Source organism: Pseudomonas sp. zfem005 (assembly GCF_032621735.1).
Taxonomy (GTDB): domain Bacteria; phylum Pseudomonadota; class Gammaproteobacteria; order Pseudomonadales; family Pseudomonadaceae; genus Metapseudomonas; species Metapseudomonas solani.
This window is the reverse complement of the sequence record NZ_JAVYJE010000010.1, coordinates 108,888-222,591: the sequence shown is the minus strand read 5'-3', so window position 1 is coordinate 222,591 and position 113,704 is coordinate 108,888. Positions and strand designations below refer to the sequence as shown.

The 113,704-nt window shown below is 66.1% G+C and carries 97 protein-coding genes and 1 tRNA gene (2 of these 98 only partly in view); 50 read left to right on the top strand and 48 right to left on the bottom strand.

Annotated elements, in window-relative coordinates:
* Positions 1-231: the beginning of an aminoglycoside phosphotransferase family protein gene (locus RTW82_RS22780; protein WP_316926559.1), read on the bottom strand. Its footprint begins 795 nt before the window's first position; only the first 231 of its 1,026 coding nucleotides appear in the window; the start codon lies at positions 229-231; the stop codon falls past the left edge of the window.
* A gap of 127 nt (positions 232-358) precedes the next feature.
* Between RTW82_RS22780 and RTW82_RS22775 the strand changes: the two genes are divergently transcribed.
* From RTW82_RS22775 to RTW82_RS22720, 12 genes are all read left to right on the top strand, one after another.
* Positions 359-3,136, top strand: a complete 2,778-nt coding sequence (locus RTW82_RS22775) for an LPS-assembly protein LptD (RefSeq protein WP_316926558.1) — start codon at positions 359-361, stop codon at positions 3,134-3,136.
* Positions 3,117-4,409: a peptidylprolyl isomerase gene (locus tag RTW82_RS22770; RefSeq protein ID WP_031288521.1), complete on the top strand. Its 1,293-nt coding sequence runs from the start codon at positions 3,117-3,119 to the stop codon at positions 4,407-4,409. The genes RTW82_RS22775 and RTW82_RS22770 overlap by 20 nt, the downstream gene beginning before the upstream one ends.
* Positions 4,410-4,486: 77 nt before the next feature.
* On the top strand, positions 4,487-5,476 hold the full coding sequence (gene pdxA, locus RTW82_RS22765; RefSeq protein ID WP_316926557.1) for a 4-hydroxythreonine-4-phosphate dehydrogenase PdxA: 990 nt from the start codon (positions 4,487-4,489) through the stop codon (positions 5,474-5,476).
* A 121-nt stretch (positions 5,477-5,597) separates the two neighbouring features.
* Positions 5,598-6,401 (top strand): 16S rRNA (adenine(1518)-N(6)/adenine(1519)-N(6))-dimethyltransferase RsmA, encoded by an 804-nt coding sequence (gene rsmA, locus RTW82_RS22760; protein ID WP_021221593.1) that lies wholly within the window; start codon positions 5,598-5,600, stop codon positions 6,399-6,401.
* A gap of 38 nt (positions 6,402-6,439) precedes the next feature.
* A complete protein-coding gene (gene apaG / locus RTW82_RS22755; protein WP_316926556.1) occupies positions 6,440-6,820 on the top strand; it encodes a Co2+/Mg2+ efflux protein ApaG in 381 nt (126 codons plus the stop codon).
* A gap of 11 nt (positions 6,821-6,831) precedes the next feature.
* Entirely contained in the window at positions 6,832-7,656 is an 825-nt protein-coding gene (locus RTW82_RS22750; RefSeq protein WP_316926555.1) for a symmetrical bis(5'-nucleosyl)-tetraphosphatase, read from the top strand.
* A complete protein-coding gene (gene glpE / locus RTW82_RS22745; RefSeq protein ID WP_043244111.1) occupies positions 7,653-7,982 on the top strand; it encodes a thiosulfate sulfurtransferase GlpE in 330 nt (109 codons plus the stop codon). Before RTW82_RS22750 ends, glpE begins: the two co-directional genes overlap by 4 nt.
* A 278-nt stretch (positions 7,983-8,260) precedes the next feature.
* Positions 8,261-10,183 carry a PrkA family serine protein kinase gene (locus tag RTW82_RS22740; protein ID WP_021221589.1) on the top strand — a complete coding sequence of 641 codons (1,923 nt, stop codon included), beginning with the start codon at positions 8,261-8,263 and terminating at the stop codon, positions 10,181-10,183.
* A 112-nt stretch (positions 10,184-10,295) separates the two neighbouring features.
* Entirely contained in the window at positions 10,296-11,567 is a 1,272-nt protein-coding gene (locus tag RTW82_RS22735; protein WP_043244110.1) for a YeaH/YhbH family protein, read from the top strand.
* A 10-nt stretch (positions 11,568-11,577) separates the two neighbouring features.
* Positions 11,578-13,143 (top strand): SpoVR family protein, encoded by a 1,566-nt coding sequence (locus RTW82_RS22730; protein WP_021221587.1) that lies wholly within the window; start codon positions 11,578-11,580, stop codon positions 13,141-13,143.
* A 60-nt stretch (positions 13,144-13,203) separates the two neighbouring features.
* Positions 13,204-13,785, top strand: a complete 582-nt coding sequence (locus RTW82_RS22725; protein ID WP_316926554.1) for a hypothetical protein — start codon at positions 13,204-13,206, stop codon at positions 13,783-13,785.
* Positions 13,751-14,983, top strand: coding sequence for a multifunctional CCA addition/repair protein (locus tag RTW82_RS22720; protein ID WP_184488541.1), 1,233 nt, complete (start codon positions 13,751-13,753; stop codon positions 14,981-14,983). Before RTW82_RS22725 ends, RTW82_RS22720 begins: the two co-directional genes overlap by 35 nt.
* Here the strand turns inward: RTW82_RS22720 and folK are convergent.
* Positions 14,956-15,498 (bottom strand): 2-amino-4-hydroxy-6-hydroxymethyldihydropteridine diphosphokinase, encoded by a 543-nt coding sequence (folK, locus tag RTW82_RS22715; RefSeq protein WP_021221584.1) that lies wholly within the window; start codon positions 15,496-15,498, stop codon positions 14,956-14,958. The two genes, RTW82_RS22720 and folK, sit on opposite strands and share 28 nt — an antisense overlap.
* Complete coding sequence (gene folB, locus RTW82_RS22710; RefSeq protein ID WP_021221583.1) at positions 15,489-15,842, bottom strand: dihydroneopterin aldolase; 354 nt, start codon at positions 15,840-15,842, stop codon at positions 15,489-15,491. Before folB ends, folK begins: the two co-directional genes overlap by 10 nt.
* A gap of 52 nt (positions 15,843-15,894) precedes the next feature.
* On the opposite strand from folB, the gene plsY reads away from it, so the two are divergent.
* Positions 15,895-16,464, top strand: a complete 570-nt coding sequence (gene plsY / locus RTW82_RS22705; protein WP_043244106.1) for a glycerol-3-phosphate 1-O-acyltransferase PlsY — start codon at positions 15,895-15,897, stop codon at positions 16,462-16,464.
* Positions 16,465-16,517: 53 nt separating this feature from the next.
* On the opposite strand, the gene tsaD is transcribed toward plsY, so the two are convergent.
* On the bottom strand, positions 16,518-17,543 hold the full coding sequence (tsaD, locus tag RTW82_RS22700; protein ID WP_021221581.1) for a tRNA (adenosine(37)-N6)-threonylcarbamoyltransferase complex transferase subunit TsaD: 1,026 nt from the start codon (positions 17,541-17,543) through the stop codon (positions 16,518-16,520).
* A 204-nt stretch (positions 17,544-17,747) separates the two neighbouring features.
* Here tsaD and rpsU point away from each other — a divergent pair, with 204 nt between their 5' ends.
* From rpsU to RTW82_RS22665, 7 genes are all read left to right on the top strand, one after another.
* On the top strand, positions 17,748-17,963 hold the full coding sequence (gene rpsU / locus RTW82_RS22695; RefSeq protein ID WP_003085057.1) for a 30S ribosomal protein S21: 216 nt from the start codon (positions 17,748-17,750) through the stop codon (positions 17,961-17,963).
* 194 nt (positions 17,964-18,157) lie between these two features.
* On the top strand, positions 18,158-20,149 hold the full coding sequence (dnaG, locus tag RTW82_RS22690; RefSeq protein WP_316926553.1) for a DNA primase: 1,992 nt from the start codon (positions 18,158-18,160) through the stop codon (positions 20,147-20,149).
* Between the two features lie 67 nt (positions 20,150-20,216).
* Entirely contained in the window at positions 20,217-22,067 is a 1,851-nt protein-coding gene (gene rpoD / locus RTW82_RS22685) for an RNA polymerase sigma factor RpoD (RefSeq protein WP_031288519.1), read from the top strand.
* A gap of 101 nt (positions 22,068-22,168) precedes the next feature.
* On the top strand, positions 22,169-25,903 hold the full coding sequence (locus tag RTW82_RS22680) for an EAL domain-containing protein (protein WP_316926552.1): 3,735 nt from the start codon (positions 22,169-22,171) through the stop codon (positions 25,901-25,903).
* Positions 25,904-25,919: 16 nt separating this feature from the next.
* Positions 25,920-25,996: transfer RNA gene (locus RTW82_RS22675), tRNA-Ile, on the top strand.
* A 338-nt stretch (positions 25,997-26,334) separates the two neighbouring features.
* Positions 26,335-26,592: a CopG family ribbon-helix-helix protein gene (locus RTW82_RS22670; RefSeq protein ID WP_111262274.1), complete on the top strand. Its 258-nt coding sequence runs from the start codon at positions 26,335-26,337 to the stop codon at positions 26,590-26,592.
* A complete protein-coding gene (locus RTW82_RS22665; RefSeq protein WP_316926551.1) occupies positions 26,561-26,851 on the top strand; it encodes a type II toxin-antitoxin system RelE/ParE family toxin in 291 nt (96 codons plus the stop codon). The genes RTW82_RS22670 and RTW82_RS22665 overlap by 32 nt, the downstream gene beginning before the upstream one ends.
* An 83-nt stretch (positions 26,852-26,934) precedes the next feature.
* On the opposite strand, the gene RTW82_RS22660 is transcribed toward RTW82_RS22665, so the two are convergent.
* Together RTW82_RS22660 and RTW82_RS22655 are read right to left on the bottom strand one after the other, a co-directional pair.
* On the bottom strand, positions 26,935-29,505 hold the full coding sequence (locus tag RTW82_RS22660; protein WP_316926550.1) for a 7TM-DISM domain-containing protein: 2,571 nt from the start codon (positions 29,503-29,505) through the stop codon (positions 26,935-26,937).
* Complete coding sequence (locus tag RTW82_RS22655; protein WP_316926549.1) at positions 29,495-30,310, bottom strand: response regulator; 816 nt, start codon at positions 30,308-30,310, stop codon at positions 29,495-29,497. The genes RTW82_RS22660 and RTW82_RS22655 overlap by 11 nt, the downstream gene beginning before the upstream one ends.
* A gap of 185 nt (positions 30,311-30,495) precedes the next feature.
* On the opposite strand from RTW82_RS22655, the gene RTW82_RS22650 reads away from it, so the two are divergent.
* The 6 genes from RTW82_RS22650 to RTW82_RS22625 all read left to right on the top strand — a co-directional run bounded on the left by RTW82_RS22650 (position 30,496) and on the right by RTW82_RS22625 (position 41,708).
* The gene (locus RTW82_RS22650) at positions 30,496-32,154 is read left to right on the top strand and encodes a ShlB/FhaC/HecB family hemolysin secretion/activation protein (RefSeq protein WP_316926548.1); all 1,659 of its coding nucleotides are present in this window, start codon (positions 30,496-30,498) and stop codon (positions 32,152-32,154) included.
* Between the two features lie 23 nt (positions 32,155-32,177).
* On the top strand, positions 32,178-36,989 hold the full coding sequence (locus RTW82_RS22645; RefSeq protein WP_316926547.1) for a filamentous hemagglutinin N-terminal domain-containing protein: 4,812 nt from the start codon (positions 32,178-32,180) through the stop codon (positions 36,987-36,989).
* Between the two features lie 425 nt (positions 36,990-37,414).
* Complete coding sequence (locus tag RTW82_RS22640; protein ID WP_316926546.1) at positions 37,415-38,170, top strand: nuclease-related domain-containing protein; 756 nt, start codon at positions 37,415-37,417, stop codon at positions 38,168-38,170.
* Positions 38,171-38,345: 175 nt separating this feature from the next.
* Positions 38,346-39,956: an RNA-directed DNA polymerase gene (locus RTW82_RS22635; protein WP_316926545.1), complete on the top strand. Its 1,611-nt coding sequence runs from the start codon at positions 38,346-38,348 to the stop codon at positions 39,954-39,956.
* Positions 39,953-40,660: a hypothetical protein gene (locus RTW82_RS22630; RefSeq protein WP_316926544.1), complete on the top strand. Its 708-nt coding sequence runs from the start codon at positions 39,953-39,955 to the stop codon at positions 40,658-40,660. The genes RTW82_RS22635 and RTW82_RS22630 overlap by 4 nt, the downstream gene beginning before the upstream one ends.
* 577 nt (positions 40,661-41,237) lie before the next feature.
* Positions 41,238-41,708, top strand: coding sequence for a phage antirepressor (locus tag RTW82_RS22625; protein ID WP_316926543.1), 471 nt, complete (start codon positions 41,238-41,240; stop codon positions 41,706-41,708).
* Positions 41,709-41,841: 133 nt separating this feature from the next.
* Here RTW82_RS22625 and RTW82_RS22620 read toward each other — a convergent pair whose 3' ends face one another.
* A complete protein-coding gene (locus RTW82_RS22620) occupies positions 41,842-42,000 on the bottom strand; it encodes a YqaE/Pmp3 family membrane protein (RefSeq protein ID WP_009615518.1) in 159 nt (52 codons plus the stop codon).
* A 129-nt stretch (positions 42,001-42,129) separates the two neighbouring features.
* On the opposite strand from RTW82_RS22620, the gene RTW82_RS22615 reads away from it, so the two are divergent.
* The 3 genes from RTW82_RS22615 (at position 42,130) to RTW82_RS22605 (ending at position 47,127) form a co-directional block, all read left to right on the top strand.
* Positions 42,130-43,593 (top strand): sigma-54 interaction domain-containing protein, encoded by a 1,464-nt coding sequence (locus tag RTW82_RS22615; RefSeq protein WP_316926542.1) that lies wholly within the window; start codon positions 42,130-42,132, stop codon positions 43,591-43,593.
* Between the two features lie 452 nt (positions 43,594-44,045).
* Positions 44,046-45,431, top strand: coding sequence for a GntP family permease (locus tag RTW82_RS22610; RefSeq protein ID WP_222900850.1), 1,386 nt, complete (start codon positions 44,046-44,048; stop codon positions 45,429-45,431).
* A 136-nt stretch (positions 45,432-45,567) separates the two neighbouring features.
* The gene (locus RTW82_RS22605; protein WP_316926541.1) at positions 45,568-47,127 is read left to right on the top strand and encodes an acyl CoA:acetate/3-ketoacid CoA transferase; all 1,560 of its coding nucleotides are present in this window, start codon (positions 45,568-45,570) and stop codon (positions 47,125-47,127) included.
* A 165-nt stretch (positions 47,128-47,292) separates the two neighbouring features.
* Here the strand turns inward: RTW82_RS22605 and speB are convergent, their stop codons facing one another.
* Both speB and RTW82_RS22595 read right to left on the bottom strand, forming a co-directional pair.
* A complete protein-coding gene (speB, locus tag RTW82_RS22600; RefSeq protein ID WP_316926540.1) occupies positions 47,293-48,255 on the bottom strand; it encodes an agmatinase in 963 nt (320 codons plus the stop codon).
* 43 nt (positions 48,256-48,298) lie between these two features.
* On the bottom strand, positions 48,299-49,381 hold the full coding sequence (locus RTW82_RS22595) for a polyamine ABC transporter substrate-binding protein (protein WP_316926539.1): 1,083 nt from the start codon (positions 49,379-49,381) through the stop codon (positions 48,299-48,301).
* Positions 49,382-49,491: 110 nt separating this feature from the next.
* Between RTW82_RS22595 and RTW82_RS22590 the strand changes: the two genes are divergently transcribed.
* The gene (locus RTW82_RS22590) at positions 49,492-50,391 is read left to right on the top strand and encodes a LysR family transcriptional regulator (protein WP_316926538.1); all 900 of its coding nucleotides are present in this window, start codon (positions 49,492-49,494) and stop codon (positions 50,389-50,391) included.
* Between the two features lie 195 nt (positions 50,392-50,586).
* Here RTW82_RS22590 and RTW82_RS22585 read toward each other — a convergent pair whose 3' ends face one another.
* The 3 genes from RTW82_RS22585 to RTW82_RS22575 all read right to left on the bottom strand — a co-directional run bounded on the left by RTW82_RS22585 (position 50,587) and on the right by RTW82_RS22575 (position 53,980).
* Positions 50,587-51,933 carry a glutamine synthetase family protein gene (locus RTW82_RS22585; RefSeq protein ID WP_316926537.1) on the bottom strand — a complete coding sequence of 449 codons (1,347 nt, stop codon included), beginning with the start codon at positions 51,931-51,933 and terminating at the stop codon, positions 50,587-50,589.
* Between the two features lie 175 nt (positions 51,934-52,108).
* On the bottom strand, positions 52,109-52,666 hold the full coding sequence (locus RTW82_RS22580) for a helix-turn-helix domain-containing protein (RefSeq protein ID WP_236209745.1): 558 nt from the start codon (positions 52,664-52,666) through the stop codon (positions 52,109-52,111).
* 24 nt (positions 52,667-52,690) lie between these two features.
* Positions 52,691-53,980, bottom strand: a complete 1,290-nt coding sequence (locus RTW82_RS22575) for an FAD-binding oxidoreductase (RefSeq protein WP_316926536.1) — start codon at positions 53,978-53,980, stop codon at positions 52,691-52,693.
* Between the two features lie 192 nt (positions 53,981-54,172).
* Here RTW82_RS22575 and RTW82_RS22570 point away from each other — a divergent pair, with 192 nt between their 5' ends.
* Together RTW82_RS22570 and RTW82_RS22565 are read left to right on the top strand one after the other, a co-directional pair.
* Positions 54,173-54,694, top strand: a complete 522-nt coding sequence (locus tag RTW82_RS22570) for a tetratricopeptide repeat protein (RefSeq protein ID WP_263402829.1) — start codon at positions 54,173-54,175, stop codon at positions 54,692-54,694.
* Between the two features lie 22 nt (positions 54,695-54,716).
* The gene (locus tag RTW82_RS22565; protein WP_021221559.1) at positions 54,717-55,043 is read left to right on the top strand and encodes a DUF2388 domain-containing protein; all 327 of its coding nucleotides are present in this window, start codon (positions 54,717-54,719) and stop codon (positions 55,041-55,043) included.
* Here the strand turns inward: RTW82_RS22565 and RTW82_RS22560 are convergent.
* Positions 55,034-55,804, bottom strand: a complete 771-nt coding sequence (locus RTW82_RS22560) for a hypothetical protein (protein ID WP_316926535.1) — start codon at positions 55,802-55,804, stop codon at positions 55,034-55,036. The genes RTW82_RS22565 and RTW82_RS22560 overlap by 10 nt on opposite strands.
* 152 nt (positions 55,805-55,956) lie before the next feature.
* Positions 55,957-57,156 carry a GGDEF domain-containing protein gene (locus RTW82_RS22555; RefSeq protein ID WP_184488524.1) on the bottom strand — a complete coding sequence of 400 codons (1,200 nt, stop codon included), beginning with the start codon at positions 57,154-57,156 and terminating at the stop codon, positions 55,957-55,959.
* 375 nt (positions 57,157-57,531) lie between these two features.
* Here RTW82_RS22555 and RTW82_RS22550 point away from each other — a divergent pair, with 375 nt between their 5' ends.
* Positions 57,532-58,110 (top strand): hypothetical protein, encoded by a 579-nt coding sequence (locus RTW82_RS22550; protein WP_316926534.1) that lies wholly within the window; start codon positions 57,532-57,534, stop codon positions 58,108-58,110.
* 360 nt (positions 58,111-58,470) lie between these two features.
* Here the strand turns inward: RTW82_RS22550 and RTW82_RS22545 are convergent, their stop codons facing one another.
* The 14 genes from RTW82_RS22545 to RTW82_RS22480 form a co-directional block, all read right to left on the bottom strand.
* Entirely contained in the window at positions 58,471-60,429 is a 1,959-nt protein-coding gene (locus RTW82_RS22545; RefSeq protein WP_316926533.1) for a PhoX family phosphatase, read from the bottom strand.
* A 37-nt stretch (positions 60,430-60,466) separates the two neighbouring features.
* On the bottom strand, positions 60,467-61,282 hold the full coding sequence (locus tag RTW82_RS22540) for a TonB family protein (protein ID WP_316926532.1): 816 nt from the start codon (positions 61,280-61,282) through the stop codon (positions 60,467-60,469).
* Positions 61,279-61,725: a protein TolR gene (gene tolR / locus RTW82_RS22535; protein ID WP_021221553.1), complete on the bottom strand. Its 447-nt coding sequence runs from the start codon at positions 61,723-61,725 to the stop codon at positions 61,279-61,281. Before tolR ends, RTW82_RS22540 begins: the two co-directional genes overlap by 4 nt.
* Positions 61,726-61,733: 8 nt before the next feature.
* Positions 61,734-62,435 (bottom strand): protein TolQ, encoded by a 702-nt coding sequence (gene tolQ, locus RTW82_RS22530; RefSeq protein WP_316926531.1) that lies wholly within the window; start codon positions 62,433-62,435, stop codon positions 61,734-61,736.
* Between the two features lie 72 nt (positions 62,436-62,507).
* Positions 62,508-64,436, bottom strand: coding sequence for a phytase (locus RTW82_RS22525; protein ID WP_316926530.1), 1,929 nt, complete (start codon positions 64,434-64,436; stop codon positions 62,508-62,510).
* Between the two features lie 58 nt (positions 64,437-64,494).
* Entirely contained in the window at positions 64,495-67,023 is a 2,529-nt protein-coding gene (locus RTW82_RS22520; protein WP_316926529.1) for a TonB-dependent receptor, read from the bottom strand.
* A gap of 774 nt (positions 67,024-67,797) precedes the next feature.
* The gene (locus RTW82_RS22515; protein WP_316926528.1) at positions 67,798-68,568 is read right to left on the bottom strand and encodes a crotonase/enoyl-CoA hydratase family protein; all 771 of its coding nucleotides are present in this window, start codon (positions 68,566-68,568) and stop codon (positions 67,798-67,800) included.
* Positions 68,569-68,690: 122 nt separating this feature from the next.
* On the bottom strand, positions 68,691-69,602 hold the full coding sequence (locus RTW82_RS22510; protein ID WP_271658965.1) for an SDR family oxidoreductase: 912 nt from the start codon (positions 69,600-69,602) through the stop codon (positions 68,691-68,693).
* Positions 69,603-69,751: 149 nt separating this feature from the next.
* Positions 69,752-70,003, bottom strand: coding sequence for a hypothetical protein (locus RTW82_RS22505; protein ID WP_021217019.1), 252 nt, complete (start codon positions 70,001-70,003; stop codon positions 69,752-69,754).
* 135 nt (positions 70,004-70,138) lie between these two features.
* Positions 70,139-70,669 (bottom strand): DUF1569 domain-containing protein, encoded by a 531-nt coding sequence (locus RTW82_RS22500; RefSeq protein ID WP_316926527.1) that lies wholly within the window; start codon positions 70,667-70,669, stop codon positions 70,139-70,141.
* Complete coding sequence (locus RTW82_RS22495) at positions 70,666-71,550, bottom strand: alpha/beta hydrolase (protein WP_316926526.1); 885 nt, start codon at positions 71,548-71,550, stop codon at positions 70,666-70,668. The genes RTW82_RS22500 and RTW82_RS22495 overlap by 4 nt, the downstream gene beginning before the upstream one ends.
* A complete protein-coding gene (locus RTW82_RS22490) occupies positions 71,550-72,332 on the bottom strand; it encodes a class II aldolase/adducin family protein (protein ID WP_031286918.1) in 783 nt (260 codons plus the stop codon). Before RTW82_RS22490 ends, RTW82_RS22495 begins: the two co-directional genes overlap by 1 nt.
* Positions 72,333-72,433: 101 nt before the next feature.
* Positions 72,434-73,120 carry an LrgB family protein gene (locus RTW82_RS22485; RefSeq protein ID WP_271658968.1) on the bottom strand — a complete coding sequence of 229 codons (687 nt, stop codon included), beginning with the start codon at positions 73,118-73,120 and terminating at the stop codon, positions 72,434-72,436.
* On the bottom strand, positions 73,110-73,490 hold the full coding sequence (locus tag RTW82_RS22480) for a CidA/LrgA family protein (protein ID WP_021217024.1): 381 nt from the start codon (positions 73,488-73,490) through the stop codon (positions 73,110-73,112). The genes RTW82_RS22485 and RTW82_RS22480 overlap by 11 nt, the downstream gene beginning before the upstream one ends.
* A gap of 98 nt (positions 73,491-73,588) precedes the next feature.
* On the opposite strand from RTW82_RS22480, the gene RTW82_RS22475 reads away from it, so the two are divergent.
* On the top strand, positions 73,589-74,479 hold the full coding sequence (locus RTW82_RS22475; protein ID WP_184487427.1) for a LysR family transcriptional regulator: 891 nt from the start codon (positions 73,589-73,591) through the stop codon (positions 74,477-74,479).
* A 23-nt stretch (positions 74,480-74,502) separates the two neighbouring features.
* Here the strand turns inward: RTW82_RS22475 and RTW82_RS22470 are convergent, their stop codons facing one another.
* Positions 74,503-74,955: a flavodoxin gene (locus RTW82_RS22470; protein WP_184487426.1), complete on the bottom strand. Its 453-nt coding sequence runs from the start codon at positions 74,953-74,955 to the stop codon at positions 74,503-74,505.
* 102 nt (positions 74,956-75,057) lie between these two features.
* Between RTW82_RS22470 and RTW82_RS22465 the strand changes: the two genes are divergently transcribed.
* Positions 75,058-75,501 carry a PAS sensor domain-containing protein gene (locus tag RTW82_RS22465; RefSeq protein WP_021217027.1) on the top strand — a complete coding sequence of 148 codons (444 nt, stop codon included), beginning with the start codon at positions 75,058-75,060 and terminating at the stop codon, positions 75,499-75,501.
* A gap of 193 nt (positions 75,502-75,694) precedes the next feature.
* On the opposite strand, the gene RTW82_RS22460 is transcribed toward RTW82_RS22465, so the two are convergent.
* Entirely contained in the window at positions 75,695-76,645 is a 951-nt protein-coding gene (locus tag RTW82_RS22460; protein WP_043239916.1) for a MerR family transcriptional regulator, read from the bottom strand.
* Positions 76,646-76,928: 283 nt separating this feature from the next.
* Here RTW82_RS22460 and RTW82_RS22455 point away from each other — a divergent pair, with 283 nt between their 5' ends.
* The 7 genes from RTW82_RS22455 (at position 76,929) to RTW82_RS22425 (ending at position 80,875) form a co-directional block, all read left to right on the top strand.
* Entirely contained in the window at positions 76,929-77,498 is a 570-nt protein-coding gene (locus RTW82_RS22455; protein WP_021217029.1) for an antibiotic biosynthesis monooxygenase, read from the top strand.
* 206 nt (positions 77,499-77,704) lie between these two features.
* Positions 77,705-78,415, top strand: coding sequence for a dihydromonapterin reductase (gene folM, locus RTW82_RS22450; RefSeq protein ID WP_316926525.1), 711 nt, complete (start codon positions 77,705-77,707; stop codon positions 78,413-78,415).
* Positions 78,416-78,437: 22 nt separating this feature from the next.
* Positions 78,438-78,998: a GTP cyclohydrolase I FolE gene (folE, locus tag RTW82_RS22445; RefSeq protein WP_021217031.1), complete on the top strand. Its 561-nt coding sequence runs from the start codon at positions 78,438-78,440 to the stop codon at positions 78,996-78,998.
* A gap of 2 nt (positions 78,999-79,000) precedes the next feature.
* The gene (folX, locus tag RTW82_RS22440; RefSeq protein WP_031286921.1) at positions 79,001-79,372 is read left to right on the top strand and encodes a dihydroneopterin triphosphate 2'-epimerase; all 372 of its coding nucleotides are present in this window, start codon (positions 79,001-79,003) and stop codon (positions 79,370-79,372) included.
* Positions 79,373-79,472: 100 nt separating this feature from the next.
* A complete protein-coding gene (locus RTW82_RS22435) occupies positions 79,473-79,766 on the top strand; it encodes a DUF1244 domain-containing protein (RefSeq protein WP_021217033.1) in 294 nt (97 codons plus the stop codon).
* Entirely contained in the window at positions 79,763-80,101 is a 339-nt protein-coding gene (locus RTW82_RS22430; RefSeq protein WP_021217034.1) for a HopJ type III effector protein, read from the top strand. Before RTW82_RS22435 ends, RTW82_RS22430 begins: the two co-directional genes overlap by 4 nt.
* Before the next feature lie 171 nt (positions 80,102-80,272).
* The gene (locus RTW82_RS22425; protein WP_316926524.1) at positions 80,273-80,875 is read left to right on the top strand and encodes a putative glycolipid-binding domain-containing protein; all 603 of its coding nucleotides are present in this window, start codon (positions 80,273-80,275) and stop codon (positions 80,873-80,875) included.
* Positions 80,876-80,990: 115 nt separating this feature from the next.
* Here RTW82_RS22425 and trxB read toward each other — a convergent pair whose 3' ends face one another.
* The gene (trxB, locus tag RTW82_RS22420) at positions 80,991-81,938 is read right to left on the bottom strand and encodes a thioredoxin-disulfide reductase (protein ID WP_184487421.1); all 948 of its coding nucleotides are present in this window, start codon (positions 81,936-81,938) and stop codon (positions 80,991-80,993) included.
* A 277-nt stretch (positions 81,939-82,215) separates the two neighbouring features.
* Here trxB and cysZ point away from each other — a divergent pair, with 277 nt between their 5' ends.
* Positions 82,216-82,965 carry a sulfate transporter CysZ gene (cysZ, locus tag RTW82_RS22415; protein WP_021217037.1) on the top strand — a complete coding sequence of 250 codons (750 nt, stop codon included), beginning with the start codon at positions 82,216-82,218 and terminating at the stop codon, positions 82,963-82,965.
* A gap of 68 nt (positions 82,966-83,033) precedes the next feature.
* Positions 83,034-84,248, top strand: a complete 1,215-nt coding sequence (locus tag RTW82_RS22410) for a glycosyltransferase family 1 protein (protein ID WP_316926523.1) — start codon at positions 83,034-83,036, stop codon at positions 84,246-84,248.
* On the opposite strand, the gene RTW82_RS22405 is transcribed toward RTW82_RS22410, so the two are convergent.
* The 5 genes from RTW82_RS22405 to RTW82_RS22385 all read right to left on the bottom strand — a co-directional run bounded on the left by RTW82_RS22405 (position 84,249) and on the right by RTW82_RS22385 (position 88,792).
* Positions 84,249-85,208, bottom strand: coding sequence for a DegV family protein (locus tag RTW82_RS22405; protein ID WP_021217039.1), 960 nt, complete (start codon positions 85,206-85,208; stop codon positions 84,249-84,251).
* 185 nt (positions 85,209-85,393) lie between these two features.
* On the bottom strand, positions 85,394-86,503 hold the full coding sequence (locus RTW82_RS22400; protein WP_043239903.1) for an NADH:flavin oxidoreductase: 1,110 nt from the start codon (positions 86,501-86,503) through the stop codon (positions 85,394-85,396).
* 56 nt (positions 86,504-86,559) lie between these two features.
* Positions 86,560-87,150 carry a TetR/AcrR family transcriptional regulator gene (locus RTW82_RS22395; protein ID WP_184487417.1) on the bottom strand — a complete coding sequence of 197 codons (591 nt, stop codon included), beginning with the start codon at positions 87,148-87,150 and terminating at the stop codon, positions 86,560-86,562.
* Positions 87,151-87,687: 537 nt separating this feature from the next.
* Positions 87,688-88,170, bottom strand: a complete 483-nt coding sequence (locus RTW82_RS22390) for a glutathione peroxidase (protein WP_021222300.1) — start codon at positions 88,168-88,170, stop codon at positions 87,688-87,690.
* A 136-nt stretch (positions 88,171-88,306) separates the two neighbouring features.
* A complete protein-coding gene (locus tag RTW82_RS22385; protein WP_021222299.1) occupies positions 88,307-88,792 on the bottom strand; it encodes a peptidylprolyl isomerase in 486 nt (161 codons plus the stop codon).
* Here RTW82_RS22385 and RTW82_RS22380 point away from each other — a divergent pair.
* The 4 genes from RTW82_RS22380 to RTW82_RS22365 all read left to right on the top strand — a co-directional run bounded on the left by RTW82_RS22380 (position 88,791) and on the right by RTW82_RS22365 (position 93,436).
* Positions 88,791-89,090, top strand: coding sequence for a DUF3565 domain-containing protein (locus RTW82_RS22380; protein ID WP_316926629.1), 300 nt, complete (start codon positions 88,791-88,793; stop codon positions 89,088-89,090). The genes RTW82_RS22385 and RTW82_RS22380 overlap by 2 nt on opposite strands.
* A complete protein-coding gene (locus tag RTW82_RS22375; RefSeq protein WP_021222297.1) occupies positions 89,090-90,274 on the top strand; it encodes an acetate kinase in 1,185 nt (394 codons plus the stop codon). The genes RTW82_RS22380 and RTW82_RS22375 overlap by 1 nt, the downstream gene beginning before the upstream one ends.
* Positions 90,275-90,283: 9 nt before the next feature.
* Positions 90,284-92,362 (top strand): phosphate acetyltransferase, encoded by a 2,079-nt coding sequence (pta, locus tag RTW82_RS22370; protein ID WP_184487416.1) that lies wholly within the window; start codon positions 90,284-90,286, stop codon positions 92,360-92,362.
* Between the two features lie 165 nt (positions 92,363-92,527).
* Complete coding sequence (locus tag RTW82_RS22365) at positions 92,528-93,436, top strand: acyltransferase (protein WP_316926522.1); 909 nt, start codon at positions 92,528-92,530, stop codon at positions 93,434-93,436.
* Between the two features lie 231 nt (positions 93,437-93,667).
* Here RTW82_RS22365 and RTW82_RS22360 read toward each other — a convergent pair whose 3' ends face one another.
* From RTW82_RS22360 to RTW82_RS22335, 6 genes are all read right to left on the bottom strand, one after another.
* Positions 93,668-93,979 carry an EthD family reductase gene (locus tag RTW82_RS22360; RefSeq protein WP_263402686.1) on the bottom strand — a complete coding sequence of 104 codons (312 nt, stop codon included), beginning with the start codon at positions 93,977-93,979 and terminating at the stop codon, positions 93,668-93,670.
* Positions 93,980-94,122: 143 nt separating this feature from the next.
* Positions 94,123-96,258 (bottom strand): putative bifunctional diguanylate cyclase/phosphodiesterase, encoded by a 2,136-nt coding sequence (locus RTW82_RS22355; protein WP_316926521.1) that lies wholly within the window; start codon positions 96,256-96,258, stop codon positions 94,123-94,125.
* The gene (locus tag RTW82_RS22350; protein WP_316926520.1) at positions 96,239-99,970 is read right to left on the bottom strand and encodes a response regulator; all 3,732 of its coding nucleotides are present in this window, start codon (positions 99,968-99,970) and stop codon (positions 96,239-96,241) included. Before RTW82_RS22350 ends, RTW82_RS22355 begins: the two co-directional genes overlap by 20 nt.
* Positions 99,971-100,162: 192 nt before the next feature.
* A complete protein-coding gene (locus tag RTW82_RS22345) occupies positions 100,163-100,867 on the bottom strand; it encodes an OmpA family protein (protein WP_021222291.1) in 705 nt (234 codons plus the stop codon).
* 82 nt (positions 100,868-100,949) lie between these two features.
* Positions 100,950-101,594: an MBL fold metallo-hydrolase gene (locus tag RTW82_RS22340; protein WP_021222290.1), complete on the bottom strand. Its 645-nt coding sequence runs from the start codon at positions 101,592-101,594 to the stop codon at positions 100,950-100,952.
* Positions 101,595-101,642: 48 nt separating this feature from the next.
* On the bottom strand, positions 101,643-102,662 hold the full coding sequence (locus RTW82_RS22335; RefSeq protein WP_021222289.1) for an AraC family transcriptional regulator: 1,020 nt from the start codon (positions 102,660-102,662) through the stop codon (positions 101,643-101,645).
* A gap of 133 nt (positions 102,663-102,795) precedes the next feature.
* Between RTW82_RS22335 and RTW82_RS22330 the strand changes: the two genes are divergently transcribed.
* Positions 102,796-103,629: a metal-dependent hydrolase gene (locus RTW82_RS22330; RefSeq protein WP_043239880.1), complete on the top strand. Its 834-nt coding sequence runs from the start codon at positions 102,796-102,798 to the stop codon at positions 103,627-103,629.
* Between the two features lie 356 nt (positions 103,630-103,985).
* On the opposite strand, the gene RTW82_RS22325 is transcribed toward RTW82_RS22330, so the two are convergent.
* Both RTW82_RS22325 and RTW82_RS22320 read right to left on the bottom strand, forming a co-directional pair.
* Entirely contained in the window at positions 103,986-104,927 is a 942-nt protein-coding gene (locus RTW82_RS22325) for an alpha/beta fold hydrolase (RefSeq protein ID WP_021222287.1), read from the bottom strand.
* Between the two features lie 70 nt (positions 104,928-104,997).
* On the bottom strand, positions 104,998-105,663 hold the full coding sequence (locus RTW82_RS22320) for a TetR/AcrR family transcriptional regulator (protein ID WP_021222286.1): 666 nt from the start codon (positions 105,661-105,663) through the stop codon (positions 104,998-105,000).
* Between the two features lie 89 nt (positions 105,664-105,752).
* Here RTW82_RS22320 and RTW82_RS22315 point away from each other — a divergent pair, with 89 nt between their 5' ends.
* Complete coding sequence (locus RTW82_RS22315; protein WP_043239871.1) at positions 105,753-106,607, top strand: hypothetical protein; 855 nt, start codon at positions 105,753-105,755, stop codon at positions 106,605-106,607.
* Positions 106,608-106,610: 3 nt separating this feature from the next.
* On the opposite strand, the gene RTW82_RS22310 is transcribed toward RTW82_RS22315, so the two are convergent.
* The 4 genes from RTW82_RS22310 to RTW82_RS22295 all read right to left on the bottom strand — a co-directional run.
* Positions 106,611-109,349 (bottom strand): LuxR C-terminal-related transcriptional regulator, encoded by a 2,739-nt coding sequence (locus RTW82_RS22310; RefSeq protein WP_316926519.1) that lies wholly within the window; start codon positions 109,347-109,349, stop codon positions 106,611-106,613.
* A gap of 148 nt (positions 109,350-109,497) precedes the next feature.
* Positions 109,498-110,865 (bottom strand): DUF1329 domain-containing protein, encoded by a 1,368-nt coding sequence (locus RTW82_RS22305; protein ID WP_316926518.1) that lies wholly within the window; start codon positions 110,863-110,865, stop codon positions 109,498-109,500.
* 25 nt (positions 110,866-110,890) lie between these two features.
* Positions 110,891-112,762, bottom strand: a complete 1,872-nt coding sequence (locus RTW82_RS22300) for a DUF1302 domain-containing protein (RefSeq protein WP_316926517.1) — start codon at positions 112,760-112,762, stop codon at positions 110,891-110,893.
* Between the two features lie 244 nt (positions 112,763-113,006).
* A protein-coding gene (locus RTW82_RS22295; RefSeq protein WP_316926516.1) for a fatty acid--CoA ligase crosses the window boundary here: on the bottom strand, positions 113,007-113,704 show its 3' end. 985 nt of this gene lie beyond the right edge of the window; 698 of the gene's 1,683 nt are visible here — the last part of the coding sequence; the start codon falls outside the window, past its right edge; the stop codon is at positions 113,007-113,009.

The following is a 113,704-nucleotide window of genomic DNA, read 5'->3' as shown; positions in this document are numbered from 1 at the left end:
GGCCACTTTGACGAAGGGGCGACAGTCTTCCTGGGGCGGCGGAGCATCCATCAGGATCAGGCTGCGGCCCTCCGCCTGCCAGCGGAAATAACGGCGGAAACTCGCGTCACTGCTGGCCGGCAGCAGATCGGCGGGGGGCACTTCGCCCCAGCCTTCGGCATGGAACAAGGCGGGCAGTCGCTGGTCCAGCCAGGCGCTAAGTTGTTGAAGGCGTACATCTTCATGGGGCATTACAAGGGTCTCCGACGGCGCTAGCCGTTGCGCGGGTCATGCTTTATTATCCAGCATCTTTTTCAGCCCATCGAGAGGCGTGCGGCCCCCGCGGGCCGATGGCGCGCAGGAAGCCCGGACTAACAAGATGGCAGTAAAATCCCCCGCGTTTCGTAAAAAATTCCCCCTGCTGGTCACCGGCAGCCTGCTGGCAATGCAGCCTGTGGCCACTCAGTTCGTAGTCGCCGCCGAGCAGTTCGACTGCCAGGCAGCCGCCTCCGGCAGTTGGGCCTGTGCGCCCAAGGCGACGGCAGAGAGCCTGCCTCCGCGCCCAGTTCACAGCGAAAGCGCCGTGAGCTCCAGGGTTGGCGTCGCTGGCGCGGCAGCCACGGGCGGCACGTCCGAATCGGCCGAAGCCCGGACGACGCTGGTCACCGAAGCCGGTGGCAAGGCACTCGCCTCCCGTAGTGCTGACTTCAGCCATCTGGACTGGGTTCCGCGCGACAAGCTGACCGCAGCGCAACTGGCCGAAGCCGGCCCGTACTGCGCAGGTGCCTATGTCGAGCCACGCCGCCCCGGCATGAACGACAAGACCCCGCCGGAAGACGCGCCCACCTACGTTTCCGCCAAGGCTTCGCGCTACGAGCAGGAAAAGCAGGTCGCGACCCTCGCCGGTGACGTGGTCCTGCGCCAGGGCAGCATGCAGGTGGAAGCCGACGAGGCGAACCTGCTGCAGGCCGAAAACCGTGGCGAGCTGGTGGGCAACGTCAAGCTGCGCGACAACGGCGCCCTGGTCGTCGGCGACAGGGCCGAACTGCAACTGGACAACGGCGAAGCGCAGATCGACAACGCCGAGTACGTGCTGCACAAATCGCACACCCGCGGTAGCGCCCTGTACGCCAAGCGCCAGGAAGACGCGATCATCCGCTTGAAGGACGGCACCTACACCCGTTGCGAGCCGGGCGACAACGCCTGGCACCTGAAAGGCAACAACATCAAGCTGAACCAGGCCACGGGCTTCGGCACCGCGACCAACGTGACGCTGCGGGTCAAGGACATTCCGGTGTTCTATACCCCCTACATCTATTTCCCCATCGACGACCGTCGCCAATCCGGCTTCCTGCCGCCGAGCATCGGTACCAGCAGCGACACCGGCTTCTCCCTGCTGACGCCGTACTACTTCAACCTCGCGCCGAACTACGACGCCACCCTCTATCCGCGCTACATGGCCAAGCGTGGCCTGCTGATGGAAGGCGAGTTCCGCTACCTGACCAAGAGCAGCGAAGGCCAGTTCGGTGGTGCGTACCTGAATGACGAGGAAGACGAGCGCAAGCTGCAGTCCGAGTACAAGGACAAGCGCTGGCTGTACAACTGGCAACACAAGGGCGGCCTGGACGAACGCCTGATGACCGAGGTGGACTACACCGACATCAGCGACCCGTACTACTTCCAGGACCTGCAGACCGAGCTGGGCATCGAGCAATCGACCTACGTCAACCAACAGGGCGCCGTCACCTGGCGTGGCGACAGCTACACCGCCAGGCTCAATGCCCATGCCTATGAAATGGCCACGGTCACCGAGATCACCCCGTACGACCGCCTGCCCCAGATCACCCTGGATGGCATGCTGCCAGTCGATGCCGGCGGCCTGAAGTTCTCCTACTCCACCGAGTTCGTGCGCTTCGAGCGTGATCTGCGCAAGGGTGACTTCACCGACGAGAATGGCGTTGCGAGCCCGTGGTACGACACCCGCATCCCGGGCCTGGCCCGTGCCAACGGCAACCGCATCCACGTGGAGCCGGGCGTCAGCCTGCCGCTGGACTGGAGCTACGGCTTCCTCAAGCCCTCGGTCAAGTACCTCTACACCCAGTACGACCTGGATCTGGACCAGCGTGGCAAGGACACCCTGCTCGCCGGCCAGGAATTCAACAGCAGCGAAGACCGCGGCGTACCGATCTTCAGCGTCGACAGCGGCCTGTACTTCGATCGCAACACCGAGCTGTTCGGCAGCCAGTACAAGCAGACCCTGGAACCCCGCCTGTTCTACCTCTATGTTCCTGAGGAAAAGCAGGACAACATTCCGGTCTTCGACAGCAGCGAAAGCGCCTTCAGCTATTCCTCGCTGTTCCGCGAGAACCGCTTCTCCGGTCGTGACCGTGTAGGCGATGCCAATCAGGTATCCCTGGGCCTGACCAACCGCTGGATCCAGCCCAACGGCTTCGAGCGTCAGCGCTTCAGCATCGGCCAGGCCTTCTACTTCGAAGACCGCAAGGTGCAGCTGCCTGGCATCGACTACCGCGATCGCAAGTCGGCCCAGGCCAGCGTTTCGCCCTATGCACTGGAATACCTGTACCGCTTCAACCGCGACTGGCGCCTGTCCTCCGACTTCAACTGGGACCCGGACGCCGGCCGTACCCGCTCCGGCAGCCTGATGTTCCACTACCAGCCGGAAGACGACGTCAACAAGGTGGTCAACTTCGGCTACCGCTACCGCAACGACTCCGTGGTCTACAACCAGACCACCGGCCAGTGGCAGGAAGGCGGCGACTACATCGACAACGTGACCGGCCGCGTGATTAAGGACTACTACAAGATCGAGCAGCATGACGCATCCGTTATCTGGCCGGTCGTCCCGCAATGGAACGCCATCGCCCGCTGGCAGTACGACTACAACCGCAACCGCACCCTGGAAGCCTTCGGTGGCTTCGAGTACGACAGTTGCTGCTGGAAACTCCGCCTGATCAACCGCTACTGGGTCGACTACGACGAGACCACCCTTTCGCCCGAACTCAACGAGAAGGCCGACCGCGGCGTCTTCCTGCAGATCGTGTTCAAGGGCCTCGGCGGCGTGATCGGCAACAAGGTTGAAAGCTTCCTCGACAATGGCATCCAAGGTTACCGTGAACGTGAAGACCAAGCTTTCTGATTGTCTCCGCCCGCTGCTGTTGGGCGCCCTGTTCCTCGGTGGTGCGGTGCATGCCGAGGTCCAGTCGATCGACCGTGTCGTGGCCATCGTCGATAACGACGTGATCATGCAGAGCCAACTCGACCAGCGCGTCCATGAGGTGCAGCAGACCATCGCCAAGCGCGGTTCGGCGCTGCCCCCTGAGCACGTGCTGGGCCAGCAGGTGCTGGAACGCCTGATCATCGAGAACATCCAGCTGCAGATCGGCGACCGTTCCGGCATCCGCATCACCGATGAGGAACTGAACCAGGCCATCGAAGCCATCGCCCAGCGCAATGGCATGAGCGTCGAGCAGTTCCGTGGCGCCCTGGCCCAGGACGGCCTCTCCTATGAGGACGCCCGCGACCAGGTCCGTCGCGAGATGGTCATCAGCCGTGTTCGCCAGCGTCGCGTGGCGGAGCGCATCCAGGTCACCGACCAGGAGGTGCAGAACTTCCTCGCCTCCGACCTGGGCAAGATGCAGCTCTCCGAAGAGTTCCACCTGGCCAACATCCTGATCCCGGTTGCGGACGGCTCCTCGCCCGAAACCATCCAGGCTGCCGACCGCCAGGCCAAGGAGCTCTACCAGCAACTGCAGCAAGGCGCCGACTTCGCCCAACTGGCGATCTCCCGCTCTGCTGGCGAAACCGCTCTGGAAGGCGGCGAGATCGGCTGGCGCAAGGCAGCCCAGCTGCCGCCGCCCTTCGACGGCATGATCAGCGCCCTGGCACCCGGTGAAGTCACCGAGCCTGTGCGCACCCCAGGCGGCTTCATCATCCTCAAGCTGCTGGACAAGCGTGGCGGCAGCACCCAGGTTCGCGACGAGGTGCATGTTCGCCACATCCTGCTCAAGCCGAGCGAGATTCGCAGCGAAGCCGACACCGAGCGCCTGGCCGAGCGTCTCTATGAGCGCATCAAGTCCGGTGAAGACTTCGCCGACCTGGCGAAGAGTTTCTCCGAGGATCCGGGCTCTGCCCTCAATGGCGGCGACCTGAACTGGATCGACCCCAACGCGCTGGTTCCCGAGTTCCGCGAAGTCATGGCCAAGACCCCGGCCGGCCAGCTGTCCCGCCCGTTCAAGAGCCCCTATGGCTGGCACGTGCTGGAAGTCCTGGGCCGTCGCGCCACCGACAGCGCCGACCAGATGCGCGAGCAGCAAGCCATCAACGTCCTGCGTAACCGCAAGTACGACGAAGAGCTGCAAGCCTGGCTGCGTCAGATCCGCGACGAGGCGTACGTCGAAACCAAGCTCTGATTCTTCGGCGCCCTGCCACGCAGGGTGGCGCGCTGGCGGTACAATCGCCGCCACGCGCCACAGCCGGAGAGCCCGCAATGCCCCTTCCCCGCTTCGCCCTCACCCCTGGTGAACCCGCCGGCATCGGCCCGGACCTCTGCCTGCTCCTGTCCCGTGAGCGCCAGCCCTACCCCCTGATCGCCATTGCCAGCCAAGCGCTGCTGGAAGAACGCTCCAGCCAGCTTGGCCTCGACATCCGTGTCACGCCCGTCTCGCCCGCGGCCTGGCCTGAAGAGCCGACACCAGCAGGCGCACTCTACGTCTGGGACACCCCCCTGCAAGCCCCCGTCCAGCCCGGCGTGCTCGATCGGGCCAATGCCGGCTACGTGCTGGAAACCCTGACCCGTGCGGGCAAGGGCTGCCTGGATGGCCATTTCGCCGGGATGATCACCGCGCCCGTGCACAAGGGCGTGATCAACGAGGCCGGCATGGCCTTCTCCGGGCACACGGAGTTCCTTGCCGAACTCACCCATACCGCGCAGGTGGTGATGATGCTTGCTACCCGAGGGCTGCGCGTCGCCCTGGTGACCACGCACCTGCCGCTGAAGGATGTTGCCGCCGCCATCACCGCCGAACGCCTGGAACAGGTGGCCCGCATCCTCCATGCCGACCTGGTGGAAAAATTCGGCCTGCCCAACCCACGCATTCTGGTGTGCGGTCTCAACCCCCACGCGGGCGAAGGTGGGCACCTGGGGCGCGAGGAGATCGAGGTCATCGAGCCCTGCCTGGAGCGCCTGTGCAATGAAGGCCTGAACCTGATCGGCCCGCTCCCCGCCGATACCTTGTTCACTCCCAAGCACCTGGAGCACTGCGACGCGGTGCTGGCGATGTATCACGACCAGGGCCTGCCGGTGCTCAAGTACAAGGGGTTCGGTGCTGCGGTCAACGTCACCCTCGGCCTGCCCATCATCCGCACGTCGGTGGACCATGGCACAGCCCTGGACCTGGCCGGAACCGGGCGCATCGATGGGGGCAGCCTGCAGGTGGCCCTGGAGACGGCCTACGAGATGGCCGCCAGCCGAAGCTGAGCCACAGCGCGCCGATCAGCAGCACATTTCGGCCTGATCGGCGCAATGCTGTAAACTCCGCGCCTTTCCCCGTTTCCAGCTTCAAGCTACCGGCTTCAAGCTGCTCCACCTGGAGCCCGCAATGTCCGAATACCAACACCGCGCGCGCAAGCGCTTTGGCCAGAACTTCCTGCACGACGCTGGCGTCATCCATCGCATCCTTCGCGGCATCCATGCCAAGGAAGGCGAGCGCCTGCTGGAAATCGGCCCGGGCCAGGGCGCCTTGACCGAAGGGTTGCTGGGCAGCGGTGCGCAACTGGACGTCATCGAGCTGGACCTGGACCTGATCCCGATCCTGCAAAGCAAGTTCGGGCACGAGCCACGCTTCAAGCTGAACCAGGGCGACGCCCTGAAGTTCGACTTCAACCAGCTCAACGCAGAGCCCCACAGCCTGCGGGTGGTGGGCAACCTGCCCTACAACATCTCCACCCCGCTGATCTTCCACCTGCTGAGCAACGCGCACCTGATCCGCGACATGCACTTCATGCTGCAGAAGGAAGTGGTGGAGCGCCTGGCCGCCGAGCCGGGTGGCGGCGACTGGGGGCGGCTGTCGATCATGGTCCAGTACCACTGCCGCGTGGAGCACCTGTTCAACGTCGGCCCCGGGGCCTTCAACCCGCCACCCAAGGTGGATTCGGCGATCGTGCGCCTGGTGCCCCATGAAGTCCTGCCGCACCCGGCCAAGGATCATCGCCTGCTGGAGCGCATCGTGCGCGAAGCCTTCAACCAGCGCCGCAAGACCCTGCGCAATACACTCAAGGGCCTGCTCGATAGCCATGCCATCGAAGCCGCCGGTGTCGACGGTGGCCTGCGCCCCGAACAACTGGACCTGGCCGCTTTCGTGCGCCTGGCCGACCAGTTGGCCGAACAGACAACCGGCGCCTGACGCCCTAGACTTCCATTCCGGTTCCAGAGAACAGTCCCGTGCCCGATTCCCGCTACCTGGTCGCCGTCAGTGTCACCACCCACTTCCTTCCGGAGCAGTCGCAGCCCGAGCAAAACCGCTTCGCGTTCTCCTACACCGTGACCATCCGCAACGATGGCGAGCTGCCGGCCAAGCTGGTGTCTCGCCACTGGGTGATCACCGATGGCGACGGCCATGTGCAGGAAGTGCGGGGTGCCGGCGTCGTCGGCCAGCAACCACTGATCGAGCCGGGCGCGAGCCACGTCTACAGCAGCGGCACAGTCATGGCGACCCGCGTCGGCACCATGCAGGGCAGCTACCAGATGGTGGCCGAGGACGGAAAACGCTTCGACGCCGAGATCGCCCCCTTCCGCCTGGCCGTTCCCGGCGCGCTGCACTGACAGGAGCCCCCATGACGGTGTACGCAGTCGGCGACCTCCAGGGCTGCCTCGATCCACTGAAATGCCTGCTGGAACGCGTGGCGTTCGACCCCGCTCGCGATCGCCTGTGGCTGGTGGGCGACCTGGTCAACCGTGGCCCGAAATCGCTGGAAACCCTGCGTTTCCTCTACGCCATGCGCGATAGCCTGGTCTGCGTGCTGGGCAACCATGATCTGCACCTACTGGCAGCGGCCCACAATGCCGAGCGCCTGAAGAAATCGGACACCCTGCGCGAGATCATCGAAGCACCCGATGCCGCCGACCTGCTTGAATGGCTGCGCCAGCAAAAGCTGATGCACTATGACGAGCAGCGCGACATCGCCATGGTCCACGCCGGCATCCCGCCCAACTGGACGCTGGCCAAGGCGCTGAAACGCGCGGGCGAGGTGGAGGAAGTTCTGCGGGACGATGTCCGTCTGTCCCTCTTCCTTGACGGCATGTACGGCAACGAGCCGGCGAAATGGGATGGAGACCTGCAAGGCATCGCCCGCCTGCGCGTCATCACCAACTGCTTCACCCGCATGCGCTTCTGCAAGGCCGACGGCACCCTGGACCTCAAGAGCAAGGAGGGCATCGACACCGCCCCCCCTGGCTACGCACCCTGGTTCAGCCACGCCGAGCGCAAGACCCGTGGTCAGAAGATCATCTTCGGCCATTGGGCGGCCCTGGAAGGCAAGTGCGACGAACCCGGCCTCTTCGCCCTCGACACCGGCTGTGTCTGGGGCGGGGCCATGACCCTTCTGAACGTCGACAGCGGCGAACGCATCCGTTGCAGCTGCGAGGAGAACACAGCATGAGCGAATTCCAACGCATCCCGCCGGAGCGGGCCCAGGCACTGCGCGAACACGGTGCCCAGGTGGTCGACATCCGTGACCCGCAGAGCTACGCCAATGGCCACATCACCGGCTCGCAGCATCTGGACAACTACTCCCTCGCCGACTTCATCGCCAAGGCCGACCTCGACAAGCCCCTGATCGTCACCTGCTACCACGGCAACTCCAGCCAGGGGGCCGCCGCCTACCTCGTGGGCCAGGGCTTCTCCGACGTCTACAGCCTGGACGGTGGCTTCGAGCTCTGGCGCGCCACCTACCCCGGCGAAGTCGCCCAGGGCAGTGCCGAGTAAAAATTTTCTCGATGGCGCAATCCCGCGCCATCACTGGCCTAGCGCCGCGACCTGACGAACGGCAATCTCTTGTTATCCTTCCGTCATCCTTGACCTCCCGGATTCCGAACTACTCTTAGGTCAGGCCATCCAAAAGGGGAGAGCCGGCACACCGGTTCCGGGCCATCGGCAGCGACCATTAGGTGTTCTGGGGGTTTCTCATCGGCTGACTCGTCGGCTGACTGCCCGCACCCGCATATCCGATCCCGCCGGCTCCCAGTATCCAGCGAGGTGACGCAATGAGCATTTTCAGCCACTTCCAACAACGCTTCGAGGCGACCCGCCAGGAGGAATATTCCCTTCAGGAATATCTCGACCTGTGCAAGCAGGACCGCAGCGCCTATGCCACCGCAGCCGAACGGATGCTGATGGCCATCGGTGAGCCGGAGCTGTTGGACACCTCCACCGACTCGAGGCTGTCACGGATCTTCTCCAACAAGGTGATTCGCCGTTACCCGGCCTTCGCCGACTTCCACGGCATGGAAGACTGCATCGACCAGATCGTCGCCTTCTTCCGACACGGCGCCCAGGGCCTGGAAGAGAAGAAGCAGATCCTCTACCTCCTGGGTCCGGTGGGCGGCGGCAAATCCTCCCTGGCCGAGAAGCTCAAGCAGCTGATCGAGAAAGTGCCCTTCTATGCCATCAAGGGCTCTCCTGTGTTCGAGTCGCCCCTCGGGCTGTTCAATGCCACCGAAGACGGCGCCATCCTCGAAGAGGACTACGGCATTCCCCGGCGCTACCTCTCAACCATCATGTCGCCCTGGGCCACCAAGCGCCTCGCCGAGTTCGGCGGCGATATCAGCCAGTTCCGCGTGGTCAAGCTCTACCCCTCCATCCTCAACCAGATCGCCGTAGCCAAGACCGAGCCCGGTGACGAGAACAACCAGGACATCTCTGCCCTGGTGGGCAAGGTGGATATCCGCAAGCTGGAGGAATTCCCGCAGAACGACGCCGACGCCTACAGCTACTCGGGCGCTCTGTGCCGGGCCAACCAGGGCCTGATGGAGTTCGTCGAGATGTTCAAGGCGCCGATCAAGGTGCTGCACCCGCTGCTGACCGCCACCCAGGAAGGCAACTACAACAGCACCGAGGGCCTCGGGGCGATTCCGTTCCAGGGCATCCTGCTGGCCCACTCCAACGAATCGGAATGGCACAGCTTCCGCAACAACAAGAACAATGAGGCATTCATCGACCGGATCTACATCGTCAAGGTGCCCTATTGCCTGCGCGTCAACGACGAGATCAAGATCTACGACAAGCTGCTGGCCAACAGCTCCCTGGCCAACGCCCACTGCGCACCCGACACCCTGAAGATGCTCGCGCAGTTCTCCGCCCTCTCGCGTCTCAAAGAGCCGGAGAACTCCAATATCTACTCGAAGATGCGCGTCTACGACGGCGAGAACCTCAAGGACACCGATCCCAAGGCCAAGTCGATCCAGGAATACCGCGACGCCGCCGGCGTCGACGAGGGCATGAACGGCCTCTCCACCCGCTTCGCCTTCAAGATCCTCTCCAAGGTGTTCAACTTCGATCCGCACGAGGTGGCGGCCAACCCGGTTCACCTGCTCTACGTGCTGGAACAGCAGATCGAGCAGGAACAATTCCCCGCCGAGGTGCGTGAGCGCTACCTGCGCTTCATCAAGGAGTACCTGGCACCGCGCTACATCGAGTTCATCGGCAAGGAAATCCAGACCGCCTACCTCGAGTCCTACAGCGAATACGGCCAGAACATCTTCGACCGTTACGTGCTCTACGCCGACTTCTGGATCCAGGATCAGGAATACCGGGACCCGGAAACCGGCGAGATCCTCAACCGCGTCGCCCTCAACGAAGAACTGGAGAAGATCGAGAAACCCGCCGGCATCAGCAACCCGAAAGACTTCCGCAACGAGATCGTCAACTTCGTGCTGCGCGCCCGGGCCAACAACAACGGCAAGAACCCCACCTGGCTCAGCTACGAGAAGCTGCGGGTGGTGATCGAGAAGAAAATGTTCTCCAACACCGAGGACCTGCTGCCGGTCATCAGCTTCAACGCCAAGGGCAGCAAGGACGAGCAGCAGAAGCACAACGATTTCGTCAAACGCATGGTCGAGCGCGGCTACACCGAGAAACAGGTTCGCCTGCTGTCCGAGTGGTACCTGCGGGTACGCAAGTCGCAGTAACTGCAGCCACAAGCTGCAGGCTTCAAGCGGCAAGAAGGAGCGGGGGCCGATGCTCTGCGCTTCTACCTGCGGCTTGCGGCCTGCGGCTTGAAGCTGCCCCGGAGGGGCACCCATGAGCTACGTGATCGACCGACGCCTGAATGGCAAGAACAAGAGCACGGTGAACCGCCAGCGCTTCCTCAGGCGGTACCGCGACCACATCAAGAAGGCGGTGGAGGAAGCCGTCAGCCGCCGTTCCATCACCGACATGGAGCATGGTGAGCAGATCAGCATTCCCGGCCGCGACATCGACGAGCCCGTGTTGCATCACGGCCGTGGCGGCCGGCAGACCATCGTTCACCCGGGCAACAAGGAATTCACCACAGGCGAACGCATCCCTCGCCCGCAAGGCGGTGGCGGCGGACGCGGCAGTGGCAAGGCAAGCAACTCCGGCGAAGGCATGGACGAGTTCGTCTTCCAAATCACCCAGGAAGAATTCCTCGACTTCATGTTCGAAGACCTTGAGCTGCCCAATCTGGTCAAACGCCATCTCACCGGCTCCGACACCTTCAAGACCGTACGCGCCGGCATCAGCAACGAGGGCAACCCCTCACGCATCAATATCATCCGCACCCTGCGCTCGGCCCATGCCCGTCGCATTGCCCTTTCCGGCTCCAGTCGCGCCAAGCTGCGTGTGGCGCGGGAAGAACTTGCCAGGCTCAAGCGTGAGGAGCCGGACAACTTCGGCGACATCCAGGAACTGGAAGCGGAGATCCTCAAGCTGCGCGCACGAATCGAACGGGTGCCGTTCCTCGACACCTTCGACCTCAAGTACAACCTGCTGGTCAAGCAGCCCAACCCCAGCTCCAAGGCCGTGATGTTCTGCCTGATGGACGTCTCCGGCTCCATGACCCAGGCGACCAAGGACATCGCCAAGCGCTTCTTCATCCTCCTGTACCTGTTCCTCAAGCGGAACTACGACAAGATCGAAGTGGTGTTCATCCGTCACCACACCAGCGCCCGCGAGGTCGACGAAGAGGAGTTCTTCTACTCCCGCGAAACGGGCGGCACCATCGTCTCCAGCGCCCTCAAGCTGATGCAGGAGATCATGGCCGAGCGCTACCCCGTCAACGAATGGAACATCTATGCAGCACAGGCCTCGGACGGCGACAACTGGAACGACGACTCGCCCATCTGCCGGGACATCCTGATCAAGCAGATCATGCCCTTCGTGCAGTACTACACCTACGTCGAGATCACCCCGCGCGAGCACCAGGCGCTGTGGTTCGAATACGAGCAGGTCTGCGACACCTTCGCCGACACCTTCGCCCAGCAGCAGATCGTCTCCCCTGGCGATATCTACCCCGTGTTCCGCGAACTCTTCCAGCGCCGACTGGTTACCTGAGGGCCGTGACATGACTGCCACAGAGAAGAAAAGGCAACCCATCTCCACCGGGTCGGAGTGGACCTTCGACCTGATCCGCACCTACGACCGCGAGATCAGCCGACTGGCCGAGCGCTATGCCCTGGACACTTATCCCAACCAGATCGAAGTCATCACGGCCGAGCAGATGATGGATGCCTACGCCTCGGTGGGCATGCCGCTGGGCTACCACCACTGGTCTTACGGCAAGCACTTCCTGGCCACCGAGAAAGGCTACTCCCGCGGGCAGATGGGCCTGGCCTACGAGATCGTCATCAACTCCGACCCCTGCATCGCCTACCTGATGGAAGAAAACACCATCACCATGCAGGCACTGGTGATCGCCCACGCCTGCTACGGCCACAACAGCTTCTTCAAGGGCAACTACCTGTTCCGCACCTGGACCGACGCCAGCTCGATCATCGACTACCTGGTGTTCGCCAAGCAGTACATCATGCAATGCGAGGAGCGCCACGGCATCGACGCGGTGGAAGACCTGCTGGACTCCTGCCACGCCCTGATGAACTACGGCGTCGACCGCTACAAGCGACCCTATCCGATCTCCGCCGAAGAAGAACGGCGCCGGCAAAAGGAGCGCGAGGAACACCTGCAGAAGCAGATCAACGACCTCTGGCGCACCATTCCCAAGGGCGCGGGCAAGGGCGGTGACAAGGACAACCGGCGCTTCCCGTCGGAACCCCAGGAAAACATTCTCTACTTCATCGAAAAGCACGCACCGCTGCTGGAGCCCTGGCAGCGCGAGATCGTGCGCATCGTGCGCAAGATCGCCCAGTACTTCTATCCCCAGCGCCAGACCCAGGTCATGAACGAAGGCTGGGCGACCTTCTGGCACTACACCCTGATGAACGACCTCTACGACGAAGGCCTGGTCACCGAAGGCTTCATGCTCGAGTTCCTCCAGTCCCACACCAGCGTCGTATTCCAGCCCGGCTTCGACAGCCCTTACTACAGCGGCATCAACCCCTACGCCCTGGGCTTCGCCATGTACCGCGACATCCGCCGCATGTGCGAAGAGCCCACCGAGGAAGACAAACGCTGGTTCCCCGACATCGCCGGCGGCGACTGGCTCTCCACCATCAAATTCGCCATGAAGAGCTTCAAGGACGAGAGCTTCATCCTCCAATACCTCTCGCCCAAGGTGATCCGCGACTTCAAGCTGTTCAGCATCCTTGATGACGACCAGAAGGACGAGCTGCTGGTCCCTGCCATCCATGACGAGCCAGGCTACCGGCAGATCCGCGAAACCCTCGCCGCCCAGTACAACCTCGGCAACCGCGAACCCAACGTGCAGATCTGGAACGTCGACCGCCGTGGCGACCGCTCCCTGACCCTGCGCCACCAGCAACACGACCGCAAACCCCTGGGCGAATCCACCGAGGAGGTGCTGCGCCACCTGCACCGCCTCTGGGGCTTCGACATCCACCTGGAAACCATGAACGGCGAGCAGATCACCGGCACCCACCACGTACCGCCCAAGGGTGAACGCAGCGAGGACGGCGAATACCCGCGCCTGGACCTAGTCATCCCGCCCATTTGATCGGTTGACCGCATGCCGGGCTCCCCCCGAGCATGCGGTCATCGCCCATGGAGAGCGTCGATGCGCCTGTTCCTCGTCCTGCTGTTGTGCCTGGTCCTGGCCACCTGCTCCACCCACATCCCTAGCATCCAGGTGGTGCACCCGGACGGCGGCGGTCTGACCGCTCACCACAGCTTCCAACTGGTTCCTCCGGAACAGGCGCTGCTCGGCCAAGCCCCCTACCGTGAGCACTACGCTCGGCTCGACCCATTGCTCCGCCAAGGCCTGGCGACCCGGGGCTATCACGAAAGCCAGACGCCCGAGCTGCGCATCTACTACTGGCTGGCCCTGCAGGACGCACCGCTGGAGTTCAAGGTCGACCAGGCGCCGCCCAGCCCACTCGGCCCCTACCAGGCCATCCACCGCCTGCGTGATGAAACCGGCACCCTGCGCCTGCGCATCACCGACCTCGATGGCCAGGTGCTCTGGGAAGGTATCGCCAGCACCGGCCTGAGCCCCGCCTGGGACAGCGCCGAGCTGCTGCAAAGCGCAGTGGAAGCCCTGACCCGGCAAATCCCCATCGCAGCCAGCGAGCGGGCTGCTATCCTCCGCACCCTCGGAGGTGAGCATGCAGATATACAAGGTGGGCGGCGCGGTTCGTGACCGCTTGTTGGGTCGCCCGGTCACGGAAGTGGACTGGGTCGTGGTCGGCGCAACCGCCGAAGAAATGCTCGAACAGGGCTTCAAGCCGGTCGGCGCGGACTTTCCCGTGTTCCTCCACCCGCAGAGCGGCGAGGAATACGCGTTGGCACGTACCGAACGCAAAAGCGGGCGCGGCTACGGCGGCTTCACCTTCTTCGCCAACCCGGACGTCAGCCTCGAAGAGGACCTGATCCGCCGCGACCTCACCGTCAACGCCATCGCCGAAGACGAACACGGCACGCTGGTCGACCCCTATGGCGGCCAGCACGACCTTGAGCAGCGCATCCTCCGGCACGTCTCCCCCGCCTTCGCCGAAGACCCGCTGCGCGTGCTGCGCGTGGCCCGCTTCGCCGCCCGCTATGCGCCGCTCGGCTTCACAGTGGCCGAAGAGACCATCGAACTGATGCGGGAAATCGCCGAATCCGGTGAGCTGGACGCCCTGACCGCAGAGCGCAGCTGGAAGGAAATCTCCCGTGCCCTGATGGAACCGCGCCCGGACGTGTTCATCCAGGTGCTGCGTGACTGCGGTGCACTGCAGGCCTGGATGCCGGAACTGGACGCCCTGTTCGGCGTGCCCCAGCCCGAGCATCATCACCCGGAGGTGGACTCCGGGCTGCACGTGCTGGCGGTGCTGCAGCAGTGCGCAGAACACGACCAACCTCTCACCGTGCGCTGGGCCTGCCTGCTGCACGACCTGGGCAAAGGCGAGACGCCAGAAGAGGAGTGGCCCCGGCACATCGCCCACGAACAGCGCGGCCTCAAGCTGATCCAGCAGGTCAACGAGCGCTGCAAGGCGCCCCGGGACTGCCAGGAGCTGGCGATGCTGGTGGGCGAGTTCCACACCCATGCCCACCGCGCCACCGAACTCCGCGCCTCGACCCTGGCAGAGCTGCTCGCCCGTTTCGATGTCTACCGCCGCCCGCAGCGCTTCGAGGAATTCATCGCGGCCTGCGAGATGGACGCCCGCGGCCGGCACGGCCTGGAGCAGCGCGAATACCCCCAGGCCGACTACCTGCGAGGCGCCGCCGAAGCCGCGCGTGCAGTCGCGGTCCAGCCATTGCTGGAAAAGGGCTACAAGGGGGCCGAACTGGGCGAAGCGCTCAGGCTCGAGCGCCTGAAGGCACTGAAGGCTTACAAGGAAGGCGCGGGGAAGGCCTGAAGCAGATCGGCGGGCGTCAACTGGCGCCCCTGCCATTCGAAAGGCACCGGCCACAGCTGCTGCTGAATCTGCGCCGTTGCCCAAAGCTCCGCGAAGCTGCGCCCCTCACCCGGGTGCAGGCGCTCAGGCGCTACCAGCGCCAAGGGCCAGAGCACGAACGCGTTCTTCAACACCTCTGCACGCGGCAAGGCCAGGCCATCGAAACTGCCGACCAGGTCGCCGTAAAGCAGCACATCGATGTCCAGCGGCAAACCCTTGCGATCTGGCGCATAGCGGCCGTTGTCGGCCTCGATGAACTTGAGGCGGCGGTCCAGCTCCATCAGGGGCAGGTCGGTCGTCGCCGCCACCACCAGGTTGTAGAAGGGTCCGCTCTTGATGCCCACCGGCTGGCTTTCGAACACCGGCGAGCAATGGATCTCATGAAGGAAACCGGCCAGTGCATCGAGGCCGGCCCGCAGGTGTTCTTCACGCCCGATATTGCTGCCCAGGCCCAGCAGAACCGGTGTCAGCGGCATCCGCGTTCAATCTCCACGCCAACGCTGCTGGCAGCGGGCACCGCACCGGGCTTGTGCAGCTTGAGCCGCACCCAGGGAATGTTGAATTCCGCCATGAGCACAGCGACCAATCGCTCGGCGAAGGTTTCCACGAGAAGGAACTGCGATTCGCCAGCGAACGCCTGGATGCGCTGGGAGACAGAAGCGTAGTCCAGGGCATGGGCCAGCTCATCATCGGCGGCGGCCGGGCGGTTGTCCCAGGCCATTTGCAGGTCCAGGCGCAGGCACTGGCGAATGCTCCGCTCCCAGTCGTACGCACCAATGACGGTATCGACTTCAAGACCCTCGATGAAAACCGTGTCCACGTAACTTCTGCCCCGTTAGAATCAGGGCTCCCTCGCCCTGGAATGGATACCAATGTTCTGGCTGCTGGCGATTCTCGCCTACCTGCTCGGCTCGCTGTCCTTCGCCATCCTGCTAAGCCGGTTGTTCGGCTTCGCCGACCCACGCGACCAGGGCTCAGGCAATCCGGGCGCCACCAACATGCTGCGCGTGGCGGGCAAGAAGCTCGCGATCCTCACCCTGCTCGGCGACTTGCTCAAAGGCCTTCTGCCCGTACTGGTCGCCTACCTGATCGGGCTCGGCATCCAGAAACAGGCCTGGATCGGCCTCGCCGCCGTGCTCGGGCATCTCTACCCGCTGTACTTTCGCTTTCGCGGCGGCAAGGGCGTCGCCACCGCCGCCGGCATGCTGCTCGGGCTCTACCCGCCGGCCGCCTTGCTGGCTGTCGGGGCCTGGGCGCTGACCTTCTTCCTCACCCGCACCAGCTCGCTCGCCGCGCTGATCGCAACGCCGCTGACCCTGCCATTACTGGCCTGGCAGAAACCCGGAGCCCTGCTGCCAATGGCCGTGCTCTGCTGCCTGATCGTCTGGCGACACCGCGGCAATCTACGCGACCTTTTCGCAGGACGCGAACGACATTTCTGAAACTGAAGACAGCCTCAAGCTACAAGCCTGAGGCTACAAGACGCCACGCGACGCTAGATCGACGGCAGGCTTTCCATCGGCCAGCGCGCCTGCACGGCAATGGCCGGACCTTCCTGCTGCCCGGCCTTCAGGCGCTGGCAACCGGCATAGGCAATCATCGCGCCGTTGTCGGTGCAAAACCGCGGGCGCGCATAAAAGACGTTGCCGTGGAATTCGCCCAGCATCGCCTCCAGCGATTGGCGCAGCGCCTGGTTGGCACTCACCCCACCGGCGATCACCAGTCGCTTCAAGCCGGTCTGCTTCAGGGCCCGGCGGCACTTGATGACGAGAGTCTCAACCACCGCCTGCTGGAACGCCAGAGCGATGTCGCAACGGGTTTGCTCACCGTCGTCCCCAGCATTGCGGCACTGCTGCCAGGTGTTGAGGGCGAAGGTCTTGAGGCCGCTGAAGCTGAAATCCAGGCCAGGGCGATCAGTCATCGGGCGCGGGAAGGTGAAGCGCCCCGGCACACCGCTTTCGGCCAGGCGGGCGATCTCGGGGCCACCCGGATAGCCCAGGCCGATGAGCTTGGCTGTCTTGTCGAAGGCTTCGCCCGCAGCGTCGTCCACCGACTCACCGAGCAAAGCGTAACGGCCGATGCCATCGACGCGAACCAACTGGGTATGGCCGCCGGAAACCAGCAAGGCGACGAACGGAAACTCCGGCGGCTGCTCTTCCAGCATCGGCGCCAGCAGATGGCCTTCCATATGGTGCACACCCAGCGCAGGCACGCCCCAGGCGAACGCCAGGGCCTGGGCGCAGGAGGCACCCACCAGCAGCGCGCCGACCAGGCCGGGGCCGGAGGTGTAGGCGATGCCATCGATATCGGCCGGCTTGCAACCGGCGCCATCGAGCACTTCGCGCAACAGCGGCAGCATGCGCTTGACGTGATCGCGGGACGCCAGCTCGGGCACCACGCCGCCGTACACGCGATGGAGGTCGATCTGACTGAACAGCGCATCGGCCAACAGGCCGCGCTCGCTGTCGTAGAGAGCGACACCGGTCTCGTCGCAAGAGGTTTCCAGACCCAGCACTAGCATTGGGAACCTGCCTTCCAGGCCTAGCTAATAAAGAAGGCGCGCATCATAATCGCCGCCCTCCGCCCCGGCCAGCGGTTTTCGACTGAAGGCTTTGCATTCCAGGGCGCAAGGCGTTAACATCCGCAACCCTTGAAAACCGACGTTCTCCCGCAGTCTTAGCCAGGAGCGCGTTCACCCACGGTAATTAGTGAAGGTACGACCTGGATGCCAGCCGTCAAAGTTAAAGAGAACGAACCCTTCGACGTAGCCCTGCGTCGCTTCAAGCGCTCCTGCGAAAAAGCCGGTGTACTGGCTGAAGTCCGCAGCCGCGAGTTCTACGAGAAGCCCACCGCAGAGCGCAAGCGTAAAGCTGCTGCTGCAGTGAAGCGTCACGCCAAGAAAGTGCAGCGCGAGCAGCGCCGCCGCGAGCGCCTGTACTGAGTTAACAGGCTTCGCCGCACGCTTTCAGCATCGCCCGGCTCCGGCCGGGCGAGTGCATTCAGGCACCGCATGCGACACTCCGCTTCGCCCTGGCGAACGCCGGAGTTTTTTGCATTTGCAGCACCGGTAATGCCGCTATCGCCAACCGGCGATGGGGGCCTATGCTTTGACCCTCCCAGCGTCCTGAGCACCCTATGGCCGGCCTGATCCCCCAAGGCTTCATCGACGATCTGCTGAACCGCACCGACATAGTCGAGGTGGTGAGTTCGCGCATCCAGCTGAAGAAGGCCGGCAAAAACTACAGCGCCCGTTGCCCATTCCATAACGAAAAGACGCCCTCTTTCAGCGTCAGCCCCGACAAGCAGTTCTACTACTGCTTCGGCTGTGGCGCCGGCGGCAACGCCCTCGGCTTCATCATGGACCACGACAACCTCGACTTCCCCGAGGCTGTCGAGGAGCTGGCCAAACGCGCCGGCATGGACGTACCGCGCGAAGAAAGCGGGCGCAACAATCGCCCACGCCAAGCCACCGACTCGCCGCTCTACGCCCTGCTCACAGCTGCCTCGGATTACTACCGCCAAGCCCTGAAGAGCCACCCGACACGCAAGGCCGCCGTCGACTACCTGAAAGGACGCGGCCTGTCCGGTGAAATAGCCCGCGACTTCGGCCTCGGCTTCGCCCCACCGGGGTGGGACAACCTGTTCAAGCACCTGGCCAGCGACGCCTTGCAGCAGAAGGCCATGATCGATGCCGGCCTGCTGATCGAGAACGCCGACAGCGGCAAGCGCTACGACCGCTTCCGTGACCGCGTGATGTTCCCCATCCGCGACAGCCGGGGCCGGGTCATCGCCTTTGGCGGTCGCGTACTGGGCGATGACAAACCCAAGTACCTGAACTCGCCGGAAACACCGATCTTCCACAAGGGCCAGGAACTCTACGGTCTCTACGAAGCCCGCAAGAACAACCGCAACCTCGACGAGGTGATGGTCGTCGAAGGCTACATGGACGTTATCGCCCTGGCCCAGCAAGGCCTGCGCAACGCCGTCGCCACCCTCGGCACCGCCACCAGCGAGGAGCACATCAAGCGCCTGTTCCGCCTGGTGCCCAGCATCCTGTTCTGCTTCGACGGCGACCAGGCCGGACGCAAGGCCGCCTGGCGAGCACTGGAAGCCACGCTACCATCCCTGGAGGACGGCCGGCGCGCACGCTTCCTATTCCTCCCCGAAGGCGAAGACCCGGACAGCCTGGTACGCGCCGAGGGTACCGATGCCTTCCGCGCCCGCATAACCCAGCACGCGCAGCCCCTGGCCGATTACTTCTTCCAGCAACTGAGGGACGAAGCCGATCCCAGCTCCCTGGAAGGCAAAGCGCACTTGGTTACCCTGGCCGCGCCACTGATCGACAAAGTGCCCGGCGCCAACCTGCGTACGCTGATGCGTCAGCGCCTGTCGGAAATCACCGGCCTGAACGGTGAGGCCATCGGCCAGCTAAGCCACGACGCACCGCCGCACAGCGGCGAAGCGTCGCACTACCTCGACGACTACCACTACGGCACCCCTGCCAGCTACGAAGGCTATGGTGATGCCGGCCAGGAGCACTACTTCGAGCCACCCGCCCGGCAACAACAGGGCGAATGGCAGAAGCCCGAGCGCAAGAAAGGCGAGTGGAAAGGCGACTGGAAAAAGGGCGGAAAGCCCTGGGACAAGAAAGGCGGCCAAGGCGAATTCAGGCGCCCGCCACGTACCGAGATCAAGGTCGAGTCGCCAACCCTGACGGCACTCAGGACGCTGCTTCACCATCCGAACCTTGCGCAGAAGGTGGAAAATGCCAGCCATTTCGCCGCAGAAGACGACACGTATGCCCGCTTGATGGTGTCGCTCCTCGAAGCCCTGCAGAAGAACCCCAAGCTGCGCTCGCTGCAGCTCATCGCCCGCTGGCACGGCACCGAACAGGGCCGGCTGCTGCAGGCACTGGCGGAGAAGGAATGGTTGATTTCGAGCGACAACCTTGAACAACAGTTTTTCGACACTATAACTAGGTTGTCGGCCCGCCAACGCGAGCGCAGCCTCGAACAACTGCTACGCAAAGCAAGGCAGAGCGAACTCAGCGCAGAGGAGAAAGACCAGCTGCGCGACCTCCTCAGCCGCAGTCCATCTCCAGCCTCCACCAGCCCAACTGGCGCTTGAGGCCTCTGGTCAGGTATAATCCTCGGCTTGTTTTTAGCCCGCCAAGACCTTAAGTGGATAGGGTGTTATGTCCGGAAAAGCGCAACAGCAGTCTCGCCTCAAAGAGTTGATCGCCCGTGGTCGTGAGCAGGGTTACCTGACTTACGCGGAGGTCAATGACCATCTGCCGGAGGATATTTCCGATCCGGAACAGGTGGAAGACATCATCCGCATGATCAATGACATGGGGATCAACGTATTCGAGAGTGCTCCGGATGCGGACGCCCTGTTGTTGGCCGAAGCCGACACCGACGAGGCTGCAGCCGAAGAAGCCGCCGCCGCACTCGCAGCCGTCGAGACCGACATTGGCCGAACCACCGACCCGGTGCGCATGTACATGCGTGAAATGGGCACGGTGGAACTGCTGACTCGCGAAGGCGAGATCGAGATCGCCAAGCGCATCGAGGAAGGCATTCGCGAAGTAATGAGCGCGATCGCCCACTTCCCCGGTACCGTCGACAGCATTCTCTCCGAGTACCATCGCGTCACTACCGAAGGTGGCCGTCTCTCCGACGTCCTCGCTGGCTACATCGACCCCGACGACGGCAGCGTGCCGGCCGAGGAAGTCGAGCCTGTCGTCCCGAAGGAAGAAAGCGCCGCGAAGGAAAAGGACGAAGACGAAGAAGAGGAAGGTGAGAGCGACGACGCCGAGGAAGAAGGCGACGGCGGTCCCGACCCGGAAGAGGCCCTGCGCCGCTTCACAGCCGTCTCCGACCAGCTGGAAAAGGCCCGCAAGGCGCTGAAGAAGCATGGTCGTTCCAGCAAACAGGCCATCGATGAACTGCAAGGCCTCGCCGAGCTGTTCATGCCCATCAAACTGGTACCCAAACAGTTCGATGCCCTGGTAGACCGCGTTCGTGACGCCCTTGACCGTGTCCGCGCCCAGGAACGCGCCATCATGCAGCTCTGCGTGCGTGATGCCCGCATGCCGCGTGCCGACTTCCTGCGCCTGTTCCCCGGCAACGAAGTCGACCTGACCTGGGTCGAAGGCCTGACCAAAGGCAAGGCCAAGTACGCCGAAGCTCTGAGCAAGCTGGTCGACGACGTCAAGCGCAATCAGCAGAAGCTGATCGACCTCGAGAAGGAAGTCGACCTCAAGATTTCCGAGATCAAGGACGTCAACCGCCGCATGTCCATCGGTGAAGCGAAAGCTCGCCGGGCGAAGAAGGAAATGGTCGAGGCCAACCTGCGCCTCGTGATCTCCATCGCCAAAAAATACACCAACCGCGGCCTGCAGTTCCTCGACCTGATCCAGGAAGGCAACATCGGCCTGATGAAGGCGGTGGACAAGTTCGAATACCGGCGCGGCTACAAGTTCTCGACCTATGCCACCTGGTGGATCCGTCAGGCGATCACTCGCTCGATCGCCGACCAGGCCCGCACCATCCGTATTCCGGTGCACATGATCGAGACCATCAACAAGCTCAACCGCATCTCCCGCCAGATGCTCCAGGAAATGGGCCGCGAGCCCACCCCGGAAGAGCTTGGCGAGCGCATGGAAATGCCCGAGGACAAGATCCGCAAGGTACTGAAGATCGCCAAAGAACCGATCTCCATGGAAACCCCGATCGGCGACGACGAGGATTCCCACCTGGGCGACTTCATCGAGGACAGCACCATGCAGTCCCCGATCGACGTGGCCACGGTCGAAAGCCTCAAGGAAGCCACCCGCGAAGTACTGGCCGGCCTCACCGCCCGTGAAGCCAAGGTCCTGCGTATGCGCTTCGGCATCGACATGAACACCGACCACACCCTCGAGGAAGTCGGCAAGCAGTTCGATGTGACCCGCGAGCGGATCCGCCAGATCGAAGCCAAGGCGCTGCGCAAGTTGCGCCACCCGTCGCGAAGCGAGCATCTGCGCTCCTTCCTCGACGAGTGATCGAACAACCCCCGGCCAGTCCGGGGGTTTTTCTTTCTGCTACCAAAGCGCCAGCTGCCGCGTCTACACTTCCGCCTATCACTTCGTGGAACGGGACCGTCATGGCGCGTCTGCCTGCCATTCTCCTGCTGTGTCTGGCGTTCTGGGCAGCCCCGTCCGGAGCGCTCACCTTCACCCAGGAAGAACAGGCATGGCTGCAGGACCACCCCGTCCTGCGCATGGGCATCGACGCCTCCTGGCCCCCCTTCGAATTCCGCGACAGCCAGGGCCGCCACCAGGGCCTCGCCGCCGACTACGTCAAGCTGATCCAGGAACGCCTGGGCGTCCGCCTCGAACCGGTGGAACCACGCAACTGGGGTGAAGTGCTGGAGCAGGCCCGCAATGGCCAGCTCGACCTGCTGCCCGGCGTCATGTCCACCCCCGAACGCCAGCAATACCTCAGTTTCACCCGCCCCTACCTCGACTTCCCCATCGTCATCCTCGCCCGCGACGGCGGCCCACAGCCCAAATCGCTCGGCGATCTCTACGGCCTCAAGATCGCCGTGGTCGAGGACTACGCCCCTCACGAACTGCTGCGCAGCGGCAATCCCGACCTCAACCTCCTGCCCTTGCCCAACGTCGCCGCCGGCCTCCAAGCCCTCGCTACCGGGCAGGCCGACGCCTTCGTCGGCGACCTCGCCTCCAGCGTCTGGAGCCTGCGCCAGCTCAGGCTCGAAGGCCTCTACATCAGCGGCGAGACGCCCTACCGCTACCAGCTCGCCATGGCCACGCCGCGAGGCGAAACCCCCTTGGTCGGCATCCTCGACAAGGTCTTCGCCGACATCAGCACCGCCCAGATCGAAGCCATCCAGGACCGCTGGGTCGGCGGCGTCATCGACCGTCGCCCGGTCTGGACCACCCTCATCGCCTACGGCCTTCCCGCCCTGCTACTGATCGGCCTCGCCCTGGTCTTCGTCCTGCGCATCAACCGCCGCCTCAGCGGCGAAATGTCACGCCGCGCCCTGCTCGAAGACGAACTGCGCACCAGCGAGCAGCACTACCGCGGCCTGGTCGAAAGCCTCAACGCCATCGCCTGGGAAATGCGCCTCGACGAACACCGCTTCACCTACGTCTCGCCCCACGCCGAACGCCTGCTCGGCTACCCCCTGGCAGACTGGCTCGAGCCCGGTTTCTGGCAGCGCACCCTCCATCCCGAAGACGCCCAGCACGCCGAATATGTCTGCAACGAAGAAGTCGCCGCCGGGCGCGACCACAGCTTCGACTACCGCATGCTCGCTGCCGACGGCCGCGTCCTGTGGATCCGCGACATCGTCACCCTCGACCCCCAGGGCGACAGCCAGATCATCCGCGGCCTGATGATCGACATCACCGAAGCCAAGGACACCGAACACGCCCTGCGCCTCTCCCAGCAGAAATTCGCCTCCGTGTTCCACAATTGCCCCGACGTCATCGCCCTCGCCCGCCGCCAGGACGGCCGCCTGCTCGACGTCAACCGCACCTTCGAGCAACAGACCGGCATCGACGCCGCCCAGGCCATCGGCCGTACCGCCACCGAACTGGGCATCTGGGGCACCCCCGACATGGGGCCCGGCCTCCTCCAGCGCCTGCAGAACGAAAGCCTGCACAACCTGGAAATGACCTTCCGCCGGCAGAACGGCGAAAGCTTCACCGGCCTCATCTCCGCGCAACCCATCGACCTCGACGGCATCCCCGCCCTCATCGTCGTCGTGCGCGACATCACCCTGGTCAAGGAAACCCAGCAGCAACTGAAGATCTCCGAAGAGAAATTCGCCCGCGCCTTCCACGCATCCCCCGACGGCCTGCTCATCACCCGCCTGGTCGACGGCAGGCTCATCGAAGCCAACGAAGGCTTCACCCGCATCACCGGCTACGTCGCCAGCGAAGCCGCCGACCGCTCCACCCTCGAACTCGGCATCTGGGCCAACCCCGAAGACCGCCAGCATATGGTCCACGCCATCCGCGACCAGGGCAGCCTGCGCAGCTTCACCGCCCCGATACGCACCAAGGGCGGCAGCATCCGCCTCTGCGAACTCACCGCCCAACCCATCCCCATCAACGGCGAAGCCTGCGTCCTCACCATCGCCCGCGACATCACCGAGCGCCAGCAGATGCAGGAAAAGCTCCTGCAGGCCGCCACCGTCTTCGAAAGTACCGCCGAAGGCGTGATGATCACCGACACCGAACAGCGCATCACCGCCGTCAACCGCGCCTTCACCGAAATCACCGGCTACAGCGAAGCCGAAGCCCTCGGCCAATCACCGCGCCTGCTCGCCTCCGGCCAGCACGACAGCGCCTTCTACGCCGCCATGTGGCACCAGCTCGCCGCCGACGGCCACTGGCAGGGCGAAATCTGGAACCGCCGCAAGAACGGCGAACCCTATCCCGAATGGCTGACCATCAGCGCCGTGCGCAACCGCGGCGAGCAGATCACCCACTTCGTTGGCGTCTTCGCCGACATCTCCACCCTCAAGCACGCCCAGGCCCGCCTCGACTACCAGGCCCACCACGACCCCCTCACCGGGCTGCCCAACCGCATCCTCTTCGAAAGTCGCCTGCAGGCCGCCCTGCTCGACGCCACCACCGACGCCCAGCGAGGCGCCGTACTCTTCATCGACCTCGACCGCTTCAAGCACATCAACGACAGCCTCGGCCACCCGGTCGGCGACCTCCTGCTCAAAAGCATCGCCGCCCGCCTCAAGGACCAGCTGCGCGACATCGACACCGTCGCCCGCCTCGGCGGCGACGAATTCATCATCCTGCTGCCCGGCCTGCACACCGCCGCTGACGCCGAGCACATCGCCAGCAAAGTGCTCGCCTGCTTCAGCGCCCCTTTCGAGGCCGACGAACACGAGTTCTTCACCAGCGCCAGCATCGGCATCAGCCTCTACCCCGAACACGGCAGCGACGTCGCCACCGTCGTCAAGAACGCCGACGCCGCCATGTACCGCGCCAAATCCAAGGGCCGCAACCGCATCGAGTTCTACACCCGCGATCTCACCTTCCAGGCCAACGAACGCATGGCCCTGGAGAACGAACTGCGTCGCGCCCTCGAACGCGGCGAACTCAGCCTCTACTACCAACCCAAGCTGTGCCTGCAGAACCGCCGCCTGATCGGCGCCGAAGCCCTGATCCGCTGGCACCACCCCCTGTTCGGCGAAATCTCCCCCGAGCGCTTCATCCCCCTCGCCGAAGAGAACGGCCTCATCCTCCCCCTGGGCGACTGGGTCCTCGCCGAAGCCTGCCGGCAGATGCGCGAATGGCAGGACCGCCACGCCCCCTTCGGCCCCCTCTCCGTCAACCTCGCCGGCGCCCAGCTGCGCCAGCCGCAACTGGTCGAGCGCATCGACCGCCTGCTGCAGGACACAGGCGTCGTCCCCTGCCACCTGCAACTGGAAATCACCGAAGGCTTCATCATGAGCCAGGCCGAAGAAGCCCTCGCCGTGCTCCACGCCCTCAAGGCGCTCGGCGTGCAACTGGCCATCGACGACTTCGGCACCGGCTACTCCTCCCTCAGCTACCTCAAGCGCCTGCCGCTGGACATCATCAAGATCGACAAATCCTTCGTCCGCGGCCTGCCCGACGACCTCGAAGACGCCGCCATCGCCCGCGCCATCATCGCCCTCGGCCGCAGCATGCAACTCACCGTCATCGCCGAAGGCGTCGAAACCCACGCCCAGGAAGCCTTCCTCACCGCCGAAGGCTGCGAACAGATCCAGGGCTACGTCGTCAGCCGCCCCCTCCCCGCCGACGTTTTCGCCCGGCAATTCCTCGATCCCTGTCAACCTGTTGGCGCTCAGGAAAAGGCGCCGGTATAATCCGCCGGCCTTCTGGGGGCCTATAGCTCAGTTGGTTAGAGCAGAGGACTCATAATCCTTTGGTCCACGGTTCAAGTCCGTGTGGGCCCACCACCAAAACCCCATGAAAAAGCCGCGCATTGCGCGGCTTTTGTCTTTCTGGCGTAAGCGAAGTCGCCCCGTCATAGAGACCCACAACGTCCACATCACCTCAGGCCTCCAGAAGACCGCTTTGAGGCAGCTTGCATCCCACTGTCAATCGAGCCGACGAACGGCCCAGAGCCAAATTTACCAATAGGTAAACGCAAGTTAGCACCCATCTCCCCCTATCTTGCTGGGTCTAACGCGGGTCTAACGCTAAAAGCAATGGTTGTAAGCATAAGCAAGCCTAATTACAGTGCCGACATATACGAACATGTATACGTTGTATACGAAACTGACCGGAGGTCACCATGGCATCGCCTGTTCTGTCGTTTCGGGTCGAAGATGACCTGATCACTCGATTGGATGAGCTTTCCGAGGCTACGGATCGTGATCGCCAGTACCACATGAAACGCGCACTAATGCGGTATCTGGATGATGAGTCATGGCATCTGGCAGCGATCAAGGAAGGCATCCAGCAAGCAGACGCGGGCAACCTTACTGATCTCGAAGCCATCAAGGCCAAGTGGGTGAACCGTGGCAAAAATCGTTCTGACCGAGCTAGCTGACAGCGACCTTACGAAGATCTACGAATTCTATGAGCCCCGGATAGGCGCAGCCTCAGCAGAGGAGATAGTGGCCAGTGTCATATCGGCACTTGAGCAACTGCTCCTGTTCCCTGGCTCCGGCCGCCCCTCACGGGCTCCTGATATGCGAGACCTGATTTTCCGCTTCATCCCTCTCTACGCCGCGTATCGCGTTGTAGGTGACGAGGTCCAGGTAGTGAGGATCCTGCACCAGCATGCTGAAAGCTCGCAGCACTGGTAATCCAGTCGATATAGGGCGCTTGAGGCGCCTATAGGCCACTAGCTTGGCCCCGGGTGCAGCAGCCTGCACAGGCGCCTGCTCGCTCAGCCCTCGCCCGCCCCCACCAGCTCAGCAAGCCGAGGGAAATCCAGGGTCAATGCGGCCTGGAGCACGGCATCGGCAAAACCGATGCACAGCGGCTGCTCGGCCGCCAGGTCATGGGCCCACTTCTCGATAAGCGTCACCTGCCCGGTTTCCACCAGGTTCGCCAGGTTCGCCAAACGCGCCGCATCCGGGCGCGCCGCCACATCGGACGCCGGCGGCTTGCGGCCCGGCGAGGCCAGGTCCGGCAAGCCCAGGAACCTGACCAACAGCGCCGCCAGCTCGGTCTCGCTGATCGGCTTTCTCAGGCAGGCCGCGAAGCTCAGGTGCGCGGCAAAACCCTCCGGCGCCAGCGGCGCCGCTGCGGAAAGCAGCACCACCGGCGTGGCCGGGGAACGCTCGGCCACCATCCGCAGGACCGACCAGCCGTCACCGCCGTCCATGAACTGATCGGTGATTACCAGGGCGATGTCGTCGCGCCACTGGCGGGCTGCATCGCGGCCATCGACGGCGATGACCACCCGCAACCGGTGCCGCTCCAGCTGCTCGGCCAGCAGCAGGCGCAGGTCCGGGTCGTCCTCCACCAGCATCACCACCTGGTCGCCCAGGGGCCGGGGGGCGTCGACCTCCACGGTAGCCGGCTCCGCCGGCAACTCCGTCAGCAACTCGCCCACCACATGGAAGCGGAACGCACTGCCCTGGCCAGGCGTGCTGGCCACGCTCAACTCGCCGCCCATGCAGTGCACCAGTTGCCGGGCGATGGCCAGCCCCAGGCCAACCCCTGCGCGGGAACCCTCCGCCTGCTGGTTCGCCCCCCGGACGAAGGGCTCGAAGATCCTCGCCAGGTCGCCCGCCGCGATACCGCCGCCGCTGTCCTCCACCTCGAAGAACAGCCGAACCTGCCCGTCCTGCTTCTCCCCCCGGTAACGCAGGGCGATGCGCCCGTCCCGGGTGTGCCGGTTCGCGTTGCTGAACAGGTTGTCGAGCACCTGGCGCAGGCGCCGGCTGTCGATGGAAACGTACTCGGGCACCACCCCGTGCTCCTCCAGGGAGAAACCGTTGCCCGCCGCTTCCGCCTGCAACCTGGCGACCTCCACCATCTCCGCCAGCCAGGGCCGGAACGCCAGCGGTGTGGCCGCCACCTCCAGCTGGCCGATCTCCGCCCGTGCCGCATCCAGCAGCTCGTCGATCAGGTGCAGCAAATGGCGCCCGCTGCTTTCGATGGCCCGCGCGCCTTCTTCCGGGCCCAGGCGACGCGAGCCGCGCTGCAGCAACTGGGCGAAACCGATGATGGTATTGAGCGGCGTGCGCAGCTCATGGCTCATGTGGGCGAGGAAGGTGGTCTTGGCGCGGTTGGCTTCGCGCTCCACCGCCAGGGCGGCGGACAGCTGCTGGGTGCGCGTGGTGATGGCGATGAGAATCAGCGGCGCCATCACCAGCACCGCCAGCGGCCAGGCGCTCGCCAGCAGCGGCCCGGTAGGGTCCAGCCCCTGGTACAGGCCCGCCTGCCGGATCACCACCGAGGCCCCGAAGGCCCCGAACGAGATCAGCGTCAGGCCCGCCGACGCATTGCCGCCGCGCCAGGCCAGGTAGGAGGTGATGATCCCCACCGCGAGCGCCACCAGCGAGGTGAGGGACAGCACCTGCAGCCAGAAGATGTAGTGGTGCAGGCTGGCCCCCAGCGCCGCCACGACCACCACCCCGATGACGCCCAGCAGCAAGCGGTCCCAGCCGCGCCCCAGCCGCCGGAGATCGAGGAAGGTGCGCACGAACTGGCAGTGCATGATCATGATCGCCGCCCCCAGCAGCGGCACCAGCACGATCGGGAACGGCCAGGTGCCCGGCCAGGCGTATTGCTGCGCCAGCCCGCCGATGATCGCCTCGAACGCGCTGATCAACAGCATCTCCAGCCCGAAGTAGAGATAGGGCATGTTCCGCAGCTGGATGAAGATCAGCAGGGACAGCAACCCCGCCAGAATGATGCCGCCCTGGCCCATCGAACGCAGGTTCTCGAAGCGCGACTGCCGGTCGCGATAGGCCATCGGCTCCCACACGCGCATCCCCAGGTACTGGGCGGAGCGCGACTGCACGCGCAGATAGAGGACGCGGGTCTCCCCCGGCTGCAAGGCAATGGGGAACAGCGCCGTCGGCCCCGGCAGCGGGCGCAACGCCATGGGCACCACCAGGCCGCTGGCCTGTACCTGCCACTGCCCATCGCCGGCCTGGGTGAAGAGCTGCACCGACTCCAGCCGGGTATGGCCGACCTCCAGCCAGCGCTCGATAGGGGCCGGGCCCGGGTTGCGCAGGCTGAAGCGCAACCAGCGTGGCCGGGGATCGAAGCCCTGGGACAGCCCCTGCGCGGCGACCTCGACGAAGCGTTCGGGCGCGGCGGCGACCGCAGCGATATCCAGGCTGCCGTCCTCGTCGATGCGCAGGCCGATGCGCTCCAGCAGCTGGAAGGCCGCCTCCTCGCGCACCTCCAGCACCTCGGCCCAGGCGCCACCGGCCATCAGCAGCAGGCCGCACAGGCAGAGCGCCCGCCAGACGCGCCTGAAGCGGGCTTCAGCAGGCATCGTCCGCGGCGCCTTGCTGCAGCGGTGCACGCTGGCCGGCCTCATCCCGCAGGCGGCTGCGCAACTCGCGCGGCGAGCAACCGAAGCGCTCCCGCACGGCCTTGGAGAAACTGGCGGCATTGGTGTAGCCCAGGTGGTCGCCGATATCGGCGATGGGCGTCTCGGTGCGGCCCAGCAAGCCCTGGGCCTGGGTCAGGCGCTCCTCGCGCAGCCAGGCATAGATGGGCATGCCGACGATCTTGTGGAAGGCCTCGTTGAGGCGGGTCTCGTTGGTGCCGCACAGGCGCGCCAGCACCTCTGGCGAGGGCGGCTGCCGCAGGTCCCGGCGCAGGTGCTCGGTGGCCACCTTCACCAGCACCGCCTCCGGCCGGGTATCCGAATTCGCCGCTGGCGCGGCCGGCGCAGCCGCGCGCAGGCGACGGGCCAGCTCCAGGTGGATCTGCACCCGCGCCACCACCTCCGCCTCATCGATCAGCGGCTTGGCGATGTAGTCCACGGCCCCCAGCGTCAGGCCCGTCAGGCGCTCCTGGGGCTGGTTGGCCGCCGTGAGGAAAATCACCGGGATGGCGCTGGTATCCGGGTTGGCCTTGAGCAACCGGCAGGTGGCGAAGCCGTCGCTGCCGGGCATGTGCACATCCAGCAGGATCAGGTCGGGGCGCAGCAACTGGGCCTTGCGATAGCCGTCCTTGCCGTCGAACGCCACCACGATGTCCAGGCCCCGGGCCGACAGAAACTCCGTCAGCACGCGCAGGTCGGCCACCGAGTCGTCGATGAGCAGGATCTTCGGGTTGCTGGAAATGCGCATGCCGGTGGGGTCTGTAGGGCTGCTGGAGCGGGTATTAGAGCCCAGAACGGGCCCGCCTTCCCACGCCGTTAGCGGAAAAATTGTCTGCCGGCAAAGTCTCCCCCGCTGCCGGCAAAGTGCCCCCTCGGCGGCCATGGGAACATGCCTTCCCGGCAAAGTGACATCACAGGCGAGGCAACGGATCCATGAAACACACGGCATGCAGCGGAGCGGTCGCATTCGCCCTGTTCCTTGCGCAGACGGCCCTGGCCGCCCAGGCCCCCGATGCCGGGCAGATCCTGGAAAACATCAAGGCCCCGCTCACCTTGCCGCCGCCCACCGATGGCGTCCTGCCCGAGCCGGCACCGGCCCGCCCGGCCCTGTCGCTGCCCAGCGACGTCAAGGTCCAGGTCAAGGCGTTCCGGATCACCGGCGCCCGCGAATTCAGCGAGGCGCACCTGCTGGCGCTGCTCGCCGACAGCACCGACCGCGAACTGAGCCTGGCCCAACTGCAGGGCCTGGCCGAGCGCATCACCGCCCACTATCGTGAGCAGGGCTACCTGCTGGCCCGCGCCTACCTGCCCGCCCAGGACATTAAGGACGGGCTGCTGACCATCGCCGTTCTCGAAGGCCGCCTGGGCAAGGTCGAACTCGACAACCGCTCCCTCCTCAACGACGCCACCGCACAGCGCCAGCTCGACGACCTGCGGCCGGGCGACACGGTGCAGGCCGCCGCCCTGGAACGGTCCCTGCTGCTGCTCAACGAGCTGCCCGGCGCCGAGGTGCACTCCACCCTCAAGCCGGGCGCCTCCGTCGGCCTCACCGACCTGGACGTCTCCCTCGGGGCCGGCCCCCGGGTGGCCGGCAGCCTGGAGGCGGACAACTTCGACAACCGCTACACCGGCAGCGAACGGCTCGGCGGCAACCTCGCCATCAACAGCCCCACCGGCCTCGGCGACACCCTCAGCCTGCGCGGCCTGACCTCCGGCGCCGGGATGAACTACGGCCGCCTCGCCTACCAGTTGCCCGTCGGCCCGCAGGCCACCCAGGTCGGCGTGGCCTGGTCGGAGATGCGCTACGAACTGGGCGAGGACTTCGCATCGCTGGACGCCCACGGCAAGGCCAGCATCGGCTCGGTCTATGCCCTGCAGCCCCTGCTGCGCAGCCGCCAGGCCCGGCTCGACGGCCAACTGAGCTACGAACACAAGCGGCTCGAAGACCGGGTCGACGCCACCGACACCACCCTCGACAAGACCCTGGACGTCTGGAGCCTGGGCCTGAGCGGCAGCCACCAGGACAGCCTGCTCGGTGGCGGCGCCATGCAGTACGGCGCAAGCCTCGTGGCCGGCAACCTCGAACTGGACGCGGCCAGCGACGCCCTCGACGACGCCGGGCTGGACACCCGCGGCCACTACGCCAAGCTCGCCTTCCAGCTCACCCGCCTGCAACGGCTCACCGACCGCTTCAGCCTCCAGCTGCGCGCCTCCGGCCAGCGCGCCGCCAAGAACCTCGACTCCTCGGAAAAGCTCAGCCTGGGCGGCGCCTACGCCGTGCGCGCCTACCCCCAGGGCGAGGCCGCCGCCGACGATGCCTGGCTGGCGAACCTGGAACTGCGCTACGCCCCCGCCCCCACCTGGCAGCTCTTCGGCTTCTACGACGCAGGCGGCGGGCGGATCAGCCATCGCCCCGTGGCCGGCACCGCCGACAACCGCCGCACGCTCTCCGGGGCCGGCGTCGGCGTCAGCCTGGCGCTGCCCGCCGCCATCAACCTGCAGGCCTTCGCCGCCTGGCGCACGGGCAGCCAACCGACCTCCGATGACGACCGCAGCCCGCGTCTCTGGCTGCAGACCACCAAGTACTTCTGAACACGACTTTCAAGGCCGACAGCATGAACCACGTCTACCGACTGCTCTGGAACGCCGCCCACGGCACCTACGTGCCGGCCCCCGAGAACGCCACCGGCCAGGGCAAGCGCGCCCGTGCCCAGGCCCTGCTCGCCGTCCTCCTCGCCGGCGCCAGCGGCCACGCCCTCGCCCTGCCCACCGACGGCCAGGTCAGCCTGGGGCAAGGCAGCATCGCCAGCGCCGAGGGCAGCATGACGGTCACCCAGTCGTCGCAGAACCTCGCGATCAACTGGAACAGCTTCAACATCGCCCAGGGCGAGAAGGTCAGCTTCGTCCAGCCCAACAGCAGCGCCATCGCCCTCAACCGCGTGGTGGGCAGCGACCCCTCCAGCCTCTACGGCACCCTGCAGGCCAACGGCCAGGTGTTCCTGATCAACCCCAACGGCATCCTCTTCGCCCCCGGCGCTCAGGTGAACGTCGGCGGCCTGGTGGCCTCGACCCTGGACCTGTCGGACCAGAACCTCGCCGCCGGCAACTTCGCCTTCGAGGGCAAGGGCGGCCGCGTCACCAACCAGGGCAGCCTCACCGCCAACGGCGGCTACGTGGCCCTGCTCGGTGCCCAGGTCAGCAACGAGGGCACCGTCCAGGCCAGGCTCGGCAGCGCTGCCCTGGCGGCCGGGGACAAGGTCACCCTGGACTTCGCCGGCGACCAGCTGGTCAGCCTGGAAGTGGACAAGGGCACCCTCCAGGCCCTGGCCCAGAACAAGCAACTGATCCAGGCCGACGGCGGCCAGGTGATCCTCACCGCCAAGGCGGCCGAGGGCCTGCTGAACGCCGTCGTGAACAACGAGGGGATCGTCGAGGCCGGCTCGGTGAGCCAGCACGATGGCGTCATCCGCCTGGCAGGCGACAGGTTGGTCAATACCGGCACCCTGGACGCCAGCGGCGCGACCGGTGGCCGCATCAGCCTGGCCGGCCAGGGCATCATCCAGGCCGGCGCCATCCATGCCGACGGCAATGGCGGCGCGGTGACGGTGGACGCCAGCCATGGCGCCCTGCAGACCACCCAGGGCCAGATCACCGCCAACGGCTCGACCCAGGGCGGCTCCATCCGCGTCAACGGCGGCGACTCGTCGTTCATCTCCGGCAGCTTGAGCGCCAATGGCCAGCGCGGCGGCGACATCACCGTCACCGGGCAGACGGTGAACCTGGCCGCCGCCAGCGTGAAGGCCGACGGCACCGCCAAGGGCGGCTCCATCCGCATCGGCGGCGACGCCCACGGCGCCAACCCGGAGGTGGCCAACGCCCACACCACCGCCGTCAACCCCTACACCCAACTGAGCGCCAAGGGCGCCGACGGCGACATCGTCGTCTGGTCCGACGCGCGCACCGACTTCCGTGGCCAGGCCGCCACCGGCGAGCGGGGCTTCATCGAGGTGTCGAGCAAGGGCACCCTCAACTACGGCGGGCAGGTCAACGCCGGGCAGGGCGGCGAAGTGCTGTTCGACCCCACCAACCTGGTCATCACCGACACGGTCGGCGACCAGTTCTACATCGACCTCGCCGACCCCAACCCCCAGGCCGGGGTCCAGCACGGCGGCGGCAACATCACCCAGCTGGCCAACGGCAACATCGTCGTCAGCACACCCGGCGCCTACTTCGGCAACCTCAGCACCGGCGCGGCCTTCCTCTACAACGGCAAGACCGGGGGGCTGATCTCCGCCCTCTACGGCAACAGCGCCGGCGACAACATCGGCTCCGGCGGCGTCGCCGCGCTGGCTGGCAGCAACGTGGCGGTGGGCAGCCCCGACTGGGACAACGGCGCCCTGGCCAACGTCGGCGCGGTGACCTGGTTCAACGGCACCACCGGGCTTTCCGGGTTCGTCACCAGCGCCAACTCCCTCACCGGTAGCACCACCAACGACCGCGTGGGCCATTCGCTCACCACGCTCACCAATGGCAACTACATCATCGGCTCCAGGTTCTGGAACAACGGCAGCGCGACCAACGCCGGCGCCGTCACCTACGGCTACGCCAACCAGGCGCTGACGGGCGTGGTCAGCGCCGCCAACTCGCTGGTCGGCAGCAGCGCCGACGACTACATCGGCACCAACGTCCTGGCCCTGAGCCAGGGCAACGCGATCACCTGGAGCAGCGTCTGGGACAACGGCGCCGCCGTCGATGCCGGCGCCGTCAGCTGGATGAGCGGCACCGGCCCCACCGCCGGCGTCATCGGCGCCGCCAACTCCATGGTCGGCAGCAACACCAACGACTTCCTCGGCACCGACAGCAACCTCAACAGCGGCATCGTCAGCCTCGGCAACGGCAACGTCCTGGTCTTCAGCAAGCACTGGCACCTCACCCCGCAGATCGACACCGGCGCCGTCACCTGGATGAGCGGCTCCACCGCCACCACCGGCGTGGTGGACGCGAGCAACTCCCTGATCGGCAGCTCCGCAGCGGACCGGGTCGGCTACGTCTCCAACCACCCCTACGGCGACAAACCCAGCTACGCCGAACTGAGCAACGGCAACGTGGTGGTCACCAGCGGCTACTGGAACGGCAGCGCCGGCGCCGCCACCTGGATGAGCGGCACCGGCCCCACCGCCGGCGTCATCGGCGCCGGCAACTCCCTGATCGGCAGCACCGCCAACGACCGGGTCGGCACCCTCGGCGTCACCGCCCTCGCCAACGGCAACTACGTGGTGAACAACCCCTACTGGAGCGACGGCCTCAACCCCGAGGTGGGCGCCGCCACCTGGGGTAACGGCAATGGCGGCACGGTGGGCGCCATCAGCGCCGCCAACTCCCTGGTGGGCAGCAGGGCCTACGATCATGTGGGCCAATCCTCCACCGCCCTCACCAGCGGCCACTACGTGGTGAGCAGCCCCAACTGGAGCGACGGCAACAACCCGGAAGTGGGCGCCTCCACCTGGGGCAACGGCATCACTGGCACCGTCGGCCTCATCAATGCCGGCAACTCCCTGGTGGGCACCACGGCCTACGACCATGTGGGCCTCTCCGCCACCGCCCTCACCAACGGCCACTACGTGATCACCAGCCAGCACTGGAACGACGCCCTCAACGGCCTCAGCTTGGTCGGCGCGGTCACCTGGGCCAACGGCAACGGCAGCACGGTCGGCGCCGTGTCGGCCGCCAACTCCATGGTGGGCGACCTCGACAACGACATGGTCGGCAGTGGCGGCATCATCCCCCTGGCCGGTGGCAATTACCTGATCCGCAACGCCCATTGGCACGACGGGTCGGGGAACGTGGCATGGCGCGCCGGCAGCGCCGCCAGCACCGGCACCTTCGACAGCAGCAACGCGATGGTCGACACCATGGACCCGGGCATCACCGTGCTGAGCAACGGCAAGTTCGTCCTCAACAACTCGAACTGGGGCGACCGCCAGGGCTACGTCGCGGTGGGCAGCAACGACGGCAGCTTCGTCGGCAGCATCTCCCCGACGACCGCCCTGGTCGGCGGCAACCGGCTGGCCTCGCTGGGCGCCCAAGGCGGCGTGCTCGACCTGGGCAACGGCCACTTCCTGATCTACGGCTTCTCCGCCAGGAACCCGGACGGCGGCGCCCTCGCCGGCTCCATCACCCTGATCGACAGCGACGCGCCCCTGGTCGGCCTCACCAACGCCAGCAACACCTTCTATGGCTCCGGCCTCACTCGCCTGACCCACGAGGGGCTCTACGTACTGCCCAACCACGACTACGTGGTGCCCTACTACAACTGGAACTCCGGCTCCGCGCCCAACCTGGGCGCCGTCGTGATCGGCAGCGGCAGCACCGGCCTGATGGGCTACACCTCCACCAGCAGTGGCCTGGTCGGCCTGCAGGCCGGCGACCAGATCAGCTCCGGCGGCATCCAGCTGCTGGCCGGCAACGACTTCCTGGTGCGCTCGCCGCAGGCCACGGTCGACGGCCAGAGCGGCGCCGGCAGCCTGTGGCTGGTGCAGCGCGGCGCCGACCTGGCCGACACCCTGAACAACAGCGCCGGCGACCAGATGGTGAGCCCGGGCGCCATCGCCAAGGCCGCCGTCGCCGGCAGCACCCTCACCCTCCAGGCCAGCAACGACATCACCGTCAACAGCGCCATCGCCGTGGACGGCGCCCTCAAGCTGGTGGCCGGCAACCGCCTGACCCTCAACGCTGGCATCACCTCCCAGGCCACCGGCACCGCCATCGAACTGGCCGGCCAGGCCTTCACCAACAACGCAGGCGCCAACGCCCTGGCCACGCCCAACGGGCGCTGGCTGGTCTGGTCGGCGAACCCGGCGGGCGACACCCGTGGCGGCCTGGCCTACGACTTCAAGCAATACAACGCCAGCTACGGCAGCAGCACCGTCGCGGGCGCCGGCAACGGCTTCCTCTACAGCCTGGCACCCACCCTCACCGCCCAGCTCGTCGGCAACGTCACCAAACCCTACGACGGCACCACCGCCGCCACCCTGGCTGCCGGCAACTACGCGGTGTCCGGCACCATCGACGGCGACACCGTGGCGCTCCACACACCGACCACCGGCCACTACGACACCCCCGGCGTCGGCACCGGCAAGACGGTGACCTCCAGCGGCCTGGGCATCACCAGCGCCGAGAACGGCGGCAAACCGGTCTACGGCTACCAGATCGCCCAGGCGAGCGGCGCCGTCGGCACCATCGAGCCGGTGGCCCCCACCCCCGGCCCCGACACCTCCGCCAACCCGGGCCCCCGCTACGACGTGGCCTGGTCGCTCATGGTCCCCGCCGAAAAACGCGCGCTGCCGGAGGAGCGGGCGGACGCCGAGCTGCTGCAGGTCGACGCCGGCGGCATGCGGCTTCCCGCCGGCCTGGAGGCCGTCTACTAGGCCCGCACACCGGCACGCCTCTCCCCACACCGAAGCCGCGCACGGCGCGGCTTCGGTGTGCCTGGCCAGTGGCACCCGGAGATGAAAACGAGAACACGGGAAATCAAAAGCGAGCTGGCAAGCTCGCGTTATTCGGCTCACCCCATGAGCCGAATAGACCCGCTAATCGGCTCATACCCGAGCGAACGCAGGGCCGGCCCTTAAGGAATCGGGCAGAAACCCTTGCCCCGCCGCTACGCGCCTGAACTGATCCGGCTCAAACAAACCCGAGGTAATCCCACCCGCCATTAGCCAATGGTCTGTGCCCCCTTGAGCGGATAACAGCAATTAGCCATTATCCAGCCAACCGCCCTCAACCGGACTCCAGGCGCGCGTCCCAGCAGCCTCCTGGACTCACCCGAATGGCTTGGCTCAAGGAAGAGCGCATGGACACTACCCCCCTGCTTCAACCCCTCTTCAGCGCGATGGCCTGGCTGATTCCCGCCATGCTGCTGCTCGGCCTGCTCAAGTCCCGCCTGGGCAAGGGCTATATCGGCGAAATCCTCGTCCGGCTCTTCGCCCACTGGCAACTGGACAGGCAGATCTACCACCGCCTGCACAACGTCACCCTGGCCACCCCCGACGGCACCACCCAGATCGACCACGTCTTCCTCTCCCGTTACGGCATCTTCGTGCTGGAAACCAAGAACATGAGCGGCTGGATATTCGGCAGCGAACAGCAGGCCCAGTGGACGCAGAAATTCCCCAAGCACAGCTACAAATTCCAGAACCCGCTGCGGCAGAACTACAAACACCTGAAGGCCCTGGAAGCCACCCTCGGCATCGCTCCCGAACACCTGCATTCGATCATTACCTTTGTCGGCGGCAGCACCTTCAAGACCGCCATGCCCGCGAACGTCACCCAGGGCATCGGCTTCATCCGCTACATCAAGTCATTCCAGCAGCCGGTGTTCAGCGACGCCCAGGTCGCCACCCTGGTCCGCGCCCTGCAAACAAGCCGGCGCGCGCCCACCCTCTCCACCCACCGCGAACATGTGCGGAACCTTCAGCGACGCAATGACCCGACCGCCGAGAGGCAATGCCCCAAGTGCGGCAATGTGCTGGTGATTCGAACGGTGAAGTCGGGGCAGAAGGCGGGGCAAAAGTTTTGGGGGTGTTCGTCATTTCCCAATTGTCGCTAGATACAGAGTATTTGAAGCCTATTGGAGAGTTAGAAACCGTGGCCTGTACCGAATCATCTCTAACGAGACATTTTCAGATTTCGACTGCTCAAACTTGCCAAAGCCGGACAACCACAACTTCCGCGAAAAGCAATTAGCAAATAACACCTCAATTTGAAGCCTCTGGGATAATAAAATGCCAATAGTGAAGCCTGAAATCTTTGAGCTCGCAGTTAAAAATATCGCCCAATTTGGCGATACAGACATATTTCCCTATCCAATAGAAAATCACATCTTCAAAGACCTAAGTAAAGAGGCAGTAAAAATACTCGAAGAAATCGATAAAAACTTCGAGGAATCCATAAAAAGCATACCAATATTAACAGCCAAAAATTTATCAGTTGTTGGGTACAGTGGATTTCGATGGGGCACGCAAATTGATCCAATATGGAATGCATACCTTCTTGCACTAGTTATAAGCATCGCTGAGGAAATTGAAAACAAAAGAGTAGGCCAGCAGATAGTTTTCTCTTACAGGTTTAACCCCGACAAATCTACCGGCTCACTCTTCGACAAGAATATTGGATGGCAGACCTTTCAAAGCACCTCATTAGAGCACGCACAAAATTACCCCTACGCACTCAGATGTGACATCTCTGATTTTTACCCAAGAATCTATCACCACAGGCTAGAAAACGCTTTAAAAAAAGCAACAAACAATGGCGATATAATTAATAGAATCATGATCATTCTGCAGTCGATCTCTGATAATGTTTCGTATGGACTACCAGTAGGCGGCCCTGCAGCCAGGATACTGAGCGAGTTATTGCTGAATCGAGTGGATAGACTATTGTTATCGGAATCAGTTACTTTTTGCAGATTCGTAGATGATTTTGTTATTTTTGCCGAGAGCAAAGAAAAAGCTTACTCCTCCCTTATATCCCTCACAGATTTGCTCCTGACAAACGAAGGACTAGCATTACAAAAGACAAAAACGCGCATAATGACCTCCAAAGAATTCCTTTCAACATCAGAATTCTCACCCCCCGAGGAGAATGAAAACGCGAGCGACACCGAAGAACGTGCATTCCGGCGACTTCGGGTTTATTACGACCCATACTCATTAACCGCAGAGAGTGACTATGAGGCCCTCAAGCGAGAGTTAGCAAAGTTCGACGTTGTAGGCATGCTAGGCAGAGAGCTAACAAAAAGCCGGATTGATGAAGGGTTGTCTAGGCGACTAATTTCCGCGCTAAAACACTTGCAACCCGCAGTCCAGAACGACGCGATTAGATCTATAGTAAATAATCTTGATTTGCTTTATCCAATCTTCCCATCGGTGATGCTTTTGTGCAGGGGCTTGCTTCAAAATCTTGAGCCCAGCGTGCAGAATGAGCTATTCGAAAGACTGAGAACCCTAATATCGTCCAACTCATATATAACTCAAGTGCCCACCAATCTTGCATATGCTTTGAGAGTTCTCGCATCAGATGCATCAGAGGAAACAGAAATTCTAATATCTGCACTTTATAAACAGCCACTTAACATGATGATAAAGAGAGACATCATATTAATGATGGCACATAGAGGGGCAGACCACTGGATATCCAATTGCCGAAAGAGCTATTCAACATTAACCGGATGGGAACGAAGAGCCATGCTTATAAGTTCATATATTCTTGAGGACGAAGGAAGGCACTGGCGAGAGTCTGTGAGAAACGATTTAAACCCCTTTGATAAACTCATCATCAAATGGGCAGCAGAGTCTAAACAAAGGGCTCAAAAAAACTGGAAGGTTCCAGTATGATATCCGAACAGCACTTCTCGTCTAGCTTCACGTCTGTGTGGCATAAAATAACCCCACTAGCGGATACATACTGGAGAAGAGAAAATTTAAAGATCAAGCGAGAACTTTCACCAATCGAGAATAGAGCTGACCCTAAGCTCCGCGGCTTTCTAAATGAGCTAGCGTTTGAAACATTTAAAAAATCAAAAGAAATGGGACTTCTTCCACGAAAGGAACTGATAATTCCTATCGCCCAAAACTCAGTAGAAAAAATTGCCAACTACATCTTCAGAATAACCAATGAAGAAGAATCAATAGCACAAACTCTAGACAACAATGCACAATTAGAGGTATTTGGTCTGACACAAAATCTAATGCTATTTTTCCCAAAAACTCAAAGCATTATTTTCAGACCAAAATTCTCTGGATGTGGCATTGTTTCAGCCTGCGAGGGAGACTTAATTTATAATGATTGCCTTTATGAAATAAAAGCAGGCGACAGAAAATTTCGCGTTAGTGATATAAAGCAACTGCTGACCTACTCAAGCTTAGCTTTTTTAAATGGAACCTTAAACTTCTCAAAAGTTGGCTTATTCAACCCTAGAAATGGATATCACTGGGAGCGAACTATCGATCAACTCTGCATAGAGCTTAGTGGTATGCGCGAGAGCGACGTTCTCTCCAGCATCACATCGCATATGACTCAACTTGCTATATCCAGATAAACAGGATATCTGGACAAATATTCATGGTGCATCAGCGGATAACACCCAGCACCCACCAATTGTCCCAATTGGGTTCGACAACAGCAACCAAACTGACTTCAACAAGCTATCTGCGCCAAGCCACACACGACTTCACTAGCTTTGCAGCATTCCTAAGCAACTCATAATCCGATGATCCTTGATTCAAGATTGCGTTGGCACACCCCCCGTGAAAAAGCCGCGCATTGCGCGGCTTTTCATTCCTGCGAGGCAGGCCTTATCACCGCCTCGCCTCTCTCCGAAGTTTCCTACCCACCCTCGCCATTGCCGTCCTACAAGAGCGCTCTGTAGCGTCTCCCACCGTCATGCCTCGGCATGGCCGGGAGTGGAATCCCGAACACGATAGGAAGCACCTACGCCATAAGCAGGGTCACCGATTGGAAACTCCGTTCGATAACCCTGGCTGTCTATGGCGGACCGTGCGAGGCGGGCGTCTGCCCACCGGCCCTATCGTCCGGTATTCCACACCTCGTACGGTCCGCCACCCTTATGCGCCCTGGATCAGGTGGCGGCTCCCCTGCAAGGAAGGAGTCTCATCATGTCCCACGACTATTTCGTTCCCAGCGTCTTCCACCGCCACCACCGCGCATTGCGCGCGCTGCTCATCGATGACCAGGCCTGGGTCGTCGCCAGCGACCTCGGCCCGCTCACCAACCGCCATATCGACGACAAGCTGACCCGCAAACTGGACCCGGACCAGTGGCGCAACGAGCGTGTGGAGAACCACCAGGGCGCGGTGGAAACCCTGTTGCTGATCAGCGAGAGCGCCGTCTGCGAGCTGCTCAAGGTCAACTTCTATCACCCCGAGCACCGTGGCCTGCGCCAGTGGATCACCGGCGAGGTGATCCCCGCCCTGCGCTCCCAGGCCACGCCGCACCTGCCCCGCCAGCGCCGAGTGACCTGGCAGGGCAGGGAGTTCAGCGTCATGGAATGGCAGGGCCGCCAGTGGGTGCGGGTGAAGGATGTGGCGGAGCTGTTCGAGGGCGGCGAACTCGCCACGCTGCAATAGAACGGAGTCGGGGACGCATGGCGTCCCCGTTCCTTTTAACGCCCGTCACGAAGTTGAAAAACGTAGGCGAGGCAGCCGATGCAAGGCGTTTTCAACGCCGCAGCGGCCACGCAGTCAGTTGTTCACCAGCCGGCTAGCGCTTGGCGATGATGTACACCGCATGCACGATGCCGGGGATGTAGCCCAGCAGGGTGAGGAGGATGTTCAGCCAGAAGGCGCCGCCGAAACCCACCTGCAGGAACACGCCCAGCGGCGGCAGGATGATGGCGATGAGGATGCGGATCAGGTCCATGCAAAAGCTCCTTGTAGGGAAATTCGTCTACCTCCTGATCGACTGCCGGCGAGCGCAAAGGGTTCCTTGCCGATGTTTCGGCGCCCCGCCCATAATCCGTCGCTCCCGCCCCTCCGGACCTCACCGCCCATGGCCATTTCCCGCGACGATCTCGACGAACACGGCCTGATCATCGGCGTCTCGCCCGAGCGTTTCCGCGCCGTGGCGATGCCCCTGCTGTTCGACCACCTCAACGCCCAGTGCGAAGGCACCATCGCGGTGAACCGCCAGGCGCGGATCGTCTGGATCAACGACAAGTACGCGCAGAAGATCGGCATCGCCGACCCGCGCAGCGTGCTCGGCAAGGAGGTGGAGGAGGTGCTGCCGGCCAGCCGCCTGCGCGAGGTGGTGGGCAATGGGCTGCCGAGCATGCTCGACCTGATGGCCTTCGGCGACGAGCACTTCGTGGTCACCCGCATCCCCCTGCGCGACGAGGACGGCACCCTGGTCGGTGCCCTCGGCTTCGTGCTGTTCGACCGCGCCCGCCACCTGCAGCCGGTCATGGCCAAGTACAACCAATTGCAGACCCAGCTGGCCGCCGCCCAGCACGAGCTGGCCCGCGCCCGCCGTGCGCGCTACACCATCGCCGGCTTCATCGGCACCAGCGCCGCTGCCAGCGAGGTGAAGCGCCAGGCCCGCCGCGCCGCCCAGCTGGACGCCACCGTGCTGCTGCGCGGCGAGACCGGCACCGGCAAGGAGCTGCTCGCCCAGGGCATCCACAACCTGTCGCTGCGCTCCAGCGGGCCCTTCGTGGCGGTGAACGTGGCGGCCATCCCGGAATCGCTCGTGGAGGCGGAGCTGTTCGGCACCGCGCCGGGCGCCTTCACCGGGGCCGACCGCCGCGCGCGGGCCGGCAAGTTCGAGCTGGCCGACGGTGGCACGCTGTTCCTCGACGAGATCGGCGATTTGCCCCTGCCGCTGCAGGCCAAGCTGCTGCGCGTGCTGCAGGAGCAGGAGGTGGAGCCGCTGGGCTCCAACCAGGTGAAGACGCTGAACGTGCGGGTGATCGCCGCCACCCATGTGGACCTGGAGACCAAGGTGGCCGCCGGCGAATTCCGCGAAGACCTCTACTACCGCCTCAACGTCCTCGCCCTGCGCGTGCCGCCCCTGCGCGAGCGCCGGGAAGACCTGCCCGCGCTGGTGGACTACCTGCTCGACGACATCGCCACCCGCTCCGGCCAGCCGCCGCTGGAACTGCAGCAGGGCGCCCTCGACCTGCTCTGCGCCCAGCCCTGGCCGGGCAACGTGCGCGAGCTGCGCAACCTGCTGGAACGGGCGCAGCTGCTGGGCGATGGCAACCGCCCGCTGGAGGCACGTGACCTGCGCACCCTGTTGGTGGACCCGCAACCGGCCGCACCCGCCCCGGCGCCCGCAGCGGCTGCCGAGCCCGCCCCGCCCGCCGTGCGCCCGCTGGCGGACAGCCTCGCCGAGGCGGAACGCGCGGCCATCCTCAGCGCCCTCGCCGCCTGCGACGGCAACCGCACCCAGGCCGCCGAACGCCTCGGCATCGCCCGCGCCAGCCTCTACAACAAGCTCCAGGCGCACGGGTTGTAGCCAGGCCTGCGGGCCGGCACGCCAGCGGCATACCCCCCGTGAAGCTCCCAGGCCGGCGTAGGGTGGATCGCGCTTCATCGATCCACGCGGTGCGGGGTTGGTCGCCGGGCAGGGTGTGCATTTTCCTGCGGCCACGGTGATTGGGGGCAGGCACGGTGGTGGATGGAAAAGCGCCATCCACCCTACACATCCGGGCACCTCGCGGCGGGGTATGGGATGTCCATATTTCTGGACAATGATGGAAATAGGCGTCCAATAAACAAGACATCGTCCAGTTAATTGGACACTTCAAGCGCCCCCTCGCCTCCCGGCTAAATTACCCCCACCCCAGCACCAGCGCCTTCCCCAGGGCTTTTCAGCCCACTTGGCACAGCTTTCGCTCTATACCGGCAAAGGGCCGACCCAGGCCCGGCCGCTGCGGCGGTTCAAAACAACAACAAGAAGGAAATCCCATGGGTACCCTCGGAATCCTGCTGTCCCTCGCACTGCTGATGTTCCTGGCCTACCGCGGCTACAACGTGTTGATCCTGGCGCCGCTGATGGCGCTGCTGGCGGTGCTGTTCGCCGGTGATGCGGCGTTGATGCTGCCCACCTACACCCAGGTGTTCATGAAGTCCCTGGGCGGCTACCTGATCCAGTTCTTCCCGCTGTTTTTGCTTGGCGCCATCTTCGGCAAGTTGATGGACGACTCCGGCTCGGCCCGCGCCATTGCCCAGGGCATCGTCACCCGGCTGGGGCGCGAGCGGGCCATCCTCGCCATCGTGCTGGCCTGCGGGCTGCTGACCTACGGCGGCGTGTCGCTGTTCGTGGTGGCCTTCGCCGTGTACCCCATCGGCACCGCGCTGTTCCGCGAGGCGGGCATTCCCAAGCGGCTGCTGCCCGGCGCCATCGCCCTGGGCGCCTTCACCTTCACCATGACCGCCCTGCCCGGCACCCCGGCGATCCAGAACGCCATCCCCAGCCCCTTCTTCGGCACCGACGCCTTCGCCGCGCCCATCCTCGGCCTGATCGGCGGGCTGATCATGCTCGGCCTCGGCAGTTGGTGGCTCGCCGCCCAGGCCCGCAAGCTGATGGCCGCCGGCGAAGGCTACGGCAGCCACAAGGACGACCCCACCGAGCAGGGCGGCCTGCCGGTGACCGGCTTCTGGCTGGCGCTGCTGCCGATCCTGCTGGTGATCGCGCTGAACTTCCTGATGGCCAAGCAGGTGCTGCCCAACCTCGACACCAGCTACCTGGCCAAGCCCGAATTCGGCGGCCTGCAGGACGCCAAGTCGGTGATCGGCATCTGGTCGATCATCGTCGCCCTCGGCGCAGCGGTGCTGCTGCTCATCGGCCTGCACTGGCGGCGCTGGGTGGACCTGAAGCAGAGCCTCAACGACGGCACCTTCGGCTCCATGCTGCCGATCCTCAACACCGCCTCCGAGGTGGGCTACGGCACGGTGATCGCCTCCCTCGCCGGCTTCGTGGTGATCCGCGACCTGGTGCTGAGCGTGCCGGGCAACCCGCTGGTGTCCGAGGCGGTGGCGGTGAACATCCTCGCCGGCATCACCGGCTCGGCCTCGGGCGGCATGTCCATCGCCCTCAAGACCCTCGGCGCGCAGTACCTGGAGATGGCCAACGCCGCCGGCATCAGCCCCGAGCTGCTGCACCGGGTCGCCGCCATGGCCTCCGGCTGCATGGACACCCTGCCCCACAACGGCGCGGTGATCTCGCTGCTGGCCATCTGCAAGCTGACCCACCGCGATTCCTACAGATTCATCTTCATGAACACGGTGATCTTCCCCCTTGCCGCCCTGGTGGTGGTGATCACCCTCGGCAGCCTGTTCGGCAGTTTCTGATGTGCGGCTCGTGGGAGCGAATTCATTCGCGATGCGGCCCGCAGGGGCGCCCCGGGTCCGCTGCGCGGCCCTTCGCGGCTAAAGCCGCTCCCACGGGAGAAGCATGCAGCCCCCAATTCAAGGCTCGAGGTACGACATGAGCAAAGTGATGAGCGCCGCCGAGGCGGTGGCGCGTATCCCCGACAACGCCCACCTGGCCACCGGCGGCTTCGTCGGCATCGGTTTTGCCGAGGCCATCGCCATCGCCCTGGAACAACGCTTCCAGGCCGAGCAGGCGCCGCGCGACCTGACGCTGGTCTACGCCGCCGGCCAGGGCGACGGCAAGGGCCGGGGCCTCAACCACCTGGCCCACGAGGGGCTGGTACGCCGCGTCATCGGCGGCCACTGGGGCCTGGTGCCCGGGTTGCAGAAGCTGGCGGTGGAGAACCGCATCGAGGCCTACAACCTGCCCCAGGGGGTGATCTCCCAGTTGTTCCGCGACATCGCCGCCGGCAAGCCGGGGCAGCTGTCGCGGGTGGGCCTCGGCACCTTCGTCGACCCCGAGCACGGCGGCGGCAAGCTCAACGCGCGCACCACCGAGGAGCTGGTGCGGCGCATGCCCCTCGACGGCGAGGACTACCTCTTCTACAAGGCCTTCCCCATCCACGTCGGGGTGGTCCGCGCCACCAGCGCCGACGAGGACGGCAACCTGACCATGGAGCGCGAGGCGCTGACCATCGAGAGCCTGGCCATCGCCATGGCCGCGCGCAATTCCGGCGGGCTGGTCATCGCCCAGGTGGAACGGGTGGTCGCCCGTGGCTCGCTCAACCCGCGCCAGGTGAAGATCCCCGGCATCCTCGTCGACTGCGTGGTGGTCGCCGCGCCGGAGCATCACCAGCAGACCTTCGCCACCGCCTACAACCCGGCCTTCGCCGCCGAGGTGCGGGTGCCCGAGGGCAGCCTGCCGCCGATGCCGCTGGACCTGCGCAAGCTCATCGCCCGCCGCGCCGCGCTGGAACTCAAGCCCGGCGCGGTGGTGAACCTGGGCATCGGCATGCCCGAGGGCGTGGCGGCGGTGGCGGCGGAAGAAGGGGTGATCGACTTGCTCACCCTCACCGCCGAGCCCGGGGTGATCGGCGGCGTGCCGGCCTCGGGCCTGGACTTCGGCGCGGCCTGCAACCACAGCGCGCTGATCGACCAGCCCTACCAGTTCGACTTCTACGACGGCGGCGGCCTGGACCTCGCCTTCCTCGGCCTGGCCCAGGCGGATGCGGCGGGCAACCTCAACGTGTCGAAGTTCGGCACGCGCCTGGCCGGCGCCGGGGGCTTCATCAACATCAGCCAGAACGCCAAGGCGGTGGTCTTCGTCGGCACCTTCAGCGCCGGCCCGCAGGACATCCGCATCGAGAACGGCGCCCTGCGCATCGTGCAGGACGGCGCGCTGCGCAAGTTCGTCCGCGAGGTGGAGCACCGCACCTTCGCCGGCCGCCTCGCCGCCGAAGCCGGCAAGCCGGTGCTCTACGTCACCGAGCGCTGCGTGTTCCGCCTGACCACCGAAGGCCTGGAGCTGATCGAGATCGCCCCGGGCATCGACGTCGAGCGCGACATCATCGAGCGCATGGATTTCCGCCCCATCGTCCGCGCCCTGAAGCTGATGGACGTGCGCCTGTTCGGCGAGGCGCGCATCGGCCTGCGCGGGATGATCGGCGAAGCCTGAAGGTTGTGCGTGAAACGCGGGCCCGCCCTGGGCCCGCGTCTTTTTACACAGCTCGTAGGATGGGTAGAGCGAAGCGAAACCCATGCTGCCGGTGTAGTCCGCAATGATGGGTTTCGTACCTCGCGGAACGCCGCCCGACCCATCCTACAGAAGCGTCTCGGCGCTTCAGCGCTCCCCCAACTTATGCCGCGCGGCATAGAGGCAGATCATTTCCATCGCCAGGGTCGCGCCGGCCAGGGCGGTGACCTCGGCGTTGTCGTAGGGCGGCGCCACCTCCACCACGTCCATGCCCACCAGGTTGATGCCGCGCAGGCCGCGGAGGATTTCCAGCGCCTGGTGGCTGGAAAGCCCGCCGCACACCGGGGTGCCGGTGCCGGGGGCGAAGGCCGGGTCGAGGCAGTCGATGTCGAAGGTCAGGTACACCGGGTTGTCCCCCACCCGCGCGCGGATGCGCTCGGCGATCTGCTCGGGGGTGTGGCGGTGCACCTCGCGGGCGTCCAGCACCTGGAAGCCCATCACGTCGTCGTTGGTGGTGCGCAGGCCGATCTGCACCGAGCGCGCCGGGTCCACCAGGCCCTCGCGGGCGGCGTGGTAGAACATAGTGCCGTGGTCGATGCGCTGGCCTTCTTCATCCGGCCAGGTGTCGCTGTGGGCGTCGAAGTGGATCAGCGACAGCGGCCCGTGCTTGGCCGCATGGGCCTTGAGCAGCGGGTAGCTGATGAAGTGGTCGCCGCCCAGGGTGAGCATCGCCGCGCCGGCCTCGAGGATGTGCGCCGCGTGAGCCTGGATCGCCTCCGGCGTGTGCTGCGGCGTGCCGTGGTCGAAGGCGCAGTCGCCGTAGTCGATCACCGCCAGGTGGTCGAAGGGGTCGAACTCCCAGGGGAAATGCCGCGCCCAGGCCATCTGCACCGAGGCGGCGCGGATGGCGCGGGGCCCGAAGCGGCTGCCGGGGCGGTTGGTGGTGGCGGTGTCGAAGGGCACCCCGCTCACCACCAGGTCGACGCCGGCGAGGTCGCGGCTGTAGCGCCGGCGCATGAAGCTGGTGATGCCGGCGTAGGTGGCTTCGGCGGCCGTGCCCAGCAGGCTCGGGCGGGTGATGGCCTGGTCGTTGTCGAAAGCGTGTTCCATGTCATCGGGCTCCATCGGTGGGGTGTTTCCCGTCTGCGCGGGTTCAGTACTGGGTGCGGAAGCGGGTCCAGATGCGGGTGCGCTCGCGCTGCTGCTTGAGGGTCAGTTCCTGCTCGCCGAACAGGCGGTCGCGCACGGCCTGGGGCGGGTAGATGTCCGGGTCGTTGGCCACCGCCGGGTCCAGCAGTGGCGTCGCGGCCTTGTTGGCGTTGGCGAAGAACTGGCTGTTGGTCAGCTCGGCGATGGCCTCGGGGCGCAGCATCCAGTCGATGAAGGCATGGGCCGCCTGGGGGTGCGGCGCGTCGGCGGGGATGGCCAGGGTGTCGAACCAGATCAGCGTGCCCTCGCGGGGGATGCGGTAGATCACCTCGAAGGGCATCTTCGCCTCGCGGGCCTGCTCGGCGGCGATGGCGGCGTCGCCGTTGTAGGTCAGCGCCAGGCAGATCTCGCCCTTGGCCAGGTCGTTGATGTGCTTGCCGGCGCCGACGTAGCGCAGGTTCGGCTGCAACGCGGTGAGCAGTTCATGGACCGCCGCGAGGTCGGCCCTGGCGGTGCTGTACGGGTCCTTGCCGAGGTAGTGCAGGGCCACGCTTATGACCTCCTGGGGCGAGTCGATCACGGCGATGCCGCAGTCCTTCAGGCGGCTGGCGTACTCGGGCTTGAACAGCAGGTCGAGGCTGTTCAGCGGTGCATCGGGGATGCGTTTCTGCACCGCGTCGCGGTTCAGCCCCAGGCCGATGGTGCCCCAGGTGTAGGGCACGCCGAAGCGGTTGCCGGGGTCGACGCTGGCGAGCTTGGCCAGCAGCTGCGGGTCGAGGTTGGCGTAGTGGTGCAACTGCTCGCGCTGCACCGGCTGCACCGCATTGGCCTTGATCGCCCGCGCCAGGCCGCTGCTGGCGGGGAACACCACGTCATAGCCGCTGCCGCCGGTCATCAGCTTGGCGTCGAGGGCCTCGGCGCTGTCGAAGATGTCGTACTTAACCCGGATGCCGGTCTCGGCCTTGAAGCGCTCCAGCGCCTGGGGCGGGATGTAGGCGGACCAGCTGTAGAGGTTCAGCTCCCGGTCCTGCCCATGGGCGGGCAGGACACAGGCGGCGAGCAGGGCGAACAACAGGGAAAGGCGCATGGCGAAAGCTCCCGGAGCGGTGATGGGGCGATCCTGCGCCGGGCTTTGCTTCGGATAAATATGAAGTGTTCTACTTTGGCATCGCTCGCTATCGATGTTTGGAGGACCCCATGCTCGCCCAACTCCAGGACCTGGACCTGCAACTGCTCAGGCTGTTCGTCACCGTGGTCGAAAGCGGCGGCTTCAGCGCCGCCCAGGGCGCGCTGGGGGTGGGCCAATCCACCATCAGCACGCAGATGGCCAAGCTGGAGACGCGCCTGGGCTTTCGCCTGTGCGAGCGCGGCAAGGCCGGCTTCCGCCTCACGCCCAAGGGCGAGCAGGTGCTGGCGGCCACGCGGCGGCTGTTCGGCGCCATCGAGACCTTCAAGGGCGAGGCGCGGGGCATGGCCGACATGCTCCTGGGCGAGCTGCGCATCGGCCTCTCCGAAGCCCTCGACGATGCCGTGATGCAACGCCTGGCCGACGCCATCCGCCGCTTCCGCTCGCGCCGCCAGGCGGTGCGCATCGAGCTGCTCAGCGCCATGCCCGCCGAACTGGAGCGGCGCCTGCTGCAGGACCAGCTGCACCTGGCCATCGGCTACTTCTCCGGCAACCAGCAGGCGCTGGAGCATCGGCCGCTGTTCGTCGAGGAGCAACTGCTGTTCTGCGGCGCCGGGCACCCGCTGTTCGACCGCACACGGGTGACCGAGGACGACCTGCGCCACTGCGACCGGGTGCTGCACCCCTACCGCTTCATCGGCGAGGCCGAGCCCTTCCAGTCCGCCGCCAGCAGCGCGGTCACCGAACAGGTGGAAGGCACCCTGGCGCTGATCCTCTCCGGCGCCCACATCGGCTACCTCCCCCGCCACATCGCCGCGCCCTGGGAGGCACGCGGGCAACTGCGCGCCCTGCTCCCCGAGCGCCTGGGCTTCGACGTGGAATTCCGCCTCACCCACCACCGCGGCCGGGAACCCAGCGAAGCGCAGCAGGCGTTCGTCGAAGATCTGGTGGCCGCCTTCGGCGGAGCTTGAAGTTGATTTAGCTGGAAGCTGGAAGCCCAGAGGCTGTGCCGCTTTCGCAGGCCGGGGAGGCACGGCACTCAAGCGGCTGGACCACGCTTTAACGCCCCACCATCAGGCGTCGTACCGAACGCCGACCGCGTGGGTTTCGCTACGCTCTACCCACCCTACGCAGGACACTTCCAGCTTCCAGCTTCCAGCTTCCAGCTACATGTACCACCGATATTCCCGCGCGCTGACTTCGTTGATGAAGTCGAGGTACTCCTGGCGCTTGTTCTCGCAATAGACCATCACGAATTCGCTGCCCAGGCCTTCGTTAACCGGGGCGCTCTGGCGCATGGCGGTGACGGCGGCGGGCATGTCGGTGGGGAAGTCGATGCCGCTGGAGCGGTCTTCGTTGAGCGGGGGGATGGGCTCTTTCGCGGCGTCGAGGCCGTGTTCCATGCCGGTGAGGATGGACGCCAGCACCAGGTAGGGGTTGGCGTCGGCGCCGGCCAGGCGGTGCTCGATGCGCAGGTTGCGGCCGTCGGATTCGGGGATGCGGATGCATGCATCGCGGTCTTCGAAGCCCCAGCTGGCGCGGCTGGCAGCGTTGACCATGGCGCCGTAGCGGCGGAAGGCGTTGTGGTTGGCGGCGAAGATCGGCATGCAGTCGGGCAGCAGCTCCAGGCAGCCAGCCACGGCATGGCGCAGGGGGCGCTGGCCGTCGGCGTCGAGCAGGTTGGCACCGGTCTCGTCGTAGAGGCTGACGTGCACGTGCATGCCACTGCCCGGCGCGTCCAGGTAGGGCTTGCTCATGAAGCTGGCGCGGTGGCCGTGCTTGAGCGCCACGCCCCGGGTGCTGCGGCAGAACAGGGCGGCCCAGTCGGCGGCCTGCAGGCCGTCGTCACAGTGGCCGAAGTTGATCTCGAACTGCCCCGGGCCCAGCTCGGCGGTGATGACGTTGGCCGCCACGCCTTGCTGGTTGGCCGCCTCGACCATCTCGTGGAGCACGGTGGAGAAACGCGACAGGCGCTCGATGTGCATGTTCGGCTGGTCGTCCTCGTCGTCGCACAGGGCGTCGCGGGGGAACTGCGGCAGGCCGTTCTTGAGTGTGCGGTCGAACAGGTAGAACTCCAGCTCGAACGCCACCACCGGGCGGATGCCACGGCGCGCCAGGCGCTGCAGCACACGGGCCAGCACCTCGCGCGGTTCGAACTCGATGGGCGCCTCGGTGCCGTCGGAGGTGATCAGCATCTGCCCCAGCGGCTGGCGCTCCCAGCACACCGGCTTCAACGTGCCGGGCACCAGGCGCCGTGGCGCATCCGGGTCGCCGTCGGCGAAGCAGTAGTCACCGATGGGGTACAGCCCGCCCTGGGTGCCCAGCAGCACGCAGTTCTGCGGCAGCTTCAGCGGGCCGCCGGCGGCGACCTTCTCCAGCATCTCCACCGGGTAGCGCTTGCCGTAGAAGTGCCCGGGGATGTCCAGGCAGATCAGGTCCACGTAGCGGATCTCCGGGTACCGGGCACGGAAGGCACGCACTTCGGCGAGCAGGTCGGGATGTTGCGTATTCATTTCTTCTTGTCCTTCGCACACAGGGAGTTGCGGGGAAATTCGGATCAGAACCGTCGCGAGCGAAGGACGGGCAAGGCGAAATCAGGCGAGGACGCGGAGTTTACGAGCCGTAAATGAGCAGTCCGAGCCTGGTTTCAACGCAGCCTGGCCGAGCGCAGCAGGTTATGGCCGGATTTCAGGTGAATACCCATAGGACCCGCGTTGGTTTATCGGAAAGGTTGGCGTAGCGGAACTGCGCATGGGCCGGCAGCTGGAAGCTGTCGTTGGGCTGCAGCACCACCGGTTCCTCGGCGTCGTCGAGCCAGATGCTCAGCTCGCCTTCGAGCACGAAGCCGCCCTGCTCGGAGCTGTCGTCCAGGTGGCCTTCGCCGCTGGTGGCGCCGGGCTCCAGGTGGCTTTCGAGCATGGAGAAGCCGGCCGACATGTTCGGCGAGGCCAGCACGTCGGTGATGCCGCCGGCGTAGTAGAGCGTGCGGCGCTCGCCGGGGCGGGTCACCCAGCGCACCTCGCGGGGCTTGCTGAGGCTGTAGAAGTAGGTGGTGGGCACGCCCAGGGCCTCGCTGATGGCCGTGAGGTCGGCCACGGTCGGGCGCGACAGGCCGCGCTCCACCTGGGAGAGGAAGCCCACCGAGCGGTCGATGCGCGCGGCCAGTTCGCCCAGGGTCAGGTTCTTGTGCTTGCGCAGGTCGCGGATGAGGATCGCGAGGCCTTCGATCTCGTCTTGCATGTCCATGTCGAATCTCCTTCGGTTCCGGCGTCAGGCCAGGTCGCGCAAGCGATACCAGGCTTTGCCGGCGGCTTCCAGCGGTGCGGCCAGCAGCGAGCCGCCGGGGAAGCGCGGGTTGTCGAGGCCCTGGTAGAGCGCCAGCAGCTGTTCGTCGCCGAGGATGGCGTCGGCCACCGCGCGGGCGCCGGCCAGGGTCGGCAGCACGCCGTGGCCGGAGAAGCCCTGCAGCCAGTAGCGCTGGCCCTGGCGACCGATGTCCGGGGTGCGCTTCATGGTCACGTCGATGTGGCCGCCCCAGCCGTAGTCGATCGGCACGCCCTTGAGCTGCGGGAACACCCTTTCCAGGTAGGGCCGGGTGGCCGCCGGCACGTCCTTGGGCAGGCCGCCCAGGTAGGTGCAGCCGCCACCGAACAGCAGGCGGTGGTCGGGGGTGAGGCGGAAGTAGTCGGGCACGAACTGGTTGTCGATCACGCAGCTGTTGTTCGGCAACAGCGAGCGCGCCAGCTCCGGGTCCAGGGGCGCGGTGGCCACCTGGTAGGAGCCCACCGGCAGCAGGCGCGAGGACAGCTGGCGGTCGAGGCCGTCGACATAGGCGTTGCAGGCCAGCACCAGCACATCGCCACGCACCTCGCCTTCGGGGGTGCGCGCCACGTAGCCGGCCGGCGTTTCGCGGTACTCCAGCACCTGGCTCTGTTCGAAGATGCGCCCGCCGGCGGCTTCGATGGCGGCGGCCAGGCCCTGGGCCAGCTTCAGCGGGTTGAGGTGGGCGGCTTCCGGGTCATAGAGCGCCGCCTTGTAGCGCGGGCTGGCGATCCACTCCGGCAGCTCGTCGCGCTCGATCAGGCGCATGGCGTCATAGCCCCACTTCTGCTCGGCGTCGCGCTGGGCCTCGCGCAGCAGTTCGACGCGGCGCTCCAGCACCGCCGTCCACAGGCTGCCGACGCGGTAGTCGACATCGAAGCCGTGGCGCTGCGGCAGCTCGCGCATCTCGCCGGCCGCCCAGCGCATGCTGTCCCACAGGCGGCGGGTGCGCTCCTGCCCCAGGGCCTTTTCCAGCGGCGGCATGTCGCACGACCAGCCCAGCAGCGCCTGCCCGCCATTACGCCCGGACGCGGCCCAGGCCACCCGGCTGGCTTCCAGCAGCACCACGCGCTTGCCGGCCAGGGCCAGGCGCAACGCAGTGTGCAGGCCGCTGAAGCCGGCGCCGATGATCAGCACCTCGCTGTCCAGGCTGCCCTGCAGGCGCGGGCGCAGCGGAATGGAACCGGGGTAGGTGGCGGCGTAGAAGGTGCCGACATGCTGGGCGGATTGCTTGAACATGCGAGCCTCATGAAATTCTTATTGATAAATTTCATGAAAATCTAGCACTGAAATTTCACAAAGCCAAGCGGCGAGATGCCGATGATCACGACCGGCTCACAGGATGGCGTTGCACCCGAGGCAAAAGCTGTTGTCCGATAAGCCGGTAAGAACCATCGAGCCGCGAGCCCTCGCGGCGGCAGGAGTGAACGGATGAAAGCGACAACCCTGGCAGCGCTCTGCGCCCTGGCCCTGCTGGCCGGCTGCAGCCATGACCAGCCCAAGCCCGAGGCGCCGCCGCAGCGCCTGCCCAACCAGGTGCAGGACCAGCCCACGCCCCTGGAACTGCTGCGCACCAACGCCGAGCGCGGCGACCTGGAAGCGCAGTTCCAGCTGGGCAGCCACTTCTTCGTGGCCAAGCCCGCCGACCTCAAGCAGGCGGAGTTCTGGTGGAAGCGTGCCGCCGACAAGGGCCACGCCATGGCGGCGGTGAGCCTCGCCTACCTCTACACCGGGCGTAACGACCCGGCCTACGCCAACCAGCAAGCGATGCTGCAGTACCTCAACCAGTCCGCCGCCACCGGCAACCCGATGGCCCAGCATGTGCTCGGCAGCCTCTACCTCAAGGGCGAACAGGGCGTGCCACGGGACCCGGACCAGGCCCGGCGCCTCTACCAGGCCGCCTGTGGCCAGCGCTACGAAGCCAGCTGCGCGGCCCTGAAGACCCTGCCCTGACCCCTAGCCTCAAGGACGAACCATGCGCCCGACACTCCCGCTCTGCCTCGCGCTGCTGGCCCTGCCAGCCGCCGCGCTGGCCGACGAAGGCTCCGGCTCCTGGCTGCTCAGCAGCAGCGCGGCCATCACCTTCGCGCCGGCCACGACCAGCAACCTCAGCCAGGAAGAGCGCCAGCCGGGCATCCAGGCCCAGGCGCGGGATGATGCGATGGCCTTCGTCGCCAGCGATGGGCGCATCCGTGGCGCGCAGCTGGAGCGCGCCCTGCAGGAGCTGCACCGACAACCGGCGACGGCGAGCGCCGACGACATGAGCCTCGCCCGCGCCCTCGCCGCCTCGGCCTATCGCTGAGGCGTGCGCACCAGCGTCAGCCCCGCATAGGCGGCGCGCTGGCGCTGCACCCAGGTCGCGTACACCACCAGCACCAGCAGCACGCCACCGAGCACCAGGGAGGAGCCGACGGTGCCGAAGTCCAGCCCGCCCTTCTCGTGGGTCTTGGTCAGCACGTCGCCCAGGGTCGCACCGAAGGGCCGGGTCAGCACGAAGGCCAGCCAGAACAGCAGCACGGTGGAGATGCGCGTGAAGTAATGGGCCGCCACCACCAGCGCCAGGGCACCGCCGATCAGCAAGGCACCACCGGCGAAGCCGAGCCCGGAGTCATCGGCGAGGAAGTCGCCCAGCGCCGTGCCCAGGGTGTTGGAAAAGAGGATCGCGCCCCAGTAGAACAGCTCGCCGCGCCGCGAACGGATGCGGTCCACCGACAGCGACCCCTCGGTGACCCGCCACAGCGCGAAGATGCACAGCAGGATGCCCACCAGGATCGCCGAGCCGGTGGCATAGCCCAGGCCCAGGGTGCGGTCCATGAAGTCCGACATGGTGGTGCCGGCGGTGCTGGTGGAGAGGATCACCGCCCAGTACACCAGCGGGTTGTAGCGCTTGCTCGCCAGCGGCGTGAGCAGGGTGGCGAAGAAGGCGCTGATGAGGATCAGCGAGCTGATGGCGTAGCCGACGTCCAGGGTCATCGACAGCAGGTCCCCGGCGGTCTCGCCCAGGGTGGTGGCGCAGATCTTCATGATCCAGAAGGCCAGGGTGATCTGGGGCAATTTATTCATCACGACTCCCGGGGCCCGCACGGATGTGGCTGCCTGATGGATGCAACCCTCTGCGCGGACACGGACCCGGTCTGCCCAGCGCGAGGCGAGAGTGACCGGGAAGGAGTGAAAACGCGGTGAAGGAAGGATGAAAAAAACATCACCCGAGGGGCTCAGCCCACTTCGGCGGCCAGGGTCGCGCGGTTGCGGCCCTCCCCTTTCGAGGTGTAGAGCGCCTCGTCCGCCCGTTTGTAGAGGCTGTCACGGGTGTCGCCGGGCTGGCTCAGGGCCATGCCGACGCTGACGGTCAGCACCGGGCCGATGCTGGAGCCCTCATGGGGAATGGCCAACCCCTCGATGCGCCGGCGCACCTCTTCCGCCACCCGCTCGGCGAACACCGGCACCAGGTCGCAGAACACCAGGGCGAACTCCTCGCCACCAAGCCGCGCGGCGAAGTCCAGGGAGCGCCGGGGCGTGCTCTGCAGGGCCTCGGCCACCGCCTTGAGCACCGCATCCCCGGCCGGGTGGCCGTAGAGGTCGTTGTAGCGTTTGAAGAAATCCACATCCACCAGCATCAGCCCCAGGCAATGGCGCTCGCGCTGGCTTTCACGCAGGGAACGATCCAGCAGGATCTCGAACATGCGCCGGTTGCACAGGCCGGTCAGGCTGTCGCTGTCGGCCAGCTCCTTGAGCGCCGCGCGGGTGAGGAACTGGCGCCGCGTGGCCGACTCCTGGAAGTAGCGCGACATGCCGGTGAAGCACATGGCGACCAGCGGGTAGATGGACAGCGCGACGAAGTCGTCGAGGTAGCCTTCCGGCAGGTAGAGCGGGATCAGCACCAGCATGGCGATGAAGGTGATCACCGCGCACACCACCGACCCCCAGTAGCTGTAGCCCACGGGAAAGAAGATGGCGATCAGCACCAGGATCATGCCGTCGATGTTGAACGGCATGCCCACGTCGTCCAGCACCTGCATGTAGAGGATGGTGCTGGCCAGCGTCGTGGCGCTGATGACGAATATCGCGCAGGGCACCCAGAAGGCCCCGGCACTGCGGTCGTTGCCCTGCAGCACCATGGTGGCCGAGAGCATGATCCCGGCCAGGGCCACCAGGCGCATGGCGAAGATCGCCGGGGTCAGCGTCGCGTCGTAATGGCGCAGGGCGTAGAAGACATCGACACCGAGAAAAAACAGCAGCGCCAGCAGCAGGATCGAAATGGCTCCGATGCGCGTGTTGCGAAAGGCCCGGTAATTGGAGATGCGGTACTCCGCCTCCAGTTCGGGCTCGAAACGCAGCCATCCAAAGCCTTTGTTGAGCTGCCGCGTGTAACGGCTCTCGGCGTAGTGGCTGAGCAACAGCTGGACCTTATCCATCCCTGACCTCACCTCCCGCACCCTCAGGTAAACAGCTTCCAGGGGATCGCCCATACAAAGCCGACTTGGCGAAAGTATGGCACGGCGCCACCAGCGCCAACCCTCCCTGTATCAATCCTTGTGCGGGTTTCAGGCCATACCGCTGGTCGCCAGGCGCCGCCTCGCCCCCCTGGCGCCATGCCGTTGAAACGCTGAAGGCGCGACTGAATGCCGCATCCGATGGGTAGCCGAGCCAGCCGGTGCGGACCGCCTTCGAAGCCTTCGCCGATGAACTGGCCGCCCTGTACCACTCGGCTTGAGCACGAGAACGGTGGCGCACCCGGGGTTCCGCTGCGCTGCTAAGCTCGCCGCCTCACAGACGCATGGATGACGACGATGAAACGCCTGCTGCCGCTGGCCCTGCTGGTGATTGGCTCGAACGCCCTGGCCCAGGGCTGCGACTATCGCCCTGCCCCGCACCAGGAACTGACCGCCGCCAAGGCGACGGGCCTGCCGCTGGTGCTGGCGGGCAAGGAGAAACTGCAACTGGGCCTGGTGGAGCAGCCCGAGCTGCTGCTGCACAGCGGTGATCTGCTGATCGCCCGCTACCCCGACGGCCACAGCCTCGCCCACCATCCGATGACGCAGCAGGAGCTGGGCAATGCCGGCCTGGGCACCCCGGCGCAACAGGTGCGCCTGCTGTTCGGCGATGACAGCGCCGCCACGCCCGAGGCCCGGGAATGGGTGTTCGCCATGCGCCAGGCCATGGACCTGTGCGGCGACAAGGCCAGCCTCACGCCCTACCGCATCGACGGCATCGAGCTCTTCGCCTGGCGCACCAGCCAGGACGGCAAGCCCTACCAGGTGTTCTTCATCCCCGATGGCGAGCAGGTGCATTACCTCGAAGTACGCAGCCCCGCCGCCTTCGCCGACAAGGTGCTGGCCGGCGTGCACAGGCGGCCGCCGAAGCCATAGCGGAGCGTCGGGTTCCACCCGACCTACGAGAGCCGGCGTCATGCACCCCGTAGGTTGGGCTGAGGTACGAAGCCCAACGCGCGGAGTCGAGCCCGCATCGTTGGGCATCGCTGCGCTCGGCGCCAACCTACGAAGAGCGGCCCGGCAGCGGAGGTTYCGGGCCCCTTGTAGGGCGGGTGAAACCCGCCACCTCGGCGTCGCCAAGCTTCGCGAGCAGAGCTCGCTCCTACGAGAGCCGGCGTCATGCACCCCCGTAGGTTGGGCCGAGGTACGAGGCCCAACGCGCGGAGTCGAGCCCGCATCGTTGGGCCTCGCTGCGCTCGGCGCCAACCTACGAAGAGCGGTCCATCATCGCGTGCATCAACTGCCGATCACGCCGCCGTCGTTCTTGGTGATGAGCACGGTGGTGGAGCGCGGGCGGCTTTTGCCGTCGCTGGCGGGGTAGCTGATGCCGGGGTGCTGGATGTTGACCCACATGCTGCGGCCGTCCGGGGTGAAGGTGATGCCGGTGAGTTCGCAGCCACGCGGGCCGACCAGGAAGCGACGCACTTCGCGGGTCTTGGGGTCGGCGCAGAGCAGCTGGTTGCAGCCGATGCGGGCCATGGCCGGTTCGATGTCGTCGAAGTCGGTCTCGATCCACAGGCGGCCGGCGGGGTCGAAGGCCAGGCCGTCCGGGGAGGAGAAGGCGTCGCCGTTGATGGTGCCGATCAGGTTGGCCGGCACCGCCTGGCCCTTGTCGTCCTTGGCACCCTGGGGCTCGCCGGCGAGGAGGAAGATCTCCCACTGGAACGCAGTGGCGGTGGGATCGCCACCCGCCTCGTTCCAGCGCAGGATCTGCCCGTGCAGGTTGTGCGGGCGCGGGTTGGCGGCGTTCACCGGCTTCTTGCTACCCCGGTCGTCGTTGTTGGTAAGGGTGACGTAGACCTCTCGGGTCTCCGGGTGCGCGGCCACCCACTCGGGGCGGTCCATGGGCGTTGCGCCGAGTATGTCGCCGGCGGCGCGGGCGTTGAGCAGCACCTCGGCCTGGCTGGCGAAGCCGTTCTCGGCGGTGAGGCCGTTCTGCCCGTGCACCAGGGCCAGCCACTGGCCCTTGCCGTCATCGTCGAAGCGGGCAACGTAGAGGGTGCCGTCGTCCAGCAGGTCGCGGGCGGCCTTGGGGTTGGCGGCATCGAAGCGGCCGCTGGGCACGAACTTGTAGATGTACTCGCCCTTGGTGTCGTCGCCGTAGTAGTAGGCCATGCGCCCGTCCTTGCCGAGGGACAGGGTGGAGCACTCGCGGCAGAAGCGGCCGACGGCGGTGCGCTTCTTCGGCTTGCTGGTGGGGTCGAAGGGGTCGATCTCCACCACCCAGCCGAAGCGGTTGGGTTCCTGCACATGGCCGTCGTGGGGCTGGTCGCGGTAGGGCGTGGCGTCGAAGCGGGCGTCGGCGGTTTCCCAGCCGTAGTTCTTGCTCACCCCTTCCTTGGCGATGCCGTAGCGCTTGTGGGACACGCGCTGGGCGTAGTCGGCCGGGTCGCGGTTGATGAAGTAGTTGTGCCAGTTCTCCTCGCAGGCGAGGTAGGTGCCCCAGGGGGTCACGCCCATGGAGCAGTTGTTGAGGGTGCCGATCACCTCCAGGCCGCTGGGGTCGGAAGCGGTCTTCATGGCGGCGTGGCCGGCCAGCGGGCCGGTGAGCTGCATGGGCGTGAGGGTGGAGATGCGGCGGTTGTAACGCGAGCCGGCGACCCGCTGCCAGTGGCCGTCGCCGTCCTTCTTCACCTCGATGACGCTGACGCCATGGGCCGCCTGCTCCTTCTTCACGTCCTCCGCCTTGCGCTTGCCCTCGACGAAGACGATGCCGGCGCTGTGCAGCGTGGGGTTGATGTACTCGTGGTTGATCACCAGCAGGCCGTGGTCGTTGGGTGCATCCGGGAAGGGGAAGAAGTGCATGCCGTCGTGGTTGTCGCCGGCCTGCTTGAGCTGGTCTTCCCAGGTTTCGCTGGCGTCGCCCTTGAAGGCCGGCGCATCAGCCAGCACCGCATCGCCCCAGGAGAAGAACGGCGTGGCGCTGTAGCCGTCGGCGACTATCACCTTGTCGAACTTCGCATCGAACTGCTGGGGCACGCCCTTGAAGCCCAGCAGGCCGCCGTCGGCCACCGCGCGGCAGGCGCTGATGCCGCCACCGAAGAAACCCAGGGCGGCCATGGCCAGGCCGCCCTTGAGGACGTTGCGGCGGCCGGCGTCCACCATCCGGTCCAGGCTGCGGTTGCCGCTGGGGTTGATGGCCACGTCGTCATGAGCGGCGAGGGCGGCGTGGAAGGCGTCGAAATCCTGGGTCATCACGGTTCTCTTCTGGTTATGCGCCGGCGCTCCGCGCTCAGCGTTCGATGCGGTAGTGGAAGGTGTTGCGCACTCCGGGCACGGTCACGGGTTGGCCGTTCTCGAGGCGCGGCTGGTAGCGGAAAGTCTGCGCCGCGACCAGTGACGGGCGGATGAACAGCGGGTGACAGTCGCCCACCACCTGCGGGTCCTCGACGCGGCCTTGCGGGTTGACCCGGTACTCCACCGTGCAATCGCCCTGGATGCCCTTGTCGAGGGCGCGCTGGGGATAGTCCGGCGCCTCCTTGGCGATGGGCAGGTACTGGCGGCTGTTGGCGGCGGCTTCGGCCTGGCGGGCACGCTCGGCGGCCAGGCGCTGCTGTTCCGCCTGGCGGGCAAGATCGAGCTGGCGCTGTTGCTCGGCAGCCGCAGCAACGCGCTCTGCTTCCAGGCGCTGCTGCTCGCGGCGCCGGGTTTCCTGCTGCACCTGCTCCTGGCGCTTCTGTTCTTCCACGCGCTTGTGGGCCAGGGCGGCCTGTTCCAGCTTGCGCTGCTCGATTCGCGGGTCCACCTGCGGCGGCACCGGCTCGACGGGCGTCGGTAGCGGTTCCACCGGGGCGGCTTCCGCGACAGCCGGCTGCACCGGCGCGGGGGCCGGTTCGGGGGCTGGCGCAGGCAGACTGATCAGTTGGGTGGTGAGCACCCGCAGGGCGGGTTCGGCGGGGCGCTCGGGGGCCCAGCCGGCCATCAGCAGCGCCAGCACGCCCAGGTGCAGGGCCAGGGCGCAGCCGGCAGCGAAGGCGTTGCGCCAGGCGCGGGCACTGGGCAGCGACAGACGGGAAAGAGGCGCATCGCTCATGACCATCCCGCTCATTGCGGCGCCTCGGTGATCAGCCCCAGGTTGGCCACCCCGCCCTGCTGCAGCGCGGCCATGGCAGCCACCACCTTGCCGTAGCCGGCGTCCTGGTCGGCGCGGATGTACACCTGGGTGTCGCCGCGTTCGGCGATCAACGCGCCGACCTTGGCGGTCATTTCCTCCAGGGCCACGGCGCTGTCGGTCTGGCTTTCGGTGTCCAGCTCCGTGCCCAGGTTCCAGTAGTAGCCGCCGTCGGCCTTCACCGAGAGGGTGAGGATGCGCTGCTGGCTGTCACGGGGCAGCGCCTCGCTGGCCACCTTGGGCAGTTCGATCTTCACGCCCTGGGTAAGCATCGGCGCGGTGACCATGAAGATCACCAGCAGCACCAGCATCACGTCGATGTAGGGCACCACGTTCATTTCGGCCTTGGGGCCGTGCTTGCGCTGGGGACGGACGAGCATGCTGCACCTCAGGCCGCGGCGGCGATGGGGTTGGCGCCGGCCAGGCGGCGTTGCAGGCGGCCCTGCAGTTCGTTGCCGAAGGCGTAGTAGCGCGCCACCAGGCCCTGGGCGCGGGCCGAGAAGCGGTTATAGGCGATCACCGCGGGAATAGCGGCGAACAGGCCGATGGCGGTGGCGATCAGGGCTTCGGCGATGCCCGGGGCGACGGTGGAGAGGGTCGCCTGCTGCACCTGGGACAGGCCGATGAAGGAGTTCATGATCCCCCACACGGTGCCGAACAGGCCGATGTAGGGGCTGACCGAACCGACGGTGGCGAGGAAGGTGAGGCCCTTCTCCAGGCGCTCTTCCTGCTCGGCGATGGCGACGTAGAGGGCGCGCTCGACGCCGTCCACCACCCTCTCCGGGACGATGCCCGGCTCGCGGCGCAGCTGGGCGAATTCCTGGTAGCCAGCCTGGAAAATGCGCTCCAGGGCGGCGTCCTCGTCCGCGTCGTCGCGGCGCTGCAGCTGGGTGAGATCGGCGGTGCCACGGAAGCGCGCCTGGAAGGCCTTGACCTGGCGCTCGATGCGCGCCAGCAGGGCGCCGCGCTGGACGATCAGGTACCAGCTGAACAGGGAGGCGAACAGCAGGATTGCCATCACCCCTTTCACCAGCAGGCTGGCGTCGCTGATCAGGCCCCAGACGGTCATCTGTTCCAATGTTGCGTGCATGGTTGGTTCCTCGTGTTGCCGGGCCCCGCAGGGCCCTATTCGATTACGCGGCGATGACGGGTTGATGACAGCTCAGTGCAGGCCCAGGGTCCGGGCCACCTCGGCCCAGGGCACGAACTTGAAGTTCTGGGTCTGCTCGGGCATGCGCTTGCGGCCGTCCTGCACCACCAGCATTCCCTGGTTCCAGGGGCCGCCGAGGTTGGCGGAGGTGACTTCCAGGCCGTCGGTCTCCGAGGCGCCGTCGATGCCGGCCGCGGCGTTGAGGCCGACGCGGAAGGCACCGCGCAGGGCGAAGGGCGGCTCGGCGTCGAGCACCACGTAGCTGTCGTTGCCCTGGCTGGAGATCACCAGGTAGTCGTGGGCGTCGCTCTGGTACAGGCCCAAGCCCTCGACGTCGGCGTGCAGCGTCTCGCCCACCTTCATCACCGAATGCAGGTCGGCGGGGGCTTCGGCGCGGGCGTCCAGGGCCCAGACGCCGACGTCTTCCTCACCGATGAACAGGCGCTGGCGCTGGTCGTCGGCGACGCAACCCTCGGGCTGGCTCTCGACGCGGAACTCGCGCACCAGCTGCCCGCTCGCCTCGCCGCTGGCGCCGTCCAGGCGGTACTGCAGGAAGCGCCCGTCCTTGCCGTTGACGAAGGCATAGAGCTCGCCGGAGGCCGGCTGGAACAGGCAGATGCCGTAGATCTCCTTGAGCGGGGTGCGCACCTGGCCGGCCGGCTTCACCTCGCCCGTGGCGCGGTCGATGGCGAACAGGCTGAGGCTGTTGGTATCGCGGTTGCTGGCCACCGCCAGGTCGACCCGCTGGCCGCCGAGGGCAAAGCCGGGGCGCACGTCGACGTTGTTCAGGCGGCCCACCGGCAGCTCCTGCAGCAGTTGGCCGTCGAGGCCGTAGACCAGCAGGCCCTGCTTCTTGTTGGTGCCGAGCACGCGGCTGGCGGCCGGGTCGCTGGGGTTGACCCAGATGGCCGGGTCGTCCGCCGCGTCGCCCTGGCGGCCCACCGGCTCGCTCTGGCGCAGGGCGGCGACGCTGGGCAGTACCGGCGGCAGGGCCACGGGCTGCGCCTGCCAGTCCAGGCGGCCCTGGTACAGGCGACCGCTGGCGTCGTCCTGCACCAGCAGGTCGGTGCCCTGGGCACTGGCGGCGACGGCGATGCGCTCGGGCTCTTCCAGACCGGCCAGCGGCAGGCTGGCCACCGCGTTCCAGGCCTCGCCCTGCTGCTGGTAGAGATGCAGGCGGGCGGCGGCAGGGTCCAGCGCCAGCAGGCCGCCGGGGACCACGGCCATGGCACCGGCGCTTTTCGCCAGGCCGCCGAAGGGGGCGACCAGGTCCACCGGCACGCGGGCGCTGTCGGCTTCCGGGTGGGCCGGGTAGGCCCAGAGGCCGACGTTCTCTTCGTTGACGAACAGGCGGTTGGCGGCGTCGTCCACCTGGCAGTACTCGGCGGCCGGCGGCAGGGCCAGGCCGCGCACGTGGCGGGCCTCGGCGTTGAGGCGCTCACCGGCACCCACCAGCCACTGCTCGCCGTGGCCGTCTTCGCCCACCAGGAACAGGTAGAGGTTGCGGGCGTCGTCACGGTACAGGCAGAGCCCGGCGACGGCGTAGTCACGGGCCGGCAGCTGCAGCGGCCGGCCCCAGCGATGGGTGTCGGTATCCAGGCCCACCAGGGTGGCCTGCTGGGTGGCGTTGTCGAGGCTGGCGGCGATCAGGCCCTTGGGGCCAGCGCTGCGCAGGTCGAGGCTGGAGAAGGAGCCGGGCAGGCGCGCCAGCTCCTGGCCTTCGCCGTCCAGCAGGAGCAGGCCGTTGCGCTCGCTGGCGGCCAGGCGCATGGCGGAGCCGGGCAGCTGGCGCAGGTCTTCGGCCTTGACCTTGGCCGAGGCGCCCCAGGGGCTGAGGGCCAGTTGCGGGGCCTGGGCTTCGGCGGCCGGCTGCGGCTGGCAGGCGGCCAGGCCGAGCAGGGCCGCGAGCAGCAGGGGATTGCGGGTGCGGGTGTGGGTCATCGGGCGGTTCCAGGCGATACGGGGGAACGGCCCTCCCCTGGCGGGGAGGGCGCGGCGATCAGAAGTGGGTGAAGGTCAGGCCGAGGGTGTAGGTCGGGCCGTATTCCTCGTACTGGGCGTTGTAGCTGCGGCTGCCGGTGTAGACGTAGTAGCTCTCGTCGGTGAGGTTCTGCGCCTCGAAGGACAGTTGCAGCTCCTTGGTCAGGAAGTAGCGGGCGCTGAAGTCGACGAAGGTCTGCGCATCCACGTGCAGGTCGTGCTGGCGGTCGCCCACGGGAGCCACTTCGTAGAGGTAGTCGGACTTGTAGTTGGCCGAGAGGCGCAGGCTGAGCTTGTCGTTCTCCCAACCGAGCATCAGGTTGCCGACGGTGTCGGACTGGTTGGGCAGGTCGATGTCGCGCTTGAGGGTGCGGCCGCTGGCCTGGTCGAAACCCTCGATGCTGGCGTCGGAGCGGCTGAAGGTGGCGTTGGCGCCCAGCAGCAAGCCGTTCCAGGGGGCGGGCAGCCAGTCGAATTTCTGCGAGTAGGCCAGTTCCAGGCCGTAGAGCTTGGCGCTGTCGCCGTTGGCGAAGGTGTTGGCTTCGTCGAAGGTCGCCCAGTCGCCGGTGCCGGCCAGGTCGGTGTTGTAGACGAAATTCTGGATGTCCTTGTAGAAGACGAAGGCCGAAACCACCCCGGCGCGGCCCAGGTAGTGCTCGATGCCGAAGTCGTAGTTGGTCGACTCCAGGGGCGACAGGTCGGGGTTGCCGAAGCTGGCTTCGTCGCCGTCGATGACGAAGCCCGGGGCCAGTTGGCCGAAGGTCGGGCGCACCACGGACTTGGTCCAGGCGGCGCGCAGCTGGGTGTCCTTGTCGATCTGGTAACGGGCGTGCAGGCCGGGCAGCCAGTGGTGGTAGTCGCGCTTGCGCTCGATGCTCTCGTAGTCGCCATCGCGGATGCCGGTGCCCTTGGCTTCGAACTCGGTGCCCTCGTAGCGCATACCGGCGATGAAGCGCCAGTCGTCCACGTCCAGGGTGTTCATGAGGTAGGCGGCGTTGATGTCTTCGCTCATGTCGAAGTCGTTCACCCGCGACTCTTCCTCGTTGTAGAAGTCGGCGGCGTTGAGCTGGCCGAGCAGCCCCTTGATGGCGCTGGCGCTGATGCCGGGGCCGAAGCGGTCGAGGGCGTAGTGCACGTTGCCCTTCTGGAACTGACCGAGGTTGAGCTGTTCGTCGCTGAAGAAGTTATCCAGGTCCTCGTAGGTCCAGGCTTCCAGGTCGTTGGTCTTGTCGCGGCGGCTGAGCTTGCCGCCGAACTTGACCTGGGCGGCGTAACCGGAGAGGTCGTAGTCGCGGGCCAGGTCGAGGCGGATGTTCTTCTCGGTGTCTTCGGTGTTCTGCTTCTCCCAGTCGACCTGGTCGAGAGCGAAGTTGGCCGGGTCGTAGAAGCCGTTCTCGACGTTCAGGCGCGGCTTCTTGCTGTCGTCGAAGCCGGTGCCGGTGAAGTCGCGGGTGCCTTCGAAGGTGGCACCGGCGATGTGGCCGGGGCTGTCTTCGCTGGATTGGCTGTAGCCGGCCTGCCCGCTCAGGGTCCAGAGGCCCATCATGCGTTCGCCGCCGAAGACGTAGGACTGGATCTCCTGGGTTTCCTCGCGGTCCTTCAGCTCGCGGTAGCCCTCGCCGTCACCGGTCTCGCCCGGCAGGCGCGCGTCATCGAATTCGATGCCGGCGGCGTTGCGCGTCTCGCTGTCCTTGTAGCGGCTGTAGAGGGTGCGCAGGTAGTAGCTGGAAACGTCGTCGGGCTTGTAGTCGAAGTTGAGGCCGCCGCCGGCGCGCTCGCGGGTGATGGCGTAGTCGCGCTGCTCCAGCTCCTCCAGGCGGGCGCCGTCTTCGAAGTCCCAGGCGCCGCCGGTCTCGACGTTGTCGGAGCCGAACTTGCGCTCCTGCCAGCTCAGGGCGGCGGCCACGCCGAAGTTGTCGATGCCGTCGCCGAGGCTGAAGCGGTCGCTGATGGCGCCGGAGAACTTGGGGCTGGTCTTGTCGGTGTTCTCGTCGTAGCTGGCCTCGGTGCTGCCGGTGTAGAACAGGCCCTCGTGGTCGAAGGCGGAGAGGCTCTCCACGTCGACGGTGCCGCCGAGGGAGTTGGCGTCCATGTCCGGGGTGAGGGTCTTGATCACGGTGAGCGACTGCACCAGCTCGGCGGGCAGCACATCCAGGGCCACGGCGCGGCGGTCGCTTTCCGGGGCCGGCACCAGGGTGCCGTTGATGGTGACGCTGTTCAGGTCCGGGCCCAGGCCGCGCACGCTGACGAAGCGGCCTTCGCCCTGGTCGCGCTCCACCGAAACGCCAGGCAGGCGCTGCACCGCTTCGGCGGCGTTCTGGTCCGGCAGCTGGGCGACGCCATCGGCATGCACCACGCTCTCGACGCTGTCGGAGGCGCGTTGCTCCTTCAGGGCCTTGTCGATGCTCACGGCCTGGCCGACCACCTCGACGTGCTCGGTGGCGCCGGCCGCGCCCTCGTCGGCAGCCCAGGCAACGCTGGCCACGGCCAGGGTCAGTGCGCTGAAGGTGAAGCCCGCAAGCCGGGCGGCGGTGCTGCGCTTGTACATGAATGCTCTCCCCAGGATGGAATCCAGGCCGAGCAAATGGCCCGGCAACTTGGGAGCGGACGCTAGGCAGCACGGATGACGCTTCTGTGACAGGACAACGGCACAGGGCCGGAATGGCAGGGTTTTGCGGGGGTAACCCTAGGGTTTTGAGCTGATAGGACCCTCCAGAGCCGCCGTAGGGGCGAATTCATTCGCCCACCGACCCGCAGGGGCGACGCAGCGTCCAGGCCACGCTGGGGCAGCCCTGCGGGCTGCTTGGCGAATGAATTGGCTCTGTCTGCGTTAAGTGTTGCTAGAGGATTTGAGTCCAGCTGATTGCCGAGCTCTGGTGATGTTTCTGGTTTCGCCCCCCCGGGCGAGTCTCTTTTGGCAGTCGCCCCAAAAGAAACCAAAAGGGCTTGCCCCGCCGGGGTTCCCTCACTCCATCGTTGCTCTGGGGGCCGGCGCGATGGGCCATCCATGGCCTGGCGCGCCTCTCGCGGCATCCATGCCGCTCGTCCCCCGGCGCAACGACTGCGTTCGGCCTCCTGGAGGGGCGTTGGCGGCTGCCCCACCTTTCTTCGTCCAGCGCATCGCCACGTGGTGCGCACGGGCTTTCGTAGGATGGTGTAGAGCGAAGCGAAACCCATGCGGTGGAGGTGGTACGAACCCTTGGCCGCCCGGAAAGGGCCGAGCTTGAGCGCTTGCATTAAAACCACAACAGCTAACGCAGACAGAGCCAATGAATTTCCACTGACGGGGTTCGGCGGATGGGTTCGCGCCCCTGGCCCGTCGTCACGAAAACTGCCCGTGGCGCCCCTTGCCGCCGCTGAACGCCTGGGCGCCGGTGCGGGTTTCACCGCTGTGGATAACCTCGAGCCCGCCTTCGAATTCGTTGGCGATGGCCGCGTCGAACGGCAGCTGCCACTGGGCGTAGGCGCTGGCACGGTCGGCGAGCATGCAGCGTTGCGGGAAGGCGGCGATCTGCAGGGCCAGCCGCTCCGCCTCCTCGCGCGCCGTACCGGATGGCACCACGCGGTTGGCCAGGCCCATGGCCAGTGCTTCCTCGGCCTGCACGGGGCGGCCGGTGAGGATCAGGTCCAGCGCCCTGCCCTGGCCGACGATGCGCGGCAGGCGCACGGTGCCGCCGTCGATCAGCGGCACGCCGAAGCGTCGGCAGAACACCCCGCACACGGCGTCCTCGGCCATCACCCGCATATCCGCCAGCAGCGCCAGTTCCAGGCCGCCGGCCACGGCATAGCCTTCGATGGCGGCGATCAGCGGCTTGGCCAGCTGCATGCGGCTCGGCCCCATGGGCCCGTCGCCGTCCACCTCCAGGCGGTTGCGCCGCTCGCCATCCTCGGCCACCGCCGCCAGGTCCGCCCCCGCACAGAAGGTGCCGCCCGCGCCGGTGAGCACCGCCACACGCGCCGCGTCATCAGCCTCGAAGGTGCGCAGGGCGTCGGCCAGCGCCTCAGCGGTGGGCCGGTCGACGGCATTGCGCACCTGCGGGCGGTCGATGATCAGGGTGGTGACGGGGCCGTTCTTCTCGACTCGGATGCTCATCGGGACTCCTCGGGTTGAAACGCGGGCATGAAAAAGGCCGGCAAGATTGCCGGCCTTCAACATAGTGCGTCCCCGGGGAGATGTTCAGCCCACTGGCGGAACTCCCAAGGAGTCTGGCGGGATCAGCCCACGTATTTCTGCAGGTTGGTCATCATTTCCTTCAGCGCTTCGACGTTGTCCGCCGGGTGGGCGGCGCCTTCGAAGTCGCAGATCTGCTTCCAGCTGGCGGCCACGTCTTCGACGCTGAAGCCTTCGCGCGGGTCGAAGCCGGCGCCCAGGCTGCGCTCCCAGCGCACCTTGCCGATCCAGCCGCCGCCCACTTCGAACAGGCCGGAGGTTTCCTGGCACTGCTCGCTGCCGAGGTAGACCACCAGCGGGCTGACCAGCTCGGGCTTGAGCTGTTCGAACACCTGCGGCGGGATCAGGCCTTCGGTCATGCGGGTGCCGCCGGTGGGGGCAATGGCGTTGACGAAGATGTTGTTCTTGCGGCCTTCGATGGCCAGGGTGCGGGTCAGGCCGTAGAGGCCGAGCTTGGCCATGCCGTAGTTGGACTGGCCGAAGTTGCCGTAGATGCCGGAAGTGGACGAGGTGAAGATCACCCGGCCGAAGCCTTGCTCGCGCAGGTGCGGCCAGGCGGCGCGGGTCACCTTGTAGGCGCCTTCGACGTGGACCTTGTAGACCAGCTCCCAGTCGGCGTCTTCCATCTTGTGGAAGGTCTTGTCGCGCAGGATGCCGGCGTTGTTCACCACCACGTCGATGCGGCCGAAGGTGTCGAGGGCGGTCTGCACGATCTTGTCGCCGTCGGTGACCGAATCATGGTTGGCCACGGCGGTGCCGCCGGCTTCGCGGATCTCGGCCACCACGCGGTCGGCAGCCGAGGCGTTGGCGCCTTCACCGTGGGTGCTGCCGCCCAGGTCGTTCACCACCACCTTGGCGCCGTGCTTGGCGAACAACAGCGCATGGGCGCGACCCAGGCCGCCACCGGCGCCGGTGACTATGACCACTTTGTCTTCGAAACGGATCGACTCGCTCATGCAATGGACTCCAGGGCAGTTTTTGGTATCGGCCGAGTTTCCTGCAGCCCGGCCCCGCCCCACAAGGAAAGGCGGCGGGCATGAATGGTGGCCGATAACGCCAGGGGATAGCGGGCCGCTGAAAACCGCCCCGTCAGCGACCCGCGCCGCTACTCGAAAGGCATGAAGATGCTGCCCCGTGGCCGCAGCTTGAACAGCCACCAGTTATGAAAGGTGCAAAGCAGCGTCAGCGCCAGGCAGGCGAAGAAAGAACCGGCCGCCGACCACCAGATGCGCGGGCTGCTTTCGGCATAGCAGCCATAGAACACCAGGCCGATGCTGGCGAGCAGCAGGAGCAGCGCCAAGGGCCGCCCCACGCCATGGATGAAGGGGTGGAGGAACACCAGCAACTTGTACAGCATCGCGATCTCCAGGCGCCGGGGCGAGCCCGGCGCTGCGTCATTAAGTGGAGTCGCGATGCTAAGGCCCCGCCCCGTCAGCGGCTGCCGGGGCGGTTCGACAGGTGCTGACGGATGGCTCGGATACTGGGCGTGGCCTTAGGCCAGGTGGATCAGGCTCAGGTGGTCGTACAAGTGCATGACATGGGCCCGGGCGTAGTCCTCATGGCTCAGCGCGCCGTAGGCGAAATGCGCCTTGAGCTCGCCCTGGTAGGCGGCGAAGTCGGCGAAGGCCAGTTGCAGGCGGCCCAGCGCTTCGGCCTGGGACGCGGGCGCATCCAGGGGCCGGGCACCGGGGATGGCTTCATCCAGCGGGTGGCGCATGGCCCCGCGCGCCGTGAACAGGCCAAAGGCCACAGGCCCGACGCTGCCTCGGAACCAGGCCGGCTTGAGCTCGGGGTAACCGCTCATGGAGTACTCGATGCTCTGGGCACAGTGGTTGAACACTTCGGCCGGGTTCCAGCCACGGGTGCTCACCAGCACCTTGTCGACCAGGCCCGCCAATACCCGCTGGGCGTCGGTGAGGTCCGTGGTGCCGGGCCTCAGGCCACGGGGCAGCGCCCAGAAGCCCGCCCCGGCGCCGGCCACACCGGCGAGGGCAGTGAATTTCAGTAGCTGCCGACGGTTCACGAACGTGCCTCCAGGGCCTGGCGGAAGGCCAGGTAATGCTCCAGCACCGCCTCGGGCGCCTCGGTTTGCGGGTAGTGGCCGATGCCGTCCAGCAGCACCGTATCCGGCTGCGGGATCAGCTCGCGGTAGCGCGCCACCATGTGCGCCCCGGAAATCGGGTCCACCGCGCCGTCGATCACCCGCAGCGGCAGCCCGCCCTTCTGCATGGCGGCCACCCAGCGGTCGCGCTGCTCGCGGCGTTCGGGGATGTAGCGGATCAAACGGTGCATGACATGCGGCCCCTGCTGCTGGGCGATCAGGCTCCAGAAGTCGTCCAGCTCCGCCTCGCTGGGCTGGGTCGCGGGGCCGAACACCTTGCCGAAGTTCGCCCCCAGTTTGGCGCGGGAAAAGCCCCGGCCGATCAGCGGCCCCAGCGGGCTGAGCAGCAGCTTCTGCACCAGCACCGGGCGGTGCGTCTCGGGGAACAAACCACCATTGAGGAACACGCAGCTGCCCAGGGCACAGCGCCCTTCGTGGTGCCGCGCCACCAGCTCCTGGGCGACGCTGTCGCCGTAGTCGTGGGCCAGCAGGTGCACCGGCCCCGCAATGCCCAGGTGACGCAGCAGCACCAATTGCAGGTCGGCCTGTTCCAGCAGCCGGTAGTCGTGGCCACGGGGCTTGTCGGAATCGCCGAAACCGAGCATGTCGCAGGCGATCACCCGGTAGCGCTCGGCCAGCGGGCCCCAGATGTAGTGCCAGTCCCAGGAGGCCGTGGGGAAGCCGTGGATCAGCAGCAGCGGCTCGCCCTGACCGGCTTCCCAGTAACGGATGCGGTGGCGATGGAACAGCAGGTCGCGGCCCTGGGCGCGCCAGTCGCCCAGGGGAATGCCCGGCAGGGCCATCAGTCGGCGTATCCCGGGTTCTGCAGGTCGAGCTTGCGCAGCAGCGCCGGCCAGGGCAGCGAGCCGCCCATGCCCTGGGAGGTCTTCATCACGCCGGCGATCATCGCCCGGGCGCCGTCGAGGATCTGCTGCGGGATGTGGATGAGTTCGGCGCCGCCGCTCTGGGCCATCACCTGGATCTCGCAGGCGCGCTGCAGGGTGAACATGCCGAGGAAGGCGTCGGCGATGCTGCCGAAGGCGGTGAGCAGGCCGTGGTTGGGCAGGATCAGGAAGTTGGCGTTGCCCAGGTCGGCCTGCAGGCGGGCCTTCTCCTCGTGGTTCAGCGCCACGCCTTCGTACTGGTGGTAGGCCAGGCTGGCGAGCACGAACAGCGACTGCTGGGACAGCGGCAGCAGGCCCTGCTTCTGTGCCGACACGGCGATGCCGGCGGCGGTGTGGATGTGCAGCACGCAGTTGGCGTCGTGACGCACCTCGTGCACGGCGCTGTGGATGGTGTAGCCGGCCGGGTTGATGTCGTAGGGGCTGTCCATCAGCTTCTTGCCGGAGTGGTCCACCTTCACCAGGCTGGAGGCGGTGATCTCGTGGAACATCAGCCCGTAGGGGTTGATGAGGAAGTCTTCGGTGCCGGGCACCTTGGCGGAGATGTGGGTGAAGATCAGGTCGTCCCAGCCGTACAGGGCGATGAGCCGGTAGCAGGCGGCGAGGTCGACGCGGGTCTGCCACTCGGCGGCGGAAACCTGGTTCTTGACGGCGTTCGGGTGCAGGGATTGGGCAGCGGTCACGGTGATCACCTCGGTTCTTGTTGTGTGCGATGACCCAGGAGTCTAGCGAGGGCGTGGCGATCCGATAGTCGCCTTGGCAGCCATCCGAATGACCGCAGGAGTCACAACAGGACGGCCACCAGGGGCGCGGCGAAAAGGTTGAGCAGGCCCATCAGCACCATCACCAGGCCGGCCACGGTGCCTTCCTCGCGGCCCACTTCCTGGGCCCGGCTGACCCCCGCGCCATGGGCGCCAACGCCCAACAGCGCGCCCCGCGCCAGGGTGCTGCGCAGGGGCAGCCAGCGGATCAGCAGGCTGCCGGCCAGGGCGCCGAAGACGCCGGTGATCATCACGAACACCGCCGTGAGCTCCGGCACGCCACCCAGCCCCTGGGCCAGCGGCATGGCGAAGGGCGTGGTGATCGAGCGCGGCACCAGCGACAGGCTCACCGAGGTTTCCAGGGACAGCGCATGGGCCAGCCACCAGGAACTGGCGATGGCCACCGTGCTGCCCATGAGCATGCCCAGCGACAGCGCCGGCCAATGCCGCGCCAGCAAGGCGCGCTGCTGCCAGATGGGCACGGCGAAGGCCACGGTGGCCGGGCCGAGCAAGAGCATCAGCCAGTGGGTGGCGCCGGAGTATTCGGCGTAGCCGGTGTGCAGCGGCACCGCCACGGCCAGCAGCAGCGCCGGCACCAGGATCAGCGGCGACAGCAGGTAGCGCCCGCTGCGCCGGTACAGCCAGCGGCTGAGCAGGTAGCCGCCCAGGGTCAGCGCCAGCCAGAACCAGGACATGGGTTCAATGTTCACGGCCATCGCTCCAGCGGCAGACGAATTCGACGGTCAGCGCGGTGGCGAGCATCACCAACAGCGTGCTGGCGCCGATCACCAGGAGGATGCGCCAGCCCTCGCTGCGCAGCAGGGCGCCGTAGTCCAGCAGGCTCATCAGCGCAGGGATGAAGAACAGCAGCATCTCCGCCATCAGCAGGCCGGCCCCCAGTTGCAGGGCGCCCGGCTGCACCCGACCGCTAGCGAAGGCGGCGAGCAGCAGGCCGAGGCCAATCACGCCGCCCGGAATCGGCCAGGCCAGCCAGGCGGCGATCTGGCAGCCGAGCAGGTACAGGCCGATGAGCACGGCGAGTTGCAGGCAGAGGCGGGAAAGGTGCATGAGACGGGGCATGGCGGGTGACTCCGGAACTGGCCACCAGCTTAGAACCGCGCCTATCATCCCAAAAGCGAATTGTTCGACTTGCAGCCATTCGATATTGGAATACAGCGATGGAATTCAACCAGCTCCGCAGCTTCGTCGAAGTCGTCCGCCAGGGCGGCTTCACCCAGGCCGGGCGCGCCCTGCATGCCACCCAGTCGACCATCAGCAAGCAGGTGGCCCAGCTCGAACAGCGCCTCGACGTGCAATTGCTGGAGCGCAACGGCCCGCACCTGCGCCTCACCGAAGCCGGCGCCCTGGTGCTGCGCCGCGCCGAGGAGATGCTGCGCCTGCGCCAGGACCTGCAGAGCGAGCTGCACGACCTCAGCCAGCTGCAGCGCGGCGAGCTGCGCCTGGGCCTGCCGCTGCTGGGGGGCGAGGTGCTCTTCGCCGAGCTGTTCAGCGAATACCGCCGGCGCTACCCGAACATCAACGTGCACCTGGCCGAGGGCGGCAGCAAATTGCTGGAGCAGGCGATCCTCCAGGGCGAGCTGGAGCTCAGCGGCGGTCTGACTCCCAGCGACCCGGCCTTCGATCACCAGCCGTTCTGCAACGAACCGCTGGATGTGCTGCTGCCGGCCGAGCATCCGCTGCACGACCAGCCGAGCCTGGCCCTGGCCCAGCTCGCCGACTCGGCCTTCCTGCTCTACCAGCAGAGCTTCACCCTCAACGACCGCCTGCTGCAGGCGTGCAAGCAGGCCGGCTTCACCCCACGGGAAGCCGGGCGCAGCGGCCAGGCGGATTTCCTCGCGGCGCTGGTGGCGGCCGGCCAGGGCGTGGTGCTGCTGCCGCGCATCGTCGCCCGGCACCTGGAGCGCCCAGGCATCGTCCGGCTGCCGTTGCGCGAACCGGACCTGCGTTGGGACATCGCCTTCGTCTGGCGGCGCGGGGGCTATCTGTCGAATGCGGCGCAGGCCTGGCTGGCGCTGCTGCGGGAGAAGGGACCGCTGGCCCGGGGCTGACCGGGCCGCGTGTCGGGGGAAGGTCAGGCGCTGCGCAGGGCCTGGATGAGCTCGGCGATCCAGGGCTCGGCGTCGACTTCCGGGGTGACGGTTTCGCTGGAATCCACCCGCAGCATCTCTACCACTTCGCGGATGCCCAGCTCGGCATAGAGCTCGCGCACCTGCTCGCCGCCGCCGCAGAACACGTCATAGCTGGAGTCACCCAGGGCCAGCACGGCACCGGGGCGGCCGCGCCAGTCGGGAAGCTGGTCGCGGATGCTGTGGTACAGCGGCAGCAGGTTGTCCGGCAGCTCGCCCATACCGGTGGTCGAGGTCACGGTGAGGAAGGCGTCCGGGGCGAAGGCCTTGAGCTCGTCGAGCCCCATGTGGGCCTTGTGCCAGGCCTCGAAACCGGCGGCCTTGAGCAGGCGCTCGGCATGGCGAGCGACTTCTTCGGCGGTGCCGTACACCGACCCGGAGAGAATGGCGACTTTCATGACAACTCCTGAAACGTTGGCAAACGGCGCGCATTATGCCGCAAGTGGAAAGCCTGGGCCGATGTCTTAGAATCTCGGAGCCACCGAACCGAGAGCCCCTACATGATCAACGCCAAGCTGCTGCAACTGGTGATCGACGCGTCCAACGACGGCATTGTCGTCGCCGAGCAGGAGGGCGAGGACAACATCCTCATCTACGCCAACCGCGCCTTCGAGCAACTCACCGGCTACGCCCGCGACGACATCCTCTACCAGGACTGCCGTTTCCTGCAGGGCGAGGACCGCGACCAGGTCGCCCTCGCCGCCATCCGCCAGGCGATTCGCAAGGGCGAACCGTGCCGGCAGATCGTGCGCAACTACCGCAAGGACGGCAGCCCCTTCTGGAACGAGCTGTCCATCACCCCGGTGTTCAACGAGGGTGACCAGCTGACCTATTTCATCGGCATCCAGAAGAACGTCACGCCCGAGATCGAGGCACGGCAGCGTGTCCGCGAACTGGAGGCGGAAGTGGCGGCCTTGAAGGCGGAGCTGGCGGCCAAGGGCTGAGCTGCCGAGCCGGAACGAGACGCCCCGCGCGAGGCGGGGCGCCTTGTGGGAATAAAAGACCGGCGGCCGAAGAGGAACAAGGAGGGGGACGCGTTGGCGGCCGGTTGCGCAGTTGGAAGGCTCACAGCCAATTCTTGTACATAAAATTGTTTTGTACAGGAATCGCATCGACAATTTTTAAACACGCATCCAATCAGGTGTCCAGGTGCCCCGCAAGGAACTGCGCCAGACGCCGCTGCATCGAGCGACCGTCGCTGCCCAGGCAGGCAACGGGCGAGCCATCGAGGCTGTCTCCCAGGAGGTCCGCCGCCTCACCGGCCAGGGCCAGGGGGCAATCGAGGGTCAGGGCGAGACGTGACAGGCGGCTGGCCGCATCGTCCTGCGGCGGGTGGTTGGAGAACAGCACCAGCGCCTGGGGCCGCATCTTCTCGCAGACCAGCGCCAGCTCCTGGAGGGGTTGCTCGAGCCCCAGGACGCTGACTGCCACCTCATCGCTGCCCATCAGCAGGCCGGCCACCAGCAGCTCCAGCTCACGGCATTCGCCGGGAATGGGTGCCAGCAGCACACGGTCACCCGCGAGATTGCGCGCCAGCTGCAGCCGCTGCAGCACCCGCGCGCGCAGGAAGGCGTCGAGGAAGGCCCATTCGCTGGCCGCCCCGTATTCGTCCTGACGCAGCAACAGGTCGCGCCACACCGGCATCAGGACATCCTGGAACGCCACCGGGACCGGGTAGGTGGAGAACACCTGGCCGTAGAGACGTTCCACGCCTGCTTCGTCGAAGCTGGCCAGGACCCGGCGCAGCTGCGCCTGGAGCTCGACCCACTCGGCGCTCGCCACGCCCTGGTAGGCCGGCACCGCCGGTGCCTTGGCCTGGGCGCTGCGGGCCAGGATGGTGCCCACCTTGCTCACCGCCACGCCGCGATCCATCCAGGCGAGGATGTTGCGCACCGCCTCGATGTCGGCGAAGGAATAGAGGCGATGGCCGCTGTCGGTGCGGGTCGGCTTGATCAGGCCATAGCGTCGCTCCCACGCACGCAGGGTGACCGGGTTGACGCCAGTGAGGCGGGAAACCTCGCGGATGGGGAACAGTTCTTCCTGCTGCATGGCGATATCGGCCTGAGGGGCGGCGGCGGGTTCGATCATGATCGGCTGCGGTGGATGGACGATGCGCCTGAGTTTAACCCAGCACGGGCCTCGCGCTCGAATGCATGTCTGACGGGCGGGCGCACCTGCCTGGTGCAACGGGCGCCAGCCAACGCGGCGCCAGCGACCGGCTGTCCGCCTGCAACCCGCGAGGAGACGTACCCCTGGAGATTTTTGGCGAATCCGGAATAATCCTTGCCTCTTCGAATACGCAGCCCATCACCCCGGGCTGCGTTTCGCGCCCCGCCTACCCGGCCGGGTGCCCGTTCAGTGGAGATACACGATGTCTGCCGACCCCGTCACCCTCATGGTGGCGCGCCGCGTTTCCCGCGAGCGCTATTCCGATTTCATGGCCTGGCTGCGCGAAGGCGAGCAACTGGCTGCCGACTTCCCCGGCTACCTCGGCTCCGGCGTGCTCGCGCCGCCTCCCGAAGACGACGAATTCCAGATGATCTTCCGCTTTGCGGACGAGTCGACCCTGTCGGCCTGGGAGCACTCCGCTTCGCGCCGCGCCTGGCTGGAGCGCGGCGCCGGCCTCTTCGAGCAGCCCCATGAACACCGCGCCCTGGGCCTGGACGCCTGGTTCGGCAGTGCCGATCGCCGCCCGCCACGCTGGAAGCAGAGCGTGGCCATCTGGCTGGCGTTCTTCCCGGTATCGCTGGGTTTCAACCTGTGCTTCGGTCCCTGGCTGGCCGACCTGCCGCTGGTCCTGCGCATCCTCCTCAGCACCCTGGCGCTGACGCCGCTGATGACCTACTGGTTCATCCCATTGTCCACCCGCCTGCTGGCCCTCTGGCTCAACGCACCAGCACCCCGCGCCCGCCGCCCAGGCGCCACCGCTCCCTCGCGATAACGTCACAAAGGTTGTACAGAAGCGACACCTGTACAACCACGAAACGCGCCCAACGTCTCTATAACCCCACATAAATCAAGGCCTTGACTGAAATCTCAGTCGGAATCCGCATTTTTGCGGCGCCAACAATTGTACAAATACGGGCATCTGGTATAAGTTTTCAGCATTCCGCCCCACCCCGGGCATCGTCCTGCCTCGAGGCCCCCATGAGCCCTTCGGCCGCTCCCATCCTGATCACCGGTGCCAGCCAGCGCGTGGGCCTGCATTGCGCCGAGCGCCTGCTGGACGACGGCCAGCCGGTGATCATCAGCTACCGCACCGAGCGCGACGGCGTGCACCGCCTGCGCGAGCGCGGGGCCTGCGTGATCGCGGCGGACTTCTCGGACGAAGCCGGGATCCTCGCCTTCATCGAACGTCTCAAGGCCGCCACCCCGCGCCTGCGGGCCATCGTGCACAACGCCTCCGACTGGCTCACCGAAGCCCCCGGCCAGGAGGCCGAGGCCTTCCAGCGGATGTTCAGCGTGCACATGCTGGCGCCCTACCTGATCAACCTGCACGCCGAGCCGCTGCTGCGCCACGGCGGCCCGGCCGACATCGTCCACATCAGCGACGACGTGGCGCGCAAGGGCAGCGAGAAGCGCATCGCCTACTGCGCCAGCAAGGCCGGGCTGGACAACCTCACTCTCTCCTTCGCCGCGCGCTACGCCCCGGCCATCAAGGTCAACGGCATCGCCCCGGCGCTGGTGATGTTCAACGACAACGACGACGCGGCGTACCGCGAGAAGACCCTGGCCAAATCCGCGCTGGGCATCGAGCCGGGCGCCGAGGTGGTCTACCAGGGCCTGCGCTACCTGCTGGACAACCCCTACGTCACCGGCACCACCCTGACACTGAACGGTGGCCGTCACCTCAAGTGAGGCGGCCGCGAGGAAACCATCGATGAGCGAACAACTGCCCCACCATTACCGGGAAATCCTTCTCGGCCTGGGCGAAGACCCGCAGCGCGAAGGCCTGCTGGACACCCCCAAGCGCGCCGCCAAGGCCATGCGCTACCTGTGCCACGGCTACGAGCAATCGCTGGACGAGATCGTCAACGGTGCGCTGTTCGCGTCCGACAACGACGAGATGGTCATCGTGCGGGACATCGAGCTCTATTCCCTCTGCGAGCATCACCTGCTGCCCTTCATCGGCAAGGCCCATGTGGCGTACATTCCCACCGGCAAGGTGCTGGGGCTGTCCAAGGTGGCGCGCATCGTCGACATGTTCGCACGGCGCCTGCAGATCCAGGAGAACCTCACCCGGCAGATCGCCGAGGCGATCCAGAGCGTGACCGGCGCCGCCGGCGTCGCCGTGGTCATCGAGGCCCAGCACATGTGCATGATGATGCGTGGCGTGGAGAAGCAGAACTCGCAGATGCTCACCTCGGTGATGCTCGGCGCCTTCCGCGAGAGCTCGACCACCCGCCACGAATTCCTGCAACTGATTGGACGGAGCAAGTAACAATGCCGCGACTGGAGCCCGGAATGGCGCGAATCCGCGTCAAGGACCTGCGCCTGCGCACCTTCATCGGGATCAAGGAAGAAGAGATCCTCAACAAGCAGGACGTGCTGATCAACCTGACCATCCTCTACCCCGCCGTGGAGGCCGTGGAAGGCAACGACATCGAGCACGCGCTGAACTACCGCACCATCACCAAGGCGATCATCCGCCACGTCGAAGAGAACCGCTTCGCCCTGCTGGAGCGCCTGACCCAGGAGATTCTCGACCTGGTCATGGCCAACCCCAGCGTGCGCTACGCCGAAGTGGAAGTGGACAAGCCCCACGCCCTGCGTTTCGCCGAATCGGTGTCCATCACCCTCGCCGGCCACCGCTGACAGAACCCGTGATGCCCGGCCACTCGCCGGGCATTGCCGCCGCCGGGAGCCGCTCATATCATCCCGACGCCCCGCCATCCCGAGCCCAGGAGAACCTGCGATGAACGAGCAAGAACGCCTCGAACTCGAAGCCGCCGCCTTCCGCCAGCTGGTCCAGCATTTGCGCAGCCGCCCGGACGTGCAGAACATCGACCTGATGAACCTCGCCGGCTTCTGCCGCAACTGCCTGTCCAAGTGGTACAAGGCCGCCGCCGACGACCTCGGTGTCGAGGTCACCCCGGACCGGGCCCGCGAAGAGATCTACGGCATGCCCTATGCCGAGTGGAAAACCAAGTACCAGAAAGAAGCCAGTGCCGAGCAGCAAGCGGCCTTCAACAAAGCGAACAAAGAATGACCCTGATCGATTTCCGCGCCCGCCTGCGTAGTGGCCAGCACGCCTTCGCCGACACCCTGGCGTTCATCGCCGAGGGCTACGACTACCAGCCCACCGCCTTCGTCAACGGCAAGGTGGAGAACGCCGCCGGCCAGAACGAGGGCTCCTGCAAGACCCTCGGCCTGGTCCTGCTCGAAGGCCTGGGCCTGGACGAAGCGCTGCTGGCCTTCGGCGAGCACTACCGCGCGGTGCTCGCGACCCCGGAAGGCAGTGACCACGGCAACATCCGCGCCCTGATGGAAACCGGCCTGGCCGGTGTGCGCCTCGACGGCGAACCGCTCAAGCGCAAGGCCTGAGACGGGCCGGAACGGCGCTCGCAACGCCGCTCATCTGTCAGAAAAGGCTGACATACGTCACAAAGGGAACAACGTATCCTGCGCGACGTAACGGGAACACCAGGGACGGTGTCCTACGCATATACGCCCGTTGTGCGTTTCCCCTTCCCGTGCAGTTTCGGAGTCGCATGGATGCAACAGACCCTCGTGTGGAAACCCTGGACCAACCCCGGCATCGAAAACCTGCGCCTGCATGTCGATGGCGCGGGCATTCATGCCAGCAGCCACCTGATGCTGAGCGCCGGCGGGCAGAGTTTCGCCGCCACCTACGTGCTCGATTACGACCCCTGCTGGCGCTTCCGCAGCCTGTGGATAAAGGTCGACAACCACGGCCAGAGCAGCCTGCGCCTGCAGCGTGATATCCGTGGCCAGTGGCGCCTGGACGGCCAGCCGCGCGGCGACCTCGACGCCTGCCAGCACGTGCTGCTCTCCGCCAGCCCCTTCACCCACACACCGATCCTGCAGCGCAGCGCCCTCGAATGCGGCCAGAGCGAAGCGCTCCAGGTCGCCTTCATCGACCTGCCCAGCCTCGCCGTGCAGGCCCGTGGCCAACGCTATCAATGCCTGCGCCAGCAAGGGGAGCAGACCCTCTACCGCTGCGAACCCCAGGGCCGCCACAGCAGCGAGCTGGCCCTCGACCGCAACGGCCTGGTGCTCAAGGCCAGCGACCAGTTCCTGCGCCTCGCCGCCCGCACCCTGACCCTGGACGAGCTACCCATCAGCACACTGGTGTGAATCCCCCGCCATGAAAAAGCCCCGCCGAAGCGGGGCTTTTTGTTCACGTGGATGACGAGCAACCGTAGGCTGGCGCCGAGCGCGGCGAGGCTCAACACCCGGACAGCCGGATTCCTCAGACCTCGTCGAGGTAGCGCTCCACATCCAGCGCCGCCATGCAGCCGGCACCGGCCGAGGTGATGGCCTGGCGGTACACATGGTCGGCCACGTCGCCCGCCGCGAACACGCCGGGGATGTTGGTGGCGGTGGCGTTGCCGTCACGGCCGCCGTTGACCACCAGGTAGCCGTCGCGCAGGGTCAGCTGGCCCTCGAACAACGAGGTGTTGGGCGTATGGCCGATGGCGACGAACAGGCCGTCCACCTTCAGCTCGTCGGCGCTGCCGTCGTGGTTGCGCAGGCGCACGCCGGTCACGCCCATGTCGTCGCCCAGCACCTCATCCACCTGGGCGTTGAGCTTGAGCACGATGCGGCCCTCGGCGATGCGCGCCTTGAGCTTGTCCTGGAGGATCTTCTCGGCGCGGAAGGTCTCGCGGCGGTGCACCAGGGTCACCTTGCTGGCGATGTTGGCCAGGTACAGCGCCTCTTCCACGGCGGTGTTGCCGCCGCCCACCACCGCCACTTCGCGGTTGCGGTAGAAGAAGCCGTCGCAGGTGGCGCAGGCGGACACGCCCTTGCCCATGAAACGTTCCTCCGACGGCAGCCCCAGGTAACGGGCGCTGGCGCCGGTGGCGATGATCAGCGCGTCGCAGGTGTAGGTGCCGCTGTCACCGCGCAGGGTGAAGGGCTTGCCGGCCAGGTCCACGGCATTGATGTGGTCGAAGACGATCTCGGTCTCGAAGCGCTCGGCGTGCTCCTGCATACGCTGCATCAGCGCCGGGCCGGTGAGGCCATGGGGGTCGCCGGGCCAGTTGTCGACTTCGGTGGTGGTGGTCAGCTGGCCGCCGGCCTGCATGCCGGTGATCAGCAGCGGCTTGAGGTTGGCGCGCGCGGCATAGACGGCCGCGCTGTAACCGGCGGGGCCGGAGCCGAGGATGATGACCCGTGAATGGCGCGTGGCGGACATGGATGACACCTCGTGAAATAAAAGGAGATCGCTGCGGGCACTTGGGGAAGGCTTTCAGGAATGCAGCGATCTCGCGAACCGGTGGGGCCGGCCTGGCGACTGCCGGAGCCCCGAAATTGCTGGCAAGGCTACCGAGCGCCCCGGGGGCCGGGAAATGTGTATTCCTTATCCCGACCATAGGGCCGTCCTATCGCTCGGTGGGAAGCGCGACTCAGGCGCTTTTACCGGTCACGCAAAGCCGGTAAGGTCGCGCCATGTCCACTCTCTGGAGCCCTCGATGCCCGCCCCCGCCCTGTCCGGCCCGCAATACCTCGGCGAAGGCCTGAAACTCATCCTCAGCCCAGGCCTGCGCCTGTTCGTGCTGCTGCCGCTGACCCTCAACCTGGTGCTGTTCATCGCCCTGATCGGCTTCGCCATGCAGCAGTTCAGCGGCTGGGTCGAAGCCTTCATGCCCAGCCTGCCGAGCTGGGCGAGCTTTCTCGAATACCTGATCTGGCCGCTGTTCGTGATCCTGGTGCTGCTGATGGTGTTCTTCAGCTTCACCATGATCGCCAACATCATCGCCGCGCCCTTCAACGGCTTCCTCGCCGAGAAGGTGGAAGTGGTGGTGCGTGGCCAGGATGATTTCCCCCCCTTCAGCTGGGCCGAACTCACCGCCATGGTGCCGCGCACCGTCGGCCGCGAACTGCGCAAGCTGGGCTACTTCCTGCCACGGGCCATCGGCCTGCTGATCCTCAGCTTCATCCCCGGGGTGAACCTGGTGGCGACACCGCTGTGGTTCCTCTTCGGCGTGTGGATGATGGCGGTGCAGTACATCGACTACCCAGCGGACAACCACAAGCTGGGCTGGAACGAAATGCTCGCCTGGCTGCGCGAGAAGCGCTGGCAGAGCCTGGGTTTCGGCGGCTCGGTGTACCTGGCGCTGCTGATCCCCTTCGTCAACATCGTGATGATGCCCGCCGCCGTCGCCGGCGCCACCCTGTTCTGGGTGCGAGAAGGCGGCGAGAAGGCCCTGCCGCAGGCCTGAATCCCCCCGCCCCGGCCACGGGCGCCGGGGCTGTCACCCAGTCGTCATACAAATTTCACACTGGCTACATGGCGCTGTTCGACACTGCATCCATGAGCCTGCTGCCCCTGAACATCTCGCTGATCAGCGAAACCTTCCTGCCGGAGATCAACGGCGTCGCCAACACCCTGGCGCGCCTGTGCGACGGCTTGCGCGCCCGTGGCCACCGCCTGCAGCTGGTGCGCCCGCGCCAAGCCTGTGACCAGGGCGTGAAGAGCAGCGACGAACTGCTGCTGGTGCGCGGCTGGCCGCTGCCCGGCTATCCCGGTCTGCAGTGGGGCCAGTCGAGCCTGCACAAGCTGATCGCGCGCTGGAAGCGCAAGCGCCCGGACGTGCTCTACATCGCCACCGAAGGCCCGCTCGGCCTCTCCGCCCTGCGTGCCGCGCGGCGCCTGGGCATCCCGGCGATCAGCGGCTTCCACACCAATTTCCAGCAATACACCGGGCACTACGGCGTCGGCCTGCTGACCCGCCTGATGACCAACTACCTGCGCTGGTTCCACAACGCCTCGCAACTGACCCTGGTGCCCAGCGCCAGCCAGCGCGAGGAGCTGCAGCGCCGTGGCTTCGAGCGCCTGGCCCTGCTGTCCCGCGGCGTCGATGGCCAGCTGTTCAACCCCGCCAGGCGCTGCGCGGCGTTGCGGGAATCCTGGGGCCTGGGGCCGGACGATATCGCCGTGCTGCACGTCGGCCGCCTGGCCCCGGAGAAGAACCTCAAGCTGCTGGGGCCGACCTTCCACGCCCTGCAGCAGGCCCATCCACAGAAGACCATGAAGCTGATCCTGGTGGGCGACGGGCCGCAGCGCGCACAACTCCAGGCGGAGCTGCCCGAGGCGCTGTTCTGTGGCCTGCAACGGGGTGAAGAGCTGGCGAAGCACTATGCCTCCAGCGACCTGTTCCTGTTCCCCAGCCTCTCCGAGACCTTCGGCAACGTGGTGCTCGAAGCACTCGCCTCCGGCCTCGGCGTGGTGGCCTTCGACCAGGCCGCGGCGGCGCAGCACATCCGCCACGGGCACAACGGCGTTCTGGCGATGCCGGACGTGCCGGTGACCTTCAGCGATGCCGCCTGCTGGCTGCTGGAAGACAGCGAAACCCTGCGCCGGGTGCGCCTGAACGCGCGCCAGCATGCGGGCCGCCAGGGCTGGGAGGCGATCATCCAGCAGTTCGAGCAGCACCTGCACGACGTCCACCAGACGCTGCCCGAGCCCCGCGTAGCACCGGGGCTGGACCGCCTGCAGCGCTGATCAGCCGAAGGGCCGGGCCGGTGCGGCGAAGGCCAGGCTCAGTGCGCCCTTGCCGAGGTTGATGGCACCGGTGGGGCTGAGCATCGCCACCTGCAGGTTCACCTCGCGCTGGGCACACACCGATTCCAGCTGGGCGAAGCCCGGCAGGTCGCGCACCACCGAGAGGTCCCCGGCGTAGCTCAGGCACAGCTGCGGCGCCAGCAACTCGCCCGCCAGCACCTGGGCGGTGGCATGGGCCAGCAGCTTCTCCGCCGCGCGCTCGAAGCTCGGCGCCAGGGACACCGGCTTGTCCTCGCCCTGCTGCACGCTGATCACCGGTTTCACATCCAGCAGCGAGCCCAGTCCCAGGGCTGCGCCGCGCATACGGTCGAGCAGGCCGCCACGCTCGCCCTTCTGGAAACCACGGCGGCGCAGGTGGCCGAGGTCGTCGGCGATGAGGAAGGTGCAGACGCTCTCCGAAAGTTGTTCCAGCCGCGCCCGCACCGCGCTCGGGTGGCCGCCGGCGGCGACCAGCCGGGCCGCCTCGGCAGCCAGTACGGCGCTGCCGGCGAACATGCTGCGGCCATCCACCACGCGCATGGCGAAGGGGCTGTTGAGGCCAGCCTCGGCGCGGCGTTCGCGGTAGTGCTGGAGCAGGCTGAAGGAGGCCTGGGTGGCGTGCTCGAAGATCGGGCTGCGCAGGCTGGAGATGGTCAGGCAGATGACATGGTCGTAGGCGGTGACCAGCTCTTCGAGGAACCACTGCTGCATCTCCGCCACCGACAGCGCGTCGCTGTGGTCCTCCGGGCCGACCTTGGCCAGCTGCTCGGCATAGAACTGCCGGGTGGCCTCCGGCACGCGGCGGTCCACCAGGGCCTCGCGCCCCAGGTGGATACGGATCGGCAGCACACGGATGCCGTGGGCAGCGAGGAATTCCTGAGGCAGGTCACAAGTGGCATCCACTACCAGTCCAGTGCGCATGACGACTACTCCTTCGGCCGGTGAACCGGCGCTTGTTGTGATGTTCGCGACCTTGCGCCTTGCCCGGCCGCAAGTCAGCCCAACCGATTGAGGGTTTCACCGGCTCGCAGGCATAAAAAAGCCCCGCACGAGACGGGGCTGGAAATGGGTGCGCCGGCAGGGCCGACGCACCGGGGGACGAATGCTCAGACCAGGCTGGTCAGGGCGTCGCGGCTGAACGGCAGGATGTCCTGCATGCGGCCTTCGCGGACCTTGGTCGCCCAGTCCGGGTCCACCAGCAGGGCGCGGCCCACGGCCACCAGGTCGAATTCCTCATTGTTCAGGCGTTCCAGCAGGCCTTCGATATTGGCCGGCTGGGCGACCTTGTCGGTCTTGACCATGAACTGCAGGAACTCGCCATCCAGGCCGACGCTGCCGACGGTGATGGTGGGCTTGCCGGTGAGCTTGCGGGTCCAGCCGGCCAGGTTGAGGTCGGAGCCTTCGAACTCCGGCTCCCAGAAGCGGCGGGTGGAGCAGTGGAAGATATCCACGCCGGCATCGGACAGCGGCTTGAGGAAGGCGCCCAGTTCTTCGGCGGTCTGCACCAGGCGGGCGGTGTAGTCCTGCTGCTTCCACTGGGAGAAGCGGAAGATGATCGGGTAGTCGGGGCCGACGGCCTCGCGCACGGCCTTGACCACTTCGATGGCGAAGCGCGAGCGCTGGGCCAGGTCGCCACCGTAACCGTCGGTGCGCTGGTTGGTACCTTCCCAGAAGAACTGGTCGATCAGGTAGCCGTGGGCGCCGTGCAGTTCGACGCCGTCCATGCCGATGGCCTTGGCGTCACGGGCGGCCTGGGCGTAGGCGGCGACGACGTCGTCGATGTCCTGCTGGGTCATGCCGTGGACCACCACCTGGCCGTCCTTGAGCTTCTCGCTGGGGCCGTAGCCGGGAACGCTGGCGTCCGGCTCGGTGCCCAGGCGGCGGACGTTACCCACGTGCCACAGCTGCGGGACGATCTTGCCGCCTTCGGCGTGCACGGCGTCGACCACGGTCTTCCAGCCGGCCAGGGCGTCTTCGCCGTAGAAGCGCGGTACATGGGGGTAACCGTTGGCGGCCTGGTGGCCGATGGTGGTGCCTTCGGTGACGATCAGGCCGACGCCGGCGGCAGCGCGGCGGCGGTAGTACTCGACCACCTGCTCGGTGGGCACGCCGCCCGGGGAGAAGGAGCGGGTCATGGGCGCCATCACCACACGGGTCGGCAGCTCGAGGGCGCCGAGGCGGAAGGGGGCGAACAGGGCGTCTGCGGATGCGGTCATCGGGGTCTCCTGATTCCGGCCAAGTGACCGGTCGTCTCGTTTATGGGCTTTAGGGGTCACACCCGCAGCAGGCGCTGCAGGCGGGTCATGAAATCGAACAGCGGCCGGGCGCCGGCACCGACCTTGAGGCGGGTGAGCACGCCCTGCCAGGCATTGGCGATGAAGCTGGCGAGGTTGGCGCAGTCTTCGTCCGCCGGCAGCTCACCGGCACGCTGGGCCTCTTCCAGGCAGGCCTGGAGGGTGTCGGCGGAGCGCTGCAGGATGGCGTCCACCTGGGCACCGATGGCGGGCGACAGCTCGGCCATCTCGAAGCTCAGGCTGCCGATGAAGCAGTGGTACTCCAGCTTCTCGTGGCGGGTGAAGTGGCTGACCAGTTCACCGTAGTAGTCGAGGATGCGCTGGGCCGGGCTCTTCGCCGGATCGGACAGGGCCTGGGCGTAGCGCTCCAGGCGCGGCGAGTAGAGGTAGTCCAGCGCCTGCAGGGCGAAATCTTCCTTGCTGGCGAAGTAGTGGTAGAAGGACCCCTTGGGGATTCCCGCTGCCTGGACGATCTCCTGCACGCCGGTACCGTGATAGCCCGCGCGGGTCATCACGCCGGTGCCCTTGGCCAGGATCAGGTCACGCTTGTCGAGTCGGATGCTGTTCATGGCGCCGAGCATATGACCGGTCGTCTCGCTCGGCACAGCACTATTGATCAGGGTGATTTTGGGTCAGAAAGCAGGCGCGCCTTACCTAGCGGTAATGGCCTGTCGTGCAGGTAAGGGCGATGTGGGCGTCGTAGGTTGGCGCCGAGCGCAGCGAGGCCCAACGCAGCGATGTTCGGCCCCGCTGCGAGCCCCCTGTGGGAGCGGCTTCAGCCGCGAAAGACCCGTTGCCGGCACCTGGCTGCGAGCGACTGGGGGCTCCATCGCGAATGAATTCGCTCCCACGGAATGTGCCTCCCAATCACGATTCATGTAGGGGCGACTTCAGGCCGTAGGGCGGGTGAAACCCGCGAAGGGTGGGTGCGGCGTTGTCGGGTTGCACCCGACCAACAATCCCCACCACGGCCCATGTAGGGGCGACTTCAGTCGCCAAGCAGGCCGCAGGACTGCCAATCTCCGGCGCTTTCCTGCAGCACCGCCTGGTGGATGAAAAAGCGCCATCCACCCTACGCAGGTCCCGCCATCAGGGGAAGGAGCGCCTCAGCCCAGCGCCTTCTCGATGGCCAGCACCAGGGCCGGGTCGTCCGGGGCGGTGCGTGGGGAGAAACGGGCGAGCACGCGGCCGTCCTGGCCGACGAGGAACTTCTCGAAGTTCCAGGTGATGTCACCGGGGAATTCGGCACCCTCGCCCGCCAGCAGGCGATACAGCGGATGACGGCCGGGGCCGTTGACCTCCAGCTTGCTGCCCAGGGGGAAGCTCACGCCATAGTTGAGGCTGCAGAACTCGCGGATTTCGTCTTCGCTGCCAGGCTCCTGGCCGGCGAACTGGTTGCACGGCAGGCCGAGCACGGTGAAACCCTTGTCGCGGTATTGCTGGTGGAGCTTTTCCAGCCCAGCGTATTGCGGTGTCAGCCCGCACTTGGAGGCGACGTTGACCACCAGAACCACCTGCCCCTTGTAGGGCGCCAGAGGCAGCTCCTGACCGTCGAGGGCACGCAGGTTGAGGTCGTGGAATGCACTCATGACAAACTCCTGGATCGTCGCAAGGGAACATCGCAGCGGGACAAAAAAGGCGCCCGTGGGCGCCTTTTCGGTTGATCAGAGCTTAGCAGCCCCGAGGCGACCGAGCGTTGCCGCAAGTCGCCTGGCTGCCCGCCGATCAGTGGTGGTGACCGCCTTCGCCATGGATATGGCCGTGGGCGATCTCTTCGGCGCTGGCTTCACGCACATTGACCACTTTCACGTCGAAGCTCAGCCGCTGGCCGGCCAGCGGATGGTTGCCGTCGACGGTCACGTCGTCGCCATCGATGTCGCGGATGGTGACGATCTGCATGCCGCCGTCCGGGCCGGACGCATGGAACTGCATGCCGACTTCCAGCTGATCGACGCCTTCAAACATAGCGCGGCTGAGGGTGGCAACCAGTTCGGCGCTGTATTCGCCGTAGGCATCTTCCGGTTCGATGGCGACCTTGATCGCATCACCGGCCTGCTTGCCTTCGAGGGCCTTTTCCAGGCCGACGATGATGTTGCCGGAACCGTGCAGGTACACCAGCGGCGCGCCGCCAGCGGAGCTGTCGATGACCTCACCGGCGTCGTTGGTGAGCGTATAGTCGATGGAGACAGCCTTGTTGGCGGCAATCAGCATGGTGCAAGACCTTTTGGAGAAGATTGAAGAACGTGCAAGTCTAACTGCCAAGACGGCCGATTGCGACCCGAAGGCTGACGGACGGATCGTACGCTTACTTGACTTCCGCCAGGATGACGAAGGCCATTGGGTGGCAGTCTTGTCCTGCGGCCATACCCAGCACCTGCGCCACCAGCCGCCCTGGCAGTCGCGCGCCTGGGTGCTGGACCCGGCACAACGCGAAGCACGGCGTGGACAGCCCTTTTCCTGCGGCTGGTGCGCCCGTGGCGCGGCCCCCGAACCAACCAAGGAGCAATGATGCCCTCACGCAACATTCTGGTGATCAACTGTGGCAGTTCGTCGATCAAGTTCGCCCTGGTCAGCGAGGCCCATTCGCAGTTCCCCCTGTTTGGCATCGCCGAGCGCCTGGGCAGCCGCGACGCCGAACTGCGCTGGCAGCGTGGCGGCGACAAGGACAGCCTGATGATTCCCAACGGTGATTACCGCGTCGCCCTCTCGCAGTTGCTGCCCCTGGTGCAGGCGGCCACCGGCGGCAAGTTGCACGGCATCGGCCACCGCGTGGTGCACGGCGGCGAGCGCTTCACCTCGGCGCGCCGCCTGGATAACGAGGTGATCGCGGCGATCCGCGCCATCGCCCCCCTCGCCCCGCTGCACAACCCGGCGGCGCTGCAGGGCATCGAAGCCGCCATGAGCGTCTACCCGCAGTTGCCCCAGGTGGCGGTGTTCGACACCTCCTTCCACCAGAGCCTGCCCGAGCACGCCTACCGTTACGCCGTTCCGGAACACCTCTACCGCGACCACGGCGTGCGCCGCTACGGCTTCCACGGCACCAGCCACCGCTACGTCAGCCACCGCGCGGCGGAGATCGCCGGGCTGTCCATCGGCGACAGCAGCTGGCTCTCCGCGCACCTGGGCAACGGCTGCTCCACCTGCGCCATCGTCGACGGCCAGAGCCGCGACACCAGCATGGGCCTGACGCCCCTGGAAGGCCTGGCGATGGGCACCCGCAGCGGCGACATCGACCCCAACCTGCACAGCCACCTGGCCAGCACCCTGGGCTGGAGCCTGGAAGAGATCACCCGCGTGCTCAACAGCGAGAGCGGCCTCAAGGGGCTCTCCGGCCTGTCCAACGACATGCGCGCCCTGGAGCAGGCCCGCGAACAGGGCCACCCCGGCGCCACCCTGGCCATCGAGGTGTTCTGCTACCGCCTGGCCAAGAGCCTGGCCGCCATGAGCTGCGCCCTGCCCCAGCTCGATGGCCTGATCTTCACCGGCGGTATCGGCGAGAACTCGCCGCTGATCCGCAGCAAGACGGTGGCGCACCTGAAGCTCTTCGACCTGGCCATCGACAAGGAGGCCAATGCCCGCTGCATCCGCGGCATCGCCGGCCCGATCCACAAATACGGTCACACACGCATCCTCGTGGTCCCGACCAACGAGGAGCGGCAGATCGCCCTCGACACCCTCGCCCTGCTCAACTAAGGCGGCTCCATGCATACATTCTTCATCGCCCCCACCGGTTTCGGCGTCGGCCTCACCTCCATCAGCCTGGGCCTGGTCCGCGCCCTGGAGCTGGCCGGCCTCAAGGTCGGCTTCTACAAGCCCATCGCCCAGCACCACCCGGGCGACCGCGGCCCCGAGCGCTCCAGCGAACTGATCGCGCGCACCCACGGCCTCACCGCGCCCAAGGCGCTGGAGCTGTCCCAGGTCGAGCGCATGCTCGGCGACGGCCAGCTCGACGAGCTGCTGGAAGAGATCGTCAGCCGCTACCAGCAGGCCGCCGAAGGCAAGGACGTGGTGATAGTCGAAGGCATGGTGCCCACCCGCCACGCCAGCTACGCGGCACGGGTCAACTTCCACCTGGCCAAGAGCCTGGACGCCGAGGTGATCCTGGTCTCGGCCCCGGAAAACGAAACCATCACCGAGCTCTCCGACCGCATCGAGATCCAGGCCCAGCTGTTCGGCGGGCCGCGCGACCCCAAGGTGCTCGGGGTGATCCTCAACAAGGTGCGCGAGGCGGACTTCGCCGAGCAGATCCGCGAGAACTCCTCGCTCCTGCGCAGCGACGACTTCCGCCTGCTCGGCTGCATCCCCTGGGAAGACGAGCTGAACGCCGCACGCACACGCGACGTGGCCGACCTGCTGGGCGCGCGGGTGATCAACGCCGGTGACTACGAACAGCGCCGGGTGCAAACCATCGTCCTCTGCGCCCGCGCCGTGCCCAACACCGTGCCGCTGCTCAAGCCCGGCGTGCTGGTGGTGACCCCGGGGGACCGCGACGACATCATCCTCGCCGCCAGCCTGGCCGCCATGAACGGCGTGCCCCTGGCCGGCCTACTGCTGTGCAGCGACTTCCCGCCGGACCCGCGCATCATGGAACTGTGCCGCGGCGCCCTGCAGGGTGGCCTGCCGGTGCTGGCCGTGGCCACCGGCTCCTACGACACGGCCACCAACCTCAACCGCATGAACAAGGAAATCCCGGTGGACGACCGCGAGCGCGCGGAGAAGGTCACCGAGTTCGTCGCCCGCTTCCTCGACCAGGATTGGCTGCGCGACCGCTGCGGCACCCCGCGCGAGCTGCGCCTGTCGCCCCCGGCCTTCCGCCACCAGTTGGTGAAACGGGCGCAACTGGCCGGCAAGCGCATCGTCCTGCCCGAAGGCGCCGAGCCGCGCACCGTGCAGGCTGCCGCCATCTGCCAGGCCCGTGGCATCGCCCGCTGCGTGCTGCTGGCCAAGCCCGAAGAGGTGCAAGCCGTGGCCGTCGCCCAGGGCATCGTGCTGCCCGAGGGGCTGGAGATCCTCGACCCGGACCTGGTGCGCCCGCGCTACGTCGAGCCCATGGTCGAGCTGCGCCAGGGCAAGGGCCTCAACGCCCCCATGGCCGCTGCGCAACTGGAAGACAGCGTGGTGCTGGGCACCATGATGCTGGCCCTGGGCGAGGTGGACGGCCTGGTCTCCGGCGCCGTGCACACCACCGCCAACACCATTCGCCCGGCCCTGCAGCTGATCAAGACCGCGCCCGGCTACAAGCTGGTGTCCTCGGTGTTCTTCATGCTCCTGCCGGAGCAGGTGGTGGTCTATGGCGACTGCGCGGTGAACCCCGACCCGAGCGCCGCCGAGCTGGCGGAGATCGCCCTGCAGAGCGCCGACTCGGCCGCCGCCTTCGGCATCGAGCCCAAGGTGGCGATGATCAGCTACTCCACCGGCGACTCCGGCAGCGGCGAGGAAGTGGAGAAGGTGCGCGAAGCCACCCGCCTGGCCCGTGCCGCACGCCCCGACCTGCTGATCGACGGGCCGCTGCAGTACGACGCCGCCGCCATCGACAGCGTCGGCCGGCAGAAGGCCCCCAACAGCCCGGTGGCCGGCCATGCCACGGTGTTCGTGTTCCCCGACCTGAACACCGGCAACACCACCTACAAGGCGGTGCAGCGCAGCGCCCAGGTGGTCAGTGTCGGCCCCATGCTGCAGGGCCTGCGCAAACCGGTGAACGACCTCTCCCGCGGCGCCCTGGTGGACGACATCGTCTACACCATCGCCCTCACCGCCATCCAGGCGGCGACCCGCGACTGAGCACCCTGCCCGGCGGGTGGCCGCGCTGCCCGACCGGGCGGTCACCCTTGCCGCTTGCAGTTCAGTGAACAGGCGTTAACCTGTGCCACCACTGGCCCCGCTGCGTTCGCAGCGTCCCCTCAACAGGGCGGCAGAGACCGTCCAGGAACGAGGTCCCGACCTTTCATGCTGAGCTTTCTTCCCGCTTCCGTGCGCGGCGTCATCGCCTCCCTGCTGCTGGCGCTCAATACCTTGTTCTGGTGCTGGCCGCTGTTCGCCGTCAGCCTGCTGAAGATGGCCCTGCCCTTCCGCCCGGCGCGCCTGGCGCTGAACTGGGTGGTGAACTTCATCCACGAAGCCTGGGTGACCTGCAACAAGGGCTGGATGAACCTGGTGCGCGATACCCGCTGGAAGGTGGAGGGCCTCGAAGGCCTCGATTACCAGCACTCCTACCTGGTCACCAGCAACCACCAGAGCTGGGTGGACATCCTGGTGTTGCAGTACGTGCTCAACCGCCGCATCCGCCCGCTGAAGTTCTTCCTCAAGCAGGAGCTGATCTGGGTCCCGGTGATCGGCCTGTGCTGGTGGGCGCTGGAATTCCCCTTCATGAAGCGCTACTCCAAGGCCTACCTGGCCAAGCACCCGGAGAAGAAGGGCAAGGACCTGGAAACCACCCGCCGCACCTGCGACAAGTTCCGCGACAACCCGGTGGGCATCTTCAACTTCCTCGAAGGCACGCGCTTCACCGAGCAGAAGCACCGCGAGCAGAACTCGCCCTTCAAGTACCTGCTCAAGCCCAAGGCCGGCGGCATCGCCTTCGTCCTCGACGCCATGGGCGAGCAGATGCAGGCGCTGCTCAACGTCACTATCCATTACCCCGAAGGCAACCCCAGCTTCTGGACCCTGATGGCCGGGAACATCCCCGAGGTGATCGTGCGTATCCAGGCGATGCCGATTCCCCAGGAATTCATCGGCCGCAGCTACGACCAGGACGAGGCCTACCGCAAGACCTTCCAGCTCTGGGTCAACCAGCTGTGGGAGACCAAGGACGCCGAGCTGGAGCAGCTGCACCAGCAGTTCCCGCCGAGCCGCTGAGGCAGCGCCCCGGAACGCGAAAGCCCGCCGATCGGCGGGCTTTTTCATGGGCGCGGTATTCGATCGGCGGGTTCCATGAGCCAGCCCCGTAGGGCGGGTGAAACTCGCGAGGTGGCGCACGGAGGGGCGTCGGGTTGCACCCGACCTACCCGCCACACACCCAATGCAACGATGCCGGGCCCCGCTGCGTTGGGCCTCGCGGTGCTCGGCGCCAACCTACGGATGTCTGCCTTAACCCGATATCACCTCATCCACCTGCAGCAGCGGGGCGATGTTGGTGTAGCGGGGAATATCTTCGTTGATCGCCTGGCCGTGCTTGCGCAGGGTGGCCTGGAGGCTGTCGATGGATTTGATCCAGATATTCGCCACGCAGAGAAAGGGTGCGGCGGAGCCGTCACCGGAGGCGAGGCCCTTGCGGACTTCGGCCTTGACGAAGTTGTCCCCCAGCATCTCGCTGACCATGGGGATGTGTTTTTCCAGGTAGTAGGTGAAATCGAAGGTGCCGCCCTCGTTGTTCGGATAGGCCACAAACAGGCAATGCATGGGAAAACTCCTTGGGTTGGCCGGCGGCACGGGCGCGCCGTGGGGCAAGTGTAGGTCGCCCCATGACCGGCGCTTGCCATCATTTGGTCGTAGTCGCGGATGGCTATGTGCGCGGCGCCCAGGGCGGGCGCCGCGCAGTGGCCTCAGTTCTGTGGCTTGAAGCTCACCCAATCCACCTGCTGGGGGAAGTTCTCGGCCTTGGCCACCGGCAGCCCCGGGGAAACCAGGAAGCCCTGCATGATCGAGCAGCCGTGGTCGATCAGCCAATCACGCTGGGCCAGGGTTTCCACGCCCTCGGCGATCACCTCCAGCCCCAGGTGGGCGCCCAGGTCGATGATGGTGCTGACCACGGCGGCATCGCGGGGCGACTCCAGCATGTTGGAGATGAACAGGCGGTCGATCTTCAGCGTGTCCAGCTCGAAGTGGCGCAGGTAGGCCAGGGACGAGTAGCCGGTGCCGAAGTCATCGATGGCGATGCGCACCCCCAGCTCGCGCAGCTGGCGCAGCTGCTCGCGGGTGTTGTCCAGGTCCTGCATCAGCGCGCTTTCGGTGACCTCCACTTCGATCTGCGACGGTTTCAGCCCGTGCGTCGCCAGCACCTCGCGCAGATCGTCCACCAGGGTCGGCATGCCGAACTGCACCGGGCTGAAGTTGATGCTGATCACCAGGTCCTCGCCAAAGCGCTCCCGCCACTGGGTGCATTGGCTGACCCCCTGTTCGAGGATCCAGTCGCCCAGGCGGTTGATCAGCCGGGTCTCCTCCAGCAGCGGGATGAACACGTTGGGGGCGACGGTGCCGGCGACCCGGTGCTCCCAGCGCAGCAGCGCCTCGAAGCCGCGCAGGCGGCCGCTGTCGAGGTAGATCTGCGGCTGGTAGACGAGCACGAAATCATCCTGCTCGATGGCGTTGCGCAGGCTCTCTTCCAGCATCAGCCGCGAGCGGGCGCGGCCGTTCATTTCCGGGGAGAAGAAGCGGTACTGCTGGCGGCCGGCACGCTTGGCCTCGTACATGGCGATGTCCGCCGCGCGCAACAGGCCGTCCACGGTCTGCCCGCATTCGGGGAAGCAGGCGATGCCGACACTGGCGCCGAGGGTGATGTCGATGCCGTCGATGCGGTAGCGCACCGACACCAGCTCGATGAGCTTCTCGGCCACCCTGGCCGCGTCTTCCGGGTGCTCCAGGGAGTCGATCAGCGCGGTGAATTCGTCACCGCCCATGCGCGCGAGGATGTCGTAGGGGCGCAGGCAGGTCTTCAGTTGCTCGGAAACGCGCCGCAGCACCTGGTCGCCGGCGTCGTGGCCGAGGGAGTCATTGATGCGCTTGAAGCCGTCGAGGTCGAGGTAGAGCACCGCCATGCGCTTGCCGCTGCGCTCGATACGCGCCAGCGCCGCATCCAGCGATTGGTGGAAACCACGGCGGTTGAGCAACCCGGTGAGCGCATCGGTGATGGCCTGGGATTCGAGCTGCGCGTGCAGCTGGCGCACTGCGGACATGTCCAGGCTGATCACCACCATCGAGCGCTGGGCCCGGGGCAGCGGCGCGCAGGACAGGGCCACCGGCAGCGTGCCGCCATTGAGGGTGTTGAGCACCGCGTCGTGCAGGCGGTAAGGCTCGCCGCGCTTCCAGTGGCGGTAGAACTCCGACAGGCGCCAGTCGCCGACGATCTCGGGGCTGGAGAGCAGCGAGAGGAAGGGGCTGCCTTCGAGGTCGGTGACCGAGCCCTGCAGCATCAGCGCCATTGCCGGGTTGGCGAAGTTGACCATGCCGTCCTCGCCCACCACCAGGATGCCTTCGGCGGCGTTCTCCAGCACCGAGGCGTTGAAGGCGCGGGCGCTGTCCAGCTGCTGGGTCAGCTGCAGCAGGTCACGGCGGTTGCGCTCGTGCTCCAGCAGCGACTGCACCTTGTGCCGCAGCACCTGCGGGTCGAAGGGCTTGAGGATGAAGTCCACCGCGCCACTGGCGTAGCCACGCAGCACGGCTTCCTGGGTGTGGGCGATGGCGGAGATGAAGATGATCGGCGTGTAGCGGGTGTGCGGGCTGCCGCGCATCAGCCGGGCGACTTCGAAGCCGTCCATCTTCGGCATCTGCACATCGAGCAGCACCAGCCCCACTTCCTCCTCCAGCAGGCATTGCAGGGCCGCCTCCCCCGAGTCGACGGTGCGTACGTCCCAAGTGGAGTCGTCCAGCACCGCCTCCATGGCGGCGAGGTTCTCGTGGCGGTCATCGACCACCAGGAGGATGTTTTCGGGTCCCTTGAGCTTAGGCAGTGGCTGCATCATCGCTGCCTCCGGAAACGTCCAGCCAGCGATGAAGCAGGTCGATCAGTTCCTGGCGGCTCACGGGCTTGGCCAGGTAGTCGTCGGCACCTGCGGTAATGCACTTCTCCCGGTCGCCCTTCATCGCATGGGCGGTGAGCGCGATGATCGGGATGTTGCAGCCATGCTCGTCCTTGAGCAGGCGAGTTGCGGTGTATCCGTCCATGTTGGGCATCGCCATATCCATCAGAATCAGGTCGAAGGGTTCACGCTGGTAACTCTCGATGGCCTCCAGGCCATCCCGCGCGGCGCTGACGTCGAGGCCGACCTCGTCCAGCAGCGCACTGAGCGCATAGATATTGCGTACATCGTCATCCACCAACAGCACGCGCATCCCTTGCAGCGAGCGGCTTCCCGCCTCTCCCGGCGCCTGCCCGGCGAGGGCACGCACGCTGCCGAGGAAGCCCTGCACCGCCGAGCTCAGCCCATCCAGGTCATCCCCCGCCTTGCGCACCACCACCGCCGAATAGCGGCGCAGTCGCTGCAGGGTCTGCAGGGTGACGTCCACCCCAGTGTTGATCACCACACGCGAGTCAGCCAGCGGACGCTGCCGATCGAGGCTATCTAGCAGGTCGAAACCGTCCTGGTCGGGCAGGTCGAGGTCGATCACCAGCGCAGCGAAACGCCCGTCCGCGTATGCCTGGCGGGCGCTTTCGGCACTGCTTGCGGCCGTTACGGAGAAGCCCAGCTCCTCCAGGTGGTCGCGGTAGTGATCACGTTCGATGGCGACGTCCTCCACCAGCAGCAGGCGATGCGGGTCCGGGGGCACATTGGCTTCGAGGTCGTTGAAGACCCGTTCCAGATCTTCCCGGGCGATGGGTTTGACCAGGTAACGGGTGGAATCGTCCAACCAATCTGTCGGCTGCGGCACGCAGGAGATGATGTGCACCGGCGTGCCGCGGTGCAGGGCCTGGCTGCGCAGGCGCCGGTAGATCTGCCAGCCGCTGACGTCCGGCAGGAGGATGTCGAGGATCACCGCCGCGAAGCGCTCCTGCTGCAGCAGAGCGACCGCCTGTCGGCCACTGCCGCAGAGCACGGTGGCATAGCCATGGCTCTGCGCAGCTTCGGCGATGACGCTGGCGAAATCACCATCGTCTTCGACGATGAGCACCGCCGGCCCGGTGCCGTTGCGTACAGGCAGGGCCTCGCCGGCAGCCTCTTTCTCCGCCTCGAAGCCCACCGCCACCGGCAGTTCGACGATGAAGCTGGAGCCCTGCCCCGGCGTGCTGGTGAGACGGATCTGGCCATCCAGCGCCAGCACCAGCTGGCGGGTGATGGCCAGGCCCAGGCCGGTGCCACCGAAGCGCCGGCTGGTGGAGCCGTCGATCTGCTGGAAGGCCTGGAAGATACACTCGTGCTGCTCGGCAGGGATGCCGATGCCGGTATCACGCACGGTGAAGCGGATGATCTCGCGGCCATCGCCATCGGTGCGGTCGATGACCCCGACACTCAGCTCCACCTCGCCCTGCTCGGTGAACTTCAGGGCATTGGAGAGCAGGTTGCGCAGGATCTGGTGCAGGCGCACGCGGTCGCTGTGGATGACCCGGGGCACGCCGGGCTCCACCCCGGTGATCAGGCGCAGGGCCTTGATCTCGGCCATGGGGCGCAGGCTGGCGTCCAGTTCCACCAGCACATCCTGCACATTGAGCGGCTCCAGCTTGAGCTGCATGCGCCCGGCCTCGACCTTGGCCAGGTCGAGCACGTCGTTGATCAGCTGCAGCAGGTCACTGCCGGCGCGGTGGACGATGTCGGCATGGCGCGACTGCTTCTCGGTGAGGTTGCCGGCGCTGTTCTGGCGCAACTGGTCGCTGAGAATGAGGATGCTGTTGAGCGGCGTGCGCAGCTCGTGGGACATGTTGGCGAGGAATTCCGACTTGTAGCGGTTGGCCAGGATCAGTTGCTCGGCCTGGTCACGCAGGCGCTGCTCGGCGGCCTTGCGCTCGCTGATGTCGATGACCACCGCCTGGACCCAGGTCTCGCGGCCGCTGCGGATCGGCGACAGGCCCACTTCCAGGGGAATCATGCGCCCGTCGCGGTGCTGGCCGAACAGCTCGCGATTGTTGCCCATGCGCCGGGGCTCGGGGTTCTTCTGGAAGCCTTCGCGCAGCCCCACATGGGCCTCGCGCAGGGCCTCCGGCAGCAGGCGCTCTACGGTGGCGCCGAGCAGCTCCTGGCGGCTGTAGCCGAACATCTGCTCGGCCTGGCGGTTGACCATGACGATGCTGCCGCGCAGGTCCACCAGGATGATGGCGTTGGGCGAGGCCTCCACCACCAGGCGGAAACGCTCCTCGGCGGCACGCCGCGCCTGCAGGTCCACCAGGTTGATCAGGTAGCGCGTGCCGTCGCGCTGGTTCAGGGAGGTCAGGCTCAGGGAGGCGAGGCCATCGCCGCCATCGTCGCGCTGGATCTGGAACTCTTCCTCGCCACTGCGCAGCCGCTCTTCGTCGAGGTCCAGCAGGCGTGGCAGGTAGCGACGCACACGCTGGCCGGAAAGCAGGTCGGATTCGCAGCCGAGCAGCTCGGCGGCGCTGCGATTGGCCATCTCGATGCGGCCCTGGGCATCGCATAGCAGGGTCGCCACGGGCAGGCGCTCGACCAGGATGCGCAAGCGCTCCTCGCGCTCGCGCAGCAACGAGGATGCCTGGTCGCTGGCGGCGAGTTGGCGCTCGCGCAGGTGCAGGTAGCCGCCCACCAGCAGCGACAACAGCAGCGCGGCGGCCAGGCCGGTCCACAGGCTGTAGCTGAGGCGATCATCCACCAGCAACGCTTCATATTCGGCAGTGCTGCTCACCTTCAGTGCCCAGGTGCGGCCGAACAGCTTGATCTGGCGCTGCTCTTCGAAGCGCGGTGGGAGGCCGTTGTCGATGGCATCGTCGAGCAGCACGGCTCCGGCCTCCAGGTCGCTGACGCCGACTCGGTACAGGCGCACCCGGTTGCCGAGGATGCCGCTCATCAGGTCATGCAGGCGGAAGGCCCCGGCCACCGCACCGATGAAGGCCTCGCGCCGCTCGTCGGCGGTGGTCGCCGGGGCGTTCGAACGGTACACGGGCATGTAGAGCAGCACACCGCTCTGCAGGTCCTGGTCGGTCTCCTGCTTCAACCTCAGGGGACCGGTGAGGCGTGCCTCGCCGCTTTCCCGGGCCTGCTCGATGGCCTGCGCCCGCACCGGCTCGCTGAGCATGTCGAAGCCCAGGGTGCGGCGGTTGCGCCAGTCCAGCGGGCTGGTGTAGTCCACCACCACATACTCGTCGCGCGGGCCGGGCGGGAAGACGCGGAAGTCGCGGCGTCCATCGGCCTGGGTGGTGCCGACGAAGTCGTTGAGCTGGTCACGCTTGAGATAGCGGCCCCAGGCCAGCGCCTGGATGCCCGGGTAGCGGTCCTGCAGGTGCAGTTGGTCGGCCGCCTTGGCCCATTCATCCGGAAGCACGTCGGAGCTGCCCACCAGCAGGCCGGACATGCCTCGCAGCACCATTTCGTAGGCGCGCATGCGGGTCGCGAGACGCTCGGCGATCTCTTCGCTTTCCAGGCCGAAACGCCGCTGGTACTCCGCCTGGTTGCGGTTTTCCAGCGCCAGCCACTGCCACAGCACCAGGCCGCCAAGCCCCACCAGCAAGGCCAGCGCCACCAACAGGGGCAACCAGGGTTTCCTCGCGGAGGTGCCGGTACGCTCGTCCATGAATGCTCCTGTCCGTTCCTTGTCCGGGAGCCCGCCTTGGAGGGGCATCTGACCGGCAAATCATGGTTCGCGGGAACCATGTCGGCAGTCTAGTCAGGAATCGGCACCATGGCCTTGCGCCAGCAGGGAGACGACGGACGGCATGAAACGACAAGGCCCCCGAATGGGGGCCCTGTGCTTGGAGCGGGGGAATCAGTAGCCCTGTTGCTGGGGCACCTGGGCGTTGGGCAGCGGGGTGAGCTTGATCTCCACGCGACGGTTCTGCGAGCGGCCCGCATCGGTGGCGTTGCTCGCCACCGGCTGGTCCGGGCCCATGCCACGGGAGCTCAGGCGCGCACCGTTGACGCCCTGGGCCATCAGGTAGTTGGCCACGCTCTGCGCGCGCAACTGCGAGAGGTTGACGTTGTACTGGTGGCTGCCGGTGCTGTCGGTGTGGCCGACGATCTCGATGCTGTTCTGGTCGTACTGCTTGAACGAGTTGGCCAGGTTGTTCAGCGGCGTATAGAAGTTGCTGGCGATGTCTGCCGAGTTGGTGGCGAAGGTGATGTTGCCGGGCATCACCAGGTTGATGTTGTCGCCCTGGCGCTGCACCTGCACGCCGGTGCCTTCCATGCTGCGACGCAGCTCCGCCTCCTGCCGATCCACGTAGTAGCCGTAGCCCGCGCCAGCGGCGCCGGCCACAGCGGCGCCGATCAGCGCCCCCTTGCCACGCTTGTCGTGGTTGATGGCAGCACCGGCGACGGCGCCGGCCAACGCGCCCAGGCCGCCGTAGGTGGCGGTCTTGCTCATGCCCTGGCGGGGCGCCTGGCCCTGGTTCTCGTAGGGGTTCTGCGAAGCACAGCCCGACAGCAGGGCGACGGCGGTAGCGGCGATGATCAGGCGACGCGTGGTGAACATGGACTTTCTACTCCTGAATGATCGACAGCCCCGATGGACTGACGACGATTAGAGCATGGCCCATGCTGGAAATTCCGTGGCCTCAGGCACGGATGAACGGGTTTTCGCGCATCTCGTCGCCCAGCCGGGTGTCCGGGCCGTGGCCGGTGACCACGGTGGCTTCCTCATCGAGGCTGTAGAGGCGCTGGCGGATGGAGCGCTCGATGGTGGCGTAGTCACCGCCCCACAGGTCGGTGCGGCCGATGCCACGGCGGAACAACGTGTCACCGGCGATCAGCAGGCGCGCCTCGGGGAACCAGAAGCTCATGGAACCCGGCGTGTGCCCGGGGGTGTGCAGGGCCACGCCGCAGCCACAGGCCAGCTCCTCGTCGTCGGCCAGCCACTGGTCGGGCGCCGGCACCGGCTTGTAGGGCACGCCGAACATGCGGCACTGCATCTCCAGGTTGTCCCAGAGGAACTGGTCTTCCTTGTGCAGGTGCAGGGTGGCGCCGGTGGCCTTCTTCAGCTCGCCGGAGGCGAGGAAGTGATCCAGGTGCGCGTGGGTGTGGATGATGCTCACCAGCTTCAGGCCGTGGGCCTCCAGCCGCGCGATGATCTGCTCGTGGTTGCCGCCCGGGTCGACGACGATGGCCTTCTTGCTGATGGGGTCGCCGATCAGCGTGCAGTTGCACTGCAAGGGGCCGACGGGGAAGGTCTCGCGGATCAGGGTGGGGTGCGCTGCGGTCATTGCCGGTCCTCCAGGCCAGGTCGCCGGCCTCTGTGCAGGCCGGTCGGATCAGGGGTCAGCACGATAATCGCTGGGCAGCTTGCCCGTCCATTTCTTGAACGCGCGGCGGAAGTTCGACGGGTCGCTGAAACCCAGCAGGTTGGCGATTTCGAACAACGGCAGGTGGGTGGTGGTGAGGTACTGCAGGGCCAGGCCCTTGCGCACCTCGTCCTGCACCTGCTGGTAGCTGGTGCCCATGGACGCCAGGTGGCGGCGCAGGCTGCGGCCGCTGGTGTGCAGCGAGCGCGCGGCGCTGTCGAGGTCGGGGAAGTCGCCGGGGCGCGCCAGCAGCAGGCGGCGCACGCGGGTGAGCAGGGCGTCCTGCACGTCGAGGGTGGCCAGCAGGGCTTCGCACTGCTGCTCGCACATCTGCACCGTGGCCGGGTTGGCCAGGGCCATGGGGCGGTCAAGATAGTGCTTGGGCAGGCTCATCCAGTGGTAGGGCTGCTCGAACTCCACGCCGCCGCCGAACACTTCGGCGTACCGCGCCGCATGGGCCGGCGCCGGGTGCGCGAAGCCCACCGCGAGGCCGCGCAGCTCCTCGCCCAGGAGGAAGCGGGCGATGGTGTAGAAGCTGGTCATCAGCCCCTCGCCGGCAAAGCGCCCCAGGGGGCCCATGGGGAAGGATTCGGCGGCGCGCAGCTGCAGGCAGTCACCCTGCTCCACCAGCTCCAGCTCATAGGCGAGACCGAGCACCCGGTAGTACTTCATGGCGAATTGCAGGGCACGGCCCAGGTTGGCGCTGGAGAGCACCGCATAACCGAGGATGCCGTGGGTGGACACATTCAGCCGCTGGCCCAGCACCAGGCCCAGCGCCGGCTCGTTGCACAGCACCAGGGCCGCGCTGGCCAGCAGGTTGAAGTCGATGAAGGACAGGCGGCCGTTGGGGCTCTGGAGGATTTCCGGGCGCACCCGGGCTTGGGCGAACAGCGTTTCACGGGGCACACCCAGCTCTTCGGCCAGGCTCAGCAGGGCCTCGGCATAGGCGACGGGCACCAGTTCGGCGGAGAAGGTCAGTGGCTGTTTCATCGTTCTTCTTATTGGTCAGCTGGATCAGCGGTGGCCGGATATGACCCGGTTATTGGCAGAAGATAACCTTGTCCGACAAAACCCGGCAAGCCAAAGTTGGAGCGTGGTTTCTGCATAGACTCAGGGAGTCCCCATGACCAGCACGACCCCAGAAGGATTGGTAATCCGCCCGCGTCACATGGATTTCGACCTGCCCAATCCGCTGCCGCGCCACTGGCACAGTGGCAATGCCTTCAAGACCCATCTGTTCGACGCCATGTCGGTGCTCTTCCCCGACGGCGAGCGCTTCTTCATCGACTCGGTGCGCAACTTCCGCGAGGAGATCACCGATCCGGTGCTGAAGGAGCAGATCCGCGGCTTCATCGGCCAGGAAGGCCATCACAGCCGCGAGCACCTGGAATACAGCAACCGGCTGCGCGACCTCGGCTACGACATCGGCCGCATCGAGCGTCGTGCCCAGGCGCGCATCCGCTACACCCAGAAGAAGTTCTCCAAGCGCCGCCAGCTGGCCGCCACTGCTGCCCTGGAGCACATCACCGCGATCATGGCCGACGGCCTGCTGAAGAACCCCGAGCACATCGCCGGCGCCCACCCGACCCTGGCCCGCCTGTGGCGCTGGCACGCGCTGGAGGAAACCGAGCACAAGGCGGTGGCCTTCGATGTCTACAACCAGGTCTGCGGCAGCCGCACCCTGCTGCGCCGGGCGATGATCATGGGCACCTTTTTCTTCATGCTCGACACCCACCGTGGCCTCATCCACATGCTCAAGCGCGACGGCCTGCTGTGGAACTGGCGCGTCTGGCGCGACGGCCTGAGCTGGATGTGGGGCAAGAACGGCATGTTCCGCCAGCTGATCCCGGCGTACATGGACTTCTTCAAGAAGGGCTTCCATCCCTGGCAGCACGACAACCTCGAACTGCTGCACAAGACCCGCGAGGAGTTCGACGGCGTGCCTGCGGCGGCGTGATTCCTCGGTGTTAACGCAACGGCCCTTCGGGGCCGTTTTCGTTTCCAGGGTGGAAGGGAATCGGGTGGGTGGGCTTCAGCCCACCGTTCACTCTCTCTGCTCCAACTTCTTCGCCTGGTTCTGGATGGATGTGCGCTCCAATTTCCCGGTGCGCGCAGCACACCCTACGGCGGGGCTTCGAGCTTCTTGTAGGCACGACCTCCCCGTAGGAGCGAGCTCTGCTCGCGAAGCCCTCCGAACGAACTGCAAAAAGAACGGTGGGCTGAAGCCCACCCTACGCCCACGCAAAAACGCTGCTCACCGGGAAGTTATCCACAGCCGGGAGCAGCGCTCGGTCGAGCCTTAGCTAGCGGGCGTCAGCCCTGCAGGAAGCGCAGCGCATCCGCTGCCGTCTGCTCGGGAATCTCTTCCATGGGGATGTGCCCCACGCCGGGGTAGGTGCGCACCTGGATGCCCGGCAGGTCGCGCTTCCACAGCGGCACGTGCTTGGGCGAGATCCAGCGGTCGCGCTCGCCCCACATCAGCAGGGTCGGGGCCTTGATGGCGGCGACGCGCTGGCCGGTGCCTTCCAGCTCGTCCTTGTTGACCTTGAGCAGCACGCGGAAGATTTCCATCATCGCGCGGCGGTTGCCCGGGCGGCGGCTGAGGTCGTAGTAGCGGTCCACCACGCCGGACTTGATGCGCCCGGGCTCGCCGTAGACTTCCTTGATGCCCTGGGCGATGAGCGCGCGCGGCATCCACATGGGCATGGCCACGGTGGAGCCGGGCAGCGCGGCAGAGGCGATCATCCAGGGCACCTTGCGCATCTGGTAGCCGGCCGGGTCGATCAGCACCAGCTTCTCGACGCGCGCGGGCTGGGCCAGGGCGAAGTTCCAGGCGATGTAGCCACCCAGGGAGTTGCCGGCGATGGAGACCTTGTCGATGCGCAGGTGGTCCAGCAGCAGGCCGAAGATGCGGATCATCCGCTCGCCGGAATAGTCACCGCTGCGCTTGGGGCCGGTAAGGCCGAAGCCGGGCACGTCGAAGCGGATGATGCGGTAGTGCGGGGCGAAGGCCGGTACCCAGTCGTCCCAGGTGTGCAGGGAGGCGACCACGCCGTGGATCATCACCAGCACCGGCTTGTCGCGGCTGCCTTCGTCGCGGTAGTGGACGTTGAAGCCGTCCAGCTCGATGAAGCGCGAGCCGCTGTCGGCGCTGGCGTAGCGCGCCTTGAGGCGATCCAGTGGCAGGGAGCCGAAGCCCAGGCGGGAAAAGCCGGCCGCGAGCGGCGGCGACATCGGCAGGCTGGTAGCGGACATGCAGGCACCTCGTGATTGTTATTGTCGAGGCCCTTATCAGATCACGGGGTTGCTGGCCATGCGCCCCAACCTAGGTAGAGCGTGGACGCAGGGCGGCGATCAGCAGGTCGCCCAGTACCGCGCGGGCGTGCTCGATGCGCTGGCGGCTGGCGGCACCGCCGAGCAGGTCCATGGACGCCGCCTCCAGGGCCCAGATCAGCGCGCGGAAGGTCAGCGGGTCCACCACCTGGCCTGTGGCCTGGAGGCGTTCAGCGAGCAGCGCGGCCATCTCCAGGTGGGCGCGCTGGCGGTGGGCGGCCAGGGGCGAGTCGGTGCGCATGGCCTCTTCCTGCATCAGGCGGATGATGGGCCCCACGGCCAGGTGATAGTCGAAGAAGCAGCGCACCATGTCGCGCAGCCAGGCCTCGTCGCTGCCGGCGGCGGCGCGCATGCCGCGGAAGCGGTTGAGCAGCAGTACCACGGCGGTCTGGTAGATGCTTTCCAGCACATCCATCTTGTTGGAGAAGTGCTTGTAGAAGGTGCGCCGCGAGACCTGGGCCGCTTCCAGCAGGTCATTCACCGTGGTCTCGCCGATGCCCTTGCGGGCGAACACCGGAATGGCCGCCAACTGGATGTTGGTGCGCAGCAGATGCCCCACCAGCGGGCCTTCCGCCTCGGCCTGCTGGCGCGCCACGGCACCGTAGCCACCGAGGTCTTCGAATACCGCGAAGATCGCCCCGCGCTCGCTCTCGTCCATCACCCTCACCCCAACCAAGGCGCGGGTGACGGGGCGCCACCGCCCCGTTACTCTTGGCGCGCCCCTTCCCGCTGGAATCTTCCGTGTCGATGAAGCTATCACGCCGCCTGCCCTGGCCGCTGGCCATCCTTTTGCTGGTCCTGGCGCTGCCTGCCCCGGCCGCCGAGCTGTTCTACCTGGGGCAGAAGATTCCCGACATCCAGCGCCCGTGGAACAGCCACGACTACCAGCAATTGATCGATGCCCTGGACAAGGTCGACCGCACCCAGGTCAACGCCCTGCCCCGGCGCAGCGGCGAGTTCACCGGGCCCATCTACACGCGGATGATCAGCGAGGAGAACTTCAAGCCGCAGCTGAACATCTACGCGCCCCTGGAGCTGCGCCAGAACGAGGCGCGCGAAGTGCTGTTCCGCCTCAAGGAACTGATGCGCCTGTACTTCGACTTCAAGGCCGCGCAGCAGCCCTACGGCGCCGAAGCCCTGGGGCTGATGAGCTATTCGATGCGCCAGCAGGCGATCCTCTTCACCCTCACGGTGGAGTTCTGGATGACCCTGTCGGAGAGCGAGCAGAGCAAGCCGGTGCGCTTGCAAGGCCTGCAGGAAACCAAGGACGCGGCAGCGATGCTGACCTCCAGCGCGCTGGACTACCTGGGGCTGACCAAGCAGTTCAACCGTGAGGACCTGGTGCTCTACGCCGCCGAACTGGGCAAGCAGATGCCCGAGCTGTTCATCCACCTGCGCAGCGACGTGCGCGCGCAACTGATGGCTCGGGTGGGCGAGTTGGCGGAAAAGCACCCCTACGCGGAGGTGCGCAGCAGCATGGCCGACCTGCTGCCGATGCTGGCGGCCATCCAGCAGGATGTGGAGCGACAGCTGGCCCAACCGCTGCCGGCCGGCAAGCCCAAGCCGGCGCTCGATCTCTCGGCACCGGCTGCGCCGCAGTAGCCCTCAGCGCAACAGGCCGAGGGCCTTGGCCCGCGCCACCGCCTGGGTGCGCCGCTCCACGCCGAGCTTGCCGTTGATGTGGCGGGCGTGGGTCTTGACCGTGTGCAGGGAGATGAAGAGCCGCTCGCTGATTTCCTGGTTGGAGCAGCCCTGGGCGATCAGTTGCAGCACCGCCAGCTCACGCGTACTCAACGCATCGCTCCCGGCCAGTGGCGCCTCGCTGGCAGCCGGCGCTTGCGCTTCCGGCAACAATGCCAGCAATGCCGCGGCCTCAGGGGCCGAGCGCACCAGCAGTTGCTCACGCAGCCAGGGGCCTTGGTGCGACAACAGCTCATGGAAGGGCAGCAAGGCGCCACCGGGCAGGGATTCCAGGGCACTGCCCAGCAATGCGAGAGCGTCCTTGTCGCGCCCTCCGACACGCAGCAATTGCGCCAGGTGCAGCTGTGCCACCTGCGCCATGAGCGCGCCGCCACTTTCCTTGGCCCGCTGCACCAGCGCACGTAAACGCCGTTCGGCTTCGCCGCTGCGCCCTTCGATCCGGGCCAGGGCGGCCTGCTGCAATTCGATGTGCAGCGGCAGCTGCGGATGGAATTCGGGGGCAGCGGCGGCCTGCTCGCCGCTGTAGGTTTCCGCCAGACGCGAAAGCCAGGCCGAGGCCAGCTCGACCTGCCCCTGTACCAGCCAGAGTTCGCACTTCACCAGGGTGATCATGGCCAGGTAGTACACCGGCGGCACGTCCCAGATGTGCATCAACCGCTCCGCTTCGGCGAGCAGGGCGAAGGCCGCCGACAGGCGCCCTTCACGGCCTTCCAGGCTGGCCAGCACGCTGTAACCGATCAGCAGGCTGATGTCGCGGCAGGCACGCGCCTCGGCGATCCCGGCCAGCAGGCGGCTGCGCGCCGCCTGGGGTTGCAGGCGCACGCAGAGCAGGTAGCCCTCGTAGATGGCCAGCCGCGCCCGGGCGGCATAGAAGCGCTGGGACGGCAGGCCGCGCAGGCGCTCCTGGCCCTGGCGCACCTCATCCAGCGCACGAAGGATTTCGCCACGGGCCTGCAACACCCGCGCGCGGTCGTAATGGGCCAGGGCTTCGAACAGCGGGTTGCCAACCCGTTGCGCCAACTCCAGCGCCTCGCGATTGAGGCCCCGGGCACGCCACAGGTCGCCCCGGGCGACGGCGATGTTGGCCAGGGTGGACAGGCACAGCAGGCGCTGGCCATAGCGCTCCTGGGACAGCGCGGTCAGCGCCTCGGCGCAGTGCCGCTCGGCCAGGACGATATCGCCACGGCCCCGGGCGATGACCCCGCTCAAGGCCAGCCACTGAGCGATCAGCCCCTGCTGCGCCTGGGCGTTGGGGGCTGGCAGGAAGCGTGCGAGCTGGGCGCCCAGCTCCTCGGCGGCGTCCAGTTGGCAAGCCAGGGCCAGGGCCAGGCTGTAGAGCATGATCAGCCGTGGCGTGCTGACCAGCAGGCTGTCGGGCAGGTCCATCTTCCAGCGCAGCAGCATGGCGATGTTCTGCTCGGCCAGCAGTTGTTCCTCGGAGAGGTTCTGCACCAGGCTGGCGGCCACGTCCGGCTGGCCGGCGCGCAGGGCCTGTTCGATGGCTTCGTCCAGCAGGCCCTGGGCGCTGAACCAGCGACAGGCACGCAGGTGCAGGCTGGCCTGAGGGATGGTCGCGGCGTGGGCCGGGCGGGCCCGCAGCAGGTCGGAAAACAGGTGGTGATAGCGGAACCAGTGGCCGTGCTCGTCCAGCGGTACCAGGAACACCTGGTGGGCCTGCAGGTGCTGGAGGATGCCGGCGCTGCCGTGGCCATCGCGCACCGCATCGCACAGCTCGGCGCAGAAGCGGTCGAGGCAGGCGGTCTCATAAAGGAAGGCCTGCACCTCGGCGCTCTGCCGGTCGATCACCTCTTCCAGCAGGTATTCGCGGATCAGCCCCTCGTCACCGTGGGGCCCGCGCGCCAGGGCATGGGCGTCGCCTTCGTCCTGGCTGGCCAGCAACCACAGGCGCAGGCCGGCGGCCCAGCCCTCGCTGCGTTGCAGCAGGTTCTCCAGGTGGGCGCCATCCAGGCGCGCGCCCTGGGCCTGGAGCAACGCGGTGCTTTCGGCGTCGGTCAGGCGCAGGTCATGTTCGTTGAGTTCCACCAGTTGCCGCGACAGACGCAGGCGCGCCAGGTGCCAGTCGGGGCGCTGACGGCTGGTGACCAGCAGCACCAGGCCTTCCGGCAGGTGGTTGAGGAAGAACTGCAGGCAGCGGTCGAGCACCGCGCCCTGGGCCAGGTGGTAGTCGTCGAGCACCAGCAACAGTGGCTGCTGGCGGTCCAGGCGCTGGCCAAGCTCGTCGAGCAGGCCGTCGATCCACTCCTCGAAGGCGAAGGGCTGGTGGCGCTGGCGCATCTTCAGCAGGCCCATGGCCTCCTCGCCCATCCCCGGGAAGAACTGGCGCAGCCCTTCCAGCAGGCGTTCGAGGAAGCGCCCGGGGTCGTTGTCACGACGCCCGAGCCCGAGCCAGAGCGCCTGCCAGCCCTCCGGCAGGCCTTCGCAGAACTCGATGGCGAGCGAGCTCTTGCCGAAACCGGCGGGGGCGCTGACCAGCAGCAGGCGGCCGCCCAGGCCGGCGGCCAGGCGGTCGCACAGGCGCGGGCGCGAAAGGTGCCCGGCCGGCAGCGGGGGGCGGAAAAAGCGTTCGCCGGCTACCGGTACGGCAGCGGGCGCGAAGGAACGCGAACTGGATAGATCGGTCATCAACCCGGCTTCTAGGAATGGTTATGCCGCGGGGGCGTGAGCGCTGAGGCAGCCTAGCCTTTCGGTCCGCCCATTTGTAGTCCCTTGGGAAAGTACAGACAAGAAAAAGCCGGCCCGAAGGCCGGCTTGTTTACGCGGTATTACAGGATCAACGCACGCCAGCCTGACGCAGAGCGGCCGGGGTGTAGTCGCTTTCCGAAGCGCTGTAGTTGAAGTCGTAGGATTGTTTCTCCTCGTTCTTCATGCCCAGGGCCAGGTAGCGACCGGACAGCAGGTCGTACAGGGTTTCCACGGCGTACCAGGGTACTTGCTTGTCGTAGTAGTACTCCGAGTGGGCCTCGGCTACGCGCCACAGGGTGCCACGGCCGTCGTAGTGGTCGATGGCGGCGGCTTGCCAGGTGTCTTCGTCGATGTAGAAGTCACGCTTGGCGTAGATGTGGCGCTCGCCGGACTTGAGGGTCGCGACGACATGCCACACGCGGTGCAGCTCGTAGCGGGTCAGGTCCTGGTTGATGTGGCCGGCCTTGATGATGTCGGCGTACTTCAGCTTGGGCGAGTCCAGGCGGTAGCTGTTGTAGGGGATGTAGATCTCCTTCTTGCCTTCCAGCTTCCAGTCGTAGCGGTCCGGCGCACCGTTGTACATGTCGAAGTTGTCGGAGGTACGCAGGCCGTCGGCGGCGGTACCCGGGCCATCGTAGGACACCTGCGGAGCACGGCGTACGCGGCGCTGACCGGCGTTGTACAGCCACGCCAGGCGCGGCTCCTTCACCTGGTTGAGGGTCTCGTGCACCAGCAGCACGTTACCGGCCAGGCGCGACGGAGCGGTCACGCGCTGCTTGAAGTAGAACAGCACGTTGCTCGGCTTGCTCGGGTCGTAGTCCTTCAGCTTGTCGCGGAAGGTGAACTCGTCCTGGAAATACACCAGGCTGTAGGAGCCGTTCGGCTGCGGGGTCGCCTGGGTCACCAGACGGCGCACGCTGCCACCGCGGTAGCGGGTGATGTGGTTCCAGATCGCTTCCAGACCGTTCTGCGGGATCGGGAACGGGTTGGCAGTCTTGAAGTTCTCCAGACCGTTACCGCCCTCCACCAGCTTGGTGTTGGCCGCGTTTTCCTTGGCTGCCGCGATCACGTCCGCCGGTACGGTGGCCGTACGGTGGGTGGTGAACACCGGCATCTTGTAGGTTTCCGGGTAGCGCTTGAACATCGCGTACTGGCCGGGGGTCAGCTTGTCCTTGTACTGCTCGACGTTCTGCGCGGTGATGGTGAACAGCGGTTGCTCACTGGCGAAGGGATCGGAAACGAAGCCCTTGTCGTCCACCGGGCCGGCGTTCTGCGGCAGGCCGCCGGTCCACTCGGGGATGCTGCCATCGGCGTTACCGGCCTTCTCGGCGCCCAGCGGGGTCAGGGTGGTGCCGATCTTGGCCACCTGGTCGGCCGGCGCCGCCGCCATGACGGCGGTGGCCAGCAGGGACAGCGCCAGCGCACCGGTTTGCAGCAGGTTCTTTGTTGTTTTCATAGGTGATTCCTTAGTTCCGGGCCGCTTAGAAGTTCACGCCAAAGCTGAGCGCGAGGAAGTCGCGATCGATCAGGGTGTTGTACTTGCCGCCGAAGAAATCCGTGTAGCTGAGGCTGGCGGTGTAGGTGTTCTGATATTCGGCATCCAAACCGAGGCTCACAGCCTTGGCATCCTCGGTGAAGAGACCGTTGGGACCATAACCATCGACGTCATGGGACCAGGCGATGCTCGGCTTCAGGTTCACACCAGCGAAGGCATCGTTGTAGTCCCAGATTGCACGAGCGCGGTAGCCCCAGGCGGTGCTGGTAGTGAAGCCGTCGTTTTCGCAGTATTTGCTGACATTTTCTGCGGTAGCGCTTCCCAACGTACTGGTGTTGAGAGCAAGGCAAGTATTCACAGGACCTGTCGCCGGCAGCGGACCGGGGCCGTAGATAGGATCACGGCCATAACGCGCCTGGCTGGTACTTTCCAAGCCACCTGTGTGAACCACACCAATCTCACCGACCAAAGTCAGTCGGCTTGCGCCCATGACCTGATCGAAGAAATGGGTGAAGGTCGTTTGGAACTGAGTGATTTCCTTGCGGCGATAGCCGTGAAGATCCTGCCCAGGCACACCGTCTAGTACAGATGCATTCCCAAAGGCCGCAAAGGCGGGGCTAAGTGCAGCCAGCGGACCTACACCAGCGAACAGGATATCGGTGGAGTTCAGTTGAACCGGCGCATTGGGACGATAGCTAAGCTCGCCACTCCAAGCAGTGCCGGTGGGCAGCGTGGTAGAGAAGCTCAGCCCGTAGAGGCGGATATCCTCAGGATATTCCATGAAGTAGTTCGACCGACCAGCAACGGCGAGGGGGGCCAGAGCGCCCAGGCCAGCAGAATCGATAAACACGGCTTGCGACGGTGCCGAGCCACTGAAGATAGGTGTACGGCTGTGGTAATTGATGAAGTAAGCACCGAACTCGGTGTCCAGCGGTTCGAAGAAGTAACGCAGCGCGGTCCCCCATTGGCCGCCGTCTCGAGCATCACGATCCCCACCACGGCGCACCAGCACGCCCTCTTGGTTCACATCGATTCCACGACCAGTTAGAGCAGCCAGTGCCGGCCCGAGGGAAGCGGCACTTCTCAGTACACGGAGGTTTCCATCACAGCCATCGGCAACGATGTCTGGCTGTGCGAAGAAGGTGCCGCAGTTGTCAGTGACAGTCTGGTCCCACTCCAACTGATAGAAGGCTTCGGCTGAAAGATTGTCCGTCAGGCTCTGCGACACGTAGAACATGTTGACCGGGATCAGGCCCTCCTTCACCTCCGCGCCGGGGCGACGGAAGGCGGAGACGTCGATCGGGTTGATCGCGTTGATGCCGTTCTGAATGAAGGTGCTCTCACCCCAGCTAACGACCTGTTTGCCGAGACGCACCGAGCCGGGCATGTCTGCAATGGCGTAGTTGTGGTAGACGAAGGCGTCGAGAATCTGCGCACCGGAGGACTGAGCGCCTTCCTTGCGGTTGTGATCGTCGATGTCCTTGAACAGGCGGCTTTCGTCTTTCAGCTCGAAGTCGTACCAGTACTTGCCACGGACGAAGACGCCGGTATCACCGTACTTCAGCTCGAGGTCATGGATGCCCTTGAAGATCTTCGAGAAGGTTTCGCCCTTCTTGAAGTTCAGGTGGGAGTCATCGGAGGTCTGCGACAGGCCATCACCGCCGTTGTTCACACCGATCAGGTCCTTGTCTGCACCGCGCATGGACCAGCTTGCACCGACCGACAACGAGGAATCGAACTGCCCCTCGATCTCGCCGATATTGAACGTTACGCCGAATGCCGGGGCGGCGAGAGTGGATGCGAGGCTGACGGCCAGTGGCAGTCGTGCCAGGCGCCAGAACGGTTTTCTTGTTGTCATCGACGCTACTCCATGTGTGTTTTTTTGTTATGGATTGGTGCGGACTATAGCCAGGAGGTAGTAGTGCTTGATCCCTCTAAAGTGTGATTTGCAGTCCGGCGAGCACTCTGGCTCGCAGGTTTGCAGACTAGCCCGATCTGGCGATTGGTAAAGCCGGGGTGAGCTGGCGCGGAGCCAGCAAATAACAAGCCAAGCGTTTGCTTGGTAGACAGGCCGGGCCTTGCGGGACCCGGCCTAAAGCGGCTCAGAGAGCGGAGAGGAAGGTGCTGCCAGTGGCCTGCCACTGGGCGATATCGACGCGGATGCGTTTCTTGTCCAGCTTGCCGACGCTGGTCTTGGGAATTTCAGTAACAACGGCGATCTGGCTGGGAATAGCCCACTTATTGATGTGACCTTGCTCTACGAAAGGCTTGAGGTGCTCCTTCAGCGTCTTGGCATCCAGGGCCTGCTCGTCACGCAGCACCAGCAGGGCGAAAGGCCGCTCCCCCCACTGCGGATCGGGCACCCCGACCACCGCCACTTCGCGCACCGCCGGGTGGCGGCTGACCAGGTCCTCCAGCTCCAGGGAGGAGATCCACTCGCCGCCGGTCTTGATCACGTCCTTGATGCGGTCGCGGATATCGATGAAGCCCATGCCGTCGATGGTGGCGACGTCGCCGGTGTGCAGCCAGCCACCCTCCCACAGCTCCTGGCTCTTCTCCGGTTCGCGGAAGTAACCCTGGGTCAGCCAGGGCGAACGCAGCACCAGCTCGCCCTGGGACTCGCCATCCGCCGGCAGGAACTTGCCCTCGGCGTCGATGATCGCCGCATCCACCAGGGGCACCGGCACGCCGGCCTTGATGCGGTAGGTGGTGCGCTCGTCTTCGCTGCCGGCCAGCAGCTCGTCGTTCATGTGCGCGCAGGAAATCATCGGGCAGGTCTCTGACATGCCGTAGGCCGCCG

What these genes read in the sequence shown, in the direction of transcription:
- RTW82_RS22575 (WP_316926536.1), bottom strand. Translation starts at nt 53,980, where the DNA reads ATGTTCAAGCAATCCGCCCAGCATGTCGGCACCTTCTACGCCGCCACC.
- RTW82_RS22315 (WP_043239871.1), top strand. Translation starts at nt 105,753, where the DNA reads ATGAAGCTATCACGCCGCCTGCCCTGGCCGCTGGCCATCCTTTTGCTG.
- RTW82_RS22540 (WP_316926532.1), bottom strand. Translation starts at nt 61,282, where the DNA reads ATGAGCGGGATGGTCATGAGCGATGCGCCTCTTTCCCGTCTGTCGCTG.
- plsY (WP_043244106.1), top strand. Translation starts at nt 15,895, where the DNA reads ATGTTCTGGCTGCTGGCGATTCTCGCCTACCTGCTCGGCTCGCTGTCC.
- RTW82_RS22475 (WP_184487427.1), top strand. Translation starts at nt 73,589, where the DNA reads ATGGAATTCAACCAGCTCCGCAGCTTCGTCGAAGTCGTCCGCCAGGGC.
- RTW82_RS22495 (WP_316926526.1), bottom strand. Translation starts at nt 71,550, where the DNA reads ATGGCCCTGCCGGGCATTCCCCTGGGCGACTGGCGCGCCCAGGGCCGC.
- RTW82_RS22730 (WP_021221587.1), top strand. Translation starts at nt 11,578, where the DNA reads ATGACTGCCACAGAGAAGAAAAGGCAACCCATCTCCACCGGGTCGGAG.
- RTW82_RS22625 (WP_316926543.1), top strand. Translation starts at nt 41,238, where the DNA reads ATGTCCCACGACTATTTCGTTCCCAGCGTCTTCCACCGCCACCACCGC.
- RTW82_RS22410 (WP_316926523.1), top strand. Translation starts at nt 83,034, where the DNA reads ATGGCGCTGTTCGACACTGCATCCATGAGCCTGCTGCCCCTGAACATC.
- speB (WP_316926540.1), bottom strand. Translation starts at nt 48,255, where the DNA reads ATGGAACACGCTTTCGACAACGACCAGGCCATCACCCGCCCGAGCCTG.
- RTW82_RS22515 (WP_316926528.1), bottom strand. Translation starts at nt 68,568, where the DNA reads ATGAGCATCCGAGTCGAGAAGAACGGCCCCGTCACCACCCTGATCATC.
- folX (WP_031286921.1), top strand. Translation starts at nt 79,001, where the DNA reads ATGCCGCGACTGGAGCCCGGAATGGCGCGAATCCGCGTCAAGGACCTG.
- RTW82_RS22330 (WP_043239880.1), top strand. Translation starts at nt 102,796, where the DNA reads ATGACCAGCACGACCCCAGAAGGATTGGTAATCCGCCCGCGTCACATG.
- folE (WP_021217031.1), top strand. Translation starts at nt 78,438, where the DNA reads ATGAGCGAACAACTGCCCCACCATTACCGGGAAATCCTTCTCGGCCTG.
- RTW82_RS22510 (WP_271658965.1), bottom strand. Translation starts at nt 69,602, where the DNA reads ATGAGCGAGTCGATCCGTTTCGAAGACAAAGTGGTCATAGTCACCGGC.
- RTW82_RS22585 (WP_316926537.1), bottom strand. Translation starts at nt 51,933, where the DNA reads ATGAATACGCAACATCCCGACCTGCTCGCCGAAGTGCGTGCCTTCCGT.
- RTW82_RS22360 (WP_263402686.1), bottom strand. Translation starts at nt 93,979, where the DNA reads ATGCATTGCCTGTTTGTGGCCTATCCGAACAACGAGGGCGGCACCTTC.
- RTW82_RS22660 (WP_316926550.1), bottom strand. Translation starts at nt 29,505, where the DNA reads ATGCCTGCTGAAGCCCGCTTCAGGCGCGTCTGGCGGGCGCTCTGCCTG.
- RTW82_RS22405 (WP_021217039.1), bottom strand. Translation starts at nt 85,208, where the DNA reads ATGCGCACTGGACTGGTAGTGGATGCCACTTGTGACCTGCCTCAGGAA.
- RTW82_RS22460 (WP_043239916.1), bottom strand. Translation starts at nt 76,645, where the DNA reads ATGATCGAACCCGCCGCCGCCCCTCAGGCCGATATCGCCATGCAGCAG.
- RTW82_RS22640 (WP_316926546.1), top strand. Translation starts at nt 37,415, where the DNA reads ATGGACACTACCCCCCTGCTTCAACCCCTCTTCAGCGCGATGGCCTGG.
- RTW82_RS22320 (WP_021222286.1), bottom strand. Translation starts at nt 105,663, where the DNA reads ATGGACGAGAGCGAGCGCGGGGCGATCTTCGCGGTATTCGAAGACCTC.
- RTW82_RS22560 (WP_316926535.1), bottom strand. Translation starts at nt 55,804, where the DNA reads ATGAATAAATTGCCCCAGATCACCCTGGCCTTCTGGATCATGAAGATC.
- RTW82_RS22505 (WP_021217019.1), bottom strand. Translation starts at nt 70,003, where the DNA reads ATGCTGTACAAGTTGCTGGTGTTCCTCCACCCCTTCATCCATGGCGTG.
- RTW82_RS22670 (WP_111262274.1), top strand. Translation starts at nt 26,335, where the DNA reads ATGGCATCGCCTGTTCTGTCGTTTCGGGTCGAAGATGACCTGATCACT.
- RTW82_RS22390 (WP_021222300.1), bottom strand. Translation starts at nt 88,170, where the DNA reads ATGAGTGCATTCCACGACCTCAACCTGCGTGCCCTCGACGGTCAGGAG.
- tolR (WP_021221553.1), bottom strand. Translation starts at nt 61,725, where the DNA reads ATGCTCGTCCGTCCCCAGCGCAAGCACGGCCCCAAGGCCGAAATGAAC.
- RTW82_RS22750 (WP_316926555.1), top strand. Translation starts at nt 6,832, where the DNA reads ATGACGGTGTACGCAGTCGGCGACCTCCAGGGCTGCCTCGATCCACTG.
- RTW82_RS22350 (WP_316926520.1), bottom strand. Translation starts at nt 99,970, where the DNA reads ATGGACGAGCGTACCGGCACCTCCGCGAGGAAACCCTGGTTGCCCCTG.
- RTW82_RS22570 (WP_263402829.1), top strand. Translation starts at nt 54,173, where the DNA reads ATGAAAGCGACAACCCTGGCAGCGCTCTGCGCCCTGGCCCTGCTGGCC.
- dnaG (WP_316926553.1), top strand. Translation starts at nt 18,158, where the DNA reads ATGGCCGGCCTGATCCCCCAAGGCTTCATCGACGATCTGCTGAACCGC.
- RTW82_RS22470 (WP_184487426.1), bottom strand. Translation starts at nt 74,955, where the DNA reads ATGAAAGTCGCCATTCTCTCCGGGTCGGTGTACGGCACCGCCGAAGAA.
- RTW82_RS22735 (WP_043244110.1), top strand. Translation starts at nt 10,296, where the DNA reads ATGAGCTACGTGATCGACCGACGCCTGAATGGCAAGAACAAGAGCACG.
- RTW82_RS22605 (WP_316926541.1), top strand. Translation starts at nt 45,568, where the DNA reads ATGAGCAAAGTGATGAGCGCCGCCGAGGCGGTGGCGCGTATCCCCGAC.
- RTW82_RS22615 (WP_316926542.1), top strand. Translation starts at nt 42,130, where the DNA reads ATGGCCATTTCCCGCGACGATCTCGACGAACACGGCCTGATCATCGGC.
- RTW82_RS22430 (WP_021217034.1), top strand. Translation starts at nt 79,763, where the DNA reads ATGACCCTGATCGATTTCCGCGCCCGCCTGCGTAGTGGCCAGCACGCC.
- rpsU (WP_003085057.1), top strand. Translation starts at nt 17,748, where the DNA reads ATGCCAGCCGTCAAAGTTAAAGAGAACGAACCCTTCGACGTAGCCCTG.
- RTW82_RS22565 (WP_021221559.1), top strand. Translation starts at nt 54,717, where the DNA reads ATGCGCCCGACACTCCCGCTCTGCCTCGCGCTGCTGGCCCTGCCAGCC.
- RTW82_RS22620 (WP_009615518.1), bottom strand. Translation starts at nt 42,000, where the DNA reads ATGGACCTGATCCGCATCCTCATCGCCATCATCCTGCCGCCGCTGGGC.
- RTW82_RS22375 (WP_021222297.1), top strand. Translation starts at nt 89,090, where the DNA reads ATGCCCTCACGCAACATTCTGGTGATCAACTGTGGCAGTTCGTCGATC.
- pdxA (WP_316926557.1), top strand. Translation starts at nt 4,487, where the DNA reads ATGCCCCTTCCCCGCTTCGCCCTCACCCCTGGTGAACCCGCCGGCATC.
- RTW82_RS22385 (WP_021222299.1), bottom strand. Translation starts at nt 88,792, where the DNA reads ATGCTGATTGCCGCCAACAAGGCTGTCTCCATCGACTATACGCTCACC.
- RTW82_RS22400 (WP_043239903.1), bottom strand. Translation starts at nt 86,503, where the DNA reads ATGACCGCATCCGCAGACGCCCTGTTCGCCCCCTTCCGCCTCGGCGCC.
- folM (WP_316926525.1), top strand. Translation starts at nt 77,705, where the DNA reads ATGAGCCCTTCGGCCGCTCCCATCCTGATCACCGGTGCCAGCCAGCGC.
- tolQ (WP_316926531.1), bottom strand. Translation starts at nt 62,435, where the DNA reads ATGCACGCAACATTGGAACAGATGACCGTCTGGGGCCTGATCAGCGAC.
- RTW82_RS22740 (WP_021221589.1), top strand. Translation starts at nt 8,261, where the DNA reads ATGAGCATTTTCAGCCACTTCCAACAACGCTTCGAGGCGACCCGCCAG.
- rpoD (WP_031288519.1), top strand. Translation starts at nt 20,217, where the DNA reads ATGTCCGGAAAAGCGCAACAGCAGTCTCGCCTCAAAGAGTTGATCGCC.
- RTW82_RS22395 (WP_184487417.1), bottom strand. Translation starts at nt 87,150, where the DNA reads ATGAACAGCATCCGACTCGACAAGCGTGACCTGATCCTGGCCAAGGGC.
- RTW82_RS22555 (WP_184488524.1), bottom strand. Translation starts at nt 57,156, where the DNA reads ATGGATAAGGTCCAGCTGTTGCTCAGCCACTACGCCGAGAGCCGTTAC.
- RTW82_RS22455 (WP_021217029.1), top strand. Translation starts at nt 76,929, where the DNA reads ATGTCTGCCGACCCCGTCACCCTCATGGTGGCGCGCCGCGTTTCCCGC.
- RTW82_RS22365 (WP_316926522.1), top strand. Translation starts at nt 92,528, where the DNA reads ATGCTGAGCTTTCTTCCCGCTTCCGTGCGCGGCGTCATCGCCTCCCTG.
- RTW82_RS22325 (WP_021222287.1), bottom strand. Translation starts at nt 104,927, where the DNA reads ATGTCCGCTACCAGCCTGCCGATGTCGCCGCCGCTCGCGGCCGGCTTT.
- RTW82_RS22680 (WP_316926552.1), top strand. Translation starts at nt 22,169, where the DNA reads ATGGCGCGTCTGCCTGCCATTCTCCTGCTGTGTCTGGCGTTCTGGGCA.
- RTW82_RS22550 (WP_316926534.1), top strand. Translation starts at nt 57,532, where the DNA reads ATGAAACGCCTGCTGCCGCTGGCCCTGCTGGTGATTGGCTCGAACGCC.
- pta (WP_184487416.1), top strand. Translation starts at nt 90,284, where the DNA reads ATGCATACATTCTTCATCGCCCCCACCGGTTTCGGCGTCGGCCTCACC.
- RTW82_RS22305 (WP_316926518.1), bottom strand. Translation starts at nt 110,865, where the DNA reads ATGAAAACAACAAAGAACCTGCTGCAAACCGGTGCGCTGGCGCTGTCC.
- cysZ (WP_021217037.1), top strand. Translation starts at nt 82,216, where the DNA reads ATGCCCGCCCCCGCCCTGTCCGGCCCGCAATACCTCGGCGAAGGCCTG.
- RTW82_RS22310 (WP_316926519.1), bottom strand. Translation starts at nt 109,349, where the DNA reads ATGACCGATCTATCCAGTTCGCGTTCCTTCGCGCCCGCTGCCGTACCG.
- RTW82_RS22720 (WP_184488541.1), top strand. Translation starts at nt 13,751, where the DNA reads ATGCAGATATACAAGGTGGGCGGCGCGGTTCGTGACCGCTTGTTGGGT.
- RTW82_RS22465 (WP_021217027.1), top strand. Translation starts at nt 75,058, where the DNA reads ATGATCAACGCCAAGCTGCTGCAACTGGTGATCGACGCGTCCAACGAC.
- RTW82_RS22635 (WP_316926545.1), top strand. Translation starts at nt 38,346, where the DNA reads ATGCCAATAGTGAAGCCTGAAATCTTTGAGCTCGCAGTTAAAAATATC.
- RTW82_RS22355 (WP_316926521.1), bottom strand. Translation starts at nt 96,258, where the DNA reads ATGATGCAGCCACTGCCTAAGCTCAAGGGACCCGAAAACATCCTCCTG.
- glpE (WP_043244111.1), top strand. Translation starts at nt 7,653, where the DNA reads ATGAGCGAATTCCAACGCATCCCGCCGGAGCGGGCCCAGGCACTGCGC.
- RTW82_RS22435 (WP_021217033.1), top strand. Translation starts at nt 79,473, where the DNA reads ATGAACGAGCAAGAACGCCTCGAACTCGAAGCCGCCGCCTTCCGCCAG.
- RTW82_RS22345 (WP_021222291.1), bottom strand. Translation starts at nt 100,867, where the DNA reads ATGTTCACCACGCGTCGCCTGATCATCGCCGCTACCGCCGTCGCCCTG.
- tsaD (WP_021221581.1), bottom strand. Translation starts at nt 17,543, where the DNA reads ATGCTAGTGCTGGGTCTGGAAACCTCTTGCGACGAGACCGGTGTCGCT.
- rsmA (WP_021221593.1), top strand. Translation starts at nt 5,598, where the DNA reads ATGTCCGAATACCAACACCGCGCGCGCAAGCGCTTTGGCCAGAACTTC.
- RTW82_RS22525 (WP_316926530.1), bottom strand. Translation starts at nt 64,436, where the DNA reads ATGACCCACACCCGCACCCGCAATCCCCTGCTGCTCGCGGCCCTGCTC.
- RTW82_RS22775 (WP_316926558.1), top strand. Translation starts at nt 359, where the DNA reads ATGGCAGTAAAATCCCCCGCGTTTCGTAAAAAATTCCCCCTGCTGGTC.
- RTW82_RS22645 (WP_316926547.1), top strand. Translation starts at nt 32,178, where the DNA reads ATGAACCACGTCTACCGACTGCTCTGGAACGCCGCCCACGGCACCTAC.
- folK (WP_021221584.1), bottom strand. Translation starts at nt 15,498, where the DNA reads ATGCCGCTGACACCGGTTCTGCTGGGCCTGGGCAGCAATATCGGGCGT.
- RTW82_RS22520 (WP_316926529.1), bottom strand. Translation starts at nt 67,023, where the DNA reads ATGTACAAGCGCAGCACCGCCGCCCGGCTTGCGGGCTTCACCTTCAGC.
- RTW82_RS22340 (WP_021222290.1), bottom strand. Translation starts at nt 101,594, where the DNA reads ATGACCGCAGCGCACCCCACCCTGATCCGCGAGACCTTCCCCGTCGGC.
- RTW82_RS22630 (WP_316926544.1), top strand. Translation starts at nt 39,953, where the DNA reads ATGATATCCGAACAGCACTTCTCGTCTAGCTTCACGTCTGTGTGGCAT.
- RTW82_RS22480 (WP_021217024.1), bottom strand. Translation starts at nt 73,490, where the DNA reads ATGCCCCGTCTCATGCACCTTTCCCGCCTCTGCCTGCAACTCGCCGTG.
- RTW82_RS22595 (WP_316926539.1), bottom strand. Translation starts at nt 49,381, where the DNA reads ATGCGCCTTTCCCTGTTGTTCGCCCTGCTCGCCGCCTGTGTCCTGCCC.
- RTW82_RS22610 (WP_222900850.1), top strand. Translation starts at nt 44,046, where the DNA reads ATGGGTACCCTCGGAATCCTGCTGTCCCTCGCACTGCTGATGTTCCTG.
- RTW82_RS22335 (WP_021222289.1), bottom strand. Translation starts at nt 102,662, where the DNA reads ATGAAACAGCCACTGACCTTCTCCGCCGAACTGGTGCCCGTCGCCTAT.
- RTW82_RS22580 (WP_236209745.1), bottom strand. Translation starts at nt 52,666, where the DNA reads ATGGACATGCAAGACGAGATCGAAGGCCTCGCGATCCTCATCCGCGAC.
- RTW82_RS22590 (WP_316926538.1), top strand. Translation starts at nt 49,492, where the DNA reads ATGCTCGCCCAACTCCAGGACCTGGACCTGCAACTGCTCAGGCTGTTC.
- RTW82_RS22650 (WP_316926548.1), top strand. Translation starts at nt 30,496, where the DNA reads ATGAAACACACGGCATGCAGCGGAGCGGTCGCATTCGCCCTGTTCCTT.
- RTW82_RS22425 (WP_316926524.1), top strand. Translation starts at nt 80,273, where the DNA reads ATGCAACAGACCCTCGTGTGGAAACCCTGGACCAACCCCGGCATCGAA.
- RTW82_RS22725 (WP_316926554.1), top strand. Translation starts at nt 13,204, where the DNA reads ATGCGCCTGTTCCTCGTCCTGCTGTTGTGCCTGGTCCTGGCCACCTGC.
- RTW82_RS22300 (WP_316926517.1), bottom strand. Translation starts at nt 112,762, where the DNA reads ATGACAACAAGAAAACCGTTCTGGCGCCTGGCACGACTGCCACTGGCC.
- RTW82_RS22380 (WP_316926629.1), top strand. Translation starts at nt 88,791, where the DNA reads ATGGTGCAAGACCTTTTGGAGAAGATTGAAGAACGTGCAAGTCTAACT.
- RTW82_RS22655 (WP_316926549.1), bottom strand. Translation starts at nt 30,310, where the DNA reads ATGCGCATTTCCAGCAACCCGAAGATCCTGCTCATCGACGACTCGGTG.
- trxB (WP_184487421.1), bottom strand. Translation starts at nt 81,938, where the DNA reads ATGTCCGCCACGCGCCATTCACGGGTCATCATCCTCGGCTCCGGCCCC.
- RTW82_RS22545 (WP_316926533.1), bottom strand. Translation starts at nt 60,429, where the DNA reads ATGACCCAGGATTTCGACGCCTTCCACGCCGCCCTCGCCGCTCATGAC.